We start from the raw sequence: 115,343 nt of genomic DNA, 5'->3' as shown, positions 1-115,343 counted from the left end.
CATTCAGTCAGAATCGTTTCATGAATGTAGGCGATGGTGATTACCCGATTACCATTGGTCCTTATGGATACTTCTGGTTCCAGGCTGATACACCGGAGAAGAAAGAGAAAGCCGATGCCAGCGGAGAGTTACCGCTGATACGCACCGATATATCGTGGGAACGTTTACTCGATAACTATAACGAAGTACGTAACCTGGAACGAAAAATTCTGCCACCGTTCATGCGTAAGTGCCGGTGGTTTGGCGGTAAAGCAAAAGTGATCAGCAAGATCGCTATTCATAAAACTATACCGATGAAGGTGGAGGGTGATACGCATTACCTCACCATCATCGAAGTACATTACGTGCAGCGTTTGCCAGAGCTATATTTCCTGCCGCTCACCTTTGTGCCGTCTGATAATATCCTCGAGCGCGTGGAATATACCGTGCAAAGTGTAGTGTGCCGTGCCGAGATACAGGGCCGTTCCGGCTTTATCATGGATAGCAGTTACGATAAAGTTTTCCGCGACTTCCTGTTCATGAGCATGGAGAAAGAAGTGCGGTTGAAAGATGATAGTGGTGGCGAACTTGAATTCAACTCAAGTGTATTCGCCAAACTGGGCAAGAATAAAAAAGTAGACTCGAAGATCCTGAAGACCGATCAGAGTAACACCGCGATCATCTATAATGACGAGTACTTCTTCAAGTTCTATCGTAAATTGGAGAAAGAGATTAATCCTGATCTGGAAATTATCCGCTTCTTATCCGAGCATACTACATTTCAGAACTGTCCTAAATATGCGGGCAGCATTGAGTATCACGATAGCGAAGGCAACACGATTGTATTCGGATTGCTGCAGGAGAAAGTAGAGAACCAGGGTGAAGCGTGGGCGATGTCTGTGGATTCAGTCGGGCGTTTCTATGAGCGTGTAATGGCGAAAGGTAAAGCAGTAAAATTACCCAAGCTCATCAACCGTTCTGCTATAAAATTTGAAGACTCACCGGAGATCATACAGGAGTTGATTGGTCGTGGTTTCTATGAACGCATTGTGCGTTTAGGACAACGCACTGCCGAGATGCATATAGCGCTCGCGTCTGATGCATCAAACCCTGCTTTTACAACCGAGAAGTTTACAGCAAACTACCAGCGCTCCATGTATTCATCGTTGCGTAAAATGGTGCGCGATCGTTTCAGCCTGCTGGAGGCTACATTGCCCAAACTTGATCCGCAGGTACAGGAGCTTGCTAAAAAGATACTCGCACTGGAAGATGATATACTCGAGTGCTTCAGCGAAATATACCAGGTAAAGATTACAGCCGTTAAAACACGTATCCACGGCGATTACCATTTGGGACAAGTGTTGTTTACGGGTAAAGATTTTGTGATCATTGATTTCGAGGGCGAACCGGGGCTGGCTTTCAGTGAAAGACGTTTGAAACGCAGTCCGCTGAAAGACGTAGCGGGTATGATGCGCTCCATTCACTATGCAGCCTTCGGAAAAATATTGCTCAACGAAAATTACCGCGACCGCGACCTGGAGTTCCTGGAATCATGGGCAGAACAGTGGCAACACTATATCGGGCGCTATTATTTAGGATCCTACATGGATCGTATGGGAATGGGCACGGTATTATCGGAAGAGCATGATATCCTGCTGAGGACATTTCTACTCGAAAAGGCGATCTATGAACTTGGCTATGAGCTGAACGGTCGCCCGGATTGGACAGTAATTCCATTGCGGGGGATTTACTATCACATGAAGCGGTTCCAGGAGGAGAAGGAGGAGAGGAAGGAGACAAGGAAGAAGTGAAGAATTTAGAAGAATTCAGAAGTAAGAAGTAAGATATTAAGAAGTAAGATATTAAGAAGTAAGATATATAGCAGGGTGAGGATGGATGTGCGAGCTGATTGGTATAGCGACTCTTACTTTTGTATTGGTAATTTTTTTTTGAAGCAATCCACGGCACCATGGCAAAGAAAACGAAACAGACTGAAAGCACTCCGGTAGTTGATGACGGGCATTTCAGTTTATTTACAGAGTATGATATATACCTGTTCAAATCAGGTAAACATTACAAGTTGTATGAAAAGATGGGTGCGCACGTTGTTACACACAACGGTGTGGAAGGAACCTACTTCGCGGTGTGGGCTCCGAATGCTCGGGTGGTATCGGTAATCGGATATTTCAACCACTGGCGTGATGGTGTACATAAACTCAGTGCACGCTGGGATCACTCCGGTGTATGGGAAGGTTTCTTTCCGGATATAAAACATGGCGAGGCCTATAAATACGCTATATATTCCAATACAGGCGACTTTGTAGAGAAAGCTGATCCGTTTGCCGCGTATGCAGAAACTCCGCCTCGCACGGCTTCTATTGTGTGGGAGCCCAAGTATGAATGGAAAGACCAGGAGTGGCTGGAACACCGCAGACAACTCGCGGGTAAACCGAAGCCTTACTCGGTTTATGAAGTACACTTTGGTTCGTGGAGGCGCAAGACGGAAGAGAACAACCGCGCATTGACGTATCCGGAGATGGCGCATGAACTCGTGGACTATGTAAAGGATCTGGGCTTTACGCACGTGGAGTTTCTTCCGTTGATGGAACACCCGTTCTATGGCTCATGGGGCTATCAGCTCACAGGATATTTTGCTCCGACAAGTCGCTATGGTAGTCCGGAGGATTTCATGTATATGGTGGATTGTTTCCATCGGGCCGGTATAGGTGTTATACTCGATTGGGTGCCTTCTCATTTTCCGGGCGATGCACATGGTCTCTATAAATTTGATGGCACGCATCTCTATGAACATGCCGATCCACGAAAAGGATTTCACCCCGACTGGAAGAGCTATATATTTAACTATGGTCGTAATGAAGTCCGGTCGTTCCTCATTAGCAATGCGATGTTCTGGATGGAGCGTTATCACATTGACGGACTTCGCGTAGATGCTGTGGCATCCATGCTATACCTCGATTACTCGCGCAAGGATGGCGAGTGGATTGCGAATGAATACGGAGGTAATGAAAACCTCGAAGCGATATCGTTCCTGAAAGAGATGAACGAAGCGGTGTATAAAGATTTTCCCGATGCTGTAACGATCGCGGAAGAGTCAACTTCGTGGACGGGTGTCTCAAGGCCAACCTATATCGGTGGGCTCGGCTTCGGACAAAAATGGATGATGGGATGGATGCATGATACGCTTCACTTTTTCCAACTTGATCCCGTTCATCGCAAGTATCATCACAATGAAATCACATTTAGTATAATTTACGCGTTCACAGAAAACTTCATGTTGCCGCTGTCGCACGATGAAGTGGTGCATGGCAAAGGATCTATACTCGGAAAAATGCCGGGTGACGAGTGGCGTAAGTTTGCCAACCTGCGTTTGCTGTATGGCTATATGTTCATGCACCCCGGAACAAAACTTTTGTTCATGGGAGGTGAATTTGGACAATCATCGGAATGGTCGCACGAGCGGAGTCTCGACTGGCATTTGCTGCAATACGATGTACACAAAGGTGTGCAGACGCTGATGCGCGACCTCAACGCGTTCTATAAAAACGAACCAGCTCTCTACCAGCACGCATTTGATAACAAAGGTTTCCGATGGATCGACTATGGCGATCGCGACAACAGTGTGATCGCTTTCCAACGTTTGAGTGATCATAAAGAAGACTTGCTCGTGGTGGTGTGTAATTTTACTCCGGAGGTTCGTTATCACTATCGTATCGGTGTACCGTATCGCGGACAGTGGAAAGAAGTATTCAATTCTGATCTGAAACGTTATAACGGAGGTGATGTAATAAATTCAGGTTTAATACCAACTTCGCCAGTTAAATATCATGGGCAGGATTACTCCATTTCATTAACTTTACCTCCGCTCGCGATCACGGTTCTGAAGCTCGAAAGAGAATTGAACGAGTTTGAGCTGAAAGACATTGGAACATAAATAGATTTATCCGTTAGCTGTTAAACGTTGGTCGCGCGCGTCAGCAGGAAGAGTGAAGAGGAAAATCTTCCGCTATATATACCACACGCACACCCGTAGAACGATTAACGGATAACGACTAACGATTTTGGAAAAGTACATTTGTATTCACGGACATTTTTACCAGCCACCCCGTGAAAATGCCTGGCTAGAGGTAATTGAGGTCCAGGATTCAGCACATCCCTATCACGACTGGAATGAACGCATCTCGGCAGAGTGTTATGGGCCCAACGCGGCTTCGCGTATACTCAACGAGAAGGGCGTTATCAAAAATATAATCAATAATTACTCGCGCATCAGTTTTAACTTCGGTGCTACGTTGCTCTCGTGGATGCAGGTATATGATCGAGAAACATACGATGCTATCATTGAAGCCGATCGCGAAAGCGTGAAGAACTTTGGAGGCCATGGTTCTGCCATGGCGCAGGTATATAATCACATCATTCTTCCGTTAGCGAATAAGCGCGATAAAGAGACACAGATCATCTGGGGCATCCGCGATTTCATTTCGCGCTTCGGACGTTTGCCCGAAGGCATGTGGCTCGCGGAGACAGCGGTAGATGTAGAGTCGCTGGAGCTGCTTGTAAAACATGGAATCAAATTTACCGTACTCGCGCCACGCCAGGCTAAAGCTATACGCAAACTCGGTGATACCAAATGGAGCGATGTTACAACGGAGAGCCTGGACACACGAAGACCCTATACCTGTAAATTACCTTCCGGGAAAAGTATAGCGCTATTCTTTTACGATGGACAGATCGCACAGGGTGTAGCCTTTGATGGCCTGCTATACGATGGTAAAAAGTTTGCCGATCGTTTACTCGGATCGTTTGCTGATCGCAGTGAAGCACAACTTGTACATATTGCTACGGATGGCGAAACGTACGGTCATCATCACAAACACGGCGACATGGCGTTGGCGTTTTGTCTTGATCATATTGAGCGGAATTCCGAATCGAGTCTCACCAACTACGCAGAATTCCTCGCGAAATTTCCACCGGTTTACGAAGCCATGATTCACGAAAACAGTTCGTGGAGTTGTGTGCATGGTGTAGAGCGCTGGCGTAATGACTGCGGCTGTAATTCAGGAGGTAAACCGAACTGGAATCAACGCTGGCGTAAACCGCTACGCGAATCATTGGACTGGCTGCGCGATGAGCTCGGATTGATCTTCGAACGCGAAGCTTCCAAAGTATTGAAAGATCCCTGGAAAGCACGCGAAGACTATATCAATGTTATACTCGAGCGAAACGATGATAACATTCGAAAATTTTTAAAAGAACATTGCCTGCGCGATGTGGAGCAGAACCATGTACTCCGCCTCATGGAAGTACAGCGTCATGCCATGCTGATGTATACCAGTTGTGGCTGGTTCTTTGATGAGATCTCCGGCATTGAGACAACGCAGATCATGCAGTACGCATGTCGCGCGATACAGTTGGTGAGTCAGATCAGCGAGACACACCTCGAAGAAGATTTCCTCAAGCGACTTGTAACAGCACCCAGCAATGTGTCTTCGCTGGAGAACGGTGCGCAGATATACCGCAAGTATGTACTGCCTGCTAAAACAAACCTGCAGCGTGTGGGTATGCACTATGCTGTGGCTTCCATCTTTGAAGAAGATCCCGAATCATTCCCGGTATTCAACTATACTACGCAAAATGAAATCTTTATTCGTAAAGAGGCCGGTGAACAAAAGCTTGTGATAGGGGTAACGCGTGTACGCTCGAATGTAACACGTTCGCAGAAGAAGTTCGCGTTTGCCGTTATATACATGGGCCAGCATAATATTATCGGTAATATATCCCTGGATATGGATGCCGATATATTTACAACGATGCAGGAACAGGTCGTAAAAGCATTTGACGAAGGTCGTCTCGGAGATATTATCGGGTTGATGCAAACATACTTTGGCTCAGAGAAATATACCATCTGGCAATTGTTCCAGGATGAGAAGCGGAAGGTATTCAACCTGATCACGCAGCAGAGTATGAATGACCTTGAAGAATCGCTGCGCAGAATATACAACCGCGATTACCCGCTGGTAAATGCACTTGCCAACAACGATACGCCTATACCAAACGCGTACCGAACTACCTTTGAGTATATATTGAATGCCGACCTGGTTCGTTGTTTCCAAACCGACAAGATTAACATACGCCAGGTGGAGCGCATCATGAGTGAGTTGTCCAAATGGAAACTCGCCATTGAAGACACCGGAAGGGTAGAGCGACTGGCTGGTGAAAGTATATTCAAGGAATTGAAACGTATCCATGCCGAAGGCCAGACGATAAGACGCATTGAACGCCTGAACCGGTTGTTCCCGCTGTTGCGTGATTTCAAGATCAACCCGAATCTGTATAAGACACAAAATCTTTATTTCGAAATGTCGGTGCAGCATAAGGAACATAACGGTCATACCGCAGAGTGGATCAAACAGTTCGGACTGTTGGGCGACAATCTGGGCGTTAAAGTCGATTAGTTTGCAGGAGCGAAACGTTATTACTAATTTTTAGTGTGAATACACACGATCCTCAAACGTTCCGTAAACGTATAGCAGCAATAGTCGCTATGCTGCTGGTTGTTCATGTATTGCTTTGTATATATTTTACGGTAACACCGCGAAAATATATACTACATGCCAGCTCGCTGGGATTGCTGTATCATCGCGTATTTCTCATCGGACCATTCTTTACGGAAGATCGTATCGCTTCGTCCACCCACCTATACATGCGTTATAAGGTAAAAGGCGGCTCCTGGTCTGAATTTTCCTGCTATACAGATCGGGTACATCGTGAGGGGAGGCCTATATTACTTCACTACAACGACTTACGGCACGATGATCTGCTGCGCTACTTCGCAAAAGCCTATCGGCCTGCTAAAACCACCAGCGAAAAATTGAATACACAACTCTGTCTTTTGAATCGCTATAGTATATCCGAACTGATACCGAAGGAGCGCGCTATAGATTCCTTAAACCTTCTGTATGTTCATAACTCCTTTCAGCAGAAACATGCAATAGGCAAATCGGATACTATATGGAATGTAATGTTTAATCCAGACCGTTGTGTTGTTCGCTGAATTTATAACACACCTGTCATCTGCAAGGCATAACCAGAAAGCAGTGACAATCTTCTGCAAGGCCATGCTTGTATTCGCATTGGTAAAGATTCTTTTTATCTGGAATACATCGCTCACCCTTGTATCGTATTACGAGTTTGCTACGCCGGGTTCGCTCATCGGAAAAATAATTTTTCTTCCATCGGTATTGGCTAATGATCATTTGAATCTGATATATATAGCTTTCATGGCTGTACTGATTATTCTTGTAATTCTTCCGTGGAATTATATATCAGGAATACTATTCTTCTGGATTATCTTTAACCTATACAGGCTCAATATTCCAGTGATGAATGGCTCGGATAATGTTCAGCTTGTACTGGCCGGTTGTATGGTGTTCATGACCGTGCGGCCATACATAAAACATTCTATACTTTCAGATTTACAGGCAACAAGTTTTAATGCAGCCGTCATCCTGGCTCAATTGATCGTAGTATGTATATACTTTATTTCCGGGTGGGATAAACTGGTAACAGAGTCGTGGCGAACGGGAGAAGCCATTGCTATGATCGCCCAACGCGAGCAGCAGGTAGGAGTGTGGGGAAGTGCTATAGTTGAAAATGCGTTGGTTAACGGTATGCTGTCCTGGACAACGATCATCTTTGAGCTGGCTTTTGCAATACTCATCTGGTTCAGAAGATTCCGATTTCCCTTATTGATTATGGGAGTGATGTTTCATCTTATCATAGCATTTACCCTTACACTATACGATTTCTCGTTCGTCATGATCGCATCATACTTTATATTTCTCACCGATGAGGACTACACTAAGATGATCAGAAATCTTTCCGTATTTGCTTAGCTATCAGGATACCCGTTGATTGTACTGAAATAACAATAATTATATACTATACTAAATTGTTACTGGTGATATTTATATGCTATTTTTTTTTGATAAATAAAAAATGATTTTCGGTAATCTGTTTCTGTAAATCAATTGATCTTTGTCCTGTCAGAATCGTGGGGAGTGAATCGTGTTCTCCCTTAAAAATAGTAGCAGTATATGTTAAACAGGGGGCGCAATATTCTGGCAGAAGTTTCAAATGCAGTAAATGATGGTGAATACTTCTTTTGTAATGTTTATGCGTGAAATCAATATTTAAATCGTTATTCGTTTTTTATCTGTTTTGTTAAAAATATATCCCATTATTTTATTTTTCGTTGTCTGTGAAGAGCGTTCTTATTTGATGTAGTCTCTCTGATGTTGGATAAGTTGTGCGAAATATATAGGAATGTTCCAGCCGTGCTATTATTCATACGCGGTATACTTAGGGTATATAGTATTATTTTTTTTTGTTAAGTATAAATACGGATACTCCTCTGTGCAATTAACCTGAATAGTTTATTGATAAAGAATGTTTTCATTTGTATAGGTAATATATAGATGATGGATGATTCTATTAAATATATACTAGTAATAGGTTTTATATAAATAAAGTAATTGATAATATAATACGTATGAAACTGCAACCTGAAACAACCTGCCGCGCGATATTGGCGCTTTTGTTAATCATGCCATTGGTGGTATCTGCCCAGAATGAAAAGTTCCATGCGATTTTCCTTTATAAGTTTATTGACAATGTTAACTGGCCGGATTCTAGGAAAGAACTTCGGGTGGGTATAATTGGTGATACCAAAGTGCTTGATGAATTTCAGAAAATTCTGAAGGCGAGATCAGTGAGTAATCTTATCGCACAGAAGATCACGGTGTCCGAAGTGTCAACTTGTGATGTGGTTTTTGTACCTGAAACACATAACGCTGTTTTTAACAGGGTTATGGAGAATGTTAAATCGAAAAGTATACTGGTAATTACGGAAGAACCGGATTTTGTGAGGAAGGGCGCAGGTATAAGCTTCCTGCAAGGAGAAGATAAGCTGGGATTCATTGTTAATAAGCATGCTCTGGATGAAAAGGGATTAAAGGTGTCGACTTTACTGCTAACTCTTGGAAAAGAAATTTAAGTACATATTTATTATATATTGATTATGAAACAACTCTACATTGTTTTCGTTCGAAGGGTAATTATTCCAGCGGCAGCATGCTTTTTTATTTTAAGCGGGCCTTCTTTGTTGGCGCAGGAGCAAGCAGATAAAGCTGAGGTTTCCGATGAGGAACTGTACGATATGTCTCTGGAAGAATTGCTGCACGCAAAAATAACTACAGCCTCCAAGTCAGAAGAGACGGTGCGCGATGCACCAGCGGTTGTCTCCGTAGTAACGGCCCGGGAAATTGAATCGTATGGCGCAGCCAACCTCGCTGAAGTACTTGATCGCGTAGCCGGACTATATATGATGGGATCTTATGTGCTGACGAACAATATGCCTGTGATACGCGGAGAGACCAATGCACATTGGTCCACCAAAGTATTGGTACTGATCGATGGCCGACCCTATCGTGATAGTTATCTTGGCGGAAACCAGGTTGAGATTTTTAATGTATATCCACTCAATGTTGTTGAGAGGGTTGAAGTTATACGCGGTCCGGGCTCTGTGTTATATGGTACCAACGCGTTTACAGGCGTGATCAATGTAATTCTGAAAAAATCGACTGAAAATAATTTTCAAACCACGACACGATACGGAAGTTTCAATACGCGTCAAACGGCAATCTCAGCAGGTGTCAAGCATAAACATCTTGTTGTAGATGCCAGTATAAATTTTTATAGTACTGACGGATGGAAATTTACGGCCCGGGATGAAAATGCGATCATCAGAAGCAAACGTAACCCGGTCTATGATTCTATTATCAATCCGCCCCGTACAATTTATCTGGATCGTACTGGTCTTGGGGCTGTTGTAAGCAGTTCATATAAAGGATTTACATTGAATACCTTTTACGGCCACACACGTCTTCAATCCATGCCCAATGCAGCCCAATGGTTCGTGCCGGTAGGTGGCGGTGTCAATGCTACACCTATAACATTTGAAGTCTATACCAGTAAACTATTTGCAGACGTAGGCTATAGCAAAGATGTTACGCCATACTACGCTACATCCATCAATGTAACATTCAACCGGACCTCCTTTGATATTGCACGCGCTGATTTTAAAAACAAGCCGGTCATCACCGTGAGTAACGATATTCTTACAGAATGGTCTAACAACCTGAAGCTCCATAAAAAATTAAAGGCCATTGTTGGTTTAGTAATGAATAGTCAACGCGGCAATGCGTTGGATAAAACAAAAAATGCGGATGGTACAGCATTTTCGAATAACAGGGAATTTGTAAATCCGGACGGGTATTACTTTGTGCCTGACTGGAATGAAACCTGGTATAGTGGCTATGCTCAACTCGCATATTCTCCTTTCAATTTTCTGAAAATTGTTGCCGGAGCGCAGGCCAATAAAGTTACCGGAGTTGATTTGAAATATAGTCCTCGCATTGCAGCGATCATACAGACGAAGCGAGGCTTAGGTGGTAAATTACTTTATGGTAGCGCTTTTCGCTCAGCAACTCCCGGTGGCGAGAAAGCCATTGATGTACCGGGTGTAATCCGTGGCAATCCCAATCTATTGCCGGAAGTAATTAATACATCTGAAGTTCAATTCTTTTTAGTGAAAAAGAAGTTCGAGGCTTCGGTCAATTATTTCTATAGCGATCAGTCCAACCAAATTGTACGAACATCGGCCGCAGATCCTTCAAATGAAATTCCGAACACGCCTCAGTTTGTGAACAGAGGTAACCAGAATTCGCATGGTATAGAGGCGGAAACGAAATTTTATATTTCGTCACGATGGAGTGGTTTAGCATCTTTTGCATCGCAGACTACTGAAAATGATTTGGGCTATAAAGATTATTCTGGTACGCCGTTATATATGGGCAAACTCGGTGTAAACTATAAGAATATCCGAGGCCTGCAGGTAAGTGTTTTCAACTCATATTACAGTAAAGGAGGAAATATACGCGCTAAGTTTTCTTCCGAGAATGTGCCCAACAATTTCTCTGGAAGACCTGTAGATGCCAATCCTAAAGTAAAGGCATTCAACTACCTTACGGCAAATGTACAATTGTCGCTTCGTGAGTTCCTGGAGAAATCGAATATGCCAGATATAACTCTGTTCTGCTACGGAATTAACCTCCTGGATCAGAAAATTTACTATCCTGAATTTGCACGCAGGAATATAAACTCGTATCCCGGAAGGTCAGGATTTAATATCCACACAGGCGTTACAATGAAGATGTAGTATAAAAAGAAACAGTGCCGGTTACAATAGTCGACACTGTTTCTTTTATACCGTTATGTGATATTAAACACAATATCAAAATCTGTTGATAACATACTACTCATAGAATTAAACAACACTTCGGTTTTATTCTACAAGTATATAGGGAGGTACGTATACTGGCCATTTTACATAACCGAAGCTATATAAACATTGGACGCAAGTTTGAACGAGGATAAAAAAAATCCCGGCCTTATGAGACCGGGATTTTTTTAGTCCTAAAATTATCGAATACTAATTTCCAAGGTTTGTGTTCAGCAATTGATCATAGATCGGAATTGGCTGCCAGTAAAATGCATGTGTAATATCATCTGGTTTACCGACAAGGGCTTGCTCCGATGCATCGCGATATGAATTTGCTTTGGCTACAGTTTCTGTTCTTTGCAGATCGAACCAGCGCGCAGCGGGTTCACAACCGGCAAATTCCCAGCCACGCTCCACTACCACTGAATCACGGAATGCTGCTGCTGTTAAACCAGTTGTTAAGTTTTTCAAACCGGCACGTGTTCTCACTTCATTAATAGCATCATACGCTGTGGCATCAACACCATCTGCCATAGCCTTAGCTTCTGCATAGGTTAGCAATACTTCAGCATACCGAATGATAGGTACAGTATGGCTGCCAACCCAGTTTGATGTTACGTGGTTAACCGGGTTGAAAGCAGCATCGTCCCTGTATTTCTGGAAGTAAGGATGTTTGTAGGTTGTCTTGGTATAATCAACCGCCTTGGTAGGATCGTTGCCCGGATAATATACCATCTGATAGGTCGCTTCTTTTCGCGGACCACTCGGAAACTTCTTATAAAAATTCAGTTCGCCATAGGCATCACCCCATGCACCTTCATCTTGCGGGCTATAGGCCAGTAGCATCATATTGGTGTTCGGGTAGACAAACTCTGCGATGTTCGTATTGTAGTAAATTCCATATACCGTTTCGCTGCTGAAGTTATTTTCTTTCTTCCATAGAATACTTATATCTACAAGTGCATAACCATATTTGGTTTTGTTGTCAATTACTTCTTTTGCTTTGGCAGCTGCCAGTGCATATTTATCGGTTTGCTTCAGCGGCCATCCGGCCATGGTTAAGTATACATTGGCCAACATGGCTTTTGCCGAACCGGCAGTGGGAGCGATGTTTACACCGTTCTGGAATCTTTTGCTGTCGTCTTTCCAGGTATCCGGTAACAAAGCTTCAGCCTGCTGAAGATCGGAGACGATCTGTGCATATATAGCTTCAACCGATGCATTCTGTGTCGTATAGTCGATTGTTGGCTCAGTAACCAGCGGAATCTCGCCCCAGACGCGCGTCAAAAAGAAATAGCTCATGCCGCGTAAAAAGTAAGCTTGTCCGGCAGTATTGTTGAGCTCCGTTTCCGTAGCATCGGCAGCGTTAGTATAATTAGCCAACAGGTTGTTGCTCGATTTTATAGTTCTGTAAAAATTAACCCACCAATAGTTTAACAGGTTGTTGGAAGAGCTTGCCCGAAATATATCAAAGTCAGACCAGTCTGCTTTGTTACCATCCCGGTTCGCGGTCATATCATCGGCACCAAATGTTGAGGCGAAGCCGGCAGTTTGATTGAATGTAAGTCCAATGAGATTATATAAACCTGTTGTTGCCAGATCAAGATCATTGGCAGTTTTATAGAAGCCTTCGGTTGTTAAGCTTGCTTTTGGATCTTCGGTGAGAAGATCGGAGCATGAGAATGACAGGAAAAGCAAACCTGCCATTGCTATATATTTTTTCATATAATTATTCAATGTTATTAAATGATACGAATTAGAATGTTGCCTGTAATCCTACAGAGAGTGATTTGGCGGTAGGATATGCCCCTATATCAAACCCTCCATAAGCATCGCTGGTGCCGGTTGTCGATAAACCTGTAGAGGTAATCTCCGGATCAAAGCCTATATAGTCTGTAATCGTCAGTAAATTTTGTGCACTTACGGTCAATTTCAGGCTGGCGAATTTTAACATGTCTTTCGGAAGGCTATACGACAGGCTGATGTTCTTCAGGCGAACATAGCTACCATTCTGTAAAAACTGCGTTGACTCGATCTGTGTTTTATTAAGAGAAGCCGGATCGGCAAATTTAGCATCGGTATTTTCCGGTGTCCAGTAATCAGCTGCAGCCGCCAGTGTTGGATATTTTACCGTACTGTTAGATGCACTGATCGCAGCATACGTAGCATTGAATACTTTATTTCCTTCGCTGCCTTGTATAAATATATTCAGTTCAAAGTTTTTATACCGTACGTTGTTGTTGAAACCAAAGGTGAATTTGGGTGTAGAGGTACCTGCGATTTTGCGATCCTCGGAACCAATTGTTCCGTTACCACTTACATCCTCATATTTAGCTTCTCCTGCTGTATGCGTACCTTCATTCTGTTGATATATACCTTGCCATGGTATAAGATAGAATGCTCCCAATGGCTCGCCCACTTTAACAACCTGGATGTTGGTATTAACAAGACCACGTGCCTGGTACCCGAGGTTGATAATATCATCTCCACCTAAGCTTACTACTTTATTCTTGTAAGAGGTAACGTTAAGGCCAGTTGTCCATGAAAGTTCTTCGGTTTCAATTATGTTTCCGTTTATACTAACTTCCAATCCTCTGTTTTGCACCTTGCCCAGGTTTACCAATGTACTTCCTCCACCATCATAATAGGGAATAGGTTTGCTTAGCAACAGATCCTTTGTATTTTTTACATAGTAATCTATGGTTGCGCTCAGCTTGCCGTTGAGAAAAGCCATCTCCAGACCAACATTGGTTTGAATAGTAGTTTCCCACTTCAGATTAGGGTTTGATGGATTTCCAACCGTATACCCTGGATATAGTGTTGTGGTTCCGTATGATGATTGACTTTTATCAAGCAAACCGAGGGTGCTGTAGGGTGTAACTGCCTGGTTACCGGTTTTACCATAACTTCCCCGTAATTTCAGATTTGTGAAGACGTTCAAATCCTGGATGAATGATTCTTCTGAAAGACGCCAGCCGGCAGCTATAGAAGGAAAGTATCCCCACTTGTTCGATCCTTGAAATTTAGACGAGCCGTCAATGCGGTATGTTGCCATGAACAGGTATCTATCTTTCAAAACATAGGAAAGACGACCTACATACGAAAGCAAGCCCCAGTTGCTATAGGAAGAACTTATACTCTGTGTTTTGTTAAGTGACAAGTTGTAGTAACCGTTAGTTTCGGATGTTAACCCGCCACCATTTGCAGATATACCTTTATAAGTGTTTGATGTTTCTTCCACTACGCCTGTAACCTTCACGTCATGGATATCATTAAACATCTTGTGGAATGTTACGATGTTACTGTTTTGCAGCGTGTAGCTCTCGGAAGAGCTTTGTCCTGAACTTGGATTAGTAGGCGATATCCAATGATTGGTTAGATAAGCGCTGCTCCCGAGGTTAGCATTTACACCCAATACGAGGTCGTACGATAGCCAGTCCGTTATGTCGTACTTTAATGTGCTGCTCATCAGGAAAGTATTCGATTTTGCATCGTTTAACCGCTCCTTTGCAGTCATGTACGGGTTAGAAGATATAGGTGATCCGGTTGCACTGGTACGGTTATATACCCCGGGGCTGCTATATATACTTTCCGTTGGTCCCCAGGATACAGTTGGTGTTACCATGGATACACCTCCGTCACCGGCATCGGTATTATTATGCGAGTTCTGGTGCGAAACGAAAAGGCCTACGCTCAGGTTGATCTTTTCGCTAAGCTTCGTATCTATATTTGAACGAAGTGCATATTTCTTTTGGTTTGTATTGATAATGATACCGGGCTGGTTAACATAGTATCCGGATATATAGTATCTCGTTTTCTCAGTTCCTCCGGAAGCAGATAACTGGTGGCTTTGTGTTACACTCGTACGAAATATAACGTCCTGCCAATCGGTGCCCGTTCCGGCAAGTGCATCCGGATCAGGATATATATCGCTGCCGGCAATATGATTGGCCAGCTTGGCATAACCAACAGCGTCCAGCAGATCGTATTTTTTTCTAACGGTGTTAAACGAAACAAAACTATTATACTCCACTTTAGTATGATCAGCTTTTCCTTTTTTTGTAGTAATCAATACCACACCATTCGATCCGCGCGATCCGTAGATCGATGTAGCGGATGCGTCTTTCAATACTTCGATAGATTCTATATCATTTACGTTTATATCTCCCAGCCCTGCGCTAAAGAGTGCGACACCGTCTACTACATAGAGTGGATCATTGCTGGAGTTGATCGAGTTCATGCCGCGAACGCGTATCTTTACTTCTCCGCCCGGAGCACCGGATACATTTTGTACGGATACACCGGCTATTCTTCCCTGCAATGCTTCGGATGTAGTTACGACAGGTTGATCTTTATAGGTAGTTGGTGATAGTGAACTTACCGAGCCTGTAATGTCTGTTTTCTTTTGCTCGCCATAACCGGTCACTACAATTTGTGTTAACATTTCCAGACTTGGTATCAAAGCTACATCAATAGTCGTCTGCCCGCCAACTTGTCTTTTTTCAGTATCGTAACCAACGAAGGAAAACACCAGCGTAGCATTTGGGTCGGTTATTACAATAGAGTAATCGCCATTTGCATCTGTCGTAGCACCGTTAGAAGTTCCTTCTATATATATGCTGGCTCCGGGCAACGATTGGTTAGTTGCATAGTCAGAGATTTTACCTTTAATAATAATCTCGGCTTTATCCTGTGCCAGCGTTACATGGCTGACCAACGCCAGCGCACTTGCTATTGCGAGATGTAACAGCGCTGGCCGCATACCAGTTTGTTTGTTGCTAAAATTGAGTAAACTTATTTTCATGCGTGTTTAATTTTCATTTTTTGATTTGGTGTGTTTGTGTGTATATCAAATCTGTTGACTCAGGTTGAGCAGGGTGCTTGATACCCGGAGGCTGCGCAGATCAAGTGTTGATTTGTTTACTGCGAATCCCAGCTTGTTCTTTTCTTTCAGAAAACTGATGCAGGCTCCTTTCTTGGTGAGGCCGGCAGCTTCTGTAACAATCAGTATACTTTTCTTACTGGTGTTCTCCACGATGGAGTTGAACATCGAATTTTGCTTCTCGGGCAGAAACACGATGTCGCATGTAGCTGCTTCTGTCGATGTAATTTTCTTTACCGATATTGTACTGTTGTTACGTGTTTGAAGTATTTTTTCGAACTCGTCTTGCACGTGCGTTTCTCCCACAATGCCTACCACTAAATTTTTTCTCGCATCGGGCCAGTTAATGTTCTCTATAAACTTATAGAGAAAGATTGCCTGGAATTTTTCATCCTGCGCCACCGATATTTTCGGTATAAAAAGTAAGAGCAGGCAAAAAAGGACTGTTGTTTTTTTTACGAACACATTCATTGGTTATTTTTTTTTACGAACAATTTGTGGTTGTTAAGCAGCAAATGCCGGTTTAGCGAAGTGATCACGTTGTGGTGTAGCTAGGGCCAGGCGAGTGATGCTTTACAACTCTGCTCAAAGAAATTGAGTTTGAAGGTGGTCCTCTGTATAATGAACGCTACAAAAAAGTTATGGCCGGTATACAAAAGCGTTATATAGTTTTTAGTACCTCAATTGGAGGAGGGACAAATCGGTTTCGCACATTCGTAAATGAACCAAGCCGGTATAGATACAATAACTATCTACACTTGTAATGTTTAGCGATAAAAATGAAGAATTGGCACTGGCAGTAGGGTATACCTTTGATCATTATTTTATGACCCCACGTAGCATATATAGTATCATAACGTTGTCGCTGTTTACGTTATTTCAGGCTGCACAGGCTCAGGATAAAATGATTGATAGCCTGCTTGCTGTTTTGAAGACTCTTCCTGAAGACACCAATCGCGTTATTTGTCTTTATGAATTGGCTGCCAGTTATGGTGATAAAGACGTAGTGAAGCAGATTGAAGTTGCGTATGAATCGCTGACACTGGCAAAAAGAATTAACTACGAAAAGGGAATTGCAGAAGCGTGTGCCTATTTAGGAGGCGGATATGCCGAGACAGAGAATTTTGGCAAGTCCATTGAATATTTTTTGATGGCACTACGTATCCAGGAAAGGCGTAAGGACTTGAAAGCATTGGCACCGACTTACCACGATATTGGTACTGTATATGTATCGAACGGTAAATTTGAAAAGGGTATACAGTATTATCAAAAGGCTGTGACAGCCTGGGAACAAGTAGGTAATAAGCGAGGCCCTGTAACAGCTTTATATAATTTAGGGTATGCTTATGACGAACAGGGCAAAGATACTCTTGCTCTGAAATACTATAACAAAGCAATAAAGGCTGGCAATGAGATTGGTCATAGCATTCCGGTTATATTTTCCTCGGTTAGTGCAAGTGCCATTTACCTGAGGAATAAGAATTATACGGTAGCAAAACAGTTTGCTGACGAAGCGTTCAACCTTGTTACGGCTGAGAATAATTATGACAACATATTGGCAGAAATTTATGGTATATATAGTGAAATATACTTAGCGCAGGGTAAATCACAGGAAGCACTGGCCATTGTAGAGAAAGGATTGGCGATTGCCAAAGCATCTCATAAGAATTCATATATTCTGCAGAATTATAAACGACTTGCCGATATTTATAATCACACGGGTAATCCAGGAAAGGCTTACGAAGTCTTGTTGCGCTATACAACGTTGAACGACTCTATCCGGAACGTGTCAAATCGCGAATCGATTGAACAGGTGATGCACGGATATGAGCTGGAGAAAAAGGATATACAAATGGCTGCACAGACGGCACAGTTTGAATCCGGTATATTTCGCAGAAATTCATTTATAGTATTATTGATAGGCCTGTTGGTGATAGCACTTCTGGTGTATAATCGAACGAAGTTGGTGTTGGCAGCCCGGCAGCAGCAATTAAAGTATTCCACACAGTCGCTGCTGGAGAAATCAAAAATTATAGCGCATATCAGCGAGCAGCTTACAGTGTTGAAGAACAGCGTACCCGTTATTGACGGCAACATGGAGAAGTTCGGGCAGATACTGCAACTTAAAATCCACACGGAAGAAGATTGGGAAAATTTTAAGAAAGCTTTTGATGAAGTATATCCGGGTTTCTTTAATAATCTACGTTATAAATATCCCGGTATAACAGCAGCCGAGCTACGCCTGGCTGCCATGACAAAACTCAACTTGTCGATCAAAGAAGCGGCTTCCATGCTGGGTATATCCACGGAAAGTGTAAAGCAATCGCGCTATCGCCTGAAGAAAAGAATAGGGGTGCCTGAGGATTTAACCTTGAAAGGTTTCCTGGAAGCACATGTATAGCTGCTACCTCTGTACTGGTATAAATGCGCATCGGTGGTTATGTTCAGATATAGCTATAAATAAAAAAGTCGGACGTGAATCCGACTTTTATGATGAGTATAATTTACTTCATTAGTATACTTCTTCTTTCAATTGTTTGTTGTCAAGATAATTCCATACCAGACTGCTGGCTCCTAATATAGGGGCAGCCTGATTTTGTAAACCTGAAGGAAGAACTTTTACTTTACCACGGAATAGCGGCATCAGGTTCGCTTCCATGTGTTTTATCGTAGGCTTGAAGATAAGATCGCCAGCCAGTGACAAACCTCCGAACAGGAATATAGCTTCCGGATCGGTATGTACTACCGTTTCAGCGAGCTTCATACCGAGTATACGTCCGGTATATTCAAATGCTGCCAAGGCAACAACATCGCCACGTACGGCAGCTTCTGTAATCATTTTGGTTGTAAGATTATCGAAGCTGATACCGCGGAGTTCGCTTGGTTCGAGGTGATCGGCCAGCAATTTATATACCGTACGTTTTATACCTGTAGCCGATACATAGGTCTCCAGGCAACCGCGTTTACCGCAGTTACAGAAACGACCGGCAGGGTTTACAGAGGTATGTCCTACTTCACCTGCTATACCATGTTTACCATTGAGAAGATGTCCATTGCATACAAAGCCGCTTCCGAGACCCGTTCCTAAAGTAATCACGACAAAGTCTTTCATGCCCTTAGCAGAACCATATACCATTTCACCTACGGCTGCAGCATTTGCATCGTTAGTTACGATAGCCGGTATATCAAACTCTTCACGAAACATATCCGCCAGCGGAATGATACCTTTCCACGGCAGGTTCGTGGCGCGTTCAATCGTTCCTTTGTAGTAATTTCCATTTGCGGCACCAACGCCTACACCGATCACTTTGTGTGCAAATGAAATGGTAGTCATCGCTTTACGAAGAGCTTCTGCAAGACCACCAAAGTAGTCTTTGAACTCTTCATACTCCGTTGTTGAAATGCTGCCCTGGAAAACAACATTACCATCGCGATCAACGATACCATACTTGGTATTCGTTCCTCCGATGTCGATTCCAATGGTTAGTTCTTTCATGGTAAATTTTGAATTATTGATTGGTTTGGTTGCTTCGTTTTTCCTAGATCGACAAGATCTTCGCTATGCGCATCGACTCTTCATCTATCTCGTGATGGCTCTGCATAATGGTATCAAAATCATTATACACGATTTTGTTGTCTTTAATTCCCACCATCACATCACTCTTGTTATTCAGTAAACCCTCCACGGCAGCTATACCCATACGGCTCGCCAATACGCGATCGAAGTAAGTAGGAGCTCCGCCACGCTGAAGATGTCCGAGCACAGTAACTTTAATATCGAAGTATGAAGAACGTTCGGCAACTTTCTTGGCGAGCGTATGTGCATCACCGATCTTGGAGCCTTCCGCTACTACAACAAGATTTGACTTCTTGCTGGTTTCTTCACCTTCACCTAATTTTTCATAAAGTTCATCGAAGGTCATTGTCTCTTCCGGTATAACGATTGCAGCCGCACCTCCGGCTATACCGCTGTTGATGGCTATATATCCGGAATTTCTTCCCATTACCTCAATAAAGAACAAACGGTTGTGGGAGAGGGCCGTATCGCGAATCTTATCAATAGCTTCAACAGCTGTGTTGGTTGCGGTGTCGTAACCAATTGTATAATCAGTACCTGATAAATCATTATCGATCGTGCCTGGTATACATATAGAAGGTATACTAAACTCCTGGTAAAATTTATGAAGACCTGTAAATGTACCATCGCCTCCTATAGCCACGAGTGCATCTATACCTTCACTTCTTAATTTACCCAATGCTTTCAATCTTCCTTCGGGAGTACGAAACTCCTTGCTGCGTGCAGACTTTAATACGGTTCCACCACGCTGCAGAATGTTACCTACTGAGCGCGCATCAAGTTGTTCAAAGTCTCCTTCAATCATACCTTCATAGCCACGCAGTACTCCTACGCAATCAACTTTATAGTATGCGCATGCGCGCACCACGGCACGGATGGCTGCGTTCATTCCCGGAGCATCGCCACCCGATGTGAATACCCCGATCTTCGAAATTTTATTGTTCATCTGGTTGAAAAATCCATCAAAAATAATGTACTGTTAATATTTTGCAATCAATTAATTTATCATTCAGATTTCAATCGTTTGAAATAATTGATTAGCCCGTTTGTTGAAGAGTCGTGAGAGGAGATTTCTTCAGCAGCCGTAAGTTCCGGAAGTATTTTCTTCGCCAGAACTTTTCCAAGTTCAACGCCCCACTGATCAAAACTGAAAATGTTCCAGATGATTCCCTGGGCAAAAATCTTATGCTCATATATAGCAATGAGACTACCCAATGTTTCCGGTGTCAGCTTTTTGAAAAGTATACTGTTGCTTGGTCTGTTACCTTCGAACACGCGGAATGGTGCATGAAACTTGATAGCTTCTTTGTCGAGTCCTGCTTTTGCAAGTTCAGCTTCAACTTCTTCCTGCGTTTTACCGCGCATCAATGCTTCGGTCTGTGCAAAGTAATTCGAAAGTAATTTATCGTGATGATCACTCAGTGGATTATGACTGATTGCAGGCGCGATGAAGTCGCACGGTATAAGTTTGGTTCCCTGATGTATCAGTTGATAGAAAGCGTGTTGTCCGTTCGTGCCAGGCTCGCCCCATATAACAGGACCTGTCTGGTACGTTACCGGTTCACCATTACGATCTACAGATTTACCGTTACTCTCCATGTTGCCTTGCTGAAAGTAAGCAGCGAAGCGATGCAGGTATTGATCGTACGGTAATATAGCTTCTGATGCCGCTCCGAAGAAATTGTTATACCATATACCCAGCAACGCGAGTACAACTGGTATATTTTTCTCGAACGGTTCATTCCTGAAATGATTGTCAACAGCATGGGCTCCGCTCAACAGCTTCTCGAAGTTTTCAAAGCCGATGGTACAGGCTATTGATAAACCGATAGAAGACCAGAGCGAGTAACGACCACCAACCCAATCCCAGAATACAAACATATTTTCCGGTGCTATACCAAACTTTGTAACTTCTTTCTGGTTGGTTGATACGGCTACAAAGTGTTTCGCCACTTCACCTTTGCCACCTGTTTTTTCGAGGAACCAAGCGCGCGCTGATTCAGCATTCGTCATCGTCTCCTGTGTAGTAAATGTTTTGGATGCAATGATAAATACCGTTGTCTCCGGGTTAACACGCTTTACAATTTCAGCAATGTGTGTACCATCAACATTGGATACAAAGTGAGGTGTTATATTTTTCCAATAGGGGCGGAGTGCCTCTGTTACCATATAGGGGCCGAGATCGGAACCACCTATACCTATATTTACTATATCTGTAATCGCTTTACCGCTATAGCCTTTCCAGGTGCCGTTAATAAGGTTGGATGAGAAAGTTTTCATCTGGTTCAACACAGCGTTAACATCGGGCATCACATCAATCCCTTCAGCAAGAATGGGAGCGTTGGAGCGGTTACGCAAGGCTATATGCAATACCGAGCGACCTTCCGTCTGGTTGATAGCTTCGCCCCGGAACAATGCATCGATAGCGTCTTGCAATTCAACCTCTTTTGCAAGGGCTATCAGCTCTTTCATTACCTCCTCGTTGATTATGTTTTTGGAATAATCAACCAGAATGTCGTTGAACTGGACATGGAATTTTTCAAAGCGACCCGGATCTTCTGCAAACATCTCGCGCATGTGCGTTGCCTGCATGTGTAGGAAGAGCGCTTCAAGTCTCTGCCAGGCTGCGGTTTCTGTTGGATTCTGGTTTGGTAACATAATTTTGAAAAATTAGGAAGTGCGAAGATAGAGTTTATGCTTAAAAACCCTAAAGCCTGTACTTTTTTAACCAGAAACCAATCTTCTAATCTTGTAATCTTATAATCTTCCAATTTTGCAATCTCCTAAAAACGAAAAAGCCTGAAGTACGAGACCTCAGGCTTTTCATACAGTTTTTAATGCGAGTTACTTCTTGAACTTGCTCACGAGCATAGCAAGTTTTTCTTCCATGCTAACCTCTTTCTCTTTCGGCTTGCTGTTGTCCTTACGGTTACGTTGTTGTGATCCTCCACCGCTACCTGCCGGTGCCTGATCAGCAAACGGATTGCTCTTCATCGAGAGACCTATACGCTTACGCGGAACATCAACCTCTACCACGGTAACTTTTACTTTCTGCTGAACGGTAACAACCTCCTTCGGATCTTTAATAAACTTGTCAGACAAGTGACTGATATGAACCAGCCCATCCTGGTGTACACCTATATCTACAAAGGCACCAAAGTTGGTAACGTTCGTTACAATGCCGGGCAGCGACATACCTATCTTGAGATCGGCAATGGTATTTACACCATCCGTAAAGCTGAAGATTTCAAATGTCTGGCGCGGGTCACGTCCGGGTTTTTCAAGCTCGGAGAGTATATCTGTCAAAGTCGGGAGACCAACTTTTTCTGTCACGTATTTTTTCAGATCAAGTTGTCTGCGCAGTTCGGCACTGCTCATCAGTTCTTTTACAGAGCAACCTAAATCAGAGGCCATCTGCTGAACGATCGGGTAACTTTCCGGGTGTACGGCACTGGCATCGAGCGGATTCTCTGCTTCACGAATGCGCAAGAAACCTGCAGCCTGCTCGAATACTTTTTCTCCGAGACGCGATACTTTCATCAACGACTCACGATTTTTGAACGGTCCGTTTTGATTACGGTGTTCAACTATATTTTTAGCAAGCGATGGACTCAAACCGGATACGTAGGAGAGGAGCTCCTTACTCGCTGTATTTACTTCAACGCCAACCGAGTTCACGCAACTCATCACCACGTCATCAAGACCTTGCTTGAGTTTAGACTGATCAACATCGTGCTGATATTGTCCTACACCAATCGATTTAGGATCGATCTTTACAAGTTCTGCAAGCGGGTCGGTAAGTCTTCTTCCGATAGACACCGCACCACGAACGGTAACATCTTTATCCGGGAATTCATCGCGGGCAACTTCGGATGCTGAGTATACCGAAGCCCCACTTTCATTTACCATTACGATGATGATCTTGTTGCTGAGGCCGATCGATTTGGCAAACGCTTCTGTTTCGCGTCCAGCCGTACCGTTGCCTATAGCAATGGCTTCAATATCATACTTCTCACAAAGTGATTGAATGAGTGCCGCAGACTTGGCAGTTTCACGCTGAGGCTCGTGCGGATATATAACATCGTGATGCAATAATTTACCCTGGCGATCGAGGCACACAACTTTACAGCCGGTTCTGAAACCAGGGTCAAGTGCCAGCACATTTTTCTGTCCGAGCGGTGCAGCGAGCAGAAGTTCTTTCAGGTTAGAAGCAAATACTTTGATCGCTTCTTCGTCTGCTTTCATCTTCGACTCCATGCGTACTTCTGTTTCCAGTGACGGACGTAGCAGTCGTTTGTAGCTGTCTTTAATAGCAAGACGTACCTGTTCGGCAGCAGCGTTTTCAGTTTTTATATACTGACGCTCCATCGAGCTGATAGCCTGTTCTTCAGGCGGATATATATCGAGTGCAAGTATACCTTCCTTCTCGCCTCTGCGCATAGCGAGCAAGCGGTGTGATGGTGTTTTGGATATAGGCTCAGTCCATTCAAAGTAGTCTTTGAATTTCTGCCCTTCCGCTTCTTTACCTTTCAGCACGCGTGACTCCACAGCACCTTCGCTCCAGAAAATTTCACGCACATTTTTACGTGTATCCGGATTTTCACTTACCCATTCTGCCATGATATCGCGGGCGCCATCCAATGCTTCTTCGAGACTCGCCACTCCTTTTTCAGAATCAACAAACGACTTGGCGAATTCTTCCAGGTCAAATTTCTCCTGGTCGAACAAGCGCTGCGCAAGGGGTTCAAGACCTTTCTCTTTCGCCACGCTCGCGCGGGTTTTACGTTTGGGCTTATACGGAAGGTAAATATCTTCCAGTTCAGCGAGGGTTTCAGCAACTACGATCGAAGACATCAACTCCGGTGTAAGCTTTCCTTGCTTTTCAATTGAGCTGATAATGGCTTCTCTGCGTTTATCCAATTCACGCAACTGCTCGATACGGTCGCGGACGTTGGTAATCATTACTTCATCCATACTGCCGGTCATTTCTTTCCGGTAGCGCGAGATAAAAGGAATGGTGGCACCTTCAGCCAGCAGGTCACCAACAGCTTTGACATTCTTGAGGGGTTGTGAGAATTCTTTTGCAATCTGTTCAACCCACCGTGCGAGATTCTCTTGTTCCATAAATTTTAAACAGGTCGGCAAAAATAGAAGAAGGAATGTAACCTGCAATACTGTATTTTTATCCGTATTTAACTTTCGGTATGACGAAAAAAAAGATAGCCCTTGTGGCTCACGATAATAAGAAGAAGGAGCTAATTGAATGGTCGAAGTTGCATCGCGACAGTATGGAAAAATTTGAAATTTATGCGACCGGTACAACAGGAAGATTGCTCGAACAGGAATTGCAATTACCCATACACATGCTGCACAGCGGACCGCTCGGTGGCGACCAGCAGATTGGTGCTTTAATATCGGAAGGACAAATAGAAGCACTCGTTTTTTTCTGGGATCCAATGGAGCCACTTCCGCACGATCAGGATATAAAAGCGTTGCTGCGTATAGCCACCGTGTGGAATATTCCCATAGCATGCAACCGCTCAACAGCAGATCTTTTGTTTTCAACCCCGACACTCTTGTACGACTATGAGCGTGTAAAACCAGATTTTTCAGCATACCAAAGCCGAAAACTGTAATTAAATTATTTGGCCGAGTTCTTGAAAATTAAATTCAACGTTGTAAGTTTGCGCTCCCATTTAGAAAAGATGGCGCGGTAGCTCAGGTGGTTAGAGCGTTGGATTCATAACCCAAAGGTCGGGGGTTCAACTCCCCCCCGCGCTACACAACATTAAAAAGCCTGAAATCTTTAAGATTTCAGGCTTTTTTTGTTCATGGGGAGCCAGTTCGGTTTACTGCATCATAGAAATTATCACTATTTCAAGGTTTCTTAATTTGACTAATCAGCGTGTTCGAACCTCTCAATCCTTTGTAACTATAAATCGACTCGAGTATAGCGCAGGTGAATATTTACTTGCAAATAAGTATTCGTAGTAATGTCATAGTAGAAGATCTGTGTGTGCTAAGTATACTTTACACGCAAACATCATTGCGCTATATATAGTCGTCTATTGCATACATATTTATTTAAGCGAGGTATACGTTATAGATGATGATTCGCCTTAGAAGAACTTTTTGTTTAAACAAAAAAAGCAACTACTAAAAGATCACTTGAGAAATCAACAATACAAATTTTGAGATGCATGGATTTCGCGCATGTTGGGGTAACTCAACTGAAAGTCATGACCGACAAAGGGAATGTAAACGACATTGTATACATTTCGAAATATATGCGACATGCGGTTAGCCAATTATTGGTGACAAGTTAAACTGACAGTACCCAAATTGACAAAATGCTGAAAAAATATTACGGGACATATGGTGGAATTTTAATTGGTGGACTTTATGGACTGCTAATGAGGATAGTTTTTGGACTAAACTTTAAAGGCGATTTCGCTGACTTATTCTCAATCACTTTTGTTTGGATTCTACCAATAGTTGTTGGCTTGTCATCATTAATATTTTCGTCAAAAGAAGATTTGCAAAGCATTGGTGTTAGAGTTTCACGACCTGTATTAGCAGTTCTGACTTTTTTTATTCTTTGCTATTGGACAGGGCACGAAGACATTATTTGCATTCTAATCATTTCAATTCCTTTTCTACTTGTTGCAGGAATCTCGGGTGTAATTTTGGGCAGCACAGTTTTACGATATAGACAACGAAATGGAATTTTATATTCTGTATTTTTTATCCCACTTGTTGCAGGACTTATTGAACCAACAATTCCAACCCCAACAGAAAAATATGAAACTACTTCTTCCATTATTATTAACGCTAACAAGGAAGTAATTTGGAAAAGTATAGTGCGAGTAAGAGAAATAAGCAATGGTGAGTATGAAAAAGGATTTTTCAATTTAGCAGGCATTCCAAGACCTCTGTATGCTGAACTTGACAAAGACACATTAGGAGGCGAAAGAATTGGACACTTTGAAGGTGGACTGAAATTTCAAGAAAATATCATTGAATGGAATAAAGACAACTTGATAACTTTCGACATTAAAATTATTCCGTCATCATCCAACAGAACAATCTTTGAAAGACATATGTTGAACGGTGAGCATTTTAAATTCTTAAAAGCAACTTATTGTCTTAAACAAGTTTCAAAAAATAAAACAGAATTACTATTGACAACAATGTATCAGCTTGACACTAAAATAAATTTTTATGGTGAGTTTTGGGGACATCAACTTTTGACAGACTTTCAAGACAGACTAATAAAAGTAATAAAAACACGATGTGAAAAATAACCAGCCACCAACATCGGTTAGGCAAAAGCAGGGCAGAAAGAAGTAATTGAACATTTGCACTTCTATCAGGACTTCACCTTTTACTGAAGGAAAAGGTTCGAACTACCGACCCTACAGTCTACACAACATTAAAAAGCCTGAAATCGTAAAGATTTCAGGCTTTTTTTGGTTCGAAGTAATCCTGTTCAGTTCACTGGATGCTCGAAATTCTCACAAAATTAAGGTTTCTTAATTTATTGACTAATCAAGAGTGTTCGAACCAGTGTGTCAGGATATTTATAAATCGATTTATAGTATATAGAAGTAACATATAGTATATATAACATTGGCTATATTTTGTCACGGTCGACACTTAATGCCTCCTTTTGCTTCACGTTGATTTTTGTTCTGGACGCTCTGTCACTGATCTTAGCTGACGTTCTGAAATGGGTATAGCAAGAAGAGGAAACGAAATTCCTGACAGTGTGCTGCTCAGGGACTGATCCTGGATGTGCAGTATCGGGCGATTTGCCACGCTCCGGTGGCCGACTTACGCAAAAGGAACAGCTCGTTATACGCCGAATGCATTACGACACCAGTGGCTTTGTTGGTCTCGCTTCCTTCAGTCGAGCTCCGAACGAATGCCCAGTCGGGACTGATCTGCACAACCTCCTTGATTTCATAGTGCATGTTAAAGCCGACCGCTTGGAATACGTCGGGATAGATCCTGGCAAGGTCGTCCTTGCCCACTGACGCCCGCAGACCGGGACCCATTAGGACGCCATCATCAGCGTATGTGGCTAAAACGTGGGCCACGTCAGCGCGATTGAACGCTGTCAAGTAGGCGACAGCCGTTGCTTCGATAGAGGCCAGTTCCTCATTCATTGCTTCATTCATTGCTTCATTCATTATTCACTTATTTGTTATTCCTTCGAATCATTAACGTTGATGATAAAGTTCTTTTTAATGGTCAATAATCTTGTGCTCCAATAAATCGCGAAACTTTATCTTGATATTTCGAACAACCAGTAGGGAGAAGATCAAAGTCTTCGACTGTGATCTTGAGGGAAATTTGAAAACTACAGTGCAAACGTAAATTCATTACTATACTTTTGAAAGTAGTATACTAAAACTGTATTAGTATGTAAAATAATAGTAATGTTGATTTACAATTAGATACATTTATAAATGGAAGAAAAAAATATGTGCCCGGTAGACTATGCCGTCAATTTATTGAGTGGAAAATACAAATTGCGTATTCTTCATGCTTTACTTCAGGAAAGCCCGCAACGCTTTAAAGTATTGGAACGAAGGATCACGGGTATTTCGCCAACCATGTTGACCTCACAGTTACGCGAACTTGAAAAAGACGGTTTGATTGGCAGAACCATATTTGCAACTGTACCGCCTACCGTAGAGTACAATATAACTTCAGTGGGGCAGTCTACCTTGCCTATGCTTAATGAAATTTATAAGTGGGGTTTGGCTCATCAATCGGATAATTTAAAGAAGAACTGACGAAGTGGATGATCCCTTTCTTGTCTTGCATTTTCAGAACAAGCAGAATTCTGCCGGTTCCGTAACTGGATAATAGATTCAGACAAAATATTTAGTATTCCTATAATGTGGTCAATGCCACTACCTATCGTGAAGCCCAAAATCCTTGATTTTAATCAAGTCTTGAAGGAAAAGGTTCGAACTACCGACCCTCCAGTCTACGATAAAAAAGCCCTCTAATTTGCAGAAATTAGAGGCTTTTTTGTTCTAGCCATTAGTGTCCGGGGAAAGATTTTAAAAACGGATTTTTACCGGACAGCCGAAGCGTAGATTATACCTATTCATCGCGTCCATGAATGAAATAACTCTTTCTCCCTATGAAAAAGTATATTCAGTAATGATACGAGAGATATATAGCTGATTTTACCGGACAGCCTGATTCATTTTGAAAGAATGAATATGGAGTATGGCCTCTTTTCACTGTCCAGAGAAAAATCTGCGTTTTTAAATAGAGATAGTTTTTAGGCACTTTAAAAATTTCCTCGGACAACAATGTGTTCTAGCTGGAGGCGAATTCGAACCTTTACGGATTTTTCACGGAATCGCTTCATCGCAAGCATTTGTCGGACTTTGTTGAGTCGGTTGCAGTTCACATCCTAACACTATATGTAGCTATAGATACTTGCGAGCATTTTTCTAGACAATAGAAATTTACAATAGACCTTATTGATTTTCATTTCTAACCCGTTTCCTTTTTTATAGTTTTCTATACATTACTTCAATGTCATTTTATGAGGTGAGAAGTGTTCATTGAGCATTTCGATAGATAAGATTCTTTCTAATCCAATTTTCATGTAGATTATATATAATCTAAACTCTCGTAAAAAAAGTCACGGTGAAATATAGACTCGTATTACATTTATATAGCCTGCAATTGACTACATTAAATCTCAATTACTTTTAGTAACTTTCATATCCGATCATATTTCCCTTTTTATGTATAAGTACTTAACGTATTAATTACTATTTCTCGAGAAAATCGGTTTTGTAATTTTGAATAAATGGAAACGGATAAATATTTCACTATAAGAAAACCTGGTAGCTCACTCTTATCAAGCATAGTGGAGAGTTACTTTTATATCGATGTTTCTGTTGCTGAGCTACAGGAAAAGGCAGAACCTATAATACCGTCTCCAAGGATTACGTTTGGTTATTTTTTTGATTACCCATTTACTGTCGTCAATCACACAATAAATAAATCCAAATTAGTTAATATAGCTATATCGAGAATTTCCCCGCGAAAAATAACAGTCCAGCCGTATACCGACAAAATAAAAATTCTTGGGGCACATTTAAAGCCTTATGGTTTGGCATATTTTACAACAAAGCCTATAAATTCTTTACCTTGGTTGATTAACACGGAGGAGTTATTTGGCGATATCGCTAAAAACTTCTTGCAAAAAGTAAATGTTTGCAGTAATGCAGAGCAAATGTTCAACGAAGTCGAAACTGTGTTTTTAGATAATATACTTAATCGCGATTTGTCACTGATCACAAAAGCGATAGACCTGATAAATGAAAACTTGGGCCACATTGAAATTACCGAGCTATCCAAGCGATTAGAAGTTTCCGACCGGACAATACGAAATCACTTTTATGAATATATAGGTTGCTCGCCAAAGGAATATTTACGTATTGTAAAATTAAGGCAAGTAGCCTATCAATTGAAACACTCAGAAAATTCAATAGCTGAGATTGCCCACGATAACAACTATTTTGACCAAGCACATTGCATTCATGAAGTGAAGGGAATTACCGGACACTCTCCTAATCAACTTCGAAAAGAAATTCCTAGTTTCCGTTTTTTACAATTTTAAGTTTGGGTCTTTGCTGAACTTTGTGTCGTGAGATAAAATTTAACAGGATGAAGTTAGATGCTTTTGTTACCCTATTGCGTTCCTTGGTTGGTGAAATTCATCCCGTATAGTACATGTCACGAGTTTGTTCGTCCCATGCGAATCATAATTATAAGGCACCCTCACGCTGACATATTGGGGGGTGGTACACAGTTCAGAAAGTAAAGAAGTAAAATGTATACAAAGATGAAAACAATTGTAAAAAATAACCTTTTAGAAAAATATAGTAAAGGAATCATCATCATTCATTGGTTGAGTTTTCTATTGATCATTTTGCTCATTCCCTTAGGTTACGTAATGGCAGATCTAAATCCTGGAACGGCTAGACTTACTCTATTGAAAGCGCATATGGTTATTGGTATTTTGGTTTTTGCTTTGACGCTTGTTCGTGTTTGGTTCTTCTTTAACCACAAGAGACCTTCAAGACTTGAAACCGGAAATTTGTTGCACAATAAGCTGGTTGTCTGGATGGAAAATTCATTTTACTACGTGTTGATACTGCTATGTATATCAGGCATCGTAACCATTACAACTGGCAATCTTGGGGGAGCACTACTGAGTTCAGATGCTTCACTTTTACCGGAGAGTGTAGATGTACCTGCGCTTAGGGCGCATAAAGCATTGGTGGTGTTATTGATTTTTTTATTGATTGGACATATCTGTGGTGTGATTAACCATTATGTTAAAAACAAAGAAAATACATTGAGAAGAATTTTATAGTTAATATTTGATTAACTACGAAAACAACAATTTTATTGGACCAACATCATTGGTTGCGCATTCATTATTCACAGATGGCTGTCTTGTTGTATTATTTGTTCTAGCTCCGTTTGGGAAACACAATTCAGCAGAGGAATTCCTGTTTTGGTTACATTATAGTAAGATCCGTACAACATATCAAAAAAGTTCATCTCAAGCTCTGAAAAACTTGATTTTTAGCAAATCCTGAAGGAAAGGTTCGAACTACCGACCCTCCAGTCTACTCGATACTAAAAAGCCAGAAATCATAATGATTTCTGGCTTTTTTTGTTTGAAGTGATTCTGTCCAGTCGGCTATATCTGAGTTTTACGCTGATTCTGATTTTTATATTTCCAATCCGAAGTGCATTTCGAACCTTTATCTATACTAGAGAATAACATAGTTCTCTATTATTCAAGCTACTTCAGTCTTTAAAGATCACTGGAATAGCAGGTATTTTTTAGAAAAAAAACTATTCAATAAATTTATTGAATAGATGGAACTGTCGCTCTTGCTTCGGGGTTAGTGTTGTATAGAACAGAAATAATGAATAAAAGACAATACAAGGATACAGTGTATAGTGAACTGGCGCGGATCACAAAGTCTTTGGCAAATCCACACCGTATGGAAATCATAGAACTACTTGGTCAAGGAGAGTTTTCAGTTGAGCAAGTAGCCGAACAAACTAATCTTACAATTGCCAATGCATCTCAACATTTACAGGTATTAAAACAGGGCCAGTTGGTAGATATAAATCGCCAGGGAAATTTCATTTTCTACCGTCTTTCAAATGACAATGTATTCAAGGCTTGGAAGGCACTCCGTGAGTTGGGTGTCGAGCGTATCGAGGCAGTCGAGAAAGTAGTAAAAGAATTTAGGAAGTCGAAGTTCGATTTTCAATCGGTTACTATTGATGAATTGATTGAGAAAATAGATTCTGGAAAAGTCACTGTCCTTGATGTGCGACCGGAATCAGAATATAGGCAGGGACATATAGCGAGTGCTATTTCGATTCCGATAGGAGAACTCTCTAAACGGCTTAAAGAATTACCCAAGCGAACGGAGATCATTGCCTATTGTCGCGGCCCGTTCTGTGTATATGCAGATGAAGCTGTGTCGATACTTTTAAAGGCAGGATATAAGGCGAATCGGTTAAACGAGGGTTTCCCTGATTGGAAATTAGAGAATCTCCCTGTTGATGTCTCTATTAGCTAAAAGCAACTAATAACTAAAAGCAACTAACATGAAATCCGAGGAGTTAATCATTGATGTATCCACTTTGTCTCATTGGCTCCAGGAAAAACGTCCTGTGACTGTTTTAGATGTAAGGCCAATAGAGCAAAGAGAAGAGTGGGCAATAGCAGGAAGCGTTCATGCCGATATATATGACAAATTGAAAAGTGGAGATCAACATGTTTTTGATGATGTTCAATTGAGACATGATCAGCCCGTTGTTACGGTATGTGCTGCAGGGAAAACCAGCTTGATAGCCGCTGAACTGTTAAGGCAAAAGGGATATCGAGTCTATTCTCTGAAAGGAGGTATGAAAGAATGGAACTTTGCTTTCGACACAGCCGAAGTAATTTTGGGAAAGGTAAAAATTATTCAAGTAAGACGCTCATCGAAGGGTGTCCTATCATACATTATTGGATCTGATGATGAGGCATTGGTTATAGATGCAGCGCTTGATCCTCAGGTATATATGGACTTGGCAAAAGCGAATAAATGGACTATCAAGTATGTAACAGATACTCATATACATGCTGACTATCTTTCGCGTACTCGCGAACTGGCCCAGACAAGTAATGCAAAACACTTGCTGATAAATACTGCTGGCGTTAGTTATCCATTCACGCCTATAAATGATGGTGACCGACTCAAGGTTGGTGATGCTATTATTGAAATTATATATAGTCCCGGGCATACAGCTGAAAGTACCTCTTTCAAACTAGGAGAAGATGCATTATTTACAGGCGACACATTGTTTACTGACGGAGTTGGTAGACCGGACCTGAAGGCCAACACTGATGAAGTCATTACACGTGCGAAGCTTCTTTATCATTCTATACACAAGCTATTAAGCTTGAATCCAGATACACTGGTGCTTCCGGCACACCTGGCATCTACTATTCCATTAGATGGTAAGTTGATTGCCGGGAGTATTAAAGATCTAAAGAATAAACTCCAGATGCTGACGTTCGCAGAGGATGAGTTTGTAGACTATACCCAATCACGTATACCACCTACACCTCCCAACTATCTCACCATTGCCACACTAAACAAACAGGGTTCGTATGAAGGGTATAACCCAGCGGATTTGGAAGCAGGGGCTAATCGTTGCGCGATTGCTTAAAGAACTTTTATGACTTCGCCGGTGAATAAAAATTATAATGAACAGTCCGTTTTCCTTCCCGAGAATTTACTTCATAGTCTTTTAAGAAGACTGCAGGCGCTTTTTACTTCTGTTCATGTACCTGTATAGCCCGGAAGAAGTTGGACTACAGGAAGCGATAGCAGAATTTGTTTCGCGATAAGGGGGCATCACGCTCAAAGTTTAGGAGCAGACTGTGTTGAGATGGAAGCGTCAGCATTGTATGCTTTTAGTCGGGTCCAATCAAAACCGGTAGTATGTTTCGCGCATATAACAAATTCGATGGCTCAGCAGAACGGTGACTTTGAGAAAGGAACAGAAAATGGCAGTCTCACATCACTTGAATTAGTATATCAAACTGTAAAACTTCTGAGTTAAATGGGTAACGAAATCAAACTTGGCCTTAAGGAAAATTGGAAGCAATTCACCTTACTGGTAATCGTCAACGCTTTTGTAGGAGGGATGATTGGCTTAGAGCGTACGATTATTCCACAAATTGCTGAAGTTGATTTTGGCTTAGAAGCAAAAACTGCTGTACTATCTTTCATCGCTGTGTTTGGTACCACGAAAGCCACCACCAATTACTATACAGGCACGTTAGCGAATCGTTTTGGAAGACGAAATCTGCTCTTAGCTGGCTGGGTATTAGCGTTGCCAGTTCCACTGCTCCTGATTTATGCGCAAAATTGGAACTGGATAATATTAGCGAACATCTTTCTTGGTATCAGTCAAGGGCTCACTTGGTCAAGCACAGTCGTAATGAAGATTGACCTGGTTGGAGAAAAGAACAGGGGCTTCGCTATGGGACTAAATGAATTTGCCGGATATATAGCTCTAGCTGCTATTGCCTTTGCTACTGGCTGGATTGCCAGTCGTTATGGACTTAGGCCATACCCGTTTTATATCGGGGTCGGTTTAGGTTTCTTTGGATTACTTCTTAGTTTGTTGTTTATAAAAGACACGCATCAGCATGTAAAACTCGAAGCTACGTCAAGTAAAATTCCGTTATTAAAAAATGTCTTTTGGGACACTACCTGGAAGCACAAAAATTTAGGCTCCATTACGCAAGCTGGTCTTATCAATAACTTGAATGATGGAATGGTATGGGGACTATTTCCTTTATTACTTGTATCAAAGGGATTCGATCTACATCAAACCGGAATTATCGTTGCAACCTATCCAGCAGTTTGGGGGGTGGGGCAACTTTACTCAGGCAAACTTGCAGACAAGTATTGCAAAAAAACTTTGCTATTCATTGGTATGCTTACGCAGGGTGTTGCTCTTCTTACCATGATTGTAGCAAATTCTTTTTTTTGGTTCATGTTGTTATCTGCCTTACTTGGAATTGGTACTGCTGTAGTATATCCGACTTTCCTTGCTGCAATTGCAGACTATACTCATCCGGAACAACGGCCGAAAAGTATGGGTATATTTCGTTTGTGGAGAGACCTTGGTTATGCTATAGGAGCTATCCTTACTGGATTAATAGCTGATCGTTTTGGCTTACTGGCCCCGATACTGGCGATCGGATTTCTAACTGTAGCATCCTCGCTTATCGTGAAATTCAGAATGAGTTGTGCAGAGATGAAAAACGCGGTATCAGACTTAAAATTTCAACTTTCGCCTTGTCACTAATTCAACCTTCATGAAAATTTTATTTCAACTTAATGATGCTCTTTATTGGAGGAGACTCGATCACCAGCGCACAGCCTGATCAGAAAACAAAAAACGGACAGCACAATATTGGCGAAATGCTGACCATCATTTTGACAGGGAAGAAGATATAAAAAATATAAAGCCAGCTTTTGATGTAATTTCAAAATTGAATAGTCGTGGAGTTATTATCACAGCTAAAGGAAACAACGTTGATTTCGTATCAAGGTTTTTTGCACCTCAAGTTGGTGTTAACGAAGACCCTGTAACAGGTTCAGCTCATACAACATTAACGCCATATTGGGCAAAACAACTTGACAAAGAAGAATTTACAGCGATACAACTTTCAGAGCGTAAAGGGTATTTACTATGTAAGTATTTAAATGAGAGAGTTGAAATTAGCGGAAAAGCAAAGCTATATTTAATAGGAGATATATACCTGGATTAAAAAAAACTAAAAATTGCGGTTTGTCTATTGTTTTGTTCTAATATCTTATCCGTAACAAATATTCAAAGGACTAAGTAATTGTTCGTTCTTTCTTTGTAACGTAAGTATGCCGTTCGGTGGATACCAAAGCAATTCATTGAATGCTTTAACAGAACATATCGGGATGCTAAGTAATTCGAACCTCTTATATATAGTGTTAGTCTCCTTCTAAAAGTTGATAATTATTTATATAGACATTAGATCATTTCTTACGCCCCATTGATAATGAGGTGTAATTCATTCTCTGTCTATATATAGGGGAATATTTTGGAGCTCGGTTTTTCAGTTCAGATAGTGTGCCTGCATTAAATGTGTTCGAGGCTCTTGGCTAATACTCCGTGGATAATCGCCGGATAATCGTTTACTTTATCTGATACAGTAAAAATTGCGCATTTTTTTTGAACTTTGATTCTCTTGTAAAATAGCAATATGTACGAAGCTCTTTTTGCCTATATTAAGCGTTACAGCAACGTCCCGCTCACATCAAATGAAATAGAAATCATTCATAAATCGTGGGTGCCACAAAAGCTAAAAAAAAGAGAGACCTTACTACACCGGGGAGAAATTTGTAAACAAACAGCGTTTATTGTAAAGGGTGCTATGCGGCAGTATAGTGTGGACGATAGTGGCAATGAGCATACAATTCAATTAGCAATCGAAAACTGGTGGATCGTTGACCGTGAAAGTTACCTGATGCGCACTCCCTCTGTATACAATATAGAAGCATGGGAAGACACACAGCTACTTATTTTAAAAAGAAAAGAGTTAGAAGACATTCTTGAGTTTCCCGCAATCAAAGAAATGTTTTGGCATATGGATCAAAACAATTATATCGCTTCACAAAAACGATTAAATGATGCCATTAGTCTAACAGCACTAAATAGGTATGAGAATCTATTGAAGTACTATCCGGATTTTGTGAAACGCTTTCCGCAGCACATCATTGCGTCTTACTTAGGTATTAAGAAAGAAACTCTTAGCCGAATTCGGAGTCAGCTTTCCCAACAATAATTTTCCTGGTATCGAAAGGAATTTACTAAACTCTTTTTTCTTGCTTCTTCGCCCGGTTCTTTAATGACATATGTCATCGTTTCAAGCTTTTTGGTTGAGGTAAATTTGTGTTATGAAATCATAAAAAATGATTTCAGGTACATAACGTTCAACTAAAAAGTTAATAAAATGAAACTGTTCAAAAAGGAAGACACTGTAATGTTACTCATCGATCATCAAACTGGTACACTTAACTTTTGTGCTAATAGACCACATGAGATGATCATCAGCAGAACCCGAGCCCTGGCAAAACTGGCGAAGGCACTTAATATACCGGTTGTGCTAACCAGTAGCCAGGAAGATCAAGCTCAAGGACCATTATTACCAGAGTTGCAAGAGCTACTTCCAGAAGCGTTTGCTAATCGTGTGAAAAGGGCCGGCATCACCAATGCATGGGCAGATGAGAACTATAAGAGTGCGGTTTTAAAAGCTGCAAATGGCAGAAAAAATGTAATCATGGCCGGCCTCACTAATGATGTATGTATTGTATGGCCTGCTATCTCTTTAAGAGAAGAAGGATTTGACGTTCAGGTGGTAATTGATGCAGGTGGTTCACCAACCCAAATTGCAGATGATATTGCTCAACAAACATGGGAAAGCAAAGGTGTGCGTACTACTACATTTAATCAGCTGATTTCAGAATTGGTACATAATTGGGCAACTGAGGACGGACAGAAAACCTTACCAATCATTTTTGAAGAGATCATGTCCAAAGTAGGGCAGTTCGCATAATTAACATTTAAAAAAGAACCGAGGACTGGATCTCCTTCGGTTCTTATTAAAGCATTTAAAAGTATGTTACAAAAAATAAATCGTTCGGTTTTTATGGGTAATGGGCCGATCAAGATTCTGTATCCAGGTTTAGTGGTTTCGAATTCTGATACCGGAATTGGCAGTATTGGAAGAATTGATCACCCGGAAATTCATGGAAGAACTACTATACCCATGCATCCACATGTTAATGATGAAATCCTTTCTTATTTCAGAACAGGAATAGCAAAGCATAAAGATTCAGAAGGTTTTGTTGAGACTATCGGCAAGAAAAAACTTATGCTCATGAAGGCGGGAAAGTCTTTCTACCATGAAGAAGTAATTGATGGACAAAGTGAACCACTGGAGGGATTACAAATCTTCATTCGTCCAGGAAGAAAAGATCTGAAACCAGAAGTTGTTTTTCTCGATCTGGAAGAACTGCACAGTGAAAGTAAATGGCGTTTATTGGCTTCCCCCAACTCTGAGACCATCTTTCAATTTAGCAGTGAGACATGGCTCTACGATATGAAACTCCTGAAAGATAAAAGCTCAACGCTTCCGCAATTGCCAAAAAACAATCTCACACTTTTGTTGTACGTCTTCCATGGTGAAGTTGAAATCAACGGCAACGTGGGCTTAGAGAAAAAAGAGAGCCTCATTATCATTGATGAAGCAATTAACATAACAGCAGTAAAAGATGCAGAATTGGTATTATTTGTAACGGACGAGAAAGCCAACGTATTCAAAGGAGGTATGTATAGTGGAAACCAAAGATGATTGATATGGAAACCAGTGTTAAAATCGTAGATAAAAATGAAGGCGAACTATTGGGAGTTGCTGGTGGCAACTATCGTATAATTATTTCAGGTGATGAAACGGATGGTAACTATGCAGTAATCGAGATGTTGGTTCCTCCGGGCGGTGGCCCACCGACTCATGCTCATCCCGATACCCAAGAGATGTTTTTTCTGGTGGAAGGTGTACTTGAATTTAAAACCGAGAAGGGAAAAACTACGGTGAAAGAAGGCGGATTCATCAATATACCATTTGGTGGTGCGGTGCATTGTTTTAAAAATGAGTCTGATCAAATTGCGCGCATGCTATGCACTGTAGTCCCTTCTGGTTTAGAAAAAGTATTCCAGGAAATAGGTTCACCTGTTCAGCACGGGAAGTTTTTACCTGTGCCGGAACTCTCTGAAGAGCGAAAGGAATTCCTTAGGCAAATTGACGAGAAATATGGCCAAAAGACATATCCAAAGAATTATCTGGATTGAAGACTCCTAGTGTGTGAGACTTAACTCTACAATAGCACAGTGACTTAGTTTCTCTCATTTTTTAGTCAGGACTATATAGTGTAGTGTGTCATCTCATGATCCACTCAACTGCAGAATCAATATTATCAAAGTACCCCATATCTACAGCTTGTTCTTGTACTGACCCTATTGTTTCTTCAACAGACATTTTTGTAAATATATCTGTTGGTACTATCAGCGCGATTCGATTGTATCCAACTTCCCGAGCTTTCTTATACCAGTCGTTTGCCGACCATTGCTGATCGTCTGGATGAATTGCGCCAAGAAATGTTGTATCAACAACGAGCTTCCCTGTATTGAATTTCTTCATCGCTGCAAGCATAGCGTCCAGACCTTCTCTGAACTCCGCTGATGTCGGAGTAACTATCCACTTCGATACGACCGACAGCGCTGCTTCATTGTAGCCTATTGTTAGAACCTCGTTTTTTAAATACTCTCGCATAGGTGTTAAGGCATTATTTGAACGACTAAAATCCTTGCATTGACCTTAACTTGCAATACCTAACTTGGGGTATTGATTGGCTGAGATGGCCGGAGGTAGATTGTCTGCTGCCGCTTATTTTGTGTCATACATTTATTGATAGAACATTGGATAGTTTGTGATGTATACTATACCGATACTAATTATAGATGACGATATTGGCGACATCGACATTTTGAAAGAACTGATGTGGTCAGCAGAATGGTGATTTGTTGTCTATGAGTTTAGAACCATTCATTGTGTCTGCAAGTTCACATTAAATATTTTTAATCAGCAAAATTTAAGATTTGATACATCAACCTTAAAGCAATGTCAGTTCTGGTATATTGTATAGTATATTACTTTGTTATTGGCTGTTTATATACTCCAAAAGTATGTAAAGCTGCACTTGCCTGGCCTTCTGTGATGCGAAGTCGAACATATTTTGCTCGTACGGGCTTGAACCTGACAAGCCATTTATATCCTATAGATTGTTTGTCGGTAGCTTCAGGAATAGGGGTCCACTTTTTCCCATTGATGGAGTAGTCAACGGACCAGCGTGTAGTACGTTGGCCGAGTTCTATCACTTCCTGTAACATAAGCACATCAAATACCTGCGGTGAGCCGAGATTGAATGTTAACGTATCGGTTGAAAAACCCTCTGCAGATGCATAGTATGTGTTTTCAGTGCCATCGATGAGGTTTGTAGGTTTATATTTTTCTCCTCGTGGATGCATCGCTTTGACGCTGGCCTTGCTGGCCAAATTGTTTTGAAAGGTAGCATTGATGAGATACCGCAGACTGTCTGTACGCTGTGCATCGACTGATGAGATCAATCCTTCCTTGTTGGGGGCATAGTTTAAAAGTAAAACGCTGTTGCGCCCCACCGAGTTAAAGTATATATCCCATAATTCTGTGACGGTCTTAACACGCTTGTCTTCTTCCGGATGATAGAACCAACTGGGCCGGATCGATACATCTACTTCGGCAGGTATATATGCCTGGCCATTTATTTCGCCATGATTCAATTCTTGTATATGGCTGGATTCATCGCGTATAGAAAATGGATTTATAGTCGACCAGCAGGGATCGCCCGAGAAACCGGATTCATTTCCAACCCATCGGCAGTCCGCAAAACGATACGAGTTCTTGGTTCCGAATATGACGCACTGTGGTTGATGTCTTCGAACTGTATCAGCCCAGCGTGTATAGTGTGATGTAGTCAGTTTATCAGCTCCGGCACCATCCCACCAGATCTCCCATATAGGACCATAGTTCCGTAACAGCTCCGATAGCTGGCTGGCGTAGTAATCGCTATAGTCATCCGTACCATAACGTGAATCATGACGATCGTGTGGTCCAAGATATATAGCAGCTTTTATGCCTGCCTTTTTACAGGCATCGGTAAACTCTCTCACAACATCGCCTTTGCCTTCTTTCCATGAACTATTTTTTACAGAATAGTTAGAATGTTTCGTGGGCCAGTTACAAAAGCCATCAGCATGTTTGGCTACCAGTATACCTGTTGTTATACCGGCTCGCTTCAAAACACTTGTCCATTGGTTACAATCCAGTGCCGCAGGGTTAAATACTTCCGGGTTCGCAGTGCCATCACCTTCATTATCATTGGTGAATGTATTCATTCCAAAATGGAAGAATGCAATAATCTCACGATGATACCATTCTATCTGTCGAGCATTCGGTACCGGACCCACGGGTTTGGGGGGAGCCTGTGCAGAAGCCGCGATCGGAAAAGCTGCCAGGCAGCCTGTGATATATATACATGCGATGGTCCGGAGACTGGTGATTCTTATTACACGCATAGTAACTTGGTTTCATAATTAATACAACTAACCAGTTAATTACCCTGACATCCACAGCAACGCTACATCAAAATTATTGGATGGACTCTCTGCTGAGGTAATCGCCCTGAAGTAATGTGTGCGTAACCAATGAAATCTACCAGCGCGCATAATATCGCGATTCCATAACTTTGCCTTTCACTTTTATCTCCTCATTTGTTTGGGTTTGAAGAAAATCATGCGCGGTGTTGATGATACAATTTTGAGATGCTTGGAACAGTCGCGCAGGCCGCGATAGGACTTCTAGAAATATAACTGTACATTAAATTTGGTGCACAGTATTAAAATGCCTTATAGGGGTAAGTATATAATTTGGCTGGATTGTATACATACGCTGTCACTTACTAAAAGGAAGTATTCCTCCCTGGTGAAGAGTGCCGTCCAGGAGATATGAGCTAATTTGTGTGTTACTACATTCGCTTCGCTGCAGAGAAGGTGTGCAATACTCCACCTGTGAAGGTATATCAGTAATTTCGCTTAACCGTCTGTTCGTTTTGGTAGTCGGGAAGTAAAATTCATAATCGTATTCCGATGTTATTTTGAAATTTACTTTATCTGGGCTTGGGGTAATCAGAAAGACATCTGTATCACGGGTATATACGTAGAGAGCGTTATCCGGTGTAATAAGCCATTCACTAACAGGTTCGGTATAGTTAGTCCCCTTCTTAAAACTTCGTACTTCAATATTTTTTATTTCGTCATATTCAAATCCGAAAACCGTAAATTGATACTGATGATACGGTCCGCAGTCAATTTCTCTGCACTCCTCGCAACCGGAAAGTATACATAGGAGCAGGCACAATACCCATAGTTTAGCGACCGCTAGTTGGGAAGGAAATAGTCTTCGTTTTAGCATTATAGCTTAGCCCTGGTTTTTAAGAGTATGATTATAGCGACATCCCACATTTATTGCGGGTAAGCGGTAACCGCAATGACTTTGATTGGTGTGCAAACTGCTATGATTTTTACCCGTGGAGTTTCCTGTTAATTTGTATTTCATCACTGGAGGATAATAACGGGCATGTAAAGTAATAACAGCAGATGAAAAATATATTACCATTTTCATCGTAGGACGTAATATTTTTGATATAAGATTTATATATGACAAAATTATTGATAGCCTTGTATCCGGTACAATACCTGAAAGGCCTTATTTAGTTCTACTGGTTTTCAGGTATTCTTCGATAGCTATTGAAACGGGGCAAAAGATAAGTATGACAAAGATCATATTTCAGACCGTTTAAAGTCAGGTGAATACACTGGTGTTATTATAATCTTTACTGAGTACTAATTAAATATACCATTATGAAAAACAAGATGCTTTTAATGATGATGTTAATGGTAGTTGCATTTTCATTTGTTAACGCGCAAGACAAACCAGCACAGCAAAGGGAAATGCCTCCGAAGCACCGGGGCATGCATCCACGTTTGCAGGCGGATGGAACTGTAGTCGGTGATGATGGCAAAACATTGGGGTCGATAAAAAATGGAAAAGTATGTGACCAGTCCGGGAAAGTAATAGGTATTATTTCTGGGCATGGCGATGTGACTACTTCCAGCGGAAAAATGATAGGCAAAATTCAAAAAGATGGAAGCTATAAATCCATGAAAGGTCATGTAGTAACTACTGATCCGGATGGAGTTGTTAAGGTAGCAGGAAAAGAAGTAGCAAAAGTAGAAGCTGGTTACAAAGATAAATCTCATGGCTGTGCACTCCATTGTTTCTTTAGTTCAGATAATAAGGATAAAAAGGAAATTGATGAGGATGTAAAGAACCAGTAACGGGCTGCCTACAACCAGGCGCGTTTTGAATTCTCTGACTTTGGTAGCGATAGGTGTTAAATGAAGACGGTTGAAAGAGACATCAAGCAGGTTCCTTAAATATAGTGCTACATTTAAGAGACATACAGCCATATAGAGATGTAGCCTTCGTTACTGGCTATAGCAAGTTTCCCCGTTCACACGCGATGGGTCAAAGAAGATGCTTGCTTTTTGATCAAGTGTCGTAATGGTATGCATATCTTCATCGTGCTGTTTTACTAAAAGATGTAAAGTGTGTTGACTACCGTGGAGGTGATCCGCTCCCTTAGGTATACATTAGCAATACATCTCATGGCTGTTTTTGAATAGAATCTTTATTTATAGCTTTCTCGTAGCGATGTAAAGTACAAGTGATCAGGAGCTTGTAGTATCATGGCAATTTCATTTTAGTAAATTCAAATACGTATCTTTCAAAACTATTTTGAATGGCATGAAACGAATTTTATACCTGCTCTGCTTTTTTTGCACACTTGCTAGTTATGCGCAGAAGCAACTCTATCCATACTCTGACGGAACAAAGTGGGGTTTGACAAATGAAAAACTGGAAGTCGTTATGACGCCTCAGTTTGACAGACCCCCTCGCATTGTTAAGGCAAAATTTGCAGTTGTACAAAAGGACTCGAATTTCGGGGTGGTTAACCATAAAGGAAAAACAATCCTTCCTATTCAGTATAGCGAACTTATCGAACTTGATGGAAAAACGAGCCTGGCGATACTGAATGGTAAGTATATTTTTATTGATCTGAAGACCTGGCGGCAAATTTCACAGTTTGATTACGCCAGCGATTGTAAGTGTCCGGAAAAACTTCATGTTGTAACGAAAGATGGAAAAACTGGATTCCTGAATATTGTTACCAGGGAGTTTGTTGGTGGTTTGATATACGAAGATGTGTCTTTGTTAAAATATTATCCGCGCAAAGGTAAGGCCGTGCGATTTCCAGGTCTGGCCGAAGTCAGGAAAGATGGAAAGTACGGTGTGTTAAACTTATCAACGGGAACGAACTTTCTGGATACGAAGTACGATCGTATCAATGGAGTAATTGAGAATGGAAGAATGTTTATCGATGCTTCTATAGGCATAGATCAAAAGCGCTTTGACTTGAAAGGGAACGAAATTCACGTAGAACAAACTGTAGTGGTTGCAGGAGAGGAAGTAATTTCTGAACCCACGGCCGTCTATCAGGAAGAAGAAGATAGTGAAACAACGACAGACCTGTATGCAGCAGGGAATATTGGACAAGAAGGTTGGACGGTCACGATCGAAAGAACCCGTGGAAAAAAGACGGAGGTCTTGGAGAGTCATTTTGTAGATGGCTATGAAATTGTAGGTAAGTTATATTATGATTCAGCAGAAGGACCAAGCACAGCCCGGATTAAAGGTGTTAAAACGAATCCGAATATTAGCATATCCGTGATGGATATAAAGGGAAATGTTCTGGCGAGATTTGACTACGACAATATCGAATATAAGAATGGCTGTTATACAACACGCCTGCGTGGGAAATACGGATTAGTGACTACAGACTTTGTTGAAATAAAAAAGCCGGTACTTGAAGATGTATTTGAAGATGATTATTATAATCCCGGTATAAATGCCCTGTTCATCGAAATGCCCAGTGGCCAGCAAGGCTATATGGACAAGAAGACCGGGAAGATATTTATTCCGGGTGTCTCCCAATAATAGCTGGGTGCCATGTTCACTATATATCTATAGATTAATGTATGGATAAGTTACCCCCTGCACGTGCTCTGCTCACAAAACTGCTGTTACTCATGATGCTATAAAGTCAACCAGCATCCCTAAAGCGAATACGAAAAGAGAGAATGTGGCCATTCCTAATATATAGGCACCCAGTGCCTTGAAGTAGCTTGCTACTCGCGTCTTATCAAAGAAATGCCCGATTGCCCACGTACAATAGGACAGCCCCAGGATACTTGATATTTGCATCAGGTGGATTCCTGTAAATCCTTCGATCATGGCAAAAACAGAAAAGATCAACATCCCCATGCCCATCACAAAACATAACAGGATCAAGATCTCAAAAAGATTGTAGCCCTGTACTCTGTAGAAGAGTTTCAGCCAAAGTGCAATGAATATGCCCATGATAATATTTGTGTAACCATAATGACTTTGAATCCAGTTGTAAATTAACACGGAAGGAGAATTCTTGGGTCCATTATAGTTAACGTAGCCTTGTTCAATATGGAATAGATGATCTATGGTAGTATATATCAGCGAGGTTACGATGATAAACAATACCGGTTTTACAAGCCTGCTTCTGTCCGTGGTTATAAACGCATGAATACTTGTGCCAGGCCTGAGCAATAGTTCCTTAATGGTATACAAGATGCCTTTCTCAAAATGTAATACGTGCTGAATTTCATGTACGATGTAATGCCAGTCAACTCTGTTAATCTGTACAGGCAGGCCGCAGTCACAGCAAAAGTTACTGGTAACTGTAGCGTTGCAATTTCTGCAATTCATGGTTGTTGTGCGTGTAGTAGGTTGGTTTTCCATCCGGGAATATAGTTTCATGTAAGGGCTTATATTCGTAAAAATCGGTATAAGACGATTTTCAAAGCCTACACTTTAGTGTAGATTTGTTGAACACCATCGTTAACATGAAAATTAACAGTAACTCAACCTTGCTCACCAAGAACCACATCGGGAAGATATCGGACGAAGAGCGCCCCGAACAGAATGATTACCTGGATGCTGTAAGAGCTTTTGCCCGGTTAACCTACGAGAGTGTATATATCATTAACTACGAAACGATGACTTTCGAGTACGTTTCAGAAAATCCTCTCTTCTTATGCGGATACTCACCAGACGAAGTGATGAAGCTTGGTTATGAGTTCTATTTCAAAAATATTCCGGAAGATGATTTGATATTACTGAATACTATAAACGAACTCGGATTTGATTTCTTTAAAGATCTGCCCGGTGAGGAGAAGATACAGTATAGTATAACCTACGATTTTCACCTTGTTAATGGCGATGGTAAGAAGACGCTGATCAATCACAAACTTACGCCGCTGCTTCTGACGAAGGACAAAAAAATGTGGAAGGCCATGTGTATCGTTTCCATTTCACATCATAAAACTTCGGGTAATATTTATATATACAAGCAAGGCTCTAATGAGACATGGGCGTTGGATTTGAAAGACAAACGCTGGCATAAATCAGAGAAGCCCCGCCTTACCAACAGGGAAATAGAAGTACTGCGTCTTTATGCTCAAGGATTATCAATTAATGAGATCGCAGCGAAAGTGTCGGTTGCTCCTGATACGGTGAAGTATTACCGAAGACAGATTTTCGATCGCTTAAATGTAAGCACAATAGCGGAAGCTCTTTCGTATGCTGTAAATAGTAAGATCATGTAGATGCTATAGGGCTACTGATTCGCGTGGTTGTTATTCTTCTATAGGTATTGAGAAAAGCATGCATACTACAATATTGCTTAAGCATCCCGCACTGATACTATCTTAACCAGGTTTACCGGGCACGAGTAAAAATAGTTTTCATCATTGGAAAAGCTTTCTATATTTAGTAATGCAAAATTTGCACGTATATAGGTTTTTCCTTGCGGTAGACAATTTTGCCACTCCCATATATATATCACGCTGCATGAACAGACTAATTATTATTCTCGTATTCACTACTGTGGGCTTGCTGTCTCAGGCATTTGCACAGAGTACATCACACCAGATTACCGTTGATCTTAAAAAGATTGATTCACCGTGGTCAACAGCGTGGACACATTTTGGTTATGATGAGCCGAACTATACCTATATGAAGGATGGGAAGAAGCTGTTGTCGGAACTTGCAGCGCTGAGCCCGGTGCCGGTATACGTGCGGGTGCACAATCTTCTTACCACGGGCAACGGAGAGGCTGCACTCAAATGGGGATCCACTAACGCCTATACAGAAACTAAACGTGGCAAGCCGGTATATAACTGGCAGCTTGTGGATAGCATTATGGATGTCTTTGTAGAAAGAGGAATGAAGCCCGTGGTAGAAATTGGATTTATGCCCGAGGCATTGTCAAGAAAGCCACAACCCTACAGGCACACGTGGCAACCGGGTGTAGACTATAACAAGATATATACCGGGTGGGCGTATCCACCTGCTGATTATAAGAAATGGGGCGAGCTGGTATATCAATGGGTAAAACATTCTATGGAACGTTACGGTAAAGATGAAGTATGCACGTGGTGGTGGGAGGTATGGAATGAACCGAACATTGGCTATTGGCAGGGAACACCGGAAGAATTCAACATGCTATACGACTACGCAGTTGACGGTGTGAAACGTGCTATGCCCGAAGCAAAAGTTGGAGGCCCATCCTCTACAGGACCAGGTTGGAATAAAGCAGCCGACTTCCTTCGAAACTTTTTAAAGCACTGTGAAGAAGGCACAAATTACGCGACAGGAAAGAAAGGATCTCCGCTGGACTTCATCAGCTTCCACGCTAAGGGGAGTCCTAAAGTAATGGAAGGCCACGTTGTGATGAATATGGCAACGCAGTTGAACGATGTTGCCAAAGGTTTTGATATCGTGAGTAAATCTGTGTTTAAGCAATTGCCGATCCTGATCACGGAGTTTGATCCGGAAGGATGTGCAGCTTGCGGAATGGCTACGAATCCTGAAAACGCTTACCGCAATGGTACGATGTATTCGAGCTATACCGCTGCATCATTCACCCGGCTCTATGATCTTGCCAAACGCTACAAAATATACCTGGAAGGTGTAACCAGTTGGTCGTTTGAGTTTGAAGGACAACCCTGGTTTTATGGATTCAGAGATCTGGCCACCAACGGTGTGGACAAGCCTGTGCTAAATGTATTTCGCATGTTCGGAATGATGAAAGGCAATCGCATCGAAGTGGAGAATAGCCATGAGATAGCACTTGATAGTATACTTACAAAAGGTGTACGAAAAGCTGTAGATATACATGCTCTCGCCACGGCAGCCGATGCTTCGATGGCGCTGATGGTTTGGAATTATCACGATGCCGATGTTCCGCGCGCGGAGACGGAAGTAGTACTGAATATCAAAAATATACCGGCTGAAAGAGTGATGTTGAGTCACTTTCGCATTGATCGTGATCACAGCAACGCATACGAAGTATGGAAGTCGATGGGCTCTCCGCAGAACGTGAATGAGACTCAATTCAAGATGCTTGAACGTGCAGGTCAGCTTGAACTCTTGAAATCACCCGAATGGGTAATCACCGACAAAGGACATGTATATATATCTGTTACATTGCCCGCGCAGGCGGTGTCGCTGATAAAGCTCGAATATAAATGAGAATCGCACCAGGGTTGAATGTCATTTCAGAAGGTGATTTTGATCATTAGCATTTTTGATATTCGTTGTTATCTTTGTCCCCGATGATGAGAAAGATTGTCATTTTCGTGATCCTGGGTAGTATGATTCTGCATTGTGCCAGTCGTGTGGGATTGCTTTCTTATCTCTATCAAAACCGGAACGAGATAGCTTACACCCTGGGATTAACAGACGAGCTCCCCATTGCCATGTGTAACAGCGATTATGATTTTGATAAAGGACTTACGATTCAGTCTGCCGATCATGACGAGACAAGTCAGCGTACCTTTCCCGTGGCCTTTGAGATCAAGTTGTTTTTTGATTCCGATAAAACACAAGCTCCTCTTCGCATTCAAACACCTTTTCGTGCTGAATATATTCCGGCTGTAAGCCGACTCCTTCAGGGTTGTCAGCAATCTGTATTTCGACCTCCTGTTTATCAATCTTAATGCCGGTCAGCATTCGCTGATGTATTGATCCTTCCTTCTGTGGCAGGGTCTGTTATTTATTATTCCATATATACTTTCATTCTATCCATGAAAAAAATTCTATATGCCAGTATAGGGCTATGCCTATGCTATATTTCGGCATTCGGCCAATATAAAATAGAAGGCGAAATCTACGATGCTGAAACCAAAGAACCGGCCGTAGGTGCTTCGATACAACTAACCAATAGCCCGGGCGTTGGTACTACCAGCAACGCAGAAGGGTTCTTTCAGTTAACTAGTTCCGAGCAATATCCTGAACTGATCGTGTCAATGATCGGCTATGAAAATCAGCAAGTAAAAACATCCGATGCACCGATTCGTATTTCAATGACCCCGCGTGCAGAAGAGATGCGGACAGTAGTGGTAACTGCGAACCGCGAAGCCAGTTTACGAACGGAAACCCCGGTAGCTATATCGAAACTGTCCACCAAACTGATTGATGAGACAAAGCCCACACAATTGGTCGAAGCACTTAACAAGGTACCCGGAGTACTGATGGTAAACCTTAACAATGAACAGCACTCCATGGCTATACGTCAGCCCATGACTACTAACGCATACTTTTTATACCTGGAAGATGGCGTGCCGATACGGCCGCTGGGTGTGTTCAATCATAACGCATTGCTGGAGATTAATCAGTTTGCCATCAGTTCAGTGGAAGTGGTAAAAGGCCCTGTGTCTTCTATCTATGGAGCGGAAGCTATAGGAGGTGCCGTTAACTTTATTATGCAACGACCCACCACTATGCCGACTGCTAGAGTAGGTGTACAGTTTGATAACTTCGGATTTCGAAGAGCGCAGTTCGGTGGAGGCGCACGTACGGGTAAATTTGGTATATATATAGGTGGCGTAAAGAGTGAGCAAACCCATTCCTGGATGGCTAACTCCGACTACGATAAGACTTCCGTTAACGCGCGCCTGGAATATCACTTCACATCCAATACACGCCTGATCGGTAATTTTATGTATGGTAAATATTTTTCGAATACAGCCGGGAGTGTAGACAGTGTTGCGTTCTTCAGTCGGCAATATGTGAGCACAACCGATTTTACCTATAGAAAATCAGATGCAACGCGTTCGCGTCTTACCCTTGAACATGATTGGAGCAACGGGTCTAAAACTTTTGTAACACTCTTTAATCGTTACAATAAGCACGGACAAAATCCTTCGTATGGTATTCGATGGAGTCCTACACCAAGTGCAACCAACGACCCTTCAACAGCAAGAGGCGAAATCAACTCCAATAACTTTACAAGCTATGGCGTGCTGATACAGCATAGTCAACAGTTTGCTTTTATGGATTCACGGTGGATCACCGGTGGAATGGTTGACTATTCTCCCAACGACTACTGGTCTTATCAGATCGATCTGAATGCACAGCTGCGTGCTGATGGCAAATCGGTGGAGAAATATACCATACGCCAGGAGCGACCGGATATTAAACTGGCAGACTATGATGCTGACATCAAGAATGCTGCAGGCTACCTCCAGTATGATTTTTCACCAATTGAAAATCTTCGGTTCTCTTCCGGGCTACGCTACGATCGCATGGCATTTACCTATAACAATTACCTCGATGCCTCTGCCGGAGATAAAGTGTATAGCAAGTTTACACCCAAGTTAGGACTAACGTATGATCTTGGCAGAGACAAAGGTATATACGCTAACTATTCACAAGGATTTTCACCGCCAGCGCTGACAGCTATTTTCAGGAAGCGTCCGAATACCAATCCCGCAGAATTCTATTATAATCTGAAGCCCGCGCAATTTGAGAACTATGAGATAGGAGGGTGGGCCGTGTTTATGAAGAATAAGATATACCTTGATCTGGCCTTATACCAGATGAAGGGCACCAACGAACTTTTAAATATTCGACAACCGGATAATTCAACGGATTACCAGTCGGCCGGGAAGACGTTGCACAGAGGTATAGAACTCGGACTCACGGTAAAACCTTCACAACAATTCTTCTTCCGCTTGGGTGGCACTACTGCGCTGCATCGCTTTGAAGATTTTCAGATCAGTACAAAATCTACCGATAAGTATCAAAACCTGGCAGGCTACGATATGCCTGCTGCTCCCCGCTGGACGTGGAACACGGAGTTTTACTACTATCCCCAATATATACCGAACCTGCGCACATCTGTGGAATGGCAACATGTGGGTGGCTACTATCAAAATCAGATCAATACTATTCGGTATGAGGGATACGATGTTATTAACTACCGGATAGGCTATAAATGGAAATGGATCGAAGTATATAGCAATGTGCTCAATGTTACGGATGTACTTTACTCTACCAACGCAACGCGAGGCAACAACACTACCGACCGAACTACCTATACGCCTGCGGCACCGCGCACATTTGTGTTTGGTATACAGTATAATTTTTCTGTTAAGTAATTCTGACGATGAACAAGTACATGAAAAATAATTCAGTAACATCATTCAAAGCGTCATCGGCAGTAGATGATGAGGCTCAGCCGGTATCGCCCGTAGTTTCAGATGTAGTCAAGCGTAACATTTTCAAGTGGCATCGTGTTATTGGTTTGATTACAATCATTCCTGTAATCTTCTGGTCGTTGTCCGGTCTCATGCACCCGTTCCTGTCTCATTGGTTCAAGCCAACCATCGCGCGCGAATTTATGATGCCTGTGCCTGTGGATACAAGTCAGATCAAGTTGTCGGTACAAAAGGTGTTAACGCAAAATCGAATTCATGAATTCAAAAACTTTCGCTTGGTAGCCTTTAACGGAGCAACCTACTACCAGGTAAAAACGGTTGACGGATCGCTGCGGTACTACCATGCTGCTACCGGTATATTTCTAAAGGATGGCGACCAGCAATTTGCAACCTATATGGCACGCTATTTCCTGGATGATCAAAGCAGTAAAGTTAAATCACTTGTTTTGCAAAAGGAATTTGATCAACAATACAAGTATATTAACCGCTACCTTCCCGTATGGAAGGTAAGTTTCGATCGTGCAGATGGTATGGATGTTTACATTGATACATCGTCCGGGCGCATGGGTACTTTTAATACAAATGCGCGGAAAGCCTTTCTATTTGTCTTCGATAATTTTCACAACTGGTCATTCCTGGAAAATATATCCAACGATACAATGCGAATCAGTATCATGATCGTTTTGTTAACCGTTATACTTTTATCTGCGATCACCGGTATTACTATATATGGATTATTCTGGAAGCGCTTCCGGAGATTAAACAGCACCAATGAGAAGAAAGGTATACGAAAGTACCATCGGCAAATTGGTATAGCCACCGCCTTTATTACACTAACCTTTAGCATGAGTGGAGCGTTTCATGCTGCGCGCAAATTGGAGCCCAATCTGTTGCCGGCCATGGTGTATGAGCCGGTTGTCCTAACCCGCGAGTTAACGGTTGCAACCACAGCTCTGGCTGTTGATTGGGAACGGGTATATACTATATCCGTAGTGCGAAAAAGCAAACGCGACTACTTCCAGGTATTCTACACCAAGACTGACGATGAGCCCGCACAAACTATATACATAAATGCCGCGGATGCCAGCGTATGGCAAAATGGTGATATGGAATATGCGAAGTTTTTAGGAAAGAAGTTTCTGGAAGTATTAACGAACAAGACCTCCATGACGGCTGCCTGCTGTGATGAGATGGGTGAATCAACAAATACTGGTATCGATGAAGACGCAACGCTCTTGAAGACTGAAAACGTTTCGAAATTTGAAAGTAGGGAGTATGGATTTGTATTTAAACGGCTTCCGGTGATCAGACTTGCCTACGATACTCCGGATGAAAGTACGCTTTACGTTGAGACTTCGACTTCAAGACTTGCTGCTGCCATTAATAACGGTGATCGTTTGGAAGGATATACCTTCGCGATCTTTCATAAATTTCTATTGATGGATTGGGCGGGTAAAAATGTGCGTGACATTGTTATGATGTTCTCTGCGTTTGGACTATTGTGCGTATCTGTATTGGGCCTGCTTGTTTTTCTGAAGAAGGCCTGATTGTTGCCCGCAGAGGGCGCAGATTAACGCAGATGAAATACAGGTAATTCTGTAAATGTCTGCGTAAATCTGCCTCGATAGTTATCGGGTGCGCAGAGATATATAACACCCGTTATGTGGTACGCTTTCTGTTTTATTATTCCACAATTACCACAGTTGCAGAACGCGATATATCTTACATTCGAAAGTAAAGCGTATACTTTTGCTGAAATAATATCGGCACCAGTTAATATCCGTAAAGTACTTCTTGTCGCTTGTTGCTACATTTAAACAATAATAGGTTGATGATGATCCATCAATCTATTTGCTTCCTTAAATATAGTCTGAGCACTAAACCGAGTTAAATGATGGAATCTCTTTACAAAGCAAAGTATGGTCGAATCTTTCACCACACGCACCTATACTTCACCTTGATTGTGGTACTGTGTTTTATGATCGGGGGATGTAACAACGAAGATAACGATCCTGCTACAAACACTTCGAATACAGATTCCGTATCCACGTTTGATCCTTCCAAGGTTGATGTCAGCAAGATCTATATACCGAATGAGTTGAAGACTAACGATTTTTACAAAGCAGAAAGTAAGTGGTATTACGGACGCAGCAAACAGTCGGAACACTTTATAGTTTTCTGGGCGGCCGGGTATGGTGATAAAGATCCGGGCTCCACAGCAACTCCCGAAGCTTACCGCGTTGATATTACAGATTTACTTGAGAAAGCCGAGTCGTTTTACGATTTGAATATCAGCGATCTGAAATTTGCCGAGACAGGAAGCGGTAAATCCAATCTTGATAAATACAAGATGCTTATCTTCCTATACTATCAGACTGATTGGCTGGCTACCGGCTCCGGTTATGACGATACAATTGGAGCGTTGTGGGTAAGTCCAAGTACATGCAAACCGGTAGGTTCTGTTATAGCACACGAAATAGGACACAGCTTCCAGTACCAGGTGTTTTGTGATCTGGGAGGAACTTCAGGCTTCCGATACGGTTTTGGTGGCAATGGCGGCAATACATTTTGGGAGCAGACTGCGCAGTGGCAATCATTTCAAAGTTACCCGACTCAAGCCTTCACGGACTCTGATTTTGAAGTATATACTTCGAATTATTTCCGACACATCTGTCACGAGGCACAGCGCTATGCGAGTTATTTTGTTCATTACTATTGGGCAGATAAACATGGTCGTGATATAGTGGGGAGGGTATGGCGGGAAGCACAGGAACCGGAGGATCCGATTCAGGCTTATATGCGCATTACCGGTATCAATGTTACGCAGTTGAATGACGAACTATATACCGCGGCTACACGGTTTGTTACATGGGACCTCGATGCACTTCGTGAACCAGGTGCAAACTATATCGGGGCTCATTCCTATAAATATACTACACGGGACGATGGAAGCTACCAGGTAGCGTACGATCATTGCCCGTCAACAACCGGGTATAACGTGATACGACTGAATGTACCGGCTGCCGGGACAACCGTATCGACAGCCTTTACAGGTCTTGTAAATGAAAGTGGTTTCAACCAGGTTGATGATGCTGGCAGAGCAGGCTGGCGCTACGGATATGTAGCGCTATTGGAAAACAACACACGCGTATATAGCGACATGTACCAGGGCACAACCGGCATGGCTACCTTTACGGTGCCGGAGAATTGCAGTAAACTTTGGTTCGTTGTTACCGGTGCGCCCAATACGTATACACCACATGCGTGGGATGAAGACAATACGAACGATGATCAGTGGCCGTATAAATTGAAGTTCTCGAATACGGATATGTATGGCAATGTTTCCTTTGATGGTACGGAGACTCCGCAAAACGTTACGTTTACCTATAACGTGAGTTTCCCCTATAGCGAAACGGTTTATAATGGTGCTACCGTAAAGATGGATGACGATGTCACGGAATTGGCAAAATCATTTGTCATGCAGCCATCAGACATTACCAAGGCAATGGGTAATAAAATAACATTCAATGCTGTTGAGAGCAGCGGAAGTCTCAATGCCACGACAACGGCCAGCGGCTACGGACATTGGTTTAATGCGAAAGCTAATGTATGTGCATGGGGTGCTGAAGCAAAAGTGTTTTCTGAATTTGATGCATCGGCTTTCTCATTCTCTATCGGACAATTTCCCAAGCAATGTGCAGCAGGCGATAAATATACTGTAAAGCAGGCCTTGGTGTATGAGTATGAAACAGGTAAAACCATTCAGGCAACATTTGTATTTAACATTACGCTGCAGTGACGGAATATAGCTGCTAGTTTCTGGCCGCTAACGGTTGGGGAGAGGCAAACGAGTGTGAAAGGTAGTGGGTATATTCTGTGTATTCTAGCTGCGAAAATCTGCCCCGATAGTTATCGGGGGGCAAAGAAACGCGCGGCAAAAGGAGAAGCGGTCAACGTGTGAATTCGTAAACTTGCAATTTGTACATTACTTTGCCTCTTGAATGAAAGACAGTATCACGCAATACAAGTTTAAGCCCGGCATGGCGCTGGAGTTTGAGGTACTCTCTGTTAACGATCTGTATAAGAAGCATAAAGACATTCTCACATCTCCGCATCGTGCTGACTTTTATAATATACTCTGGATTCACAAGGGGAGTGGCACGCACCTGGTAGATTTCGTACCGGTAAAGTTTAGCACAGATTCAATCCTGTTTATTAATAAGGGGAGAGTCCATTTCTTTGATCCATCTGAGAAATTTGAGGGCACCCTGATCCTCTTCACCGACAACTTCTTCTGTCGCGATGAAAGTGATATTAAGTTCCTGCGCAGCACAATCCTCTTTCACGATCTGTTGGATAACGCAGCGCTGAAGGTCCGGGAAGGAAAAGATTCTCTCCACAATATACTTCAGCTGATGAAGAATGAACTGCAACAGACTGATAAAAAATTCCATCACGATGTTCTGCAAAATCACCTGCATAATTTTCTGATGCTGGCCGATCGTGAAAAACGAAAGCAAGGCTTCACCGAAATATCCAAAGGTGCTGATCTTGACTATGTCATGTTGTTCAACGAACTGCTTGATAACCATTTTACAAAAGTACGCTCGGTAAAAGAGTATGCCGATAGGATACATATCTCGGAGAAACGACTGAGTAAAGCCACCGCAAAAATTCTGGGTAAATCTCCGAAGGAAATTATAAATGATCGCGTGTTGCTCGAAGCAAAACGATTGCTTGTACATACCAGTCAGTCAATCAAGGAAATCGGATTTCAACTTGGCTTTGCAGAGCCCACTAATTTTATCAAGTATTTTAAACAGCAAACCGGCACCACACCTTCCGAATTCAGAGAATCCCATCTCTGATCTGCTGTTCCGAAAAGTATCATTCAAGGGAGTATTTTGATCTTTTGTAGCGCAGTGCGTTACGGCACCTTTGTATCGTAATCCATACGATATGAACTATAAATCAAAAACATTATTCGTGCTGGTATCCCTTTTACTGGTTGCTGCTTCCGCTATAGCCCAGAAGAAAGAGCGCGCCCAGACTGTAAAGAATTCTCCAACCGTAAAAACAGAAACAATGACAAAGAAAGAAAAAGTAGTAGCGTTACTGAAATCCATTGAGACAGGCGCGCCAGAGCCAGTAGGGTATATTAATCCCAACAAATATATTCAGCATAACCTCGGAGCTGCCGATGGCCTGGCAGGTTTCGGTGCGTTGCTGAAAGCTTTGCCTCCTAATTCTGCGAAAGTAAACACCGTACGTGCTTTTGAAGACGGCGAATTTGTATTTACACATACAGACTATAATTTCTTCGGACCAAAAATCGGATTTGATATTTTTCGTTTTGAAAATGGATTGATCGTTGAACATTGGGACAACCTGCAGGAAACTGCAAAACCTAATCCAAGTGGTCATACTATGATTGATGGCCCGGCCGTATCAACCGACCTGAACAAGACAGAAGAGAACAAGAAACTGGTGAAACAGTTTGTAGAAGATATACTGGTGAACGGTAAAATGGAAAAGCTTGCCGGATACTTCAACGGTGACAACTATATTCAGCATAATCCACTGATTCCGGATCAGCTTTCCGGACTGGGTAAAGCACTGACCGAGTGGGCCAAGCAAGGAATTACAATGAAGTATAGCAAGATCCATAAAGTATTAGGGGAAGGTAATTTTGTGCTCGTAGTGAGCGAAGGTCACCTGGCCGGCCAGCACAATTCGTTCTATGATCTTTTCCGGGTTGAAAATGGCAAGATAGCTGAACATTGGGATACGATTGAGCCGATTCCTGCTCAGACAGAATGGAAGAACAACAACGGTAAGTTCTGATGTATATATAGACTTTCTTTATAAGAGGGCTGCTTCGCGCGGCCCTTTTTTATTTTAAATCCGGCACGATGTTGCTGAAGAGTATGTAAATATTCAATAAAAAAAATCGGCAATAGCCCACCCGTTGACCGATTGTATATCTCGCGTTTGAACATCTTTTTAGGTTTGATTATTTAAAGTGTTGAATAGCTTCTAGTTGGTATAGTAATTTTTGTAAGCATACATTTATATATACCTGTAAAATTAAAGTTTGCCTTTTCTATACGTCATTCAGAAATACATGCGTTATTGAAATAGTTTTTGGAGTCATTCACCGTATCTCAATCTATACGTGTTGACTTTTAGCCTTCGTATATAGTTGTACATTAAAAATGTTAGCAAGAAAAACGACAAACAAACTCTTTACCCTTTACCAGGAATATTCCAGGAATGTTCGCTGAAGGACAACTTGTGCTATAGTATAGCAAGTTGCTCACGCGCTGTCTGTTAGTTTTAATCAAGATTTACTTTCAAACCTACTATTCTATCAAAAACGTTATGACAAATTCATTTAAGCATTTGTACTCCCTTATTTGTATCGCGTTGTTGGTTGTTACATCCTGCGAAGATGTACAGATCGATAAACAAGATGCTATCCCTTCACCCAATGATGTTGCCAATCCGTCTGCCCTGGCTTCTGCCAGACTTGTGCCTCCATCGTGTAATAACCGCGCTATACTCCTGGATGGCGTTGATGATTACATTGACTTGGGCGACATTATGAACACAACAACGTTTCCCATCAGTGTGGCGGCATGGGTAAATGTAGACTCAACGAAATCTACTACGTCACCTATATTTGTAACACAGGATCACAGCACCATCTATAAAGGCTTCTGGTTTGCAGCTACCGGTACACATCTGTTCGCTGAATATGGCGATGGTCGTGGTGGAAATAACCCTGCTTACCGAAAAGGAAGATCTGCCAATGTTGGTGTGATGAACAACGGCTGGAAATATGTAGCGGCTGTTCTCAACGGTGTAAACGATGTTAAACTATATATTGATGGTGTAGATATAGGTGGTGCAATAACCGGCAGCTCTACTTATACCATGAGCACGAATGATCCTGCAACTGCAAAAATTGGCAAGAAGTTTATCAACGGTGTTACTTACTACTTTAAAGGACTTATTGATGATGTATCGGTATGGAGTAAATCGCTTAGTGTTACCGAGATAAACCAGTATATGAATCAGAATCCTACAGGAAGTGAAACCAACTTGATCGCGTACTGGAACTTTGATGAAAATGGCGGGACAACCGTGCAGGATGCATCACCGAACAATTATGATGGTGTTATTAATGGAGGAGCACAACGGGTAGCATCCAGCGCACCGAATCATTGTATCAACGGTGCAATAACATTGGACGGTACCAACGATTACATTGAGCTGAATGATATCCTGAACACCACTACATTCCCGATCAGTGTGTCAGCATGGGTAAAGATTGATTCAACCAAAACCGATACCTCACCTATATTTGTTACACAAGACCACCTCACAGACTATAAAGGTTTCTGGTTTGCCGCTACCAGCACACACCTGTTTGCTGAGTATGGTGACGGCCTCGGAGGAAACAATCCGTTATACAGAAGAGGAAGATCTGCGAACGTAGGCAATATCAATACCGGTTGGAAGTATGTGACGGCTGTTCTTAGTGGTGTAGATAATGTTACGCTATACATCGATGGCGTAAATATAGGAGGCGCTGTTACCGGTGATTCTCAAAATACCATGAGCACCAACGACCCGGCTACTGCGAAGATCGGTAAGAAATCCATTAACAGTGTAAACTATTTCTTCAAAGGCACAATCGATGATGTATCGGTATGGAGTAAATCTCTTACTGTAACCGAGATCAATCAATATAAAAATCAATTGTTGACAGGCAATGAAAGCAGCCTGATCGGATACTGGAATTTCGATGAACCATCCGGCAACACTGTATTTGATTTATCGCCCAGCAATTTTGATGGTACACTTGTAAATGGTCCTGTACGCGTAACCTCGACAGCGCCTAACCATTAAGATATACTCTGTAATTATAACGAAGAAGGACGGAGTATCGCTCCGTCCTTCTTTATTGATAAAGGCTTCATATCAGTCGTTATCAATCACACTTAAAGTGCTGTCCGAACACAAGCTCGTAGCCATTGTTATCCAGTATTGAAAAGTCGCGCATATAGTATTCACGATCTTCGAGCGGAGTCTTGATCGTTGCTTTGTCTTTTACAGATTCCCACAGTTCATCCACCGGTTCTGTAACGATATAAAGACTCCCGGTTACAAGCGGCTTGGGGAAGAACGGTTCACGATCATCCGGATCTTTGCAATCTTCCGGTTCATCCTGCGGAACAATAAACATGATCTCGACATCCTCACGATTCAATGAGACAAAATTCGGAAAACCACTGGTTCCCTTAAATCCCAGCACTGATTCATAAAAAGCAATAGTCGCCTGTAGGTCCTTCGTCCAAAGTATAGGGCTTAACTTATGAAGTTTCATAAACTAAATATAGGTATATTTAATGTTCCTATGTATGTCCATTACAACCTATCAAGTTAAAAGTCCACCTCCCAAAACGTACTTCTTACTCCTGACCTCACAACCCCACTAACAACACCCTCTTATTTCCCTGCCCCGCCAAAGCCTCCAACTGCTCCGAGAATTGTTTAGCTTTTGCAGCATCTCCTGATTTTTGAGCAGCCACAGCAGCACCATATATACCATTGAAACGATTCGGGTGCCGCTTCAGGTCTTCTTCATATACCTGCAAGGCACGCTGCGGATTGCCGGTTTGTAAATACATGTCGCCCAGAAGTTCGCGTGCAGGTATAATTTCTCCGGGTGTTACCGGGTGCTTCGCAGTTGCATCTTCCATGTCAGCAGCCTCTGTCATCAACGTGAGTGCTTCATCTTTTTTTCTTTCCGCCAATCTGATCCAGGCATCGGAAGCTTTTACCTGGATGAGTACGAGATTGGATTTATAGTTTTCTTTAGCCTGCACCAGTGCAGCGTGAAGTGCTTTCAGTTGTTCCAGGTCTTTCTTCGCATCGTTTACTTTATTCTCGTGTACAGCACCGAGTATGCGGGCAAAGTATATATTAGCTTTCTCCCATGGAAATTTCTCCCACGGAAAGTCCGAAGGCTCCGGTTGAAGGGATGCAGCAGCAGCCCAGTCCTTTCGCTCCAATGCATAGCGAGCCGGCATAGAGGCAAACGAGTAAGCGTCTTTGAAATTTACCGGGAACACTTCTTTGATGGTTTGCAGGTAGCGTACCTGTTCCAGCGCTTTTTCATCATTCGCTTTCTGCAGATAGGCATACATCAGGTAGTCTAGACCGTGCAGTTCTTCATCCCAATGTCCTTTTATACCCGACTTTTGTGCATAACACTGTGCAGCCGTAACAGACGCTATATTGGATTGTATCGATTCATCCCAAAGGCCGAGTCGTGTAAAGATGTGCGAAGGCATGTGCTGCGCATGCGCGGATGCAGGCGCGATGGACGCATACTTGCGTGCTGCGGGTAGGGCTAACGCTGCAAGCTCTGGATAGTCGTAGTTGTGAATGATATAGTGCGCTATACCCGGGTGGGTAGGTTTGTTTTCGAATATCTTGTTTAAAACTTCTCCGGCTTTTTTCTGCTTTTGAAAGGTTTTGTCGGTAGGGTCGGAGGCAGCACCGAGTGCGAGCGCATAAAATATAGCGGCCTCGTCATCATCGGTATATTTCTCATACAATGCCTGCGATGCTTTTTCAAATTTCAGCAGGCGTGTGCGGTGGTCGAGCGTATTCCACTGATCGTATATAGTGGCGATTGCTTCCAGGTAATCAGACTCACGGCTTTCTTTGTCGGTGATGATCGAGCGGGCCAGGGTAATAATCTTGGCGCCCTTCTCAAGTTCTGTCGGAGAAGGAGGCGACCACAACGGATGAAAGTTACTCATGGCAGCACCCCAATAGGCCATTACACATTGCGGATCCTGATCGATAACTTTAACAAAAACTTTCTCCGCTTCGGTATACTCGAAAGAATGCAGTAGCGCGATCGCGAGGTTAAAATCCGGTCGTGTTTTTTCGGAACAGGACTGACTGAATGATACGGTTCCGAACTGATCGGTTCCTGAACTGCAAAGTGTTATCTCTCCACGCGTAAGTTCAATGGCTGCCAGTTCACTTTTGAGCTGTTCGTCATTCTTCTTGCCGGTAGTGCAGCAAAGAAGAATCGACATCGTGAGGATGATCGGGTGGGTTTTCATAATAGGAGGGGGTAAGTGTCTTTCTGCTATGAAGTTATGCCAAAAGCACGGTTGTTCATAGTATAAAAACGACACCCGGCTCACATAATGATGTGAATTGTTGCGGTGGCGAAAGATGCATAATGGATGGGGGTTACGAGCATGTTCTGATTCCTGGATGTGGATGAAATCGAGCTATAGCATGCGGATGTTATTCGGTAAAGATTCTCTATCTTTCCTTGTAAATGTATAGCTATACCAGGGGTGTTGATTGCGGCCGGTAGCTTGTACGTTGTAAAGACCAACCAACTCCTATGAAGAGACTCTGTACACTTGCTGCTCTGTTTACCTTGCTATTTACTGCGCGCGCGCAGGAGCGCTATATTCTTACTTCGGATAGCGTTTCGCTCTATGTAAAAGTAAAGGGTAAAGGACAGCCCTGTTTATATATACATGGTGGTCCCGGTGCCGGAAGTTACTGGCTCGAGAAGTTATATGGCGACCAACTCGAACAACATTTTCAAATGATTTACCTCGATCAGCGTGGGGTTGGCAGATCGTCAAGTCCGAAGGATCATAATTTTGCAATCGACCGTGTAGCAAAGGACTTTGAAGAAGTGCGACAGGCCCTGGGCATCAAACAGTGGCTAACACTGGGACATTCATTCGGAGGCGTTTTGCAAATGGATTATGTTGGGCGATATCAGCAATCTATACAGGGCTTGTTAATGATTAACTGTACGCTGAGTCTCCATGACAGTTTTCGCGAGAGCTGGATTCCCAAGGCATATGAATTTGCAGGTGTAAAGAACCCGATGCCGGCAACAGGCGATACAGTGGCTGTGGTTAAAAGATTGATGGATGCTATTGGTATACTTCGGCAGAAAGAACTGATCTGGAAGATGGCATTCGCCTCACCGGATAATGCCAAAACACTGGATGCAACCTATACTGAAATTCCAAACTGGAATGGTGATTTCAGCGCAGCCGCTCTCGGTATAAATGACTATTGGAATGATTACCGGAAGAGTACCGCGCGCATCAAGTTACCTGTATTATTTTTCTATGGTACCAACGACTGGTCTATTGGCCCGCAGCACTACAAAGGCGTGCACTTTCCGAATAGCATGCTCTATGAAAGTCGTGTAGGACATATGCCGTTTCTGGAGAATAAAGCGGATCTTGAAAAAGCGATCAGGAGTTTTAAGGCGAAGTATAAGTTTAGCTGAACTGTAAATTAGGAAGACGAGGCCTTTCGTAAAATATACTCTGACGGTCAACAGGGTACCCGGAAACTATTCACGCAGGCCTGAGACCTGCGTGATGTATATTCAGAAAGCATTTCTGAAAAAATACTTTATTTCCGATTGACGTAATGTTTTTGTCTTTAACGTTTACTCTTAAAGACTCATAAATAAATGCGGAAGTGTTTCCGAACGGAGCATTGATCTATTGGTTGAACGTTTTACGTTCGCCATACTGAAGCTTATTATAGTGTTTCAGTTTCTTCTTTCCGTTCGCGGTTTTGTATGCAGCTTTATTACTGTTGCAGGCAGAAAATGCAATCGCCAGAACAAGTATAGCGCCCAATATTTTTTTCATGATGTTAGCGTCTTTTGATATACCAAAGGTATGAAGCAATTTGCTTTGTTGGATATCATTCCACCTCTTTAAAAAGCGGTTCCACTCCGTATCGGTGCATCTTTTGATTACGCTTTTCACGAAACAGGCACGGCCGGTTGTAATTCCGCTGTCAACATTACAAGTCAGGTGTATGCACAGCAAAGACCGGTTGAGCGTAGTGCATCCTTGTTCTCACATCCATCGGGTTGCTTGCTCGTGGCTTTGTAATTATGTTCTGCTTGCGCATCCATGGAGCAACTTCTCAACTACATTTACGCACTAACGGCGTTCTCAGGGGCAGAGCTGGGACCCTAAAAAAATAAAGCGCAAGCATTGCTGCCTGCGCTTACAATCATTTTAACCCAAATAAAAATGATTCGTTTTACTTGGGAACAAATTTCACTATACACACCCGCCTGTACAATCCATAGTTTACTGATACAGGTGTGGGTTATATTCGTAAAGTGTGCTCCGTAATTTTACGGAGAGCAACCTGAAATCGCGCGTATACTATTTCTTCTTGCCTGCTTTTGCTTTTTGAGGTTTGCCTTTCTGGGCAGCATCAACAGTCTTTACAATGGCATCGAGCAAGCCGTCTTTGTCTGTATCAAGCGAAAGCTCCCAGAACATAATGCCATCGAGTTTCTGGTCGATTGCATATTGCGTCTTTAAAGCAAGGGAGCGTTTGTCATCGTACGTAATGAATAATTTTTCAGCAGCATTATAGGCATACGGAGCTTTTGCTACATCATCCCAATACTTTACAAATCCTTTTTCTTCGGAGATCTGCTTGTCGAAGTTTTTAAAATCAACACCTGCTTTAAATTTACCAGACTGGTATAGACCGTTGTTGGTTGCCACAACACCTTCCCACATTCTTCCATAGAACGCTCCACCAATAACAAGTTTGTTAGCCGGTACACCGATCTTCAACAGGTACTGAACACAATTGTCGGTTGACTCACGAAGTTGAGGTGTAGAGTATAGAGCCGTGTGATGGCCTGTTACAGTAGAGTATCCGTTGACAAGGTCGTATGTCATCAGGTTCACGCGATCAACTTCTTTCATCACTTCTTTCCAGTCAACTGATTCTTCGAGGAACTTCTGGAATCCACCGGCAGCAAAGCTTACTTCATATTTAGGACCCAGTACTTTACGAAGCTCGCGAACCAGTGCCGTGAAGTTCGGTTTATCTTCCAGGGTATATTTATGTCCCGGGTATCCTTCGATGGTCGGGTACTCCCAGTCGAGATCAATTCCATCCGACTTGAATTTTTGATTGAGTTGAAGAACCGACTGTGCAAATTCTTTTCTTCCGGCATCAGTCGAGAATACATCCGAGCATGACGGGCATCCGCTCCAGCCACCGAGCGAAAGAATTACTTTCAGTTTCGGGTTACGCTTCTTCAGGTTCACCAGCTTCGTGATGGTTGTTGAATCCCTGCGATTATCAACCGTGAGTTTGTTGCCTGTAAGATGGCAGAAGCTGAAGATGATATGCGAAAGTTTTTCTGCCGGAAGGTTATCTACCTGTTCAGGGCCTGCGGAGTAATACGCGATCACATTCAGTCGGGCAGGTTGCTGCGCGTATGTATTGAACGCGAAGAGGAAAAGAAAAATGAAAATGCTTCGGTGCATCATAAGAGGTTAGAGTTTGAAAATTCCAAGATCCTAAAGTTTAAAGAAGCGACCGTACTACTTTTGATGAAAGGAGTAATTTGCTGACATGCCATGCGTTGTGCTGTGTGTATTTTTTAATGTGCATGTGTGCTTTTTTAATCTACCTTTGCCACCTTAAATATCTATATTCTTGAATTACTTATCAGCAGAATCAATCGCCAAGACTTTTAACGACCGTTGGCTCTTCAAAGATGTTACGCTCGGTATAGCGCAGGGCGAAAAGTTTGCCTTTGTTGGAAACAACGGTGTTGGCAAATCTACTTTGTTAAAGATACTTACAGGAGAAATTCAACCCGATGGCGGTAAAGTAAGTTTACGCCAGGGTATACGTCTCGGCTACCTTACACAGCAACCTAGTGTTGATGAAAATCTTACCGTGAAAGATGTACTCTTCAGCGACTCCAACGAAATAGCACGTGTCGTAAAAGAATATGAAGATTGCATTCATCATCCCGACACAACCCCCGAGCGCATGCAAGCTGTACTCGAGCGCATGGAAGAACTGAAGGCGTGGGACTATGAAGCGAAGGTTCACGAAGTAATTGAAAAGCTTGGTGTACCCGACTTCGATAAAAAATTCGGAGCGCTTTCCGGTGGACAGAAAAAGCGGATATTCCTCGCGCAATTGTTATTGCAGGAGCCTGACCTCATCATCATGGATGAGCCTACCAACCACCTGGATCTTTCTGCGATCGAGTGGCTGGAAAATTATTTGTCAGGCGCGAACATCACACTCATCATGGTAACGCACGATCGATACTTCCTCGATAATGTTGCTACCGAGATCATTGAACTCGACCGTGGTCAGTTATACCGCTATAAAGGCAACTATGCCTATTACCTCGAAAAGAAAGATCAGCGTGAAGAGATTTTGAAAGCAGAAGTATCAAAAGCGAAGAACCTTTTAAAGAAAGAACTCGACTGGATGCGCAGGCAACCGAAGGCGCGAGGTACCAAAGCTAAATATCGCATCGAAGCATTTTACGATCTGCAAGAGAAGGCTTCACAGGATTTACGTAAAGAAAAACTTGAACTCGATATTAAGGAAGCGCGACAAGGAGGGAAGATCCTGGAAGTGGAACACATCACTAAAAAATACGGAGCGCTGCCAATCGTAAACGACTTCTCGTATGTATTCAAGAAGAACGATCGCATTGGTGTTGTGGGTAAAAACGGTGTGGGTAAATCTACCTTCCTCGATATGCTTACCGGAAAGATCAAGCCTGATTCAGGCGAGATAAATCCCGGAGTTACAACGAAGTACGGATACTTTACACAAGAAGCTATATCGCTCAACCCGAATAACCGGTTGATCGAAGAAGTGAAGTCCATTGCCGAGTTCATTACACTGTCGGATGGTTCGCAGGTTTCAGCTTCCAAGTTCCTGGATTCATTCCTGTTCCCTCCGGATAAACAGTATAACTATATTAATAAACTGAGTGGTGGTGAGAAAAAGCGTTTGCAGTTACTCAAGCTGTTAATAACGAACCCTAACTTCCTGATACTTGATGAACCAACCAACGATTTTGATATCGATACTTTAAATGTATTGGAAGACTTCCTCGACAAGTTCAGCGGATGTTTGTTACTGGTGTCGCACGATCGTTACTTTATGGACCATCTCGTAAATCAACTCTTTGTGTTTGAAGGCGATGGTAACATTCGTCTCTTCAACGGTAACTATTCTGATTATCGCGATTGGGTAGAAGAACAGGAAGCGATGGAGGCATCACCGAAAGCATCGAAGCCTGCCGTAAAAGAAGAAGTGCCTGTAGTCGTTACCACCGAGAAACGCAAAGCAACTTTTAAAGAGAAGCAGGAATACGAGAAACTTCAGGCAGAGATCGAAGGACTCGAGAAGAAGAAAGAAGAGCTTTCAACCCTGATCAACTCGGGAAGCACCGATCATAAACAACTGCAGGAGTGGGGGCAACAGATGCAGCAGATAGCGGGTGACATCGATGCCAAGACCATGCGCTGGCTTGAATTGTCTGAAATAGTGAATTGAAAACGGCTCTGATTACGAATCAGTTATCCCAAAACGATCAGCGGACAGCAGATAATAATATTTTGCCGTTGATATAATTTGCAGAAGAAATCGATTGAATAGTATATTTTTGGAAAAATCTTAAACCGATCATGAATCTCAATACAGAAGCTGAGAAGAAGAACACATACGATGCTATTGTGGTAGGCACTGGTATCAGTGGTGGTTGGGCTGCAAAGGAGCTCACCGAAAAGGGATTAAAAACATTGGTACTGGAACGTGGGCGGATGGTGAAGCATCCGGATTATCCAACAGCCACAAAGGATCCGTGGGATCTGCCGTATGCCGGAAAACCTACCCAGGAAGATTTGAAACAACAAGGCGTTCAGGCCAGAACAGGGTATACCATTCGTCAGGATACCAAGCACTGGTTTGTGAACGATCTTGAAAACCCATACACCGAAGTAAAACGTTTCGACTGGATGCGTGGCTACCACGTAGGTGGTCGTTCGATCATGTGGGGACGCCAGAGTTACCGCTGGAGCCCGATGGACTTTGAAGCTAACGCGAAAGATGGCGTTGCTGTTGACTGGCCGATTCGTTACGCTGATCTTGCTCCGTGGTATGACTATGTAGAAAGCTATATTGGTGTAAGTGGAAATAAAGATGGACTCGCACAACTTCCTGATGGTAAGTTCTTACCGCCCATGGAGCTGAACTGTGTTGAGCTCGATCTGAAAGATAAAGTATCCAGTAAATTCGGAGGTCGTGCGTTGACCATTGGTCGTACCGCGCACGCAACGGCACCGCTACCGCACAGCCCGCAACGAGGCACCTGCCAGTTCAGAAACCTGTGCGCGCGTGGATGTCCGTATGGTGGATACTTCAGCAGTGTGTCATCAACATTACCGGCTGCTGAGAAGACTGGTAACATGACATTGCGACCGAACTCCATCGTTCATGAATTGATCTACGATGAAAAAGCTGGTAAAGCTACTGGTGTTAAAGTGCTTGATGCTGAAACCGGTGAGCAGGTAGAGTTCTATGCAAAAGTAATTTTCCTTTGCGCTTCAACATTCGGTTCAACATTCATTATGATGAACTCGATTTCCAGCCGCTTCCCGAATGGTTTCGGTAACGACAGTGGAGAACTTGGTCACAACATTATGGACCACCACCTGAGTGTTGGTGCATTTGCAACCGTAGATGGCTTTGAAGACAAATACTACTTCGGAAGAAGAGCGAATGGTTTCTATATACCACGTTACCGTAACGTAGGCAGCGACAAGCGCGATTACCTGCGTGGCTTCGGTTACCAGGGTGGTGCAAGCCGCCAGGGATGGCAGAACCTCGTTGCTGAATTAAGCATCGGTGCCGAACTGAAAGATGCCGTAGGTAAACCAGGCGGATGGACGATTGGTATGGGTGGTTTTGGTGAAATATTACCGTACCACGATAACAAGGTAACACTGAACAAAGACAAGAAAGACAAGTACGGCTTACCAACGCTTACATTCGATGCTGACCTGAAAGACAACGAATATAAAATGCGTAAGGATATGGCTGCTGATGCGGCTGAAATGCTTGAAGCTGCCGGTTATAAGAACGTTGGTACTTACGACAATAAGATCGGTATAGGTTTAGGTATACATGAAATGGGTACAGCGCGCATGGGTAAAGATCCAAAGACATCGGTACTGAACAAGTTCAACCAGGTGCACGCTTGTAAGAACGTATATGTTACCGATGGATCGGCAATGACGTCTGCTGCTTGTCAGAACCCTTCACTTACCTATATGGCACTTACTGCACGCGCGGTAGACCACGCGGTAAGCGAGCTGAAGAAGCAGAACCTCTGATGAGCATTTAAAAACATTTAATTCAACAGATCAAAAAACTATATAGTATGGATCGTAGAGAAGCATTAAGACGCACTGCCTGGATCATGGGAGGAGTAATTTCCGCACCAGCCATTATGGGTGTGCTCAAAGGATGTACCGCTAAACCAACCATCGACTGGAAACCTGTTTTCTTATCAGAGGAACAAGGTATATTGATCACGCAGGTAGCGGATATCATTATTCCGAAAACCGATACTCCGGGCGCAAAAGAAGTTGGTGTACCGGGCTTCATAGACCTGATGCTGAAGGATGTATATTCGAAAGAAGAACAGGATAAATACCTGAACAGTCTGAAAGCATTTAACGAAGCAGCAGAAAAAGAACACGGTGATCCGTTCATCGAACTGTCGCCAGAAACACAAACTGCATTTGTAAAGAAACTGCATGACGAAGTAGTAAAAGATAAAAGCGAGAATGCCCCGGCATACCGGCCTTTCATCATGACTACCAAAGAACTCACCATGCTTGGCTTCTTTACCTCCGAAGTAGGAGCAACACAAGTACTGCAATACGTAGCGGTACCCGGCTCGTACAAAGGCTGCCTTCCATTAGCGGAAGCAGGCAACGGCAAGACTTGGGCGACTTAGTTGTTTAGCTTACTGGCTTCAGGTTACAAGCCCCTGGCTGTTTGTCTTGAAGCCCAAAGCCCACGCCTGTAATCGTTTCGTTACAGCACTTCGATAGAAATTCAAAATCCAATTGCGTAAAGGAATATATCCGGAACGCAATTGGATTTTTCATTTAGCTACAGGCTTCAAGCCACAAGCCCCTGGCTGTTTATCCCGAAGCCAGCAGCCTGCAACTAGCCCTAAAGTCTCGAGGCTCGCAGCTCATCCGCTACCAGCCAATCCCATAATCCTCACCATGGTTGCTCGATCCGCCCCAGAAGGTTCCGTGTTCCCAATCGAAATATATAGCGTTGATCGGGCCGGCCGTGCGTTCATCAAGACCAATGCTATAGCCCATCTGGCGTAACTCTTTCATTACATAATTCGGAGTTTGTGTATTGAGCATTACTGAGCCCGCTTTGCTGTCGTGATTACCGAACGAAGATCGCATCTGGTAACTCACAATGTTTGCTGCTTCAACAGCTTCCTGTATCGTCATGCCGAATTCAACAACATTCAAAAAACATTGCAGTAAATCCTGGTCCTGACTATCGCCGCCTTGCACTGCGAACGACAGGAATGGTTTACCATTCTTCAGAGCCATACCCGGTGTTAATGTTACCCGCGGACGTTTACCCGGCTCGAGTACATTGAACGGATTTTGTTTCGCGTCCAATACGAACGACTGCATGCGCTGACTCATACCAACACCGGTCTTGCCTGCTATACATGCCGGTACCCAGCCTCCACTTGGCGTGATTGATACAACCCATCCATCTTTATCAGCAGCTTCTACAGAGGTAGTGCCCATCTTAAAATCTGCCAGATATTTTTCATTTATAGTATTGTCTTCGTGCAGGAGACTTGCCTGGTTCCAGTTCTTCATCAGGTCAGCAAATGGATTTACTTTACCCTCGAACGGATACGGATCGCCCGGGGCAGCCTTCGCGTTGTTACGTTCCCAGTTTATTTCTTTAGCACGCGCTTTTGCATATTCTTTGGAGAGTAAACCTTTAATGGGTTCTTCCGGTGTAAAGGCAGGATCGCCATAGTAGAAATCGCGATCCGCGAAAGCGAGGTTCATGCTTTGGTATAGAGTATGTATATATTTCGCAGAATTATACCCCATTGCTTTCAGATCAAAATTCTCGAGGATGTTAAGCGCCTGCAACATCGCAGGGCCTTGTGTCCACTGTTGTAATTTATATACTTCAATGCCTTTATAATTTACCGATAGCGGTTCTTCAATTTTTACCTTCCATGTGGCAAGGTCTTGCTCGGTAATAAGACCGCCTTGTTCCTTACAGCCACGCACAAATTCTTTGGCTATATCTCCTTTGTAGAACCGATCATAAGCAGCATATATAGCTTCCTTACGACTCTTGCCTTTCTTGAGTGCCTGTTGTTCAGCATCAACCATCTTTTGTAAAGTTTGCAGCAGGTCAGCTTGCTTAAATACTTCGCCCGCTACGGGTGCTTCGCGATCTTTACCCAGGTGCGGAAGAAATACAGCTTTAGAGTAAGGCCATTCTTTGATCAATGCTTTATTGCGTTCAATGCTGTTCGCAGTCTGTGCTTCAATCGGGTAACCTTCGGCCATTTGCATCGCAGGAGCGAGTACATCTTTCAGACTCATCGTTCCATACTCTGCTAACATGGTGCAGAGTCCACCGGGAGTACCGGGTGTTACTGCAGCAAGCGGTCCGAACTCCGGAGGGTATTGCATGCCTTTACCTTTGTAGAATTCAGGAGTAGCCCCGGTGGGTGCAACGCCCAGCGCATTGATCGCGATTACTTTACCAGTCTTGGGATTATAGATGAGTGCCTGCGTTTCGCCACCCCAGCTCAGTACGTCCCACATGGTACATGTGGCAGCGAGCATGGCACATGCAGCATCTATGGCGTTGCCGCCTTTCTGGAATGTCATCGCGCCAGCCGTAGCCGCCAGCGGTTTACCGGTAATGGCCATCCAGTGTTTGCCATGCAGCGGAGGTTTTTGTGTGCCTTGCGGCCGTGCGTTAAACGACTGCGCATGTATAGCAGCAGACAGCAGCACGAGGCCGATACAGAGTAAGGTTATCCTTTTCATAGGTGAGTTATTTCGGTAACATCAAATTTACTCTGATTGCCAGAACGATCGACAAGATTTACATGGAGGGATGCAGCGAGTAGTGAGGGGCGCTAAAAATGAAGAAGATCGAGATGTGAATTACCTCTTGAGGCTTCTGCGTATGTATGGCTTCATTGATGGGATCATGAAAAAGTTTTTGAGTGGCAAAGTAATACTGCGATACCTGTACGATCAGCTCACCGGTAATTTTGCCGGTTTTCTTATTGGTATGTCGGCAAGTAGTTTGGTGTCGAGGTTCTTTGAAACGCGAAGTATAAAGAACCTGTGGGGCTTAACCGCGAAGAAGACTGTTGTTGATAAAGCCACTTTCAGTAACCTGGAATGGATACTTTCGATCGTGATCGGATTTATAGTATTCGAGATCTTTACAAAAGTTGTCAAGGAGAGGATTGATAAGAACTTCCCGAAGTATAAAATAAAAGTGATGCGCTGGATGATCGCCAATCATATACCCGAGAAAGCTTCTGCTATAGGGTTGAAGCTCAACCAGCAACGGATAGCATTGTTTGCAGCGGTACATCAGGCTGTAGTAAAGGTTAGGACTAAATAAGTGCTGCGCGCAAAGGATTGTCGTGGAAACGCTACTGCTAAATCTTTTACTTGCATTTCTTTTAATACCAGGATTGATCTTTATTCAATGGCAAAGCCTGCGGGAGTTTAAACAATCTGGTGAGGCTGATGATTTGACTTTAGTAGTGAGGCACCTCCGGTTTATATTTGCTATAGTTATTGAGGCACTTGCCATATATTGCATGATCTTACAATTGATGTCGGATTCTCCGCTTGCTGAATAAATCCTGATGTTTTTTCTGGCTTTGTGTATTACTATATTCTTCATTCTTAATGGCAAAAAAATCCAAATTCGAAATAGAAGTAATCGATAAGGTGAAAGAATTGCGCCTGAAGAAAAAACTGACGCAGGATGATATAGCTATGTTTCTGAACGCTTCCCGCGGATTTATAGGGCAGATCGAAAGTCAGGATTCTGCCAGTAAATATAATCTCAATCACCTCAACAAACTGGCGCAGGAAATGGGATGCTCTCCGAAAGACTTTATACCCGAGAAAACCCTCACTGAAAGTAAAGGTCGGAAGAAGAATTAAGAATAGTCCGGATACATTAATCCGAAAATCAGTAAGAAACTTTTGCGGTTCTCGCGCCCGCTCTCGATATTGGTATATACATTCACGATCGCGATGATCGACTATACTTTTCATCCGAAGTATGTTGAACCATACTACCTGTTACTGATGAACGCCAACTTCATCAGAGAGCCTGAAAAAGCTCCCGATCTTTTCAGGAACCTGAAACTCCTGTCCCGCGAATTAGACAATGCCCAGCTTTCCATCATGCTCAAGTCATCGTGGCGCCCGGCAAAAGTAGCTGCATGGATTATTGGTCTCAGTGGTAGAACAGAGTTGGAGGAGGATCTTATTCAGCTTATGAAGTATAATGCCAGTTACTGCGAGCACCTCATCTTCGCCTTAACCTTGCTGGATGTAGAAGTGAAAGTGCTCGAAGAGTATATAACCGACCAGGTAAAGAAAGCAGAGAGGTTATCGATCACGGCTATAGAAAGTATAAGTTTTGGTATAGCGCTGGCGGCACGCGATTGGTTGTGCGATAAGAAGGGAGTGACCTCAGCAAATGAAACGTTCAATAAAACCTGGGCCGATTTTATCACAATGTTGGAAGGTAAAGCAAGCCGGTTCCCGAAGTTCAACGTCAATGATATGCTACGACTGCAGGCTGACAGGAAAAATTTCTACAAGGCTCTGACGTTGGTAGAACAACATCAGTAAACAAATAACTCAAATGGGACTGGACAGTGTTGCGCTATTGATCGATGTAGAGAAACATTTTGATATACATATTCCTGATCCGGAGGCAGCGAAGATATATACCTTGCAGGATTTTGCTGATTGTGTTTATAGTAAAGTGAAGGTCAATCCATCGGAAGTCTGTAAATCAAGAGTGTTGTTCTATAAACTGCGTATATATTTCGAGAATAAACTGGAGATGTCTTCCCGGGATTTTTATCCTCAGAAGCAGATCGGTGAGTTGATACCGGCCACCAGATTGAAAAATACCTGGAAGATGATCGAACAGGATTTTGATGTGCAGTTACCTCCACTTGCCTCCGCGGATATCGATCCGGAAAAAAGAAGTATGAAAATTCAGATACTTTCGTTCTTTAGAAAAGAGAAGAGATTATCACAGGGTACCCTAGGCGACCTGGTGCATTGGATACTCGCCATGAACCACCGGAAATTCATAGATGTACATGCTTTATGCAGCAAGCGCGATATCGAGATGATTATCATCGGGATTGTAAGTGACTCAGTAGGTATACCGGTGGATGAACTTCGCCTGACGCACAGCATTGTAAATGATCTTGGAATTGACTGATGACATAACGCGCCCTGCAGGCTGTTGGAAATTCAGCGACAATTATTTTCCTTTAGTATAGTAATGACCCAAATTACCCTTAACTATGGAAAGCGCTATACTCGCTTTACTCGGCACCGTTGTGGGTGGTATTGTAGGCGGCCTCACGTCTTACGTACTGCAGAAGCAACGGTTTGACCAAGAGGTAAAGCTCAAGCAGGAGGAGTACAAAACCGAATTCATGGCCGAGACAACAGCCCGGCATTTTTTGAATCACAAGTCTTTTACCGACCGCTCTTTTGAGACTTTGAAAAATCACCTGGGCGGATTTGAAGAAGATGAACTCCGAAAAATACTCGTGCGTGCCGGTGCCATTCGTGTTATGCGCGATGATGGTTCCGAATGGTGGAGGCTGCTCTCGCGCATGGATGAATTTATTGAAAGTAAACGAAGTAAACATACCGATTAAGAAACTGTAACCCGTATAAGTTATGTATATACTCCATGCCGAAGATGTTATGTCGCATCTTCAAAAACACGATGCCGTTTTGATCGATGCGCGGGGAGGAGCCGATGCTTACCAGCGCTATATAGCGGGCCACGCAGCCGGTGCTCACTTTGTTGATCTGGAAACCCAGCTCTCTGAAAAATCAGCCAACGCTGCCAACGGTGGCCGACATCCGTTACCGGATTTGAAGACCTTCGGAGCATTTCTCGGTTCACTGGGTATAGCGCCTGATACACATGTTATAGTATATGACGATAAAGGCGGAGCCAATGCAGCAGCGCGCTTCTGGTGGATGTTGAAAGTGGTTGGTCATAAGCATGTTACTGTTGTAAGTGGAGGACTTGATGCATTGTCGAAAGCAGGTATACCGATAACTTCCGAGATACCCGGCAGGCCAGCGTACACTGCGCATTACCCGGTGCAGGAATCTGCATTGCCTGTAGTAGATATAGCTACGGTAAAAGATGCAGTTCAAAATCCGGATTACCTGGTGATTGATGTGCGTGAAGCATATAGGTATCGTGGTGAGAGTGAACCGATTGACCAGGTTGCCGGTCATATACCGGGAGCCGTAAATATACCTTATATAGCCAACCTCGGGGTTGACGGAAAATTTCTTCCGGCCTCAGAACTGGCGGCACGGTATAAAGAAGCGATTGGTAGTCGTAAACCCGAACATGTTATCGTTCATTGTGGCTCCGGAGTTACGGCATGTCATACCTTGCTCGCGATGAAAGAGGCAGGTATAGAAGGTCCGAAACTATACGTGGGTTCATGGAGCGAGTGGTCAAGAAATGATTACCCGATCGCTACGGGAGAAAAACCATAGTATGCGAAGTGTAATGCTTTGATAAGCCGTGAATCTTTTCAATGTAAATTATTCATAAGCTGAAGATACAACGGATAGGGTACTGGTTTATAGTTATACCCGGGTATAGGAGAGCTGGTAGTTGGTCGCGACTTACTTAAACCTGTCGATAAAAATGTACTTTTATGGTTACCAGTCGGGTGTCGATTTTGTGAAAAATGACATTTCGAATAAATACCATACATCCGCAAGTCGCGGTACGATAGTCAACTTCTGGTCTGAATCGCGCATGTAATCTTTGCTGGTATAATACCTCAAACCTACATGAAGAAAGCAATTGACTTTTTGCGTTCAGAGATTTTTATATTTCTAACGCTTTTACTGGTCATAACCTCTCAGATCATACACACGATGTACCTTTTTGAAACGGTACGTGTATTCGATCTCAGTTTTGAAATCGCATCGTATCACATCACCATTGCCAACTGGGTGCACGCATTCATCTTTGCTCTGGCCATTGAAGCTGCTATACTGATGTTCATTCTTAACAATAAGCCTACACCATCCAAAGTATATGCAGTAGCATCGTTTGCTACCAACCTGCTATACTACAAAGTATGGGATGTAGCCTTGCCAACCATCTTTACCAGCGTTCTCATCAGCTCGATGCTGGCCGGTTCGATCTGGTTCTTCTCTGACCTGCTGGCTGAAAAGATCAGTGGCGTAGTAGAGACTTCCTCCAAGGAAGAAGACGAACTTAAAAAGATACTGGCTGCGAATGACGAGGTAAAAAAAATTAATTTCAAGACTACTATGCCTATGAACGGCCGGTAATAAACCATACAGGCAGTACAAAAAATGAAAGGCGCGGGTAATTTTTCCTGCGCCTTTTTTATTTATCACCATGGCATGCTTACATTTAAGTATAGCTGTTAATGTTGTGAAAGCCATTGATCTCTATTTTCACGAGAAGGAAGAGCCGGTAAAAAGTTTTATGCTGGCGTTGCGTTCCGTGATCCTTCGATTTGATCCACACATCACCGAGCAATGGAAATACGGCATGCCTTTCTATTGCTATAACAACAAAATGTTCTGCTACCTCTGGATTCACAAAAAATATAAGCAGCCCTATATCGGCATCGTAGAAGGATCGGGTGTCGATCATCCACTACTCATCCAGGAGAAACGCGCCCGCATGAAAATCATGCTCCTCGACCCAACGAAAGACGTGCCGGTGAAGACGATAAGCACGATCTTGAAGGAAGCGCGGAAAAGCTATGCGCTTTGAAATGGCTGCTGGCTGCAAGCTACCGGCTTCGGGAAGATTCCAGGTAAATATATACTTACCTATAGGAAACGTTGGGCGTTTAAGCTGCATGCCTTGAGCCGCTGAGAGGCTGTTTGTCCTGAGGCCAGCAGCTTGCAGCCAGTAGAAAAAAAGCCACCCGATTATCGGGCAGCTTTCGAGTTGTTTGGGTTAAAGTATTGTTACGAGAGGCTTTGTTCTGCAGCCAGCGGCCAGAAGTCAGTACCTTTTCTCCCTCTCGCAGCTCACGGCTCGCAGCTCGTGCCGCTACTGCACGAGCTTCCACCAGCTCGCAGGTATGGCAGCAGGTTTATCGCCCGGTAAGCTATATTTCAAATCGAGAGTGAAGCCGCCACCGCCTTCTACAAAGTCCAGTTCGAAACGGTGTGGTCCTTTTTCAAGTGCTACGCCACCGCTCTTCTGCAGGGGAGCATGCATGCCGTCATTGTCAACAACCAACCGGTCGTCTATACGCAGTACGCCACCGTCATCGCAGGTAAAGTAGAAGTTGTAAATGCCTTGCTGGGGTACATCGATATAGCCTCTGTATTTCAGACCAAAGCTTCCTTTACCAATTTTTTCCGGCACCACGATATCAGCAACGGTAAGCGTTGTGTCGGCATCTGCCTTTATCTTTTGGGTATTTTTAAAGAAGCCTTCGTAGAATGATAACTGCAGACCGTTGTTAACTTCTTTCACACCTTGTGCCGGTGAGTAATTCTGTTGTTCGTATAGGATGGTATATACATCGCCTCTGCGTCCTTCTTTGGTGAAGGCTGCAAGCTTTATGGTTACCGGTTTGTTAATTGTAAGCGGCTCGCTTAAGGTGGTAGATTCAAGTGTCGGGAGAGTACCATCCGTAGTGTAATGCAGCGCTAAACCTTTTACCGGGGGCTTCACATCCAGCACAGCTTTGTCAACGAATACATTTCGTTCGGTGAAACCATCGAGATCAGGTAACCGGTATGATACATTCAGGCGATCAAGTCGCTCGTATTGATAGGTAAGGCGTGTGAGGTAGTTGTCGTATTGATTACGATTTGTCCACAGCACTTCACTCAGGGCGGTCATGCGCGGCATCATCATATAGTCTGCGCGCGTCTCCGTAGGTATATATTCTGTCCAGGTGTTCGCCTGTGCGCCCATGATGTTACTCGCAGCAAGGGAGTCGAGTCCTTTTGGTATCGTACTGAAATGGTATACATTAAAGACCGAATGCTTATCTGGTTGTGAATCGAAATATAGCGGGTTGCCCGGAGTCATAATTACTTTGTTACCATTCCTGGCAGCCGTTATCGGAGCTTCCGGTACCCATGCACGCCAGTACATGACAATGGCCGAAGGTGTTACACCTCCTTCGAGGATCTCATCCCAGCCAATCAGTTTTTTGCCGTGCGCGTTGAAGAATTTTTCCATACGCTTTACAAAATAACTTTGCAGCGCATTCAGATCTTTCAGACCTTCTTTCTTCATCAGCACTTTGCACGCGTCCGATTGTCCCCAGGTAGTCTTTTCAACTTCGTCAGCACCGAGGTGTATATAGGTAGAAGGGAACAGTTCAAAAATTTCGGTGAATACATCTTCGGCAAATTTATAGGTCTCTTCGTTGCACGGACAGATCGGTGTCGAGAACAACTTGCCCCACGCTGCATTACCGGTACATGCCAGTTGAGGATACTCGCGTATAGCGGCCATCATGTGACCGGGCATATCAATCTCCGGAATAATATCGATGTGTCGCTCGGCAGCAAACGCAATGATGCCGCGCATTTCTTCCTGTGTATAAAAACCACCGTATACCGTTTTTCCATCGCGTTGTTTGATATGCTTCGGATCGATTACAAAATCAGGATTGTCTTTCGCGCGTTTCATACAAACCGAATCCTGGTTGTTGAACTCGCGCCATGCACCGTTCTCGGTTAGTTTAGGATACTTCTTGATCTCAATGCGCCATCCCTGGTCATCGGTAAGATGCAGGTGAAGCTTGTTGAATTTATACAGCGCGAGCAGGTCTATAAATTTCTTCAGGTAATCGATCGAGAAGAAGTGTCTCGATACATCCAGGTGCATACCGCGCCAGTCATACTTCGGGTAATCGGTAATGGATGTATTCGGAACTTTTACTTCCGATGAAGCAGCACCGTTGCCTTCAAATTCTGCCGGCAATAATTGACGCAGTGTTTCAATCGCCCGAAATATACCCGTGCCTGTTTTTGCTTTTATTTTTATGTTGTTGTTGGTAACGTCAAGGGTATATGCTTCAGCATGCGTCAGCGTAGTGTCCGTTATCAACTCGATTGTATTGTTTCCTGCATCTGTACCTACAGTGAGCGTTTTTCCCGTAGCCTGCTTCAGCAGTGCCTGCAGTAGTTTTACTTCAGGCTCAAACGAACCGTGCGTAACAATTTTAGTTTCTTCGCTGATGTTGAAATTTCCATCGTGCGCTGCCAGCGTCTGCGGGTAGGGTATGAGTGCATACCGTTTGTTTACATCCGCATCGGGTTCTTTTTCATCGTTACAGGCTAACAATACAAAGGCAAGCATAAATGCCAGCGCTACAGGTACCAGGTGTTTCATCAGAACAATTTTTACTTTTTTTTCAGGTCAACTAATAAGAAGACCAAATCAATAATTCCAAAATCGGTAAACCGGAATCGGCCGCGATTCTAATACAAGCAACAGAAAATAATTCACAGTTTTATACAGATGGTTAAATAGCAGAGCGATTGTACGTGAAGATGTAAGGTGTGCGCAGTGTGTACGTCATTTGCTGATAATGCCGTCATTTCGAGCGAGCCGAGTTTGCTATGCAATACACGCGTTCCCGCGAGAGACCAATGTCTCAATTTTCAAAAGTGTGATGCACGTTTATCGCATTGTTGATAGAGACACATTTGTTAAGACAGCACATGCGTTGCTCCGACCAGGGGGCTTTTCGCGGGGAGTATAGCAACATGATTATAGTGCGAGCGCTCGAAGGGACGCAGTGCTGCGCCAGATGCTTTTATTTTAAAACATTCCCATTGTATATTTCGCCACTTTGTAGTTAATCAACCCCTGGTATTATGGACACCCGGCATTGGATAACCCGGATCGATCGCATCACCGAAGATTTTAAAAACGATTTTGGAAGCCTCACGGCCGAGCAGTTGAACTGGAAGCAACATGCTAATGCGTGGAGTATTGCTCAGAATGTTCATCATCTTATCGTGATCAACGAAACGTATTATCCAGTTATCCGGGAGATTCGTGCAAATACGTATAGCGTACCCTGGATTGGCAAGATCGGTTTTATGAGACGCTTCTTTGCACGTGTTATTCTGAATTCAGTTCAACCCGATCGCAAACGCAAAATGAAAACCTTTCCATTGTGGGAGCCATCAGCCAGTGCTATTGGTGCAGATATACTTCGTAAATTCGAAGAGCACCAGGCGAGCCTCAGGAAGTTGATCAACGAAAGCAGTGACCTGCTGGATAAAGGTGTTGCACTGTCTTCGCCAGCGAATAAAAATATAGTATATACACTAGCCGATGCATTTGAGATCATAGTTACGCACGAGGCGCGCCACCTGGAACAGGCCCGTGAAGTTTACCGGGCCTATCAGAAAAGTGTATACCACTAAGAGACTAGCCATGTCAAATAATGTTTGTGGTATCTTATAGTTTGTTCAACACAAACTTCGCTTTGGTAGGGTAGTATAAAGTCTTCTTCCAGTCGATCGATAAAATTCTCTCCAGCATATCTTTCAACTCACCAATGGTGGTGGGTTTTATTACGAACAGGTTTGATCCTTCGCGATAACAGTATTCTACATTTACCAGATCCGTTAAGGATGAGTATATAATTACCGGCAGGTGGTCGTATTTTTGGTTCGAGCGGATGGCGCGAAGACATTGGCGTCCGTCCTGACACGGCATCAGGAGATCCAGAAAAAGTATATCGGGTGTTTTTTCATCCAGCAGTTTCATGAGTATCTCTCCGTTCTCTGCACGCGACAGGACTACGGTATAGGAAACTTCCTGCACTGCCAATGAGAATACGTAATAATCATCGTCATCATCTTCTGCCAGTAAGATGTTTGTTGCCTGTTCTTTCACTAAGTTCATACTGCTCGTTCGTTATCGTAGTCAGGGCTTCTGAAGATGTACATTTGAAATTCTGCAGAATCGATTTAAAAATCAGAAACAAAATCCGTTTTCAGAAGTATTATTGCTGATTTCGCTTGGTAAAGTGCTGGCACAGTTTTTTGCAGAAGCGGTGCGTTATACTAATCGTATAGATGGGTAACGATCTACCCCAGTAGCTTCACTAAAATACTTCCATTGTAATAACACGTTTGCTACATTATTGATTTGTGATTTTCTCTTAACCTTTATACTAATTTTTCAGGCGGTATTATTCTCTTCCGGTAAAAGGTCTACATTCGCGACTGATTTATTGGTTTTGATGAGATGAAAAAAGCATGGGTGCTTATTCTCTGGCTTTCTGTTTTCAAGATTGCCTGTGCACAAAAGGAAGTTCCATACGTAATACTGGTTTCGTTTGATGGTTTTCGGTACGACTATGTATCCAAATTCAATCCACCGCATTTCAAAGAGTTTATTCGTAAAGGCACAGCTGCTGAAGGACTGATCCCTTCATTTCCCAGCAAGACATTTCCGAATCACTATACACTGGTTACCGGTTTATACCCGGGACATCACGGCCTGGTAGATAATACATTCTACGATCCGACACTGCATAGACTATACGGCATGAAAGATAAAAGCGTAGTACGCGATACATCTTTCTATGGAGGTACACCGCTGTGGCAACTGGCACAACAGGCAGGACAACGCTCTGCTTCATTTTTCTGGGTGGGATCGGAAGCTCCCGTAAAAGGGGAGTATCCGAATTACTACCTTCCGTACGATGAATCAGTACGAAATGACAAACGTATTGACCAGGTGATTGCATGGCTCAATCTTCCGGAGAAGGAGCGACCACATTTTATATCCCTGTATTTTTCATTGGTTGATTCGGAAGGACATCGATCCGGACCTGCTTCTGACAAGTTGAAAGAAACGGTATTGAAAGCAGATTCGCTGCTCGGCAATCTCGAAGAGAAATTGAAAAGTGTTAAGCTCCCGGTAAATGTTATACTGGTGTCTGATCATGGTATGTATGGACTGACGGACCAGGAAGTTACTTACATTACGCTGCAGAAATTATATAACACCAAAGATTCATCCGTTATTACTGCGAACGGTGGAACGCAAACACATATTTATACGAAGCGCGCAGATTCGTTATATACTATATTGAAGAAACAGGAGAACCATTTTAAAGTATATAAGCGTGAAGAACTTCCGGCCCGGTGGTATTATAACAATGACAGAACCGGTGATTTACTGATTGTAGCAGAACCGGGATACTATATTCAGGATATAGCACGGGGCTTTGGTAATTGGCAGTCTGCTGCGTTTGGTGTGCACGGATACGATCCCGGTGTTGTGAAAGAAATGCAGGGTATATTTTATGCCAAAGGCCCGAATATAAAAGCAGGTAAAACCATTGGCGCATTCGAGAATATACATGTATACCCGCTGATCGCCCATATACTTGGTTTACAAACACCACCGATCGATGGTAAATTTGAAGTACTGAAACCGATCTATAAAAAGTAAAGAAAATAAACGGCTCCACTTTGGGGCCGTTACTTTTTAGCTTTAGTCTTTTTCTTATCAGACTTCGTAACCGATTCGTTTTTTCCTTCCGGAGCTTTTTTATCTTCTATTTCCTTCTGTGATGACGGATCCATAATCTGCGGTGGTGGTGGTGTTTCTACTCCTGTAGCAGCATCTCTGTTTTTCGTAGTGTCCTTATTTTTATCGTTACTTTCCATGATAGCGTTTTTTAAAAGCATAGTTTAAAAAATAATGCCGGGTAAAAATGCAATCAATTCAAATGCGCGCCATGGCTACCGATGCTGATCGTAGCGATTTATGGGCACCGCATTTCGTAGCTGTTGCAGCACTTGCTGCGTAAGTGAAGGTGCTGTGGAGGATTGAATATTACTATGCAGTTGTTGCTCCGTTCGGATGCCAACCACTGCACTCGTAACAGCCGGATGATGCAGTATAAATTTTAATGCAGTATCCGTAGTACTTCTTCCTTTTTTCGTTACCGCTGCTATAGCATCTGCAGCTTTCGACACATCGGCAGCTGTATAGTTCAGGTATGGCTCTGCTGATTTGCCAAGTAACAATCCCCTGGCTACACTGCCGCGCGCCAGTACACCAATCGTATTTTGATGAAGGAGAGAAAGACATTCTTCTTCTGGTCTGCGATCGAGTAAGCTATACTGCATCATCACGCTTACGATGGCAGAGCGTTTTACATATTCACGGATCACATTCGGACGAATGGAAGATATACCATAGTAGCGAATTTTACCCTGCTGCTTCAGTGACTCAAACGCCTCAATGGTTTCATCAATAGGATCTTGTATGGTGCCACCGTGCAACTGGTATAGATCGATATAGTCAGTTTGCAATCGCTTCAGACTTTTTTCAACCGCTCCGCGTATATACTTGCCCGAAGCATTCCAGTCAAAACCGTTACCATCGGCACGTACCTGATTGCCGACCTTCGTTCCGATTATTACTTTATCGCGCATCGTTTTGAAGGCACGGCCTACGGTTTCTTCGTTAAAACCGTTCTGGTATATGTCAGCGGTATCAAAGTAATTAATGCCCTGGTCGAATGCGTGGTGGAGTAAGGTCGCATTGGCATCATGATCGTTGCCCAGCGACATGCAACCGAAACTGATTTCACTGATCGTTAAGTCGGATGTACCCAGTGGTTTATACTGCATAGAATATGCCGGTAGGAAATATATACCGGTTATTTGGTTTTGTCGAGTTTATCCAGCGCAGCTGCGATCGATGCTTTCGTTATCCACTTCCCGCCCAGCGCAACGCCTTCTATCTTTTGAGTCTGCGTAATATCTTCCAACGGGTTTCCGGCAAGGAGTATAACATCGGCTGTAGCACCGGGTTTAATTACTCCCGCATCCACACGATTCAGATATGCCGCTACATTTACAGTGCCTGTGCGCAACGCCTGGTATGGAGTAAGACCAGCCCGCACTAAATATTGTAATTCATGATGTGTAGAGAAACCGGGAACATTGAATATCTGCGGAGCATCGCATCCTAATAAAAGTCCCACACCATTTTGCTGGCATGCAAGGATCAGTTTTCGTCTGAGCCTGATGAATTGCTCTACCTCGGCAACATTATACTGCGGATTGCTCATCAGGTTCTTTTTCACATCCATCCATTGATTGACAGTCTCCGGCTTCATATACTTTGCATCGGGATCAGCCTTGAACATATCCGGAGTAAATTCAGGAGCGAACCATCTTTCTGCCAGCGATTGTGTTGGAACAACCCACACGTTTTTTTCTTTCAGCCCTTTCATCAGTCTGGGTATCTGTGTGGTATCAGCTTCATCCGCTATAAACATCGCGAACAAACCGGCTTGTTGTTCGTTCATGGTTTCTATACCGGGCACGAGTCCTTCGATAAAACCATCGAGGTGATCGATCGATGAATACCCGGCATCAATCGCCCGCCATACACCCACACCAAACGATACGTGTCCTGCAAAAGGTATATTTACTTCTTTGGCAGCCGCGGCTATAGCATCGAACTTCGCGCGCGTAAGTCCGGGGTGTAGCTTCAGATAATCATAGCCAGCCGCTTTCTGTTTGCGCACCATTTCTGCACCGGCTTCGGGTGATGTAACGCTGATACCGTTGAAGGAAGGACCAGTAGTATATAAACGCGGTCCCAGAATTTCGCCCTGCTGTAATTTACTGCGCAGCTCCAGGTGTTTCGGGTGTCCCAGCATACCGCGAATCGTTGTTATACCATTTACAGCAAACAACGTCAACACTTCTTTCATCGGTTCTATATCATCAACAGGCGGTACGTGCGCGTGCATCTCGGCCAACCCCGGTATCAGGTATTTACCTTGGCCGTCAATCACAAAGGCATTCTTGCTATACTTTGCCTTTGTACCCACCGCAGTAATTTTGCCATCCTTGATAACAACGGTCTGGTTTTCAAGAACACGCTCGGTGTCCATGGGCACTACGTTAACATGGGTGATCACAATTTCACGTTGCGTTGAATTGATTACATCCTGAGCATAGGATGTACTATAGAAAACAAACAGCCACAGCAGGCTGCTGAGTATATTTTTTTTCATGGTGTAAGAGGGGATGATTACATCACTGAAATTACGATATCCGGTAACAGGCCGAAAGCCGCTTATAAAATATTCACTATATCTTCTGTAATTCGTGCGGGCCGCATCGTCTTTGCGTCCAGCATGCACCACATGGTTTTTGATTCGGCCAACACTTTCTGATCAGACGCGCGCACCAGTTTTACAAAGCGTTCAAATTTGGCTCCATGACTTTCGCCAACCCACGTTGTGCCAATGATCTCATCGTGGCGAAAGGCGGGTGTACGATAGTCAATCTCATGGCGTAGCACCACCCACAGAAATTTAGCTTTTAGTTCGGCAGAGGCAATCGTGTCCCAATGGGCAGCTGCTACTTCCTGTATATAGCGCACGTACACTACATTGTTTACGTGGCCCAGTTCATCAATGTCTTCGGCCGATACGGTAATCCTGTGTTCGAAGGGTGTTGCCATAGCTATACATTTCATCTAAAAAAAGAAAGCCACCGCCGGAGCAGTGGCCTTCGAGAGTAAATATACTCATCGGTCGTTATTACTTCAATGACTTCAGCAGTTCTTCGTTCATCATCTGGTAATCGCGGTTATCAGCTTCTTTTGCTTTTGCCAGAGAAGCAGTAGCGGATTCTGTCGCGCCTTTCTTGTCGCCCAGTTCTTTCTGGATTCTTGCCTTCTGGTATAATACCCAGAACGGACTGTTCATACCTTCAGCAGCTTTGTTAACCCACTCCAGTGCCTGCTTCATATCTTTCTTGTTTTCAAGATAGTATACTGCTGCCTGGAAGTAGTTGCTCGGGCTTACTTTGGTATTCTCTTCGATAGACTTCATCACTTTTGCTTCGAAGTCTGTTGTGATGGTAAATTTCACGGATGTGTTTTCCCACGCCAGTTGTACTTTACCGCTCTTGTTATCATCAGAGAAATCACCAATGTTAATCGTGAAGGTTTCTACTTTTTCGGTGAGCTTGGTTGGCTTCACTTTGAAGTTAGCAGCATCGTTGGCTTTATCGTACTTGCCGGTGTTACCACCCAACGCTACATCTTTGGATAATACAACAGTCCATTCGTTGGCATCAGGCCATGTCAGCAACAGGTATTCACCTTTTGGTACAGCGATACCTTCAACCTTTACATCGTCAGAAAAAGAGATTTTGGTTCCGCTGTTGGCACCGGTTCTCCAGATCTTGCCGAACGGTACGAGTACAGCAGCTTCGGTTCCGAATATCTTTCTTCCTTTTGCACGCGGACGGAAGTAGTTGATCTTTACGTCTGTTAGACCTATCGTTGTAGACACTGAACCGGCAGGGCTCGCAGCCGGTGTCACTACCTGTGCATCGGATGACAGGTGCGCGATAATGACTAAAACAATCAGTAATAATTTTTTCATGGTGGTATATTTTTGGTTGTTTTGAGTTATAGAGGGCCAAAGTTAAACAACGTTTTGAATTGGCATTGTTAAAAAAGAGTTAATCGGATCAGTAAAATAAGCATGATACTTCCGGAAAATTTTTACCAGCGGACTGATGTTGTAAAGATTGCCCGCGAACTCCTTGGCAAAGTGCTCGTTACAAAAATAGCAGGCGTTGTTACCAGCGGTATAATCGTAGAGACCGAAGCATACTCGTGGAAGGAGCGGGGCTGCCATGCCTATGAAGCACGGAAGACACAACGCAACGCCATCATGTTCGAGAAGGGCGGCTATGCCTATGTATACCTGTGTTATGGTATGCACAATCTCTTTAATGTAGTGACGAATAAAAATGGTATAGCCGAGGCTGTGCTCGTGCGGGCACTGGAGCCGGTACATGGATTAAAAGAGATGGAGATGAGACGAGGCTCGCTTGCTAATCCTTTTCACCTGACCTCTGGTCCGGGTAAACTAACTAAAGCTTTGGGCATTGACAGAAAGTTGAATGGAAAATTCCTGCTCGACAACGAAGTTTGGATAGAGGATACGGGAAAGAAAATTTCTGCTGGCAACATCGAGGCCAGCGCCCGCATCGGTATAGATTATGCTGGTGAAGATGCCAGGCTTCCGTGGAGATTTACAATCAAGGGAAGCAAATGGGTCAGTAAATAAAAGTATAGATCGCTTCTTTGTAAGCAAGCCATACTAAAGATTATCACCCGGTTAGCCTCACCAATTAACAGGTAAATAGTATATTTGAAGTTTAGTCTTAGTGGAGTATGCGCCTTTTTAGTTCTGTACTGCTTCTGCTTTTAACGTTCATGTCGATCGGCCAACCTATGGTTGCTGATTCAACCGGTACCTTTGATCTGCTCAACTCACCGTATGATGAGCTCGACCCGATCATTAGTCCCGATGGACGAACCCTATATGTTACCATTGCCAATCACCCCAACAATGTAGGAGGCAAGAAAGACCCGGGCGACATCTGGTACTCCGTGCTAAACGAAAACAATCAATGGTCAGCTCCGATCCATGCCGGACCTCATCTGAATAACCGCGGCTTCAACGGTGTGGCCGGTTTCTCGGATAACGGCAATAACCTCTTCCTGTTAAGTCATTATGATGCAGCCGGTCAGGCGCGCACGCAAGGTATAGCAGTAGCCAGACGCAGCGGCAGTGATTGGTCTGCTCCCGAGAACATTGCCATTCCTTATTTTCAGAATAAATCCGAGTCACTCAGCGGATATATATTACCCGATGAAAGTGCTTTTGTGTTTTCAGCAGAAACGTATGGCACCCGTGGTGTTGAAGATTTATATATAACGCTGAAAGATAGCAACGGTAAGTGGTCGGAGCCGCGTAACCTGGGCTCGGTGATTAACACGCAGTTCCAGGAACTGTCACCATCGCTGAGCGATGATGGCCGGACACTATATTTCTCAAGCAATGGCCGCAAAGGATTTGGAAGTTTTGATATATACTCATCATCACGTCTGGATGATACATGGCTGAACTGGTCAGAGCCGAAAAACCTGGGGCCCGACATTAATACCGAAGGTCGCGATTTATACTATCATGATTATTCTTCGCAGGAGTTCTCGCTTTTTACCAGCACCAAGAACAGCGATGGTTATGGCGATGTGAAAATGCACAAGCGCAGCGATCAGCCTCCGGCACCAAAAGACACCACCAACGTAGTGGCTGCTGTAAAAACAACCACAACGCCCCCGGTAACAACACCGGCTATTCCGGATAACAGAGTGCGCATTTATGGTAAAGTATTAAATGCCAAGACGAATGAATTTATACAGGCTAAAATTACCTTTAACGCTCCCACACCGGGCCAGCAACGCAAAGACGCGACGGCAGGGGTAGAGGCCGGTTACTCACTGGTAGTGCCTGCGGTTAGCGAGTACGTTGTAAAGATCGAAGCTGCCGGGTATGTAAGTTCATTGGAGAAGCTCGACATCAAGACCTACGAGATGAAAGAGCTTGAGATGAACTTTAAACTGCAGCCGGTTGAAGTGGGTACGACTGTAAATCTGAAGAACGTTTTATTCGAACAAGGCAAGACAAACCTGCTTCCACAATCGTATGATGAGCTGGATATGGTGATTTCTTTCCTCAAATCGAATCCCAATGTGAAGATTGAACTGGCGGGTCACACCGACAACCGTGGCATACCGGCACAGAATGTTAAGCTTTCGCAAGCCCGGGTTGATAAGGTAAAAGAGTATCTCACCGAAAAAGGAGTTGATAAGAAACGCATCTCCGGCAAAGGCTACGGAGGGGCTATGCCGATTGCCAATAACGATAATGAAGAGACCCGACAGCTTAACCGCAGGGTGGAGTTCATCATCAAAAAGCTGTAGACTCACTACTTTTTAATTAAAAAAAGAAAAAAAGCACTCCTGTATTCGGGGGTGCTTTTTTTGTATTTCGTTGTTTTTACAGAAAATTTATTGTTTCTTAATGTTGTCGCTTTCAAAAGTGAATCAATTTATTACATGACTCAGGTTGACCACTAATCATTTCAGACTAAAAACATTTCTATTTGATTTAATTATTGGATAAGTTAGATATACCGATGGCAGTTAAAACTATTGTGTACTTTTTGCATGCTGGAGATAAGACTATATTTTTATCAACGTTCTGACCTGGCAACCGTCTTCGCAAGGTTGTTCTATACTGTATACCATTTGATTGAAACGTTTGAATACAAGCTTGTTGCAGATGTAATGTGTACTACATCCAAGGTACATTCAACATGTATAGCAGGTAGTATGCACGCGCATGCTATAGTTAGTTCTTACGATCGTAAAATATAGTTCAGTGTACAGGGCTTTGCTGTATTTCAGGTTGCATACCAACGGTAAGTATACACGTTTGATTTGTTATATGTTTTTCAGATGGGCATCATACTTGTGGATATGTATACCGGGCACAAAATTTTCAGCGCATGTTGGTATAGTTGGCCGGGAGTCTGTCCAGTAATTGCCCCGATATGGTATAAACATGGAATGCATGGTAAAGTATATGAAGATATATCTTCCACTTTTTGCAGGACTTCACCCAAACACTAAACTACCCTTATGACTAATATTGTAGAGATTCTGCTGGTAGAAGACAATCCGGATGATGCAGAATTAACCATACGTGCTTTGAAGAAGCACAACCTGGCCAATAACCTGTTGCATTTACAGGATGGAGAAGAGGCTCTTAACTTTATCTTTTCTCCGCAAACCAGTTCACTCCCCAAGATCATTCTGTTGGATATAAAGATGCCGAAGGTTGATGGTATCGAAGTACTTCGTAAGATTAAAAGTGACGAAAATCGAAAAATTATACCGGTCGTGGTATTAACATCATCCAAAGAAGAACGAGATATAATTGAAACGTATAAATTGGGTGTTAACGCCTACATAGTGAAGCCCGTAGAGTTTGAAAAATTTGTGAGTGCTGTTTCGGAGATTGGTTTTTTCTGGCTGATACTTAATCAGCCGCCGATCAAGTAACAGCATGAAAAAATGGAGTAGTAGCGTATGGAGAAAAAACTTAGAATTCTGATGCTCGAAGACCGGGAAGAAGATGCCGGCCTCATCAATCGCACATTAACAAAAGATGGTATTGACTATACCAGCTATAATGTTGATACCCGAGAGGAGTTTGTAAAAGCATTGGCTGAATATAGTCCTGATATTATTTTATCCGATCATGCTTTGCCCCAGTTCAACTCGCAGGAAGCGTTGAAGATCTGCAAACAGTCCGGTTTCAAAGGACCATTTATACTAGTTACCGGTACGGTATCAGAAGAGTTTGCTGTAAGTTGCCTGAAGCAGGGAGCTGATGATTATGTACTCAAATCAAACCTGGCGCGCCTGCCTTCCGCAATTGACAATGCGTTGAAGCAGCGGCAGATGGAATCGAAACGCAAGAAAGCAGAGTCAGCTTTGCGTAAACAGAACAATGAACTTGTCAAGATTAATAAAGAACTCGACAGCTTTGTATATAGTGTATCGCACAACCTGCGTGCTCCGCTCATGTCGGTATTGGGTCTTGTGCAGTTAGCCAAGATGAACGACAAGAATGATGATCTCATCTATGATATGTATTTCGATAAAATCGAACAGAGCATTCATAAACTGGACAATACGCTAAAGGAGATACTTGATTACTCACGTAACGCGCGGAGTGAGGTTCGAATCGAGCGGGTAAATCTGAAGCAACTGATTGAAGACATGTTCGACAGGTTATACTATATGGAAGGATCGGAGAACATTGAAAAACAGATTACACTGGAAGAGACAGAGCCATTCTATTCCGATTCACAACGACTGAGTGTTATCTGCAATAACCTGATATCAAATGCGATCAAGTATCGTTCGCCTATACAGAAGAAACAGTTCATTCACATCCACATTACCGTGGACGCAAAAAGCGCCAAGATACACTTTGAAGACAACGGTATAGGTATACCGCAGGACTTACAGACGCGTATATTTGATATGTTCTTCCGCGCTACCGATCGGAGCGAAGGGGCAGGCCTCGGACTATATATTGTAAAGGAAGCTGTGGATAAACTTCATGGTACGATTGATGTGAAATCTGAGTTAAGCAAGGGAACTATATTTAACATGGAGATTCCGAACCACGGACCGCAGGAAGTATCAAAATAACAGGCGCATCAGAATGCATTACGCGCCAGTATTTTCATAACATCATTCTTATAGTTACGCCCGATGGGTACAAAGTGTTTACCGATCTCAACATCGGTAGCAGAGTATGCATCGATGCGTTCAACGTTTACAATGAACGAGCGGTGTATGCGCAGAAACAGTTCGCGCGGTAAACTCTCTTCGAGGTAACTGATTTTTTGCTGCGTAATAATTTCCTTGTCGGCTGTCTTTACCTTCACATAGTCTTTTATACTCTCGATATATAAGATGTCGGCCATGCGGGTTTTGATCATCTTCTTATCTACCTTAAAGTATACAAAGCTATCGGCAGAAGCTGCATCCGGTTTAGTGGTTGCAGCAGCAGGCGCAGGTTGATGCAATACTTTGGCTACTGCTTTGAGAAAACGTTCAAATGGTATAGGCTTCAGTAGGTAGTCTACTACTTCCAGTTCAAAACCATCCAGTGCATAATCACGGAATGCAGTCGTGAGAATTACCTTCGGAGGATTCTTCAGCGTTCGCAGAAAATCAATACCTGAGAGTTTGGGCATTTGTATATCCAGGAAGATCAGGTCGATTGTATTCTGTTGAAGAAAAGCAAAAGCCGACACAGCATTGCGGAATGTACCGGCAATTTCCAACTGATCGATCTTGCTTACATACGATTCCAGGATCTCGATCGCCAGCGGTTCATCATCAACAATTATACACTTCATATCGTTATACTGTTGGATTCATCTTTTTGAAATATATACATTGCCGGTGTTCTAAACCAGCAGGGAACGATAACATTTTTATTATGCTGAAGTGTGCTGAGTGATGGTGAGTACCACCAGGAATGTTTCTTCACCATTCATGATCTTCAGTTCGTATTGCTCCGGGTATAGCAAGTCCAGTCTGCGCTTTACATTTTGTATGCCGATGCCTTCTTTACGCGTGTGCCCGTTGCCATTCGTTTTGTTATTCTCTACTTTGATAAGGATAACATGCTCCTGCGCATCAACACTTACCTTTACCCACGACTGCGACAGTTCTTCACTGGCGCCATGCTTGAAACAGTTCTCTACAAAAGGTAACAGTATCAGCGGAGCAATGGTGCGGTCGTTCACCTCACCGGTAATGCGTATATCTACATCAAGCTTGTCACCATAACGCATCTTTTCAATATCGATATAGTTACGGATAAATTTTATCTCTTTAGCGAGCGGCACTTCATCGCTGGTGCATTCGTACAGCATATAGTTTATCAGCTCCGAAAGCTTCAGCACCATATCCGGGGCGCGCTCCGATTTTTTCAACGTAAGCGCGTACAGGTTGTTCAGCGTATTGAATAGAAAATGCGGATGTATCTGCGTTTTTAGAAACTTCAATTCAGCCTGGAGCTTTTCTTCCTTTAATACCTGTTGCGCCTTTTGATTGGTATACCAGTACTTGAGCAGTTTTATAGCGGTAGCTGTAAAAGTTACAGGATATATCATCACAAACATCTTTACGATCTTGGGAAAGTAAAAGAATGGATCGGCGAGTGCCTGCGGATAATATATAGGGTAGTAGTAGTTATACGAAAAGTATCGCTGAAGCGTGCCTGCCAGAAATGACGACCCCAGAAACCAAAGCGCAAATTCTCCATATTTACCCGTTAGCAAAAAGCGCGGCAGCAGGTAGTACAAAGTAAAATAAGTAAAGATGATGCGTACCGGTAAGTAAAGAAGCTCTTCGAAAAAAGTCTGGCGGTAATTCTCCTGGAAGCTTCCGTATAGCGTAGCGTAAAACACAAGGTGCGCCACCCAGAACAAAACGTGCTGGAAGATTCTGTTTCGTAAAATGGATGGAATAGCTTGCTTCACAATCTATGCTGACATGGTTAAGGACGTACGGAACAAGTAACTGGTAAAGGCAGTTTCTCCCTCTATACAATAGCTTGCAAAGGTAACGGAAATGATCATATCGTGCAGACCATGAGGCATCGATTACGGGTTTGGACTCCCTGATAGCATCTTGTGAGGGATGGATGTCGCGAACCGTTATTCGTTATTCTTAATCGTTAATCGCGGTTGTGGCTGCAATTGGTTAATTACAATGACGCCACGCGTTACTTTCCAGGATTTAGAAAATCCAGTTGCACAAAGAACCCAGAGAAAAAGACGTCAAGTTGCACAAAGCGATTTTTAGGATGTCGACTAACGACTCACCATTAACGGTTAACGGATAACGTTTCTAAAAGCCGAAGGCTGTATCATCTCCGCGCGGATCAGCGCCACCTTCCAGCGTACTATCCGGCCGTACCAATATAGCATCAACACGACAGAAGGAGCGGTGCGCTTTGAAGGCGTGTCCCATCTTTACCAGCTTCAGACTATCCTCTGCAGAGAAAGCGTTATACTCGTTCGCGATCGTATCGGGTTGCCATTGATGATGAAAGCGTTTCGCTGTTACAGCCTCCTGCATCGTCATGTTATGTTCGAGTACATTGAGTATCGTTTGGAAAACACTCGTGATAATTTTAGAACCTCCCGGAGTACCCACCACCATTACCAGCCGGCCGTTGCGTTCAATGATGGTTGGTGTCATGGAGCTGAGCATGCGTTTATTAGGTTCGATCCTGTTGGCTTCACCACCGATAACACCATACATATTCGGAGAGCCTGGCTTTGCACTGAAGTCGTCCATTTCATCATTCAGCAAAAAGCCTGAGCCGGCAACAATTACTTTCGAGCCGTACGCATCATTCAAAGTTGTAGTAACGGCTACAGCATTTCCTTCCGGATCGATCACCGAGAGGTGCGTAGTCTGCGGAGACTCATATAGCGCGAGCGAACCTTCTTTGATCTTGCTGCTTGGCGTGGCATGATCAGGATCAAACGACTTCATTCGTTCATCTGTGTAGAGTGAATTTGTCAGTTGCTTCACCGGTACATTTACAAAATCCGGATCGCCCAGGTATACCGAGCGATCAGCGTAAGCTCTGCGTTCTGCTTCCACGAGCAGGTGCGTGGTATGCGCAGAGTTCCATCCCCATTCGCGTATTGGATAATGTTCTACCGAACGCAGCAGTTGCATCAACGCAACGCCCCCGCTAGACGGTGGCGCCATGGAAATGATTTTATAGTCTTTATACTGACCGATGATCGGATCGCGCCAGACAGCTTTATAGTTCTTCAGATCTTCGTGCGAGATAAGACCGTTGCCACGTTTCATCTCCGCCACTATATCATCCGCTGTTTTACCTTCGTAAAATCCTGCAAAGCCGTTATCGCGAATGCGTTCAAGTGTATGTCCTAAATCTGTCCAGCGAATGGTATCGCCCGCCACCCATTTCTCACGAAGCAAAAACTCCGGACGTATCGTATTCTTCCGGATGAGTATATCATTCAGGTAATTCAGTCCGCGTGCTTCACGTTCTGTCACTACAAAGCCATTCAATGCAAGTGCTATAGCAGGTTCAACAAGATCTTTCCACGGAAGCTTGCCAAATTTAGCATGCGCTTCCAGCATACCGGCAACTGAACCAGGCACGCCACTCGATAAATGTCCGTCCTGACTAAGTGAATCAATGACATTGCCGGCTGAATCAAGATACATATTGCGCGATGCTGCCCCCGGAGCTTTCTCGCGGTAATCCAGGGTAGCTATACTGCCATCGTGTTTCCGGTATACCATAAAACCACCACCACCAATGTTACCGGCACTTGGGTATACCACGGCCAGAGCAAACTGCGTAGCGATAGCAGCGTCAACCGCGTTACCACCTTTACGCATAATGTCTACGCCAACCTGCGATGCCAGCGGGTGAGCCGATACAACCATGGCCGAATCAGCAACCAAACCTGTAATCCGTTCGTGCCGGTGACTGCTGTTACAGGCAACTGCACTTATAGCAAGTAAAAGCGGAATACAGCGTTTCATCATCTTAAAATTGGTTAAGTCGAGTTAAAAGTATTAATTCCCAGAGTGTTTTAGAAGGTATTTATGTATGAGTGGTGATTAACATCTTTACTGCAAAAGCATGAGTCTTAGAAAAGAAAAAGCCGCCAGGTTAAAAGTGCACGTGTTGGATACAACCCTGAAGCTGGTTGGTAAGAGGCCCTTTGAAGATTTGTATGTAGACGACATTTGCGAGAAAGTTAAGATCTCGAAAGTAACATTGTTCAAGTACTTTCCACAAAAGGAAGATATTTTATTATACTACTTCCGGGTCTGGTGCCTGGGGCGGTCGGCCGACCTGGCGCTTAAACCAAAAGAAGGTATTCAGGGAGTATATTATTTGTTTGATAAACTCAGCGAGTCGTATGAAGAGCACCCGGGATTGTTGTTAAGCCTCATTGGCTACTTCTCGGATTTCCGCAGACCACCCAAGCCTTTTCCGTTGAAGCCGGAAGAAAAGAAGATCCTCTTTCCTGAAGTTGAGAACATCACCAATATTGAAATCTTGTCACTCGATCAGATGCTGGAGAAATTTACCCTGGAGGCAATCTTCCGGAAAGAAATCACCAAGACAATCTCCACGCGCGACATTACCAACCTCATCACTTCGATGTTTATCGGAGGCGTTGTAGCGGCACATCTCAACCAGTTAAGTCCTGCAAAGATCTTCTTCCGTAAGAATCTTGACCTGATGTTACGCGGTCTTCAGTAAACTATAAATAATTAATATTCAGGAGTTTTGGCTTTGTTATAGAGCGTTAATTGCGCACGCGAACTGACTTCGTGCGTTTGGTCTTTCGATCTTTCTTGCGATCGTACCAGCGGTGATGATACTTCGGTTTAACAACATTAACAGTTGTGCCCGATTTTTTGCTGCACGCAGGTTGAAGGAGCATCATCAATATAAGATAAAAAAATAGTCGTCTCATGCAGTGGGTCAAAAATAACATTTTTTGGCTTCTGACTGATACTCTTCAAAACGGTTCCTTATTTTTTGCCGTATACTTACCTTTGATAATATTATCTAACCCTCTTTATGAAACAGTCTATACTTGGTTTAGGGTTGATGATCCTGGTTTCAACGCTCTCTATAGCACAGGATTATCAGACCTATGATGACGGAATCGCCAAATTCAGAGCAAAGGAATACGAAGCCGTTATTACACTCTTCTCGGGCATGCTGTCGAACCCCGAACGAAACAAACGCTACGATGAAGATCTTTACTTCTATCGCGGACAGTCTTACTACTTCAAAGGAGAAACAGAAAGTGCACTAAGCGATCTCGATAAAGCAACCGAGTTGAATCACTATAACAAAGCTGTGATCAGCTGGTTTAAGGCACGCTGCTACGATAAGAAAGGAAATATACCGCAGGCTGAAAGTTATTATAGCGAGGCGGTAAAGTATGCTGAGAACAATAAGAAAGTATCAGCACAAATACTTGCAGACCGTTCACAATTCTATTCGCGCCAGGGAAAGAAAGATGCTGCGAACAGTGATCTGGCGCTTGCCAAATCGCTCGATCCTTCCAATGCAGATATAGCGAAGGCAAACGTTACGCCATCCACCAGCAACACGCGTGGAGGTGACGATAAAAAGTCAAGCACACAGGTAATCGTTAAGAGCAATCAGAAGAACAATACACCGAAAGAAACGAAGAAGGAAGTTAAGAACGATCCGCCTCCTTCAACACAATCACAACCTGTACAACAGCCCGTTAACACGGCAGCACATCAGCAACAAACGGTAACAGAACCAGTCGCGAATACAGCGCTTATATCTTCGATAGCATCAGCCTATAAAGATGAAAAACGTTATGCTTTGGTAATTGGCAACAGCAGTTACTCCAACTCAGTAGGTATACTCAAAAACCCTGTAAACGATGCTACCGATGTATCAACCGAGTTGAAGAAATCGGACTTCGAAGTACAGCTACTGACCAACGCCACCTATGTGCAGATGCGTGAAGCCATGCGCAAGTTTCAGGATAAATTGGTGAATGGTCCGAAGGATCAGACCGTTGGCTTATTCTACTATGCAGGACACGGTGTACAATACCAGGATGAAAATTACCTTGTGCCGGTTGATGCCAACGTTCAGTTTGAAGATGATATTGTTCGCATGTGTTTCCCGGTACAGAAGATGGTACTGGCCAACATGGAGCGCTCAAACTCACGTATGAATATTGTGATACTCGATGCGTGCCGTAATAATCCGTTTCCGGCAGCAACACGTTCGGTATCGCAGGGGCTTGTAGAGATGAAACGCGCACGCGGTTCATTTATAGCCTATGCAACAGCTCCCGGTTCAGTTGCTTCCGATGGTTCAGGACGCAACGGCCTCTACACGCAGGAGCTACTTAAAGCACTGCGTAAGCCGGGCTTAACTATTGAGCAGGTGTTTAAAGATGTGCGGATGAATGTATTGAGACTTTCAGGTGAGAAACAGTTTACCTGGGACAGCTCAAATATAGTAGGAGAGTTTTACTTCAAGTTTCAGTAAGTATACGGCTACATGAAAGTGTAGGTGTGTTTACTGCAACCTCAAACTATAGTACCTTACCAGATCATTTTAACCCTCTCATAATCATGAAAAAGCTACTCTGCTTCCTGAGTTTATTGTTGATTGGTGTAACGGCATCGGCACAGGACGAAGGCACGATCGTAAAACGCGAGCGTATCGATAAGAACAAAGGATTATTTATAGGTCTCGGACCTTCCTTTACATTCGGCAAAAATATAGGCGACTATAAAACCGGCTTCAATGTGGAGCTTGGTTTTCTGAAGCGCGTGAACAGAGTACTCTCCATCGGCCCCTCTGTATCATACCTGAGTTTTCAATACGATCCGGAAGTAACTACAGCAAAGGGGGGCGATGCTTATGTAGGTTACGGAGACCCGAATGACTGGGGGAGTAAATATCCGCTCAACGACCTCGCGTATGACTATGGTTATGTGCTCGAGCTTGAAGGTGGTGATCTTAGCTTAACATCACTGGCCGTTAATATCAAACTGAATTTTGTTCCTGTGAAAGATAACTCCGTTATATCGGTATATGCTTTTGCCAAACCATTTGTGAGTCTCGCGTCACGCAAAGAAGTATCGGGCAGGGGAGAGCGTTATACCTACGAGATATATGAAGACAACCAAGGCACCTCTACCGAGAACGATGATATACTATATTATAATCAGGACGATGGTACCTGGTATGCCGATGGCTATACCGAAACGTGGGATGGTGAATCGTATGAGGCTTTGAAAAGTGATACCGAAGTTACCGGAGGTATATTTATCGGTCCGGGTATCGAATTATTTCCGGCTCGTAAATTCTCATTCTATACCCAGGCTACATTCGGGTATACATTCCCGGTAACATTTGTGAGTACGGAGTCGTATGACAATACAATATCGTCTTACGTTAACAAAGAGTTTCCGATGACGAAGAAAGGATTCCCTTCGGTAAATGTTCAACTCGGGATGTCATTCAATTTTTAATAATCAAATCATCAGCGCGGTTGATACGGTATGCATAAGCGAGTAAACCTGATCGTTCTTTTTTGCCTGGTAAGTGTGAGTTGTTTCGCACAATTCAAATTGTACGAGAAAGGTCACGACAGTTATACCTCGGGTAAATATGAAGATGCAATCAAAAACTTTTCAGAATACCTGAAGAAAGTCACTCGCGATAAAGCGCTTGATGTTGAAGTGTACTATCTGCGGGCGCTTGCCTACTACAAGACCAATAAATACCCGGAAGCTATTTCTGATTTTGAAGAAACGCTGTTGCTGAACCACGAGAACAGTGGAAATATCTACTGGTTCAAGGCGAAGAGTAATGAAAAGATAGGAGCGACCCGACAGGCGATAAGCGACTACAGCAACGCCATTCACGAACTTGGTGGAGACAAGACTATCAAATCAAAATTGCTATACGAGCGGGGTTTGCTCTACGTAAAGTTGAACGAACTCCCCAAAGCAAAAGAAGATTTCCTGAATGGAGTAGCGCTCAATCCCGGCAACGCAGACCTTACGCGCGAACTCGGCAAGCTCGATAAAGTTGTACTTGCGTCACGAAGTACCCCCGATAATGCTGCCAAGACCGAATCGCCTGCTGTAAAGAAAGACGACTCCGCGAAAAAGAATAACACGACAACCAACGTACCGAAGAAGGACGAGCCTGCTGTACTTACTTCAAATACAAATGCAACCAAAACACCACTGCAGCAACCGGCCAGTAGTCAGCCCGTTGCAACGCAGCCTACGCTGGCAGAGTTTTACAAGGACGAAAAACGCTTTGCCCTGGTAATCGGAAACTCAAGCTATCCGAAGACGATAGGAGCTTTACGAAATCCGGTAAACGATGCTACGGACATGGCGAAAGAACTGCAAAACTCCAATTTCGAAGTAGACCTGCTCACCAACGCTACATATGGACAAATGCGCGCGGCACTGTTGAAGTTCAAAGAGAAGATTGATGCCGGTGACCCGGAGAAAACTGTAGCACTGTTTTACTTTGCCGGCCATGGACTACAGCATGAACAGGAAAATTACTTAGTGCCGATTGATGCTGCGGTTGAGTTTGAAGATGACATCAGCCGCTATTGCTTTCCGGCACAGCGCATGGTATTGGCCAACATGGAGCGCTCTAACGCGCGCATGAATATACTTATACTGGACGCTTGTCGTAACAATCCGTTTCCTGCGCTTAACCGTTCCGTTACTCAGGGGTTGGGAGAGATGCGCAGAGCACGCGGATCATTTATAGCGTATGCAACGGCTCCGGGTTCGGTGGCTTCCGATGGTTCCGGTAAGAACGGACTCTATACCCAGGAACTTCTCAAGGCGATGCGAAAGCCCGGCCTTACCATTGAACAGGTATTTAAAGAAGTGCGCGCCAATGTATTACGCCTGTCGGGTGACAAACAAAATACCTGGGACAGCTCCAACATCATTGGAGAATTCTACTTCAAGTTCAATTGATTTCTACAGGATATAGGTGTATTTCTTCATCGTATTTTCATGATGGAGGAAACGCTTCGCAAAAATCTTTTGTTAAGTTTAGGATACTAAATTGAAGATTATGTCGAAGAAAAATTCCATCGGTCTGGAGGTAAAAGATTCAGAACTGTTAGCAAACGGACTCAATGATCTGTTGGCCAATTACCAATTATTCTATATGAATGCCCGTGGATTTCACTGGAATATACGAGGCGAAAAATTCTTTGAGCTTCATCTCAAGTTTGAAGAGCTTTACAACGATGCACTTTTGAAAATCGATGAGATCGCAGAGCGTATACTGACACTCGGGTATACTCCGATCCATAGTTACTCAGATTATGTTAAAAAATCGGAGATAAAAGAAAGCAAGGATGTTTCAGAAGGACACGCTGCTGTTGAACTTGTGCTGGAAGGTTTTAAAACTTTGTTGATCAAGGAACGCGCGTTACTCAAGACTGCAGCCGAAGCAGATGATGAAGGTACCAATGCGTTGATGAGTGACTATATCCGTCAGCAGGAGAAACTGGTATGGATGTACTCATCGTATCAGGCAAAGAAATAATTTGATTTTTTTTTAAGACTCGCCTGTGATTTTTTTGCGGGCGAGTTTTTTTATTCACGTCACATCTATACTTGATACATGTAACTATACCTTCATGTATCTCATTCAGATTCAGAGAATAGAGTTCATTTTCGTGAGTATGTTTACGATCTTTACACGGGTGTAACGTGGAGGATGAGAAGTGTAGAAAAGAAAACATCTGTAAATTTTTTCGATTCAAGTTTTGGAGAAATAAAACCCAATACTATCTTTGCACTCCCTTTGAGACACATCTGAGGGAAAAATCGAAAAGACGACTCGATTTTATAGAAAAATGGTCCGGTAGTTCAGCTGGTTAGAATGCCTGCCTGTCACGCAGGAGGTCGCGGGTTCGAGTCCCGTCCGGACCGCATAGAAGTTTAGAAGCCCTTGAAAGTGAGTAACTTACAAGGGCTTTTTTGTTTTTAGGTACAAGAGTGGGTACAAAAAAAGCGCTTTATGTCGCGCTATATTTCAATCTCGTTAGCTGTAATTTTTTTATTAATCGATGAGGAAATCTTTCGGGGAAATCTTCAGGACTTTGGCCATTTGGTATAGCTTCTCTAATGATGGCTGTCGGGCGTTACTACAATACCGGGATATAGTTCGTACCTCAACGCCGATTTCGGCACTAAGCCAGCTTTGTGTTTTACCCTTTTCGGCTAAAACCTCTTTTATCCTGTTATACTCTTTTTTCTTTTTAGCTGCTGTCATCAAGCTAAAAGTAGCAGCAAGACCATTTTGGATGTTAGATCAATTCGGTCACGACCAATTTGGTCTATTTTGATTCATTTATATATCTTGGCTTCATGAACGGATTCACTGCTATGGAATAGCAATTGTTAACGCTTTATAGACGATATAAGGGTATGGTTGAGTCAACATTTGTAAATGACCGAGACCGCTACTATAAAAGCGTATATCGCGATTACATCCATACAATGGATACAATTCGAAGCCTAGCGGAATCACCGGTGTAAGGCCGTTAGAGGCAGCAATACAGGCTTTATGTTAATGAGATAGGATAAACGACACTTCGCGATTGGAGCCCACCGCCTACCGTGCCTGAATAGTGTTGAATGCTCTGATGGCCGGTAGGCTTTTTTATTGGACCCAAAAACAAATTAAAGACCTATGAAACATTTCGACAACGACACCCGAAAAATTCTAATTATTGGTTTGATCGGTATTGTTATCGGGTTATGTTACTTGCTGTACATGATCATGTGTACCAATCCTTTTCTATTCATCGTCATTTTCAAACAATAGTTGCGACAGGTTAGACTGGTTGACTTTTCCTTTTGCTTCACTGTTTCGCATGGCAATCACGACTTTTAAAAATAACTCTTTCTGTGTTAGTCTATCGGTTTCATTGTCAAACCTTATAGATTCAGCGATTGCATTTATCACCTTTTTGTTGCCATATATCGCGATTCTATATCTCGCGTCATGCAGGGCAATTAAATCGTCTGCTGTATACTTGTGCCCAAGTTTTGCTGTCGCTTGTAAGTAGTCCGTGTAAGCTGTTAGCTGTAGGGCCTTTTCTGATTACTCGTTTCTCTAAGAGACTGTAAGTATGCACCTACCACTATACCCGCAAGAGGTAATAATACTGTTAAATAATTTTCCATAGCTACTGTCTATATAGGATAATTTTTTGAGACCAGAAAGCCCTAATATATATCTACTGTACTTTGTCTGTCTTAGGGCATTGCCATTACTGATAATTTCTGTTATTTTAGATAGACATCAAACTTAGCTACTATGTGGACACAAATTGATTTAACCCCAAGAGAATACAAAGACGTTACTGATTTATTGCAAGACACTGCCCACACCAATAAAGAATTTAATGATCTGTTGACTACCAAAGGGAATTTGATTCTTGATAGACTGGCGAGTGATGAACCGTACACTCCAAACAAGATTGCCTTACCTACTGATCTTTTCGAGAAAATGACTGGAATAATACCTCAGTTAGCTAGCTATCCAAACAAAAAAATTATTATTCCTGAAAATGTCAATACTCATGGTTGGGGAAAGCTCTATGGCTCTATCGAGAGCTATAACGATATGCGTGGTCCTGAAGATGGAACATTACCAAGACCGGTAAAATAACTTGCACGGATATGGACGAAGACTATCCGTATTCCGAAAACATTCCTCCCGGTTTAGATCACTATACCATACAATTTTTGTTGTTTGGAGTAATCGTTTTATTTATCAGCGCTTTTCTAAGGCATAAGTATTCAAAAAAAGATCATCCGGCAAAAAAACTCGATGTTTTAATAACAGGTTTCTATCTATATACCATTGGTGGAGGCATTATGTATATACTCGGAGTCGATAGGAATTCGAAAGTAAGTATGTGTATAGCACTTTTTATAATCAGTCTCGTTTTGTCATTCTACCACAATAGAAAAGATAAAAAAAGCCCCTTTGAATGATATATAGTTGAAAATTCTAACTGGACTTTCGAAATCAAAAAAATACTTTTAGAAGTAATATGCGAAATCCGCCGATATAGGCGCTTTTTCACTCCTTACTAATTTTTTAGCAAAAAAAGTCACTTGTAAATAGGCGTATTTTTGTAGCTCAAATATTTTAATTATGATAATACAATTAATTCACTCGGAGCGTGGTTTTGCTAATGAAATTAGACGTTACAAAGTTGTCGGTATATCTGCAACAACTAAAGAGAAACTTTTGGAGTTTCCTGAAATAGTAGAAGTAGTTAATGGCGGATATATAGGTGACGTTGAAATTAAATCTGACCACCTAGTAATAAAAGTTATAGACTCTAATCACGATTTCAAAAATCTTGACATATAAAAAGCCCCGGTATCTCTACCGAGGCCACGACACCTTATGATAAATTAAAAATCGTTTAAGTTGGTGTTTGTTCAAGTGCAGTAACTACTGCAAAATCTTCCTCGCGATTCGGCTTAATGTCACCTCTGAAAGCGACAAAATAATTATACTGGAAGCGGTCAGATACTACAGGTGAAACTATAATCTGTGTCTGCAATCTTACTCCTAAATTTAGGTTCCTAAAACCACCGAGAAATATAGCGCTGTTATAGGCTTCACTTTCTAAGTTGTTTGGGATTTTCGAAGTCTCCAAAAATCGCATGCTCTGTAAAGACCACGGAGGGGCTATTGGTCGATCTTCGCTATCTTGAATTGTAGACATAGCCAGCCATAGGCCGGGAGACATTATCGCCGTATCTGGTATTTCTCCGTTTTCATCCAAGATAAGTTTAGAGCCGTTACATTTCATAACGAAAAATTGAGAAGTAGAATAGGTATAGATATAGCCAAAGGCACTTGGGTTAAATTCAATACCCTTGAAATGAAACTCAAAGAATATATATAAAAAAACATGAAGAAGTCAGATCTATACCTACGCCAACTTGACTATGCTTTTGTTACCGGATTTGAATATTACCTTCGTGCCGTTGACAGGATTGGACCTAATACAACCATGAAGTACATCCGCATAATGAAAAAGATCATGAATGATGCGATTAGGAAAAACTGGTTAGATAGGATTCCTTTTCAGGCTTTCAAGTGCACATTCCGGTGGCCTGAAAAAGAAGTAATTACTTGGGAAGAGCTGAATAGGATACATGAGAGAAATTTTGCCATGGAACGTCTGCAGTTAGTAAAGGATTATTTTGTTTTTAGTTGTTTACCGGGCTTGCCTATGTAGACGTGGTAAATTTGAGGCCATCTTCAATTACACTTGGAATAGATGGAAACCAGTGGCTTATATTTAATCGGCAAAAGAGTGGTATACTGGTCCGTGTTCCGCTACTTGATCAGGCGCTAAAAATTATCGAAAGGTATAGAAACCATCCGGCTACTCATAACGATTATATATTTCCAAGGTATATCGAATCAAAAGATGAACAGCTATCTCAAAGAGATTGTAGATATTTGTGATATCCGCAAGAGTTTAACTTTCCATTTGGCTCGGCATACCTTTGCGACCACTGTTACGTTGGCTAATGGCGTTCCTATCGAATCAGTAAGTAAAATGCTTGGGCAAAAAAAATTGCGACAACACAAGTCTATGCCAAAGTAATAGAAAAGAAATTAAGCGAAGATATGGATGTTTTAAAAGAAAACTTATTCAAGGTAGCAGCACTTTATCGTAGCCAACTATATACCGTTATTTATAGCTCACTCTTACACTTTCGTCTAGTTGGCGCACTATATCTTCGTATTTATAATCGGGTACAACAGCAGCAGAGGGATTCGATATATTGAGGAACACACGCCAGGTCTTCGGTTGTTCTGGATGACTTGTCTATTTGGGGGTAATCCCGGATCGCGTATCCATGATAGGACTCTTTGTTATTTTCGAAGATGTGACACAGCCATAGGGCTGTGCAACCTAACGCTTCGATATAGTCAAGGTTGTTCATTATGCCTCATACATGCCACCGCATGATCTTTGTAATTGCTGCTGCGTGCCGAGGCTGGTCGTCTTTCCGTTGGTTTGCAGAGGCGATCGTGTATGGTTGTCGTGAAACCGATCGGCCATGGGAAGGATATAACTTCTTCATGCACTCTCTGCCTCCGTTTACCCAATACTGTTTGCTCGGCTTATTAGGTGCCAGGTCAAGATCATGAATCGATTGCTGGCTCATTAAAAGATGTCCTTTATATTATAGTGTATGCTGTTAAAAGAGAAAGTGTCGCCTTTTACTTTGCCTTCCATCGTCTTATATATCGGGCTCTGTACGGATATACCTATATATACATGTCCGTCAACGATAAATTTTTCCAGGCTCGCTGAGATGAAGAAGGTGTGGTGGTTGGTTATGACGATCGCACCGAATGCTACCTGCTTCCGGTCAATATGCTCTGAGCGCTGAAGTGTTTCCAGTAATGCCAGTTCTTCATTGGCAAATGCGAGTTGCTTGGTAAGCGTCTCTAACTCTGTAACACTGGCTGCTACAGCAGCAATGTCTTTCTGATCATACGGTTCGTTGCTAACCGGAGTTTCTTTGAGCGTCAGGTCTTTGATTCTTTCTTTAAAATCATCGATCAGAAATTGTTGCTTGGCTATACAGGCCTGGATCATTTTGTGACGCAGTTGCTTCTTTTCTGTTGTTGTTATCATGAAACGAATTTGGATAGCGTATATTCAAAATATCATAACATGTGTCATCGGCTCTCCTGACATTCATCACCGAGCAAGACAATAGTCTTGCCGGTATCTGCCGATAATGGATAACTATCCCTGCGGCCGATGATGTGCATCATGGTGCGCGGTAATGCGATACTATATTTTTAATAAAAAAACATTATGAAAAAGGTATGTACTTTGAGCCTTCTGCTGGGGCTATTTCTGGCAGCCGGCAATGTATTGCGTGCGCAAATTGTAATGCCTGACTTAAGTCCACATGCTACAGTCAGTCAAACGATCGGGTATAATGAAGTAATGGTAGAGTACTCGCGCCCCAGCGTGCGCGGACGTATAATTTTTGGCGAGCTTGTACCTTACGGCACAATATGGCGCGTAGGTGCAAACGCTTCTACCAAGTTGTTTGTACGCGAAACGATTACGATTGAAGATAAACACAAGTTGCTGCCCGGTGTCTATGGTTTATATGCTATACCTGGTAAAGATGAGTGGACTATTGTATTTAGTCGCGATGCATGGTTGTGGGGATATATGGGCTACCTGCAGATAAACGATGCCTTGCGCATACAAGTAAAACCTCAGCCGCTGAAGGAACAGGTAGAAACGTTTACCATTCAATTTGCCAATGTGTGTATGAGTTGTGCCGAGGTGCAATTGCTTTGGGATTTTACGCGCGTGTCGTTCCGCATTTCAACAGAGGTTGATACAAAGGTGATGAACGAGATCAAAACTTTTACGAACAATCCAGAAGCCAGACTTGCCGGTGAATATTACCTAGCTGCTAAATATTACCTGGATAGTGATCGCGACCTGAAACAAGCATTGGAGTGGATCGATAAAGCGTTGAAGTATGCCCCCGGTGGTTACTGGATGTTGCACACCAAGGCTGAAATATATGCGCGGATGGGACAGTATAAGGAAGCCATTGAGACAGCAGAACTTTCTATCAAAGAGGCGCGCCTGAAAAATGACGAAGACTATGTTCGTATTAACGAACTTGAAATAGCCAAATGGAAACAGGTAAAGAAAGGTAAGGGGGGGACCTAGTGCGACAAAGTATAGCGATAGAGTTGCATGTCAGACTTTAGTGAAAATGCAAGTATAGCAGGAAGGGTAAATGTATGGTGAATGTTGTTGCCCGAACAAAACTCTTGCAGGATGATGACAACGCTCATCATATGAGTATACATGATGGTATAAATTAAACAGTTTATAACAATTAATTATATGACAAACGGAAAGGCAATATTAGCCGTGCTTGCAGGGGTAGCAGCAGGCGCAGCATTGGGTGTTTTTTTTGCACCAGACAAAGGCGTTGATATGCGTAAGAAAATATCACGGAAAGGCGAGGACCTGGCCGATGCTCTTAATGATAAGATCGATGAGAAGTTCGATGAGTTGCTGGCAGCTATTACAGGCAAGGTAAAAAAGCATATAGCCCCCAGCGATGCAGTTCTGAATAAAAAAGAGATAGCAGACTGAAGAAGTCTCACGCGCTGCGTTGTCTTTTTAACACGGAAGCATAAGGTATGATAAGGCGTGGTTTTTAGTATATATAGGCGGTCGGTACCGCCTATATTTTTTAATAGCGAAGAACCAGTGCGAGATGATCAAAGTCTTTTAGCTGGTTATTCTCCGTGAAAACTATTTTGCCTTTTTTTGCACGCACAACTTCAATAAGATTCTCTACTGCATCGGGAATAACGGTGTAGGGCTTTCGGGGAGGCTGCAATAGTAATTTGTCCGCTTCCTGCTTTCGGTAAGCGCGGTGATGCAAATCTTTTTCAACCATAAGCATCAGGCCTCTGCCTTCCATCGCTGCAGCCCAGGCCAGCTTTAATCCTTCGGCAACACGGCTGCTTTTACGCTCTTGGAGATTTTTAATTTGCTCTGTCAGCTTTTCTTTGCACATCTGTACGTATACATCCCAGGCACGTTGCGACAAACTGTTGAGGTTTGTATGGTTGTAACTGCCTGTAACTTTACCTGCTATATAGTTGTCCAGTGCGGTGCTGTTGCTGAAGAGACTGATCATCCGTTGCGTTCCGGCCAAGAGAAGCCGGCTGTCATGGGTCAGATATTTCTTCAAGTTTTCTTCTGCCGACCGGAATATACCCTGAAGCCTCAGCTCTGAAATCTGGTTCTTTTCTTTTTCAAAACCTTTTAAACTGCTGTTGCCGCTGGCTTGTGCCGCGTGTTCGTATTCATACAGATCTTCATACGGTATGGGGAAATGTTCGTCTTTAATCTCTTCGGGCTCATTCATTACGGCCTTGTATACATGCACACCTTTTTTTGTAAGATTCAATATCCAGTAAGGCGTTGTGTATTGTTTGAGGTAAAGCAAATCACGATGTTCAAATGTACTGCCAATGGCAATCGTAGATTTTACCTTAAACGGAAATGTAACGACAGTTGATTGTGCCGGAGATATAAATATACCCAGTCCTGGTGCATGATTCTCCGGAATTTGCGTGATGATCGTAGTCAGCCGGTTTGTTATTGTTTTCTTTATTGAACTATCGGCTGATTTGTTCTTGAGTAATGCTTTGGCTTTTTGAATAGATTTCTTTAGTGTCTCAGAGTTTTTCTTCCGGTTAACCGGATCTGTAGAAAATATAATGGAGAGACACATCACTTCCGTGGTCTGTATCAGGGTATCAATTTCATTTGTTTTCATTTTCTTCCTGCGTTTAGATTTTTACTAGTGATATAGCTTTATCCCTGTATAGGGGCGTTGTAGTTCGGTGCGGAGCCTTCGGCCGGTAACGCCTCGGTGTGCTGCGGCATCGGCTGATCGTGATGTAAATTGTCAATCGCGGTGCGAAGACGATTACTGACATCATTGGCAAGTTCTTTCAATTGATATGATGTAGCGCTTTCCTCGATCGTTGCCATTGGATTTATAGCAGAGATTTCAACCTGGTTGTTTTCATGTTCCTGAATAACAATATTGCAGGGCAGCATAAGGCCCAGGTGGGAATCCTGGCTGACGGCCTTGTATGCGAATTGCGGATTGCAAGCGCCCAGAATTTTATACTTCCTGAAATCTATACCAAGTTTCTGACGTAGTGTTTCTTTCAGGTCGATCGTGGTAATTATACCAAAACCCTGTTTTTGCAGATTCAGCGTAATCTTCTGAACCACCTGATCAAAGGGTATCGTTAATGTGCGTGAATAATAGTAACTCATATGCTTCTTGTTTTGTCGAAAGCATATTAGCTATATCCCGTGCGGATAGCGATGATGTAGATCTGTTGCATCCTGGATTTTCGTCACGACAGGATTTGAGACAAGTGGGTTTGAAGGTATAATCCATATACCGTTACGTCTTCGTATGCAGGAGCCAATTCCGGTATAGGTAAGGTAGTGGCAAAACGTTCAGCGCATTCTCAGTGATGTTAAGTTGTTGGATAAATCACATGTATAAAGTGCTCGGCATTCTTTGTAGTGCCCTGATAAATTCTTAAATGTGTATCGCCCTCATGATAAAGATGTCGCAGAGTCGTAATGCAGATCATGGCGGAAAATGGGTGTGGTATGAATCTTTGCTGAAAAAAAGAGAATATGTCAACGAACAAATCAAAACGAACAACTGCAAGCCGGCCTGCGCAAAAGATTACAGCACGCGAGTCAGCCGGAATATCTATGCCATCTGCTGTCGATCAAGATGCTGAAAAAAGCACGTGGACCCAGATGTATAGTATAAGTGAGCGCTGGCGATTGGATATGGATTTTTTTTGTGATGAGCTGGTATTTTTTACAGGTCTCATTGATAAATATTTTATGGGCCTGCTTGCCGAAAAAGATCTTGAAGGCACTCAGAAAACAGTAGCTGAACTTTCTGAACTTGACAGCCGGCAAATAGACTTTGTTCATAAACTGGTTCAACACCAACAGCGCCTTACAAATCTTATTCAGAATCCTTTTTCCCACGAAGTGCAGCTGTGCCAGCAAGGACATGTTGAATTGGAAAAGGAAATTTCTGAGTTTGTTAAGGACTTCCGTTTAGTAAAAAGAAAAGTATTTCAGTTAGCAGCGAATGCTATTGAGTCGCAAAAGGTGAAGCATTTATTGAAAGAGTAATTTAAGCGTATTAAATATAGGCTGTGTATTGTAAACGTGTAAACCAGACAGACAATGATTGTGATGGTTACCGGTTTGCCCGGATCCGGCAAAAGTTACTTCGCGGAACATCTGGCTGAAAAGCTTGATGCCACCTATATCAATAGTGATCGTGTACGTTTTGCGTTAGGGGCTTCCGATAAATATACTTATCAGGACAAGCTGAGGGTCTATAAAGAAATGCTCACAGAGGCAGCGCATATCCTTGAAGAAAATAAAGTTGTACTCGTGGATGCTACTTTTTATCATCACACCATGCGCGAAATGTTTGTCAGGCTTGCACAAGGATATCATGTGCCGATAAAGCTTATTGAAATCATCGCGGATGAAGATGTTATCCGGGAACGACTTAAAAAGCCAAGAAGATATAGTGAAGCTGATTACGTGGTATATGAAACCGTGCGGAATGACTATGAAACGATCACCATGCCACATTTAATTCTGGAGTCGACCAACTACAATCTGGAGTCAATGCTTCAAACCGCTCTTAACTATATAAAACATGGAGGAGAAGGATGTGCATGATATTGCATGGCGCGGACTATACGCGAACGACTTTATTCACGGAAGTTTGGAAGAAACCCATATTTCATGGGTTATTCTAGCGAAGGGCTTTGCCTTCAAAATAAAGAAACCTGTTAGACTTTCTTTTCTCGACTTTTCGACACTTGCCTTACGTAAAAAACTGTGTGAAAAGGAGCTGATGCTGAATAGACGGTTCTCGAATATTTACCTGGATGTGCTACCGGTTAGAAAAGTTCAAGGGCAATGGATTATAGGCGGACCGAGTGACATGCATACGGTGGATTATTGTGTAGTAATGAAGCGTATGGCTACGGCAAAACGTCTCGATAAATTACTTCAAAAGAATGCTGTATCTGTGGTGTCATTAAAGACATTGGCAGCCGACATTGCGTTGTTTCACAACAATGCGCAACAGACCTTCCGTTCATTTAGTATTGACACCGGCAGCAGTATATTTAACGATATTGAATCTGTTAGTGAATTTGCACGCGATGCCCTTGGTATTCGGTATCACGAAATCATCAGAGAATCCATTGAATGGAGCGATGCTTTTTTGACCCGACACCAGGGCCGATTACAACAACGAATTGATTCTGGAATGCAGCGCGATGTTCACGGTGATCTGCATAGCGGGAATATCTTCCTGTATACTAAACCTGTACTTTTTGATTGTATTGAGTTTAATGACGTGTATAGACAAATTGATGTTCTATATGAAGTGGCATTTTTGTGTATGGACCTGGAACGTTTTAACCAATGGCAGTTGGCAGATGTCTTTTTAACGGAATATGTAAAACGGTTTAGTGCTTTTCAACAACCCGAAGACTATAGCTTATTTATATACTTTAAGTCACTTCGTGCTAACATCAGGGCCAAGGTGCATGCTGAGCAATGCAGGCAGACGCACGATACCCATGAACAGCAATACCACCGGGATGAGGCAGCAAAGTATCTAAAACTTATGGCTAAATATGTAGCCAGAAAGCTGGCTTATGCTCATCATGACTAAATATGTCCGGATCTATACCCTGTGAATATAAAATGGCAATCTACATGGAGCGACCACAATACATGAGAGCCTGGTTTTTAAATAAGATACATGATCTTTCTGCAGAAGCCATGCCGCTGCAATTGGAAAGCGTGGCTATACCGGAGCCTAGATCAAACCAGCTATTAATACAAGTGTTATGTTGTGGAGTATGCCACACAGAGCTTGACGAAATAGAGGGAAGGACACCACCATCGGTCTATCCGATAATTCCTGGACACCAGGTTGTAGGCAAAGTGACGGCCAAGAGTAACGATGTTACCCGTTTTTCCATTGGAGAGCGAGTAGGAGTGGCCTGGATCTTCCGAGCCTGTGGTGAATGTGAGTTTTGCCGTAAGGGACACGAAAACCTCTGCCCGCACTTTAGTGGTACAGGACGCGATGCGCATGGAGGCTATGCGGAGTACATGACGGTTGACGAACGATTTGCCTACGCTATACCATCTTCATTTGCACACACGCAAGCTGCACCGCTCTTATGCGCAGGAGCGATAGGATACCGCTCTTTGATGCTGGCGAAAATTACTGATGGTAATTCAATTGGGCTGTCAGGATTTGGCGCATCCGGCCATCTTGTATTAAAGACTGCGAAGTATTTGTATCCGCATTCCCATATATATGTATGGTCAAGAAGTTATGACGAGCAGTGCTTTGCGCGTGAACTGGGATGCGATTGGGCGGGAGATTTTTCAATGATACCTCCATCACTCGTCAATGTAATGATCGATACAACGCCTGCCTGGCAACCGGTGCTGACATCACTGCGCGCGTTGAAGCCGGGCGGCAGACTGATCATTAACGCGATCAGAAAGGAGTCGCATGATCAATCAGTGCTTTCTTCCTTGATTTATCATGAGCACTTATGGATGGAGAAGGAGATTAAGTCAGTCGCTAACATTACCCGTAAAGACGTGGAACAATTTTTAAAGATAGCATCGGTGATCCCGATACGGCCCGAGATTGAAGTATACCCGTTTGAAGAGGCCAATGCAGCGCTGGTGGACTTGAAACATAAACATGTTAAAGGTGCAAAGGTGCTGCTTGTTTGTAAAGATGATTGATCCAAAGTGTCACCCACAGTAAAAGATTTAGGACCGTCTTTCAACGGCCCCATTTTTTTAGTCTTTTAGGAATTTATAAAATCCAGATTTACCATCGGATAATCGCAAGCGAAGTATATACATTCCTGTATGATACCCTGACACATCCAGGTGTGCGGAGCCCGACTTTATTGTGTGTACTTTCTGATAAAGTATACGGCCGCTCAAGTCTTGAATATTTATTTGTGCATGGGTTTCGGCAGTGAGGTTTTCATTCGACAGATCGATGTTGAGCCAGTCTTTTACCGGGTTGGGATATATAATTGAATTGTTGTGGGTTGAAGGGGCCGCATCAGCAAATGCTTCGCGTGCAGCGGTGGTGCCTTGTCCACAGGTTACGGCATCAAGGTCAAACCCGTCCGAGAGACCATTGAATGCGAGTACAGAAGTCGGTGTACAGTCGTTGTTCAGTATACGAGCATTCCGATCAGTCTTGTCAATAACCTTTACATAACGGAACCACGTTATTTTTCCGGCAATATCATAAGCATGGTCCAGCGTACCCTGGCACGTAGCGGGTGATGTTAGGCCCAGTGATACCCAGTTGACACCATCTTTCGAAACCTGTACTTCTGCACGTTCGGGATGTTCTGCAAATGTAGGTTCATCAGCAGAAAACTCATGTACCATGAGATCGTTTCCGGCTTCATCGTTAATTACGTCCGTCATGCGCAGTACAATAAATCCATTATACCCGAGTGCAAAGTGATGTATGCCAATGTTGTCATCAAATGCATCCGGCTCGCCGAGTGTCCAGTAGGGTGCGCTGTGGTTGTCGTCCACATTATATCCGTTTTTTTGAAGCCCCTGGTGAAATGAGACAACATCCGAAGCAAACACACATGCCGGTGGATCGCACAACTCCGTGCTGGCGGCTTTTACTATACTTCGTGGCGTGCCATCACCATCTGTCCAGTTGAGTCGTATTGTTCCGGGGAGGGAAGGTTCTGGTACATTTATAACATACGAGTAAAAATAGGTGTCACTATTTGCCCTGGCCACAATCGGTATGGGAGGTCCGTTGTAAAAGTATACCGGCTGCCAGGTAACAGGTATATTAAAATTGTTTGGGTTATGTATGCGCCAGCGATTTTCATTGGTGCTTTCACTGCACATCGTGTGCAGCGTAAGTGTTTGAAACGGTACACGCTCTCTTACAGCCAGCGTATATGTGGTTTCAATTATAGAGCATGTTTCAATCATGGCACTAATGGTGAACATGTAGGTGCCTGGCGTAGTGGGTATACCGTGAATATAGCCGGATACCCAGGTGGTGTCGCTGAGGATTAGACCCGGTGGTAAAGCTCCACCGGTAACTTCCATTCGAAAGTTGTCATACTCAATGTCAAACGCATAAGGACTTTCCAGACCAACAAGTTGGTAATACGGTTCATTTAACGAAGCGTATGAAAGTTCATCCGGTGAAGGAATCATAGGTTGCGGGTAGAGACATGTATAGTCTGGTGCATACACCAGTGTATCCCGGCAACCGCCAGCGCCGGTTCCGGCAATTACAAATTTGTTGATGCCGGTATGTACGGCATGACCCGTTATATATACTATATGTTGGTCATCCGGAGTAAACGTTGAATCTACTTTGAATCCCGCTGGAATTTCGAGCGCCCACACCCGTGTAGAGTCCCAGCCGCTATAGCTGCCGAATATATAGAATGAAGTCATTCCCACTTGTGTAAGTCCGGGCTCATTCGCCAGGAAATCAACACTGAAAGCATCGCACGGTTCTTTCCATTCAACGTGCATGGTATATTCCTGTTCATATGCAGGGCAGCCTTCTTCTGAATAAGCAGCAACTGTAAAACGGCGCGTGCGCGGGCTGATTGGTATACCGCTTAGAACATTTCCGTTGAGTGTTAAGCCGGGCAGAGGAACAGATATGTTAAATATTGCACTGTCATCTACAACCCCATCTTTACTAGCCGAAAAGGTTATAGACAGCGGATCGCCGGCATAGTATATAATTGAATCTATAGCCTCGGGCAACGGCGCTATAGCATCATAGTGTTTGCACACTGTGTTGGGTTCCACAACTTCAATTTGGTACCACTGCTTTATGAGCGTACAACCGGCCGGAGAGGCTGTCGCGGTCAATTCGAATGTATATATACCAGGCGTTGTAGGTATACCGGATATTTCGTGGTCGGCAAACGTGAGTCCGGGTGGCAGAGTACCTGATGTATAGCTTATTATGATTCCCGGAGTGCCAAAACTGATAAAAAATGATTGGTTATAGGACTCTCCGACAATACCATAAGGAAGGTTGGGCTTTTCAGGACTAATGGAGTCTACAGCAAATAGACTGCAGAATACATTCCAGGTATAGCTTAACGTATCCGTACATCCTTTATTAGTATAGGCAGCAACGGTTACAGTGTGTAGTCCGTCATATTGTGCGGAGCCACTGACAATAGCCTGATATGATCCGGCGGTGTGACTCATAGTAAACCCAGGAGGCAGACTAACAGCCGCGTAGGTAACAGAATCAAAATGCTCGGTCCTGAAAATGATAGATCCGTTGCGTCTCAATTGCTGTGGTGGTGAACTGTGGCTAGGCACACTGATTTCAAAGTCTGCACAAGGTAAATTATACCCGACGTTAAATGAGAATGTTCTTTCAAAGACAGGGCAGCCCGGTGCAGAGGCTGCTCCTATAACAAAGACATAGATGCCGGCAGCGGTTGGTGTTCCCGTTATTTTATTGCCTGTAAGCGAGAGGCCGGCAGGAAGTGCTCCGCTGGTAAGGGTAAATATACCGTTAAGGTATATACTGCCGTGTTCGGCGCGAAGGGTTAGCGTATTTTGTTCACCAATGATAAAGGCACTATACTGAAACGAAGTGATACGGGTAACTGTGGTACAGGGCTGCGCATATAGCGAAAACGAAAGCAGGCAGATGAACCCAAAGGTTCCGATTGAATTAAATAAAATTATTTTCATTGCAAATAGTTTTGTTTCCGAAATAATGAGAGGAAAAATTTTTCTGCTGAACAACAAATGGTTGTGGGCACAGGCGCTGTGAACAGTTCACCGGCCACGGGCTACAGCGAAGTTGGCGTCATCTCATAAATGCTGAGCGGATTAAATTAAACTGGACTAACCAGATAACAGAATTTCATACAGGACGCATTAACTCCCGGAGAACGGAGTTAAATGAAAAGGAGCAAACCATTGACTAGTTGT

101 protein-coding genes, 2 tRNA genes and 1 pseudogene (1 of these 104 cut by a window edge) are annotated in these 115,343 nt (G+C 43.1%); 68 read left to right on the top strand and 36 right to left on the bottom strand.

The window, feature by feature from the left end; all coding sequences use genetic code 11:
- The 7 genes from treS to ACFQ21_RS01240 all read left to right on the top strand — a co-directional run.
- Nucleotides 1–1,790, top strand: the 3' portion of a protein-coding gene (gene treS, locus ACFQ21_RS01270; protein WP_377573680.1) for a maltose alpha-D-glucosyltransferase. The gene continues 1,555 nt to the left of window position 1, outside the view; only the last 1,790 of its 3,345 coding nucleotides appear in the window; its start codon lies off the left edge, out of view; the stop codon is at nt 1,788–1,790.
- A 158-nt stretch (nt 1,791–1,948) separates the two neighbouring features.
- Nucleotides 1,949–3,931 (top strand): 1,4-alpha-glucan branching protein GlgB, encoded by a 1,983-nt coding sequence (gene glgB / locus ACFQ21_RS01265; RefSeq protein ID WP_377573676.1) that lies wholly within the window; start codon nt 1,949–1,951, stop codon nt 3,929–3,931.
- 127 nt (nt 3,932–4,058) lie between these two features.
- Nucleotides 4,059–6,452: a DUF3536 domain-containing protein gene (locus ACFQ21_RS01260; RefSeq protein ID WP_377573673.1), complete on the top strand. Its 2,394-nt coding sequence runs from the start codon at nt 4,059–4,061 to the stop codon at nt 6,450–6,452.
- 35 nt (nt 6,453–6,487) lie between these two features.
- Nucleotides 6,488–7,051, top strand: a complete 564-nt coding sequence (locus ACFQ21_RS01255; RefSeq protein ID WP_377573671.1) for a hypothetical protein — start codon at nt 6,488–6,490, stop codon at nt 7,049–7,051.
- Between the two features lie 43 nt (nt 7,052–7,094).
- Nucleotides 7,095–7,892, top strand: a complete 798-nt coding sequence (locus ACFQ21_RS01250) for an HTTM domain-containing protein (RefSeq protein WP_377573668.1) — start codon at nt 7,095–7,097, stop codon at nt 7,890–7,892.
- Nucleotides 7,893–8,548: 656 nt separating this feature from the next.
- On the top strand, nt 8,549–9,052 hold the full coding sequence (locus tag ACFQ21_RS01245) for a YfiR family protein (RefSeq protein WP_377573665.1): 504 nt from the start codon (nt 8,549–8,551) through the stop codon (nt 9,050–9,052).
- 24 nt (nt 9,053–9,076) lie between these two features.
- Entirely contained in the window at nt 9,077–11,275 is a 2,199-nt protein-coding gene (locus ACFQ21_RS01240) for a TonB-dependent receptor plug domain-containing protein (RefSeq protein ID WP_377573662.1), read from the top strand.
- Between the two features lie 273 nt (nt 11,276–11,548).
- Here the strand turns inward: ACFQ21_RS01240 and ACFQ21_RS01235 are convergent, their stop codons facing one another.
- Genes ACFQ21_RS01235 through ACFQ21_RS01225 form a run of 3 tightly spaced genes read right to left on the bottom strand, consistent with a single transcriptional unit; the run spans nt 11,549 to nt 16,691 of the window.
- Nucleotides 11,549–13,063: a RagB/SusD family nutrient uptake outer membrane protein gene (locus ACFQ21_RS01235; protein WP_377573659.1), complete on the bottom strand. Its 1,515-nt coding sequence runs from the start codon at nt 13,061–13,063 to the stop codon at nt 11,549–11,551.
- Between the two features lie 31 nt (nt 13,064–13,094).
- On the bottom strand, nt 13,095–16,142 hold the full coding sequence (locus ACFQ21_RS01230; RefSeq protein WP_377573657.1) for a SusC/RagA family TonB-linked outer membrane protein: 3,048 nt from the start codon (nt 16,140–16,142) through the stop codon (nt 13,095–13,097).
- Between the two features lie 45 nt (nt 16,143–16,187).
- On the bottom strand, nt 16,188–16,691 hold the full coding sequence (locus ACFQ21_RS01225) for a YfiR family protein (protein ID WP_377573654.1): 504 nt from the start codon (nt 16,689–16,691) through the stop codon (nt 16,188–16,190).
- Between the two features lie 292 nt (nt 16,692–16,983).
- On the opposite strand from ACFQ21_RS01225, the gene ACFQ21_RS01220 reads away from it, so the two are divergent.
- Complete coding sequence (locus ACFQ21_RS01220) at nt 16,984–18,621, top strand: tetratricopeptide repeat protein (RefSeq protein ID WP_377573651.1); 1,638 nt, start codon at nt 16,984–16,986, stop codon at nt 18,619–18,621.
- 111 nt (nt 18,622–18,732) lie between these two features.
- Here ACFQ21_RS01220 and ACFQ21_RS01215 read toward each other — a convergent pair whose 3' ends face one another.
- The 4 genes from ACFQ21_RS01215 to ACFQ21_RS01200 all read right to left on the bottom strand — a co-directional run bounded on the left by ACFQ21_RS01215 (nt 18,733) and on the right by ACFQ21_RS01200 (nt 24,921).
- Entirely contained in the window at nt 18,733–19,716 is a 984-nt protein-coding gene (locus tag ACFQ21_RS01215; protein ID WP_377573648.1) for an ROK family protein, read from the bottom strand.
- Between the two features lie 43 nt (nt 19,717–19,759).
- Complete coding sequence (pfkA, locus tag ACFQ21_RS01210) at nt 19,760–20,743, bottom strand: 6-phosphofructokinase (RefSeq protein ID WP_377573645.1); 984 nt, start codon at nt 20,741–20,743, stop codon at nt 19,760–19,762.
- Nucleotides 20,744–20,802: 59 nt separating this feature from the next.
- Nucleotides 20,803–22,455: a glucose-6-phosphate isomerase gene (gene pgi / locus ACFQ21_RS01205; protein ID WP_377573642.1), complete on the bottom strand. Its 1,653-nt coding sequence runs from the start codon at nt 22,453–22,455 to the stop codon at nt 20,803–20,805.
- A 186-nt stretch (nt 22,456–22,641) separates the two neighbouring features.
- On the bottom strand, nt 22,642–24,921 hold the full coding sequence (locus ACFQ21_RS01200; protein ID WP_377573639.1) for a Tex family protein: 2,280 nt from the start codon (nt 24,919–24,921) through the stop codon (nt 22,642–22,644).
- An 80-nt stretch (nt 24,922–25,001) separates the two neighbouring features.
- Here ACFQ21_RS01200 and ACFQ21_RS01195 point away from each other — a divergent pair, with 80 nt between their 5' ends.
- The 3 genes from ACFQ21_RS01195 to ACFQ21_RS01185 all read left to right on the top strand — a co-directional run bounded on the left by ACFQ21_RS01195 (nt 25,002) and on the right by ACFQ21_RS01185 (nt 27,101).
- The gene (locus ACFQ21_RS01195; protein ID WP_377573636.1) at nt 25,002–25,433 is read left to right on the top strand and encodes a methylglyoxal synthase; all 432 of its coding nucleotides are present in this window, start codon (nt 25,002–25,004) and stop codon (nt 25,431–25,433) included.
- 71 nt (nt 25,434–25,504) lie between these two features.
- A tRNA-Met gene (locus ACFQ21_RS01190) sits at nt 25,505–25,578 on the top strand.
- 569 nt (nt 25,579–26,147) lie between these two features.
- Nucleotides 26,148–27,101, top strand: a complete 954-nt coding sequence (locus ACFQ21_RS01185; protein ID WP_377573634.1) for a hypothetical protein — start codon at nt 26,148–26,150, stop codon at nt 27,099–27,101.
- A gap of 471 nt (nt 27,102–27,572) precedes the next feature.
- Here the strand turns inward: ACFQ21_RS01185 and ACFQ21_RS01180 are convergent, their stop codons facing one another.
- Nucleotides 27,573–27,989 (bottom strand): YybH family protein, encoded by a 417-nt coding sequence (locus tag ACFQ21_RS01180; protein WP_377573631.1) that lies wholly within the window; start codon nt 27,987–27,989, stop codon nt 27,573–27,575.
- A gap of 279 nt (nt 27,990–28,268) precedes the next feature.
- Between ACFQ21_RS01180 and ACFQ21_RS01175 the strand changes: the two genes are divergently transcribed.
- From ACFQ21_RS01175 to ACFQ21_RS01120, 12 genes are all read left to right on the top strand, one after another.
- Nucleotides 28,269–28,598 (top strand): winged helix-turn-helix transcriptional regulator, encoded by a 330-nt coding sequence (locus ACFQ21_RS01175; RefSeq protein WP_377573628.1) that lies wholly within the window; start codon nt 28,269–28,271, stop codon nt 28,596–28,598.
- A gap of 1,040 nt (nt 28,599–29,638) precedes the next feature.
- Nucleotides 29,639–30,454, top strand: coding sequence for a helix-turn-helix domain-containing protein (locus ACFQ21_RS01170; protein ID WP_377573625.1), 816 nt, complete (start codon nt 29,639–29,641; stop codon nt 30,452–30,454).
- A 225-nt stretch (nt 30,455–30,679) separates the two neighbouring features.
- Nucleotides 30,680–31,213, top strand: a complete 534-nt coding sequence (locus ACFQ21_RS01165; protein WP_377573622.1) for a cytochrome b — start codon at nt 30,680–30,682, stop codon at nt 31,211–31,213.
- A gap of 565 nt (nt 31,214–31,778) precedes the next feature.
- A complete protein-coding gene (locus ACFQ21_RS01160) occupies nt 31,779–32,447 on the top strand; it encodes an ArsR/SmtB family transcription factor (protein WP_377573619.1) in 669 nt (222 codons plus the stop codon).
- Between the two features lie 28 nt (nt 32,448–32,475).
- Nucleotides 32,476–33,585, top strand: a complete 1,110-nt coding sequence (locus ACFQ21_RS01155; protein WP_377573616.1) for an MBL fold metallo-hydrolase — start codon at nt 32,476–32,478, stop codon at nt 33,583–33,585.
- Between the two features lie 165 nt (nt 33,586–33,750).
- Nucleotides 33,751–33,981: a phosphorylase family protein gene (locus ACFQ21_RS01150; protein ID WP_377578241.1), complete on the top strand. Its 231-nt coding sequence runs from the start codon at nt 33,751–33,753 to the stop codon at nt 33,979–33,981.
- Entirely contained in the window at nt 33,982–35,238 is a 1,257-nt protein-coding gene (locus ACFQ21_RS01145; RefSeq protein ID WP_377573613.1) for an MFS transporter, read from the top strand.
- Nucleotides 35,239–35,386: 148 nt separating this feature from the next.
- Nucleotides 35,387–35,704, top strand: coding sequence for a PhzF family phenazine biosynthesis protein (locus tag ACFQ21_RS01140; protein ID WP_377578238.1), 318 nt, complete (start codon nt 35,387–35,389; stop codon nt 35,702–35,704).
- A gap of 468 nt (nt 35,705–36,172) precedes the next feature.
- Nucleotides 36,173–36,754, top strand: a complete 582-nt coding sequence (locus ACFQ21_RS01135; RefSeq protein WP_377573610.1) for a Crp/Fnr family transcriptional regulator — start codon at nt 36,173–36,175, stop codon at nt 36,752–36,754.
- A 168-nt stretch (nt 36,755–36,922) separates the two neighbouring features.
- A complete protein-coding gene (locus ACFQ21_RS01130; RefSeq protein WP_377573607.1) occupies nt 36,923–37,525 on the top strand; it encodes an isochorismatase family protein in 603 nt (200 codons plus the stop codon).
- Nucleotides 37,526–37,588: 63 nt separating this feature from the next.
- The gene (locus ACFQ21_RS01125; protein ID WP_377573604.1) at nt 37,589–38,323 is read left to right on the top strand and encodes a pirin family protein; all 735 of its coding nucleotides are present in this window, start codon (nt 37,589–37,591) and stop codon (nt 38,321–38,323) included.
- A gap of 5 nt (nt 38,324–38,328) precedes the next feature.
- The gene (locus tag ACFQ21_RS01120) at nt 38,329–38,820 is read left to right on the top strand and encodes a cupin domain-containing protein (protein WP_377573601.1); all 492 of its coding nucleotides are present in this window, start codon (nt 38,329–38,331) and stop codon (nt 38,818–38,820) included.
- An 88-nt stretch (nt 38,821–38,908) separates the two neighbouring features.
- Here the strand turns inward: ACFQ21_RS01120 and ACFQ21_RS01115 are convergent, their stop codons facing one another.
- From ACFQ21_RS01115 to ACFQ21_RS01105, 3 genes are all read right to left on the bottom strand, one after another.
- Entirely contained in the window at nt 38,909–39,301 is a 393-nt protein-coding gene (locus ACFQ21_RS01115; protein WP_377573598.1) for a hypothetical protein, read from the bottom strand.
- Nucleotides 39,302–39,678: 377 nt separating this feature from the next.
- Nucleotides 39,679–41,142 carry an alpha-L-fucosidase gene (locus ACFQ21_RS01110; RefSeq protein ID WP_377573595.1) on the bottom strand — a complete coding sequence of 488 codons (1,464 nt, stop codon included), beginning with the start codon at nt 41,140–41,142 and terminating at the stop codon, nt 39,679–39,681.
- A gap of 376 nt (nt 41,143–41,518) precedes the next feature.
- On the bottom strand, nt 41,519–41,983 hold the full coding sequence (locus ACFQ21_RS01105) for a hypothetical protein (protein WP_377573592.1): 465 nt from the start codon (nt 41,981–41,983) through the stop codon (nt 41,519–41,521).
- A 503-nt stretch (nt 41,984–42,486) separates the two neighbouring features.
- On the opposite strand from ACFQ21_RS01105, the gene ACFQ21_RS01100 reads away from it, so the two are divergent.
- Complete coding sequence (locus tag ACFQ21_RS01100; RefSeq protein WP_377573590.1) at nt 42,487–42,963, top strand: 5-fold beta-flower protein; 477 nt, start codon at nt 42,487–42,489, stop codon at nt 42,961–42,963.
- A 469-nt stretch (nt 42,964–43,432) separates the two neighbouring features.
- On the top strand, nt 43,433–44,683 hold the full coding sequence (locus ACFQ21_RS01095; protein WP_377573587.1) for a WG repeat-containing protein: 1,251 nt from the start codon (nt 43,433–43,435) through the stop codon (nt 44,681–44,683).
- Between the two features lie 90 nt (nt 44,684–44,773).
- On the opposite strand, the gene ACFQ21_RS01090 is transcribed toward ACFQ21_RS01095, so the two are convergent.
- Together ACFQ21_RS01090 and ACFQ21_RS01085 are read right to left on the bottom strand one after the other, a co-directional pair.
- Nucleotides 44,774–45,106, bottom strand: coding sequence for a hypothetical protein (locus ACFQ21_RS01090; protein WP_377578295.1), 333 nt, complete (start codon nt 45,104–45,106; stop codon nt 44,774–44,776).
- Between the two features lie 135 nt (nt 45,107–45,241).
- Nucleotides 45,242–45,487 (bottom strand): annotated as a pseudogene (locus tag ACFQ21_RS01085) (DUF3667 domain-containing protein); the annotation flags it as partial.
- A gap of 137 nt (nt 45,488–45,624) precedes the next feature.
- On the opposite strand from ACFQ21_RS01085, the gene ACFQ21_RS01080 reads away from it, so the two are divergent.
- The 9 genes from ACFQ21_RS01080 (at nt 45,625) to ACFQ21_RS01040 (ending at nt 59,196) form a co-directional block, all read left to right on the top strand.
- Nucleotides 45,625–46,386, top strand: coding sequence for a response regulator transcription factor (locus ACFQ21_RS01080; RefSeq protein ID WP_377573582.1), 762 nt, complete (start codon nt 45,625–45,627; stop codon nt 46,384–46,386).
- Between the two features lie 244 nt (nt 46,387–46,630).
- Entirely contained in the window at nt 46,631–48,313 is a 1,683-nt protein-coding gene (locus tag ACFQ21_RS01075; protein WP_377573579.1) for a GH39 family glycosyl hydrolase, read from the top strand.
- Nucleotides 48,314–48,396: 83 nt separating this feature from the next.
- Complete coding sequence (locus ACFQ21_RS01070; RefSeq protein ID WP_377573577.1) at nt 48,397–48,780, top strand: hypothetical protein; 384 nt, start codon at nt 48,397–48,399, stop codon at nt 48,778–48,780.
- Between the two features lie 87 nt (nt 48,781–48,867).
- Nucleotides 48,868–51,222: a TonB-dependent receptor gene (locus tag ACFQ21_RS01065; RefSeq protein ID WP_377573574.1), complete on the top strand. Its 2,355-nt coding sequence runs from the start codon at nt 48,868–48,870 to the stop codon at nt 51,220–51,222.
- Nucleotides 51,223–51,242: 20 nt separating this feature from the next.
- Complete coding sequence (locus ACFQ21_RS01060; RefSeq protein WP_377573572.1) at nt 51,243–52,829, top strand: PepSY domain-containing protein; 1,587 nt, start codon at nt 51,243–51,245, stop codon at nt 52,827–52,829.
- 344 nt (nt 52,830–53,173) lie between these two features.
- Nucleotides 53,174–55,081, top strand: coding sequence for a DUF4859 domain-containing protein (locus ACFQ21_RS01055; protein ID WP_377573569.1), 1,908 nt, complete (start codon nt 53,174–53,176; stop codon nt 55,079–55,081).
- 202 nt (nt 55,082–55,283) lie between these two features.
- Nucleotides 55,284–56,150 (top strand): AraC family transcriptional regulator, encoded by an 867-nt coding sequence (locus ACFQ21_RS01050; RefSeq protein WP_377573566.1) that lies wholly within the window; start codon nt 55,284–55,286, stop codon nt 56,148–56,150.
- 91 nt (nt 56,151–56,241) lie between these two features.
- Nucleotides 56,242–57,126 (top strand): nuclear transport factor 2 family protein, encoded by an 885-nt coding sequence (locus ACFQ21_RS01045; protein WP_377573563.1) that lies wholly within the window; start codon nt 56,242–56,244, stop codon nt 57,124–57,126.
- A 537-nt stretch (nt 57,127–57,663) separates the two neighbouring features.
- Nucleotides 57,664–59,196, top strand: coding sequence for a LamG domain-containing protein (locus ACFQ21_RS01040; protein WP_377573561.1), 1,533 nt, complete (start codon nt 57,664–57,666; stop codon nt 59,194–59,196).
- Nucleotides 59,197–59,278: 82 nt separating this feature from the next.
- Here the strand turns inward: ACFQ21_RS01040 and ACFQ21_RS01035 are convergent, their stop codons facing one another.
- Both ACFQ21_RS01035 and ACFQ21_RS01030 read right to left on the bottom strand, forming a co-directional pair.
- Nucleotides 59,279–59,674 carry a VOC family protein gene (locus tag ACFQ21_RS01035; protein WP_377573558.1) on the bottom strand — a complete coding sequence of 132 codons (396 nt, stop codon included), beginning with the start codon at nt 59,672–59,674 and terminating at the stop codon, nt 59,279–59,281.
- 97 nt (nt 59,675–59,771) lie between these two features.
- Nucleotides 59,772–61,430, bottom strand: a complete 1,659-nt coding sequence (locus ACFQ21_RS01030; RefSeq protein ID WP_377573556.1) for a tetratricopeptide repeat protein — start codon at nt 61,428–61,430, stop codon at nt 59,772–59,774.
- Nucleotides 61,431–61,723: 293 nt separating this feature from the next.
- On the opposite strand from ACFQ21_RS01030, the gene ACFQ21_RS01025 reads away from it, so the two are divergent.
- Entirely contained in the window at nt 61,724–62,638 is a 915-nt protein-coding gene (locus ACFQ21_RS01025; RefSeq protein WP_377573553.1) for an alpha/beta fold hydrolase, read from the top strand.
- 220 nt (nt 62,639–62,858) lie between these two features.
- Here ACFQ21_RS01025 and ACFQ21_RS01020 read toward each other — a convergent pair whose 3' ends face one another.
- Together ACFQ21_RS01020 and ACFQ21_RS01015 are read right to left on the bottom strand one after the other, a co-directional pair.
- The gene (locus tag ACFQ21_RS01020; protein WP_377573550.1) at nt 62,859–63,011 is read right to left on the bottom strand and encodes a hypothetical protein; all 153 of its coding nucleotides are present in this window, start codon (nt 63,009–63,011) and stop codon (nt 62,859–62,861) included.
- A 531-nt stretch (nt 63,012–63,542) separates the two neighbouring features.
- Nucleotides 63,543–64,673 carry a glycoside hydrolase family 18 protein gene (locus tag ACFQ21_RS01015; protein ID WP_377573547.1) on the bottom strand — a complete coding sequence of 377 codons (1,131 nt, stop codon included), beginning with the start codon at nt 64,671–64,673 and terminating at the stop codon, nt 63,543–63,545.
- Between the two features lie 169 nt (nt 64,674–64,842).
- Between ACFQ21_RS01015 and ACFQ21_RS01010 the strand changes: the two genes are divergently transcribed.
- The 3 genes from ACFQ21_RS01010 (at nt 64,843) to ACFQ21_RS01000 (ending at nt 69,187) form a co-directional block, all read left to right on the top strand.
- Nucleotides 64,843–66,720, top strand: coding sequence for an ABC-F family ATP-binding cassette domain-containing protein (locus ACFQ21_RS01010; protein ID WP_377573545.1), 1,878 nt, complete (start codon nt 64,843–64,845; stop codon nt 66,718–66,720).
- Between the two features lie 131 nt (nt 66,721–66,851).
- Nucleotides 66,852–68,558 carry a GMC oxidoreductase gene (locus ACFQ21_RS01005; protein WP_377573542.1) on the top strand — a complete coding sequence of 569 codons (1,707 nt, stop codon included), beginning with the start codon at nt 66,852–66,854 and terminating at the stop codon, nt 68,556–68,558.
- A 47-nt stretch (nt 68,559–68,605) separates the two neighbouring features.
- Nucleotides 68,606–69,187 carry a gluconate 2-dehydrogenase subunit 3 family protein gene (locus tag ACFQ21_RS01000; RefSeq protein WP_377573539.1) on the top strand — a complete coding sequence of 194 codons (582 nt, stop codon included), beginning with the start codon at nt 68,606–68,608 and terminating at the stop codon, nt 69,185–69,187.
- Between the two features lie 250 nt (nt 69,188–69,437).
- On the opposite strand, the gene ACFQ21_RS00995 is transcribed toward ACFQ21_RS01000, so the two are convergent.
- Nucleotides 69,438–71,297 (bottom strand): gamma-glutamyltransferase family protein, encoded by a 1,860-nt coding sequence (locus ACFQ21_RS00995; RefSeq protein ID WP_377573536.1) that lies wholly within the window; start codon nt 71,295–71,297, stop codon nt 69,438–69,440.
- 166 nt (nt 71,298–71,463) lie between these two features.
- Between ACFQ21_RS00995 and ACFQ21_RS00990 the strand changes: the two genes are divergently transcribed.
- The 8 genes from ACFQ21_RS00990 to ACFQ21_RS00955 all read left to right on the top strand — a co-directional run bounded on the left by ACFQ21_RS00990 (nt 71,464) and on the right by ACFQ21_RS00955 (nt 76,332).
- Nucleotides 71,464–71,889: a hypothetical protein gene (locus ACFQ21_RS00990; RefSeq protein ID WP_377573533.1), complete on the top strand. Its 426-nt coding sequence runs from the start codon at nt 71,464–71,466 to the stop codon at nt 71,887–71,889.
- A 293-nt stretch (nt 71,890–72,182) separates the two neighbouring features.
- Complete coding sequence (locus ACFQ21_RS00985; RefSeq protein ID WP_377573530.1) at nt 72,183–72,443, top strand: helix-turn-helix domain-containing protein; 261 nt, start codon at nt 72,183–72,185, stop codon at nt 72,441–72,443.
- 42 nt (nt 72,444–72,485) lie between these two features.
- Entirely contained in the window at nt 72,486–73,142 is a 657-nt protein-coding gene (locus ACFQ21_RS00980) for a DUF6000 family protein (RefSeq protein ID WP_377573527.1), read from the top strand.
- A gap of 13 nt (nt 73,143–73,155) precedes the next feature.
- Nucleotides 73,156–73,749 (top strand): acyl carrier protein, encoded by a 594-nt coding sequence (locus ACFQ21_RS00975; RefSeq protein ID WP_377573524.1) that lies wholly within the window; start codon nt 73,156–73,158, stop codon nt 73,747–73,749.
- Between the two features lie 85 nt (nt 73,750–73,834).
- Complete coding sequence (locus tag ACFQ21_RS00970) at nt 73,835–74,197, top strand: hypothetical protein (RefSeq protein ID WP_377573522.1); 363 nt, start codon at nt 73,835–73,837, stop codon at nt 74,195–74,197.
- A gap of 22 nt (nt 74,198–74,219) precedes the next feature.
- The gene (locus ACFQ21_RS00965) at nt 74,220–75,065 is read left to right on the top strand and encodes a sulfurtransferase (RefSeq protein WP_377573519.1); all 846 of its coding nucleotides are present in this window, start codon (nt 74,220–74,222) and stop codon (nt 75,063–75,065) included.
- 303 nt (nt 75,066–75,368) lie between these two features.
- Nucleotides 75,369–75,878 carry a hypothetical protein gene (locus ACFQ21_RS00960; protein ID WP_377573517.1) on the top strand — a complete coding sequence of 170 codons (510 nt, stop codon included), beginning with the start codon at nt 75,369–75,371 and terminating at the stop codon, nt 75,876–75,878.
- Nucleotides 75,879–75,948: 70 nt separating this feature from the next.
- Nucleotides 75,949–76,332, top strand: a complete 384-nt coding sequence (locus tag ACFQ21_RS00955) for a DUF1801 domain-containing protein (protein WP_377573514.1) — start codon at nt 75,949–75,951, stop codon at nt 76,330–76,332.
- 285 nt (nt 76,333–76,617) lie between these two features.
- On the opposite strand, the gene ACFQ21_RS00950 is transcribed toward ACFQ21_RS00955, so the two are convergent.
- Nucleotides 76,618–78,927, bottom strand: coding sequence for a family 20 glycosylhydrolase (locus tag ACFQ21_RS00950; RefSeq protein ID WP_377573512.1), 2,310 nt, complete (start codon nt 78,925–78,927; stop codon nt 76,618–76,620).
- A gap of 488 nt (nt 78,928–79,415) precedes the next feature.
- On the opposite strand from ACFQ21_RS00950, the gene ACFQ21_RS00945 reads away from it, so the two are divergent.
- A complete protein-coding gene (locus ACFQ21_RS00945; protein WP_377573509.1) occupies nt 79,416–79,973 on the top strand; it encodes a DinB family protein in 558 nt (185 codons plus the stop codon).
- A 34-nt stretch (nt 79,974–80,007) separates the two neighbouring features.
- Here ACFQ21_RS00945 and ACFQ21_RS00940 read toward each other — a convergent pair whose 3' ends face one another.
- Nucleotides 80,008–80,457, bottom strand: a complete 450-nt coding sequence (locus ACFQ21_RS00940; RefSeq protein WP_377573506.1) for a response regulator — start codon at nt 80,455–80,457, stop codon at nt 80,008–80,010.
- Between the two features lie 345 nt (nt 80,458–80,802).
- Here ACFQ21_RS00940 and ACFQ21_RS00935 point away from each other — a divergent pair, with 345 nt between their 5' ends.
- The gene (locus ACFQ21_RS00935) at nt 80,803–82,017 is read left to right on the top strand and encodes an alkaline phosphatase family protein (RefSeq protein ID WP_377573504.1); all 1,215 of its coding nucleotides are present in this window, start codon (nt 80,803–80,805) and stop codon (nt 82,015–82,017) included.
- A 29-nt stretch (nt 82,018–82,046) separates the two neighbouring features.
- Here the strand turns inward: ACFQ21_RS00935 and ACFQ21_RS00930 are convergent, their stop codons facing one another.
- The 5 genes from ACFQ21_RS00930 to ACFQ21_RS00910 all read right to left on the bottom strand — a co-directional run bounded on the left by ACFQ21_RS00930 (nt 82,047) and on the right by ACFQ21_RS00910 (nt 85,990).
- The gene (locus ACFQ21_RS00930) at nt 82,047–82,235 is read right to left on the bottom strand and encodes a hypothetical protein (RefSeq protein WP_377573501.1); all 189 of its coding nucleotides are present in this window, start codon (nt 82,233–82,235) and stop codon (nt 82,047–82,049) included.
- A gap of 75 nt (nt 82,236–82,310) precedes the next feature.
- Nucleotides 82,311–83,207 carry an aldo/keto reductase gene (locus ACFQ21_RS00925; protein ID WP_377573498.1) on the bottom strand — a complete coding sequence of 299 codons (897 nt, stop codon included), beginning with the start codon at nt 83,205–83,207 and terminating at the stop codon, nt 82,311–82,313.
- Between the two features lie 29 nt (nt 83,208–83,236).
- On the bottom strand, nt 83,237–84,607 hold the full coding sequence (locus tag ACFQ21_RS00920; protein WP_377573495.1) for an amidohydrolase family protein: 1,371 nt from the start codon (nt 84,605–84,607) through the stop codon (nt 83,237–83,239).
- A gap of 62 nt (nt 84,608–84,669) precedes the next feature.
- Entirely contained in the window at nt 84,670–85,059 is a 390-nt protein-coding gene (locus ACFQ21_RS00915) for an acyl-CoA thioesterase (RefSeq protein ID WP_377573492.1), read from the bottom strand.
- A 79-nt stretch (nt 85,060–85,138) separates the two neighbouring features.
- Nucleotides 85,139–85,990, bottom strand: a complete 852-nt coding sequence (locus tag ACFQ21_RS00910) for a DUF2911 domain-containing protein (protein WP_377573490.1) — start codon at nt 85,988–85,990, stop codon at nt 85,139–85,141.
- Between the two features lie 102 nt (nt 85,991–86,092).
- On the opposite strand from ACFQ21_RS00910, the gene ACFQ21_RS00905 reads away from it, so the two are divergent.
- The 4 genes from ACFQ21_RS00905 (at nt 86,093) to ACFQ21_RS00890 (ending at nt 90,690) form a co-directional block, all read left to right on the top strand.
- On the top strand, nt 86,093–86,683 hold the full coding sequence (locus ACFQ21_RS00905) for a DNA-3-methyladenine glycosylase (RefSeq protein ID WP_377573487.1): 591 nt from the start codon (nt 86,093–86,095) through the stop codon (nt 86,681–86,683).
- 149 nt (nt 86,684–86,832) lie between these two features.
- Complete coding sequence (locus tag ACFQ21_RS00900; RefSeq protein WP_377573484.1) at nt 86,833–88,386, top strand: OmpA family protein; 1,554 nt, start codon at nt 86,833–86,835, stop codon at nt 88,384–88,386.
- 720 nt (nt 88,387–89,106) lie between these two features.
- Nucleotides 89,107–89,529, top strand: coding sequence for a response regulator (locus tag ACFQ21_RS00895; protein ID WP_377573481.1), 423 nt, complete (start codon nt 89,107–89,109; stop codon nt 89,527–89,529).
- Nucleotides 89,530–89,556: 27 nt separating this feature from the next.
- Entirely contained in the window at nt 89,557–90,690 is a 1,134-nt protein-coding gene (locus ACFQ21_RS00890; RefSeq protein ID WP_377573479.1) for a sensor histidine kinase, read from the top strand.
- 8 nt (nt 90,691–90,698) lie between these two features.
- Here ACFQ21_RS00890 and ACFQ21_RS00885 read toward each other — a convergent pair whose 3' ends face one another.
- The 3 genes from ACFQ21_RS00885 to ggt form a co-directional block, all read right to left on the bottom strand.
- Complete coding sequence (locus tag ACFQ21_RS00885; protein ID WP_377573476.1) at nt 90,699–91,406, bottom strand: LytR/AlgR family response regulator transcription factor; 708 nt, start codon at nt 91,404–91,406, stop codon at nt 90,699–90,701.
- Nucleotides 91,407–91,487: 81 nt separating this feature from the next.
- Nucleotides 91,488–92,537, bottom strand: a complete 1,050-nt coding sequence (locus ACFQ21_RS00880) for a sensor histidine kinase (RefSeq protein ID WP_377573474.1) — start codon at nt 92,535–92,537, stop codon at nt 91,488–91,490.
- 370 nt (nt 92,538–92,907) lie between these two features.
- Nucleotides 92,908–94,599, bottom strand: a complete 1,692-nt coding sequence (gene ggt / locus ACFQ21_RS00875; RefSeq protein ID WP_377573471.1) for a gamma-glutamyltransferase — start codon at nt 94,597–94,599, stop codon at nt 92,908–92,910.
- Between the two features lie 97 nt (nt 94,600–94,696).
- Between ggt and ACFQ21_RS00870 the strand changes: the two genes are divergently transcribed.
- Entirely contained in the window at nt 94,697–95,326 is a 630-nt protein-coding gene (locus tag ACFQ21_RS00870; RefSeq protein ID WP_377573468.1) for a TetR/AcrR family transcriptional regulator, read from the top strand.
- A 46-nt stretch (nt 95,327–95,372) separates the two neighbouring features.
- On the opposite strand, the gene ACFQ21_RS00865 is transcribed toward ACFQ21_RS00870, so the two are convergent.
- The gene (locus ACFQ21_RS00865; RefSeq protein WP_377573465.1) at nt 95,373–95,543 is read right to left on the bottom strand and encodes a hypothetical protein; all 171 of its coding nucleotides are present in this window, start codon (nt 95,541–95,543) and stop codon (nt 95,373–95,375) included.
- A 107-nt stretch (nt 95,544–95,650) separates the two neighbouring features.
- On the opposite strand from ACFQ21_RS00865, the gene ACFQ21_RS00860 reads away from it, so the two are divergent.
- The 5 genes from ACFQ21_RS00860 (at nt 95,651) to ACFQ21_RS00840 (ending at nt 100,563) form a co-directional block, all read left to right on the top strand.
- Nucleotides 95,651–97,117, top strand: a complete 1,467-nt coding sequence (locus ACFQ21_RS00860) for a caspase family protein (RefSeq protein WP_377573462.1) — start codon at nt 95,651–95,653, stop codon at nt 97,115–97,117.
- An 86-nt stretch (nt 97,118–97,203) separates the two neighbouring features.
- Complete coding sequence (locus ACFQ21_RS00855) at nt 97,204–98,109, top strand: hypothetical protein (protein ID WP_377573459.1); 906 nt, start codon at nt 97,204–97,206, stop codon at nt 98,107–98,109.
- Nucleotides 98,110–98,139: 30 nt separating this feature from the next.
- Nucleotides 98,140–99,594: a caspase family protein gene (locus tag ACFQ21_RS00850; RefSeq protein WP_377573456.1), complete on the top strand. Its 1,455-nt coding sequence runs from the start codon at nt 98,140–98,142 to the stop codon at nt 99,592–99,594.
- A gap of 100 nt (nt 99,595–99,694) precedes the next feature.
- Complete coding sequence (locus tag ACFQ21_RS00845) at nt 99,695–100,174, top strand: Dps family protein (RefSeq protein ID WP_377573453.1); 480 nt, start codon at nt 99,695–99,697, stop codon at nt 100,172–100,174.
- 315 nt (nt 100,175–100,489) lie between these two features.
- Nucleotides 100,490–100,563, top strand: a tRNA-Asp gene (locus ACFQ21_RS00840).
- Nucleotides 100,564–100,693: 130 nt separating this feature from the next.
- Here the strand turns inward: ACFQ21_RS00840 and ACFQ21_RS00835 are convergent.
- Complete coding sequence (locus ACFQ21_RS00835; RefSeq protein ID WP_377573450.1) at nt 100,694–100,906, bottom strand: helix-turn-helix transcriptional regulator; 213 nt, start codon at nt 100,904–100,906, stop codon at nt 100,694–100,696.
- A gap of 1,050 nt (nt 100,907–101,956) precedes the next feature.
- On the opposite strand from ACFQ21_RS00835, the gene ACFQ21_RS00830 reads away from it, so the two are divergent.
- From ACFQ21_RS00830 to ACFQ21_RS00815, 4 genes are all read left to right on the top strand, one after another.
- Nucleotides 101,957–102,310 carry a hypothetical protein gene (locus ACFQ21_RS00830; protein ID WP_377573447.1) on the top strand — a complete coding sequence of 118 codons (354 nt, stop codon included), beginning with the start codon at nt 101,957–101,959 and terminating at the stop codon, nt 102,308–102,310.
- Between the two features lie 492 nt (nt 102,311–102,802).
- Nucleotides 102,803–103,024: a hypothetical protein gene (locus ACFQ21_RS00825; RefSeq protein ID WP_377573444.1), complete on the top strand. Its 222-nt coding sequence runs from the start codon at nt 102,803–102,805 to the stop codon at nt 103,022–103,024.
- A 550-nt stretch (nt 103,025–103,574) separates the two neighbouring features.
- Entirely contained in the window at nt 103,575–103,904 is a 330-nt protein-coding gene (locus ACFQ21_RS00820) for a phage integrase SAM-like domain-containing protein (RefSeq protein WP_377573441.1), read from the top strand.
- A gap of 135 nt (nt 103,905–104,039) precedes the next feature.
- Nucleotides 104,040–104,279, top strand: a complete 240-nt coding sequence (locus ACFQ21_RS00815; protein ID WP_377578235.1) for a tyrosine-type recombinase/integrase — start codon at nt 104,040–104,042, stop codon at nt 104,277–104,279.
- 142 nt (nt 104,280–104,421) lie between these two features.
- Here ACFQ21_RS00815 and ACFQ21_RS00810 read toward each other — a convergent pair whose 3' ends face one another.
- A complete protein-coding gene (locus tag ACFQ21_RS00810) occupies nt 104,422–104,622 on the bottom strand; it encodes an alpha-amylase family glycosyl hydrolase (RefSeq protein WP_377573437.1) in 201 nt (66 codons plus the stop codon).
- A 224-nt stretch (nt 104,623–104,846) separates the two neighbouring features.
- Nucleotides 104,847–105,323 (bottom strand): hypothetical protein, encoded by a 477-nt coding sequence (locus ACFQ21_RS00805; RefSeq protein ID WP_377573434.1) that lies wholly within the window; start codon nt 105,321–105,323, stop codon nt 104,847–104,849.
- 186 nt (nt 105,324–105,509) lie between these two features.
- Between ACFQ21_RS00805 and ACFQ21_RS00800 the strand changes: the two genes are divergently transcribed.
- Complete coding sequence (locus ACFQ21_RS00800; RefSeq protein ID WP_377573431.1) at nt 105,510–106,394, top strand: DUF2911 domain-containing protein; 885 nt, start codon at nt 105,510–105,512, stop codon at nt 106,392–106,394.
- Here the strand turns inward: ACFQ21_RS00800 and ACFQ21_RS00795 are convergent.
- The gene (locus tag ACFQ21_RS00795; RefSeq protein WP_377573429.1) at nt 106,391–106,537 is read right to left on the bottom strand and encodes a hypothetical protein; all 147 of its coding nucleotides are present in this window, start codon (nt 106,535–106,537) and stop codon (nt 106,391–106,393) included. The genes ACFQ21_RS00800 and ACFQ21_RS00795 overlap by 4 nt on opposite strands.
- A 37-nt stretch (nt 106,538–106,574) precedes the next feature.
- Here ACFQ21_RS00795 and ACFQ21_RS00790 point away from each other — a divergent pair, with 37 nt between their 5' ends.
- A complete protein-coding gene (locus ACFQ21_RS00790; RefSeq protein ID WP_377573427.1) occupies nt 106,575–106,829 on the top strand; it encodes a YtxH domain-containing protein in 255 nt (84 codons plus the stop codon).
- 100 nt (nt 106,830–106,929) lie between these two features.
- Here ACFQ21_RS00790 and ACFQ21_RS00785 read toward each other — a convergent pair whose 3' ends face one another.
- Nucleotides 106,930–108,027 carry a baeRF3 domain-containing protein gene (locus tag ACFQ21_RS00785; protein WP_377573425.1) on the bottom strand — a complete coding sequence of 366 codons (1,098 nt, stop codon included), beginning with the start codon at nt 108,025–108,027 and terminating at the stop codon, nt 106,930–106,932.
- Nucleotides 108,028–108,065: 38 nt separating this feature from the next.
- Nucleotides 108,066–108,539 (bottom strand): DUF302 domain-containing protein, encoded by a 474-nt coding sequence (locus ACFQ21_RS00780; RefSeq protein WP_377573422.1) that lies wholly within the window; start codon nt 108,537–108,539, stop codon nt 108,066–108,068.
- Between the two features lie 375 nt (nt 108,540–108,914).
- Between ACFQ21_RS00780 and ACFQ21_RS00775 the strand changes: the two genes are divergently transcribed.
- From ACFQ21_RS00775 to ACFQ21_RS00760, 4 genes are read left to right on the top strand one after another with little or no spacing between them, the layout of a single operon-like run.
- Nucleotides 108,915–109,433 (top strand): hypothetical protein, encoded by a 519-nt coding sequence (locus ACFQ21_RS00775; protein ID WP_377573420.1) that lies wholly within the window; start codon nt 108,915–108,917, stop codon nt 109,431–109,433.
- Between the two features lie 54 nt (nt 109,434–109,487).
- On the top strand, nt 109,488–109,997 hold the full coding sequence (locus ACFQ21_RS00770) for an AAA family ATPase (protein WP_377573417.1): 510 nt from the start codon (nt 109,488–109,490) through the stop codon (nt 109,995–109,997).
- A complete protein-coding gene (locus ACFQ21_RS00765) occupies nt 109,975–111,006 on the top strand; it encodes a hypothetical protein (RefSeq protein ID WP_377573414.1) in 1,032 nt (343 codons plus the stop codon). The genes ACFQ21_RS00770 and ACFQ21_RS00765 overlap by 23 nt, the downstream gene beginning before the upstream one ends.
- A gap of 32 nt (nt 111,007–111,038) precedes the next feature.
- Nucleotides 111,039–112,106, top strand: a complete 1,068-nt coding sequence (locus ACFQ21_RS00760) for a zinc-dependent alcohol dehydrogenase family protein (protein ID WP_377573412.1) — start codon at nt 111,039–111,041, stop codon at nt 112,104–112,106.
- Between the two features lie 57 nt (nt 112,107–112,163).
- On the opposite strand, the gene ACFQ21_RS00755 is transcribed toward ACFQ21_RS00760, so the two are convergent.
- Entirely contained in the window at nt 112,164–115,100 is a 2,937-nt protein-coding gene (locus tag ACFQ21_RS00755; RefSeq protein WP_377573409.1) for a putative Ig domain-containing protein, read from the bottom strand.
- Nucleotides 115,101–115,343 lie beyond the last annotated feature (243 nt).

Origin of the sequence: Ohtaekwangia kribbensis, assembly GCF_042676245.1 — a bacterium.
GTDB classification, from domain to species: domain Bacteria; phylum Bacteroidota; class Bacteroidia; order Cytophagales; family Cyclobacteriaceae; genus Ohtaekwangia; species Ohtaekwangia kribbensis.
The sequence above is the reverse complement of the archived record's forward strand: the minus strand, read 5'-3'. Positions and strand labels throughout refer to the sequence as shown.

Bases quoted from the DNA above. Each gene is read 5' to 3' on its own strand.
- ACFQ21_RS00810 (WP_377573437.1), bottom strand. From the start codon at position 104,622: ATGAACAACCTTGACTATATCGAAGCGTTAGGTTGCACAGCCCTATGG.
- ACFQ21_RS01235 (WP_377573659.1), bottom strand. From the start codon at position 13,063: ATGAAAAAATATATAGCAATGGCAGGTTTGCTTTTCCTGTCATTCTCA.
- ACFQ21_RS00925 (WP_377573498.1), bottom strand. From the start codon at position 83,207: ATGCAGTATAAACCACTGGGTACATCCGACTTAACGATCAGTGAAATC.
- ACFQ21_RS00960 (WP_377573517.1), top strand. From the start codon at position 75,369: ATGAAGAAAGCAATTGACTTTTTGCGTTCAGAGATTTTTATATTTCTA.
- ACFQ21_RS00900 (WP_377573484.1), top strand. From the start codon at position 86,833: ATGTCGATCGGCCAACCTATGGTTGCTGATTCAACCGGTACCTTTGAT.
- ACFQ21_RS00910 (WP_377573490.1), bottom strand. From the start codon at position 85,990: ATGAAAAAATTATTACTGATTGTTTTAGTCATTATCGCGCACCTGTCA.
- ACFQ21_RS01230 (WP_377573657.1), bottom strand. From the start codon at position 16,142: ATGAAAATAAGTTTACTCAATTTTAGCAACAAACAAACTGGTATGCGG.
- ACFQ21_RS01245 (WP_377573665.1), top strand. From the start codon at position 8,549: ATGAAACTGCAACCTGAAACAACCTGCCGCGCGATATTGGCGCTTTTG.
- ACFQ21_RS00905 (WP_377573487.1), top strand. From the start codon at position 86,093: ATGATACTTCCGGAAAATTTTTACCAGCGGACTGATGTTGTAAAGATT.
- pgi (WP_377573642.1), bottom strand. From the start codon at position 22,455: ATGTTACCAAACCAGAATCCAACAGAAACCGCAGCCTGGCAGAGACTT.
- ACFQ21_RS01215 (WP_377573648.1), bottom strand. From the start codon at position 19,716: ATGAAAGAACTAACCATTGGAATCGACATCGGAGGAACGAATACCAAG.
- ACFQ21_RS00950 (WP_377573512.1), bottom strand. From the start codon at position 78,927: ATGAAACACCTGGTACCTGTAGCGCTGGCATTTATGCTTGCCTTTGTA.
- ACFQ21_RS01225 (WP_377573654.1), bottom strand. From the start codon at position 16,691: ATGAATGTGTTCGTAAAAAAAACAACAGTCCTTTTTTGCCTGCTCTTA.
- ACFQ21_RS01060 (WP_377573572.1), top strand. From the start codon at position 51,243: ATGAAAAATAATTCAGTAACATCATTCAAAGCGTCATCGGCAGTAGAT.
- ACFQ21_RS00890 (WP_377573479.1), top strand. From the start codon at position 89,557: ATGGAGAAAAAACTTAGAATTCTGATGCTCGAAGACCGGGAAGAAGAT.
- ACFQ21_RS00985 (WP_377573530.1), top strand. From the start codon at position 72,183: ATGGCAAAAAAATCCAAATTCGAAATAGAAGTAATCGATAAGGTGAAA.
- ACFQ21_RS01025 (WP_377573553.1), top strand. From the start codon at position 61,724: ATGAAGAGACTCTGTACACTTGCTGCTCTGTTTACCTTGCTATTTACT.
- ACFQ21_RS00965 (WP_377573519.1), top strand. From the start codon at position 74,220: ATGTATATACTCCATGCCGAAGATGTTATGTCGCATCTTCAAAAACAC.
- ACFQ21_RS01000 (WP_377573539.1), top strand. From the start codon at position 68,606: ATGGATCGTAGAGAAGCATTAAGACGCACTGCCTGGATCATGGGAGGA.
- ACFQ21_RS01035 (WP_377573558.1), bottom strand. From the start codon at position 59,674: ATGAAACTTCATAAGTTAAGCCCTATACTTTGGACGAAGGACCTACAG.
- ACFQ21_RS00775 (WP_377573420.1), top strand. From the start codon at position 108,915: ATGTCAACGAACAAATCAAAACGAACAACTGCAAGCCGGCCTGCGCAA.
- ACFQ21_RS00830 (WP_377573447.1), top strand. From the start codon at position 101,957: ATGTGGACACAAATTGATTTAACCCCAAGAGAATACAAAGACGTTACT.
- ACFQ21_RS01045 (WP_377573563.1), top strand. From the start codon at position 56,242: ATGAACTATAAATCAAAAACATTATTCGTGCTGGTATCCCTTTTACTG.
- ACFQ21_RS01020 (WP_377573550.1), bottom strand. From the start codon at position 63,011: ATGAAAAAAATATTGGGCGCTATACTTGTTCTGGCGATTGCATTTTCT.
- ACFQ21_RS00895 (WP_377573481.1), top strand. From the start codon at position 89,107: ATGACTAATATTGTAGAGATTCTGCTGGTAGAAGACAATCCGGATGAT.
- ACFQ21_RS00805 (WP_377573434.1), bottom strand. From the start codon at position 105,323: ATGATAACAACAACAGAAAAGAAGCAACTGCGTCACAAAATGATCCAG.
- ACFQ21_RS01110 (WP_377573595.1), bottom strand. From the start codon at position 41,142: ATGCGTGTAATAAGAATCACCAGTCTCCGGACCATCGCATGTATATAT.
- ACFQ21_RS00825 (WP_377573444.1), top strand. From the start codon at position 102,803: ATGATAATACAATTAATTCACTCGGAGCGTGGTTTTGCTAATGAAATT.
- ACFQ21_RS00835 (WP_377573450.1), bottom strand. From the start codon at position 100,906: ATGACAGCAGCTAAAAAGAAAAAAGAGTATAACAGGATAAAAGAGGTT.
- ACFQ21_RS00885 (WP_377573476.1), bottom strand. From the start codon at position 91,406: ATGAAGTGTATAATTGTTGATGATGAACCGCTGGCGATCGAGATCCTG.
- ACFQ21_RS01055 (WP_377573569.1), top strand. From the start codon at position 53,174: ATGATGGAATCTCTTTACAAAGCAAAGTATGGTCGAATCTTTCACCAC.
- ACFQ21_RS00845 (WP_377573453.1), top strand. From the start codon at position 99,695: ATGTCGAAGAAAAATTCCATCGGTCTGGAGGTAAAAGATTCAGAACTG.
- ACFQ21_RS00800 (WP_377573431.1), top strand. From the start codon at position 105,510: ATGAAAAAGGTATGTACTTTGAGCCTTCTGCTGGGGCTATTTCTGGCA.
- ACFQ21_RS01080 (WP_377573582.1), top strand. From the start codon at position 45,625: ATGAAAATTAACAGTAACTCAACCTTGCTCACCAAGAACCACATCGGG.
- ACFQ21_RS01175 (WP_377573628.1), top strand. From the start codon at position 28,269: ATGGAAGAAAAAAATATGTGCCCGGTAGACTATGCCGTCAATTTATTG.
- ACFQ21_RS00770 (WP_377573417.1), top strand. From the start codon at position 109,488: ATGATTGTGATGGTTACCGGTTTGCCCGGATCCGGCAAAAGTTACTTC.
- ACFQ21_RS01095 (WP_377573587.1), top strand. From the start codon at position 43,433: ATGAAACGAATTTTATACCTGCTCTGCTTTTTTTGCACACTTGCTAGT.
- ACFQ21_RS01040 (WP_377573561.1), top strand. From the start codon at position 57,664: ATGACAAATTCATTTAAGCATTTGTACTCCCTTATTTGTATCGCGTTG.
- ACFQ21_RS01240 (WP_377573662.1), top strand. From the start codon at position 9,077: ATGAAACAACTCTACATTGTTTTCGTTCGAAGGGTAATTATTCCAGCG.
- ACFQ21_RS00915 (WP_377573492.1), bottom strand. From the start codon at position 85,059: ATGGCAACACCCTTCGAACACAGGATTACCGTATCGGCCGAAGACATT.
- ACFQ21_RS00970 (WP_377573522.1), top strand. From the start codon at position 73,835: ATGGAAAGCGCTATACTCGCTTTACTCGGCACCGTTGTGGGTGGTATT.
- ACFQ21_RS01050 (WP_377573566.1), top strand. From the start codon at position 55,284: ATGAAAGACAGTATCACGCAATACAAGTTTAAGCCCGGCATGGCGCTG.
- ACFQ21_RS01070 (WP_377573577.1), top strand. From the start codon at position 48,397: ATGATGAGAAAGATTGTCATTTTCGTGATCCTGGGTAGTATGATTCTG.
- ACFQ21_RS01130 (WP_377573607.1), top strand. From the start codon at position 36,923: ATGAAACTGTTCAAAAAGGAAGACACTGTAATGTTACTCATCGATCAT.
- ACFQ21_RS01145 (WP_377573613.1), top strand. From the start codon at position 33,982: ATGGGTAACGAAATCAAACTTGGCCTTAAGGAAAATTGGAAGCAATTC.
- ACFQ21_RS00785 (WP_377573425.1), bottom strand. From the start codon at position 108,027: ATGAAAACAAATGAAATTGATACCCTGATACAGACCACGGAAGTGATG.
- ACFQ21_RS00865 (WP_377573465.1), bottom strand. From the start codon at position 95,543: ATGAGACGACTATTTTTTTATCTTATATTGATGATGCTCCTTCAACCT.
- ACFQ21_RS00790 (WP_377573427.1), top strand. From the start codon at position 106,575: ATGACAAACGGAAAGGCAATATTAGCCGTGCTTGCAGGGGTAGCAGCA.
- ACFQ21_RS00855 (WP_377573459.1), top strand. From the start codon at position 97,204: ATGAAAAAGCTACTCTGCTTCCTGAGTTTATTGTTGATTGGTGTAACG.
- ACFQ21_RS00990 (WP_377573533.1), top strand. From the start codon at position 71,464: ATGAAAAAGTTTTTGAGTGGCAAAGTAATACTGCGATACCTGTACGAT.
- ACFQ21_RS00760 (WP_377573412.1), top strand. From the start codon at position 111,039: ATGGCAATCTACATGGAGCGACCACAATACATGAGAGCCTGGTTTTTA.
- ACFQ21_RS00765 (WP_377573414.1), top strand. From the start codon at position 109,975: ATGGAGGAGAAGGATGTGCATGATATTGCATGGCGCGGACTATACGCG.
- ACFQ21_RS01030 (WP_377573556.1), bottom strand. From the start codon at position 61,430: ATGAAAACCCACCCGATCATCCTCACGATGTCGATTCTTCTTTGCTGC.
- ACFQ21_RS00945 (WP_377573509.1), top strand. From the start codon at position 79,416: ATGGACACCCGGCATTGGATAACCCGGATCGATCGCATCACCGAAGAT.
- ACFQ21_RS00930 (WP_377573501.1), bottom strand. From the start codon at position 82,235: ATGGAAAGTAACGATAAAAATAAGGACACTACGAAAAACAGAGATGCT.
- ACFQ21_RS00755 (WP_377573409.1), bottom strand. From the start codon at position 115,100: ATGAAAATAATTTTATTTAATTCAATCGGAACCTTTGGGTTCATCTGC.
- ACFQ21_RS00955 (WP_377573514.1), top strand. From the start codon at position 75,949: ATGGCATGCTTACATTTAAGTATAGCTGTTAATGTTGTGAAAGCCATT.
- ACFQ21_RS01100 (WP_377573590.1), top strand. From the start codon at position 42,487: ATGAAAAACAAGATGCTTTTAATGATGATGTTAATGGTAGTTGCATTT.
- ACFQ21_RS01065 (WP_377573574.1), top strand. From the start codon at position 48,868: ATGAAAAAAATTCTATATGCCAGTATAGGGCTATGCCTATGCTATATT.
- ACFQ21_RS01005 (WP_377573542.1), top strand. From the start codon at position 66,852: ATGAATCTCAATACAGAAGCTGAGAAGAAGAACACATACGATGCTATT.
- ACFQ21_RS00860 (WP_377573462.1), top strand. From the start codon at position 95,651: ATGAAACAGTCTATACTTGGTTTAGGGTTGATGATCCTGGTTTCAACG.
- ACFQ21_RS00850 (WP_377573456.1), top strand. From the start codon at position 98,140: ATGCATAAGCGAGTAAACCTGATCGTTCTTTTTTGCCTGGTAAGTGTG.
- ACFQ21_RS00920 (WP_377573495.1), bottom strand. From the start codon at position 84,607: ATGAAAAAAAATATACTCAGCAGCCTGCTGTGGCTGTTTGTTTTCTAT.
- ACFQ21_RS01200 (WP_377573639.1), bottom strand. From the start codon at position 24,921: ATGGAACAAGAGAATCTCGCACGGTGGGTTGAACAGATTGCAAAAGAA.
- ACFQ21_RS01165 (WP_377573622.1), top strand. From the start codon at position 30,680: ATGAAAACAATTGTAAAAAATAACCTTTTAGAAAAATATAGTAAAGGA.
- ACFQ21_RS00820 (WP_377573441.1), top strand. From the start codon at position 103,575: ATGAAGAAGTCAGATCTATACCTACGCCAACTTGACTATGCTTTTGTT.
- ACFQ21_RS01120 (WP_377573601.1), top strand. From the start codon at position 38,329: ATGGAAACCAGTGTTAAAATCGTAGATAAAAATGAAGGCGAACTATTG.
- ACFQ21_RS01170 (WP_377573625.1), top strand. From the start codon at position 29,639: ATGGAAACGGATAAATATTTCACTATAAGAAAACCTGGTAGCTCACTC.
- ACFQ21_RS01180 (WP_377573631.1), bottom strand. From the start codon at position 27,989: ATGAATGAAGCAATGAATGAAGCAATGAATGAGGAACTGGCCTCTATC.
- ACFQ21_RS01160 (WP_377573619.1), top strand. From the start codon at position 31,779: ATGAATAAAAGACAATACAAGGATACAGTGTATAGTGAACTGGCGCGG.
- ggt (WP_377573471.1), bottom strand. From the start codon at position 94,599: ATGATGAAACGCTGTATTCCGCTTTTACTTGCTATAAGTGCAGTTGCC.
- ACFQ21_RS00870 (WP_377573468.1), top strand. From the start codon at position 94,697: ATGAGTCTTAGAAAAGAAAAAGCCGCCAGGTTAAAAGTGCACGTGTTG.
- glgB (WP_377573676.1), top strand. From the start codon at position 1,949: ATGGCAAAGAAAACGAAACAGACTGAAAGCACTCCGGTAGTTGATGAC.
- ACFQ21_RS01195 (WP_377573636.1), top strand. From the start codon at position 25,002: ATGACGAAAAAAAAGATAGCCCTTGTGGCTCACGATAATAAGAAGAAG.
- ACFQ21_RS01220 (WP_377573651.1), top strand. From the start codon at position 16,984: ATGTTTAGCGATAAAAATGAAGAATTGGCACTGGCAGTAGGGTATACC.
- ACFQ21_RS01155 (WP_377573616.1), top strand. From the start codon at position 32,476: ATGAAATCCGAGGAGTTAATCATTGATGTATCCACTTTGTCTCATTGG.
- ACFQ21_RS00940 (WP_377573506.1), bottom strand. From the start codon at position 80,457: ATGAACTTAGTGAAAGAACAGGCAACAAACATCTTACTGGCAGAAGAT.
- ACFQ21_RS00780 (WP_377573422.1), bottom strand. From the start codon at position 108,539: ATGAGTTACTATTATTCACGCACATTAACGATACCCTTTGATCAGGTG.
- ACFQ21_RS01125 (WP_377573604.1), top strand. From the start codon at position 37,589: ATGTTACAAAAAATAAATCGTTCGGTTTTTATGGGTAATGGGCCGATC.
- pfkA (WP_377573645.1), bottom strand. From the start codon at position 20,743: ATGAACAATAAAATTTCGAAGATCGGGGTATTCACATCGGGTGGCGAT.
- ACFQ21_RS01075 (WP_377573579.1), top strand. From the start codon at position 46,631: ATGAACAGACTAATTATTATTCTCGTATTCACTACTGTGGGCTTGCTG.
- ACFQ21_RS00995 (WP_377573536.1), bottom strand. From the start codon at position 71,297: ATGAAAAGGATAACCTTACTCTGTATCGGCCTCGTGCTGCTGTCTGCT.
- ACFQ21_RS01090 (WP_377578295.1), bottom strand. From the start codon at position 45,106: ATGGGCATATTCATTGCACTTTGGCTGAAACTCTTCTACAGAGTACAG.
- ACFQ21_RS01115 (WP_377573598.1), bottom strand. From the start codon at position 39,301: ATGCGAGAGTATTTAAAAAACGAGGTTCTAACAATAGGCTACAATGAA.
- ACFQ21_RS00795 (WP_377573429.1), bottom strand. From the start codon at position 106,537: ATGTATACTCATATGATGAGCGTTGTCATCATCCTGCAAGAGTTTTGT.
- ACFQ21_RS01135 (WP_377573610.1), top strand. From the start codon at position 36,173: ATGTACGAAGCTCTTTTTGCCTATATTAAGCGTTACAGCAACGTCCCG.
- ACFQ21_RS00975 (WP_377573524.1), top strand. From the start codon at position 73,156: ATGGGACTGGACAGTGTTGCGCTATTGATCGATGTAGAGAAACATTTT.
- ACFQ21_RS01185 (WP_377573634.1), top strand. From the start codon at position 26,148: ATGCTGAAAAAATATTACGGGACATATGGTGGAATTTTAATTGGTGGA.
- ACFQ21_RS01015 (WP_377573547.1), bottom strand. From the start codon at position 64,673: ATGATGCACCGAAGCATTTTCATTTTTCTTTTCCTCTTCGCGTTCAAT.
- ACFQ21_RS00935 (WP_377573504.1), top strand. From the start codon at position 80,803: ATGAAAAAAGCATGGGTGCTTATTCTCTGGCTTTCTGTTTTCAAGATT.